The sequence below is a fragment of the Pseudovibrio sp. Ad37 genome (genome assembly GCF_001623075.1).
GTDB lineage: Bacteria > Pseudomonadota > Alphaproteobacteria > Rhizobiales > Stappiaceae > Pseudovibrio.
Genome location: NZ_LMCF01000016.1, coordinates 1 through 113,491, shown reverse-complemented (window position 1 = coordinate 113,491; position 113,491 = coordinate 1). Strand labels below are relative to the sequence as shown.

Here is a 113,491-nt window from a genome sequence, read left to right as displayed (position 1 = left end):
TTTATCGATTTTCAAACGCAAGCAACTCTTCTTTCTGTACTACAAGCACTGCTTTCCATCTTTTTCACGGTGGATGCGGCACGCATTGCGTATTTTGAGGAGGAGGTTGAGGTCAAGTCCTATAACAGATGGTGGGTCTATCTGCTGTACTGGCTGCTAGTTATCGCAATCATAGGTCCACTTTTGTTTGTTTCCGCCCCATACATCAATCCTGATTTCTTCCAAAGCATTGAACTGCCTCGCCTCTCAATAGGCGCTTTGATCAGCAGAGCTTTTTGAGTTCACACTAATTTGCGAACTCATCCTTCTCAAAACACAACAGGTGAGGGGGTAGGAACTCCCCTCACCTGTTGTGTGAAGTGCTTACAGCGGCAGGCCAAGCTGCTTTAGTTCTGAGCGGAGTTTGTCTGCTTCGGAGAAGTGGAGCGCTTTCATACCAACGCCCTGGGCGGCTTCAACGTTCTTCAGCGTGTCATCAATGAAGACGAGGTTGGATGCTTCAAGCTGATTTCTTTCCAACAGCACGTTGTAGATGGCAGCATCCGGCTTCAGGAGCTTCTCATCGCCAGAGATCACGGTATCGATGAAACTGTCCGCAAGGAATGGGAACAGGCGTTTGGCATCCTCGAACTTCTCAGTAGAGAAGTTGGTGATGGCATACAGAGAGATGCCCTTATCCTTGAGTTCTTTCAGGAGCGCGACATTCGCCTCAATCGCGCCGGCCAGCATTTCTTCCCAGCGTTCGTAATAGGCTTTGATCCACTCTTCATACTGAGGAAATTTGGCCAGACGTTCGGCGATGGCATCTCCCCAAGGGCGCCCTCTGTCTTGCTCCAGATTCCAGTCGTAGGGGCAAACTTCATCAAGAAAGAACTGGCGCTCTGATGCGTCCGGGATCAAGTCCTTATACAGGTTCTCCGGATCCCAAGAGATCAAGACATTGCCAATATCAAACACGACAGCAGTGACCGGTGAGGACATGAGCCCCTCCTTCAGATATAAAGATTGAGTTGGCCCAGTAGTATTGTCTCAGCATGCGGGATGCAATGCGTGGGATTACAAAATGCAATCAGCCGGACACGCTGACTTATGCATGGGTGAGCATTGGCAGCGCGGGCGTCATATCACTTTTTGAGATGTAACTGGCAACCTGTTCACCAATACCAAGACCAGAAATGGAGACGTCCACTGGCTCTACTTCTTCAACATTTTCCAGCACCTGCAAACCTGAATGGACATTTGCCATAAGCTCTTGCTGATGGTCCGTTTCCAGGATCGCTTCAACCAGTGGCTGAGCTTCTTCTTTTGACTGTGGGGCCTTGCCACCAAACAGATCAGGAAGGAACACTGCATAGCCTTGTTCTGCGATTTTCGCAGCTTGCAGGATTGCTTCTTCGGTCAATCCTGCCCAGTCATGAAACAACACAAGTGCAGGCAGTTTCTTATCTGTCCGAGGTACAATGATGTAGGCTAAATTTCTTTGATGGTATTCCACCAGACGCAGCTCAGCAGCCTGCAAAGAGGCTGGTAGCGCTAATGTAGTTGCAGCGATGATCATAGGAATGCCAGTGTTTATTGAAGCTATATATAATAGAGATGCACGCCTCAATATATAACTTATTTTGATAATTCAACCTATGCAAATATGTTTGTGCAACTATCCTGTCTGCTCTTGTACGTATAGGCAAACAAAAAAGAAGCCGCACTTCTCCTTTAAGAAAAGTGCGGCTTAAACGCTGTGATCAACACCACTTTTAGGTCGATTACGACTCGCAAATCGCGCGGGTCTGGCGAGCAATCATGGCTTCTTCGTTGGTTGGGATCGCCATGACCTTAACCTTGGAAGATGCTTTGGAAATTGTGATTGCTTCCTTCGCGCGCGCCTTGTTGGCTTCTTCGTCGATTTCTACGCCGAGGAACTCAAGGCCCTTACAAACACCAGCGCGGGTTTGAGAGGAATTCTCGCCGATGCCACCGGTGAAGACGATTGCGTCCAGACCACCCATGACAGCAACCAGAGCACCCAGCTCGCGCTTGATGCGGTTGTCGTAATAGTCGAGTGCGCGTTTTGCATCAGGGCTGTCAGAATTTTCCAGATCACGCATATCCTGCGAGATGCCGGAAAGACCCTTCATGCCGGATTCCTTGTTCAGCAGGTTCGCGACTTCTTTCACGGACATGCCTTTTTCTTCCATCAGGTAGAAGATGACACCCGGATCGATCAAACCGGAACGTGTGCCCATTGCCAAACCATCAACCGGGGTAAAGCCCATGGTGGTGGTGACAGATTTGCCATTTTTGATCGCACACATGGATGCGCCGTTGCCGAGGTGAGCGACGACAACTTTGCCATCTGCCACTTCTGGCGCCACGTTGTGCAGCTCTTCCGCGATGAAGTGGAAGGACTGGCCGTGCATACCATAGCGACGAATGCCTTCGTCGTAGTATTTGGTCGGGATCGCGTAGGCTTCGTTCTTGAATTCCTGCGTGCGGTGGAACGCGGTGTCAAAACACGCAACGTTCGGCTTGCCCGGGAATGCCGCTTTGGACCCAGCAATACCTGCAAGGTTATGCGGGTTATGCAGAGGTGCAAGCGGATTGAATGTTTCAAGTTCCGCGGCAACTTCTTCAGTGACCAGCACAGGTGCAGAATATTTGGAAGAGCCATGAACCACACGGTGACCAATAGCGTCCACTTCGAGGTTCGGATCGAACTCTTTCAGCAGAGCAAGGATAACCTGCAGAGCCGTGTTGTGGTTCTGTGCTTCTTCGTCTGAGAGCGCACGATCCATGATCGTTGCGCCTTCAGCGGATTTGCCTTTAACCCAAGCAGATGCTCCCAAACCGTCGATCTGGCCGGAAAGCACACTTTCTTCGCCTTTGAACAACTGGAATTTGATGGAGGAAGACCCAGCGTTCAGTACAAGGATTGTTTCGATTGTCATTATTGTTTTCTCAGCTATCCCGAAATTACTCTGCAGCTTCTGCCAGATCCTGTTCACCAACATACGCAGCACCGTTGCGTAGGTAGTAGTCGTACATGGATGCCAGAGCACAAGAAACGAGACGCGCACGATCGTTGTCAGCGCGGCTGGTGAGGATGATTGGCACGCGTGCACCGGTTACAAGGCCAGCTGTTTCTGCATGAGCAAGGAAGGTCAGCTCTTTCACAACCATGTTGCCAGCTTCGAGATTTGGCACGATCAGCACTTCTGCGCGACCTGCAACAACGGATTCGATGCCTTTGGTGCGAGCAGCTTCAAGGTCAATCGCGTTATCCATCGCCAGAGGACCGTCAACGATACCGCCTTTGATCTGACCACGCTCAGCCATCTTGGACAGCACAGCTGCATCGATGGTGGATGGGATCGCCGGGTTTACGGTTTCAAGAGCGGACAGGATGCCGACTTTTGGAGGCTCAATGCCGATAGCACGAGCAACGTCGATTGCGTTCTGAGTGATATCAACTTTTGACATCAGGTCTGGTGCAATGTTGATTGCCGCATCAGAGACGATGAGCGGTGTTTCACGACCTGGAACATCCATTACGAACGCATGTGACAGGCGACGTTTGGTGCGCAGACCACCTTCGCGCTTCACAACGTGGCGCAGCAGGTCATCTGTATGAAGGTGCCCCTTCATAACGGACCGTACGCGGCCTTCATGAACCAATGCAACAGCTTTAGCAGCCGCAGAACCTTCATCAGGTGTGTCGATCAACTCGTAACCGGAGATGTCTGCACCGATTTTTTCAGCAGCAGCCTGAATGCGTTTTTCAGGACCACACAGGATCGGAATGATCAGGCCAGCCTGAGCGGCCATGACTGCACCACCGAGGGAGTTTGCATCGTCTGGACACACAACAGAAGTCGGGATTGCTGGCAGCTGGGCAGCAGTTGCAACGAGACGATCAAAGTGCTGGTGGCGCTTCATCAGCAGGCCTGGCAGCTCTTCTGCATCGTAAGAGATTGACTTAGTTGGTGCTTCTACCCGAGCTTCACCTTCAGCAACCAGAGTGCCATCATCAACTTTCACACTTGTTGCAAGGCGGATGATGTTATCTGGCAGTTTTTCCAGAACGGTTACAGTGACGTCGAGAACTTGATCCACTTTCACCTTGTTATGGAAGGAAAGTGTCTGATCGCGGTATACGCAGCCAGGACCTGGGAGGTAGTTGCCGACGACTGCTGAAATCAGAGTAGCGCCCCACATGAACGGTGCGGATGGGCCATCTTTCTTCTCAATGCCTTCCCACTGCGCGTTTGGCAGATGCAGTGGATTGATGTTGCCAGACGCGTGCGCAAAAACGTAAAGATCGTTTGCTGTACAGATGCGGGAGCGAGTGACGGAATCTCCGACCTGGATTTGGTCATAGGTCCGATTGGTAGCCATTGATAGCCTCTTTTCATTTTCCACATACCGCACCAGCCCGAGCTCAAGAGTGTTGCGATAGGGCTCTTAAGGGGAGGTCTCAGCCATACTATCGCAGCTCTGTGACTGTTCAGCGATATGTGCGTTAAATTCTTCGCCAAGCTTGGGGCGCTTATTCAACATTTGAGCTAACAAATCTATCGGTAAAGATCACAAAACAGCAGTTTTTGGCGATCTGCGAAGTTATGACACATCAATATTTAGATTACAGCACTAAATCTTACGTAGTTGTTATTATGATGGATAGTTGGCGCAGCTGTTGTAATATTCCACACATGAGACTTTCCGTGGATGAAGTACAAAGCTGTCACTGAGAGCGATAGATGTAAATTGATCACTCTCTCCAGTTAAAACCTGACTTAGGTTAGAAAGCAATTTCCCTAGAATGAAGTTGTAATCAAGGCTTGATGTTGAAATGAGGTAATACTGCCCATTGCTTTTCATATTGGCGGAGAAGCTTACACCATCAGGTTTACTTCCCTTAGCCCAGGGAACAGGAACCTTGTTTCCCCAACTCCAAACAATTTCAGGAGAGTTGGCCTTGATCAAAACCATCCCAATTCTTACATCAATATCTGCATCATCATACGGTGTCATTTGATGTGCGATTGCTCTTTCGATATCATCCATTTTGCCAGTCACGTCACTAGAACGTGCAACAAGATCTGCAATCGACGAGCCAGTTTTACTAACACGGCGATCATATGAAATTGCCGTTATCAGCTCGACCATACCGACAAACAAAAACAACAAAAATGGGATTGTCATTGCAAATTCGATTGCGGCCACACCCGCTTGGCTTTTGGAAAAGCCACCTACTAAATTGAGTAATCTTGCACGAAATTTCATAAGCAGCTTCACTCGTCAGTTGTTAGAAAGGCTCATTTCTAAAAACTTCTGTTGCAACAAGAATTCGGTTGCCGTTCGTAGCTTGTCCGAATATTTCTGCCATCATGGAGGTAATCATTGGCCAAGCACAAACTACTCTAACCAAGACTACATTGCTGGGGCCCCCTGGCTTCCAATTCTGCTCCATTACGACTTTGCCTTCCTTGATTATCGGCTTTGGTTTTGGGATGTCTTCAAAATTTTTAAAAGATACGACATCAATATAAAGCTTATCTTCCACCGACTTAAGAAGTCCCGTCCCCCCATCAAGAATTACGTTCTTGAACTTAGTTTTGCTGTAGTTTCCATCTTTTTCGGCATAGTAAACTTGCCCAGTCCTAATTTGCCTCGCAGCATCAGCTAAAGCATTGTCCAATAGCACCTCAACAAGAAACGAAATACCAAGTTCGATTATAGCCAATATAATTGCAAACAACATCGGAGCGACTATTGCAAACTCAATTGCCGTGACACCTTTGTTGTCAGAGAGTAATTTTCTCGACTTTGAATATCCCACCCTTCGTTCCCTTCAGCGCAACTTTCTAACTGTAATGAGGGGTATTGGACTGTTCCAATTTACTGACTGCCTTTTGCTACAATCCCATTTTCTGCCAGTTCGTTGCGCATGCTGATGGTCGCGGCGACATCCTCGATCTTTTTCTTATTGTCACCTAGACGTAGGACTTCATGGCAGTCGGGGTTGCAGGAGTAGGTGAAGCGGCTGTTGTTGCGGTGGACGGCAACGTAGCCGGCCATTTCTGCTGTTACGGTGATCAGCTCTTCTACAACGGGCTCAGAGGCATCGTTCAGGACAACCAGATTAGTGGTGCCGTAGGATTTGCCGGTGATCACGATTGTCAGGCGGTCGTGCACTGTCACATCTGCGATACTTGGGTTTCCAAGAATGATGGTTTCGGCAGGCTCTTCGAGACGGAAGACTTTTGCCTGGTCGGCGACCACCTCAACATCCGCAGAGGCGGGTGTGATTGAGGTAGCGGAGATGCCTGCGATCATCGCAGTAGAGATTGCGACAGAGGCAATTTTTGACGAACGATCAGAGACCTGTTTTTGCAGCTTCCAAAACACGGCAAACCCCACCGAATAACTGTTAAATTTTACTAGTTATTTGTGCGATTATTTTAGTGAACGAAAACCTAATTTGCGCGAATTGACGGGTCAGATATGCCGATAATACGCTTTATGGTTAAGCACGGGTAAACATCGTTTCAACTTAGCCTCTTCACAGAGGTGAGCTGGCCAAATTCGTTCTCGCCAATGCGTTTAAGAGCTGCCTGAAGCCCTTCATAAGCGACCGTCATTGTGTAACCGTTGGCATGTAACAAGGTCTCAGAATCAGACATAACGCCCACATGCCCTTTCCAGAACATCAAGTCGCCGCGCCGCAAAGTTGGCAGGCCACTGGAGAGGTCGAGTTGTTCGCCCAGCATGGCTTCCTGCATATCCGCGTCACGTGGGGCATTTATACCGCCGGTCTGGAGTGCAAGTTGGATCAAGCCGGAGCAATCCAGACCTAGAGTAGAGCGTCCACCCCAAAGATATGGCGTTCCGACCATAGCTTCTGCTGCTTTCACCCAGTCGGCAGCTTTATCAGTCTGCTCTACCAAGTGTTTTTTGACCATAAACGAGCCATCAGCAAGCTTTGCAAATTCCAGCCCGCGCGTGGTCTCATTTCCCACAACGCTTACGAGTGCTCCCATTGAGACCTGCCCCAGGGCTGCACGTTTCATTTCAGCTTCCGGATAACGATAGGTGCGAAGGGCAATCACTCTGTGAGTTGCTTGTTCAACAGGCCCCAGCACGTTTGTCGGCAACCAGCCAACATATCCGTCTGTTTGCAGCTGGCCCCAAGTCCATCCTTCTTTCGTTGTCTCGAATACACGAAAGGTTTCGCCGAAATTCAGTTCGGTATCGATCCCGCATGCAAAGTCTGGCCGAGCGCGTAGTTCAACCTTGTCTGCTTTTACAGAATAGTTTGTCCCCTCGACAAAGCGCTCGGATTGCACCTGACCGCGATAGTCAGTCGAAGCCAGATCTGGCCTTACCGGATGTAAACGGCGGTCAAGTTGAACAGTCATATGGGAGCTCTCTCCAATCAGAATGGCATAGCGGATTGATAATGTCTTGGTTCCGCCTTTCGATCAACGCGAAAGGTCTTGAGCTTTTTCTGATACCAGATCACCAAGCTGTTCCAGATACAGCGCCCCTGCAACTGTGCGTGTGACAACGACATTGCGTCGATCATTTTCATCACGCTTTCTGGAAAGCAGCTTGTTTGTTCCAAGGGTATCCAAGGCACGCGTAATTGCAGGCTTGGTAACCCCTAGCTTTTGCGCAAGTCCGCGCACGGTATGTGGTGGAGGCTCAAGATATACAGTTAAAAGAATAGACATTTGGCGAGCAGTCAAATCCTGATCTGCTGCGCGCACCAATTCCAACACTACATCATGCCATAGCTTAAGCGCCTGCGACGGGCGGATCTCTACGGGCATATTTATTCGTCCTAATCCCTATTGCAGGCTAAAACCTAGCCTGCAAATCATTTCGGGACCCTTACCAGATTGAGGTATTAAGTAATTTTGACAGCGCAATCCGTACTTTGCTTAGCCAAATCGGGTCTTCAACATGTCAAAAAGTGCCCGAATTGCCTGGGCTTCTCCGCCATGGGTCCTAAAATCTTTCTCAATTGGGGTCCAACCGTAGATATCAAGATGCACCCAGCTGCCTGCGTTTTCAACGAATCTCTGAAGGAACAAGGCTGCAGTGATTGAGCCTGCAAAACCTGCTCCGCTTGTGTTGATGTTTGCCAGATCAGCTGTTTTGGAGGTGATGTACTTTTTGTATGGCTTCCAGAGCGGCAAGCGCCACAAAGGATCATTCACCGCTTCACTGTGAACAGCGATCGTTTCAGCCAAGTCCTCATCATCTGTATAGTATGGCGGCAAATCAGGCCCCAGTGCGACACGGGCTGCACCCGTCAGCGTTGCCATATCAACAATCAGCTCCGGGCTCTCTTCATCAGCCAGCGCAAGTGCATCTGCCAGGACCAAGCGTCCTTCAGCATCTGTGTTACCGATCTCGACAGAAAGGCCCTTACGACTTGTAAAAATGTCTGACGGGCGGAATGAGCGGCCCGAGATCGCATTTTCAACTGCAGGAATAATCACGCGCAAGCGCATTGGCAGCTCGGCTTTCATGATCATTGCTGCTAGGCCAAGAACATTTGCCGCGCCACCCATATCCTTTTTCATAAGGATCATGCCGGCAGCTGGCTTCACGTCCAAGCCACCACTGTCGAAAATTACGCCTTTGCCGACCAACGTGATTTTCGGATCAGTCTCTTTACCCCAGGTCGCATCAATCAGACGCGGCGCTCTGTCACTGCCATTGCCGACAGCATGCACAAGCGGAAACTCGTTCTCCAGAACATCACCCATGATGATTTTTGAGGATCCGCCGTGATCTTCAAAAAGCTGACAAGCTGCTGCGGCTAGTTCTTCCGGCCCCATATCATTTGCAGGGGTATTGATGAGATCTTTTGCAAGGTGCGCACCAGCGATAATTGGTGCCAGCTCTTCCAAAATGCCCGGCTCGCTGATGACTAGCTGAGACTTCGGCGCAGGAATTTTCTTATAGGCATCAAAACGGTAGGCTGCGAGAGAGAAACCGAGAGCGATACCAGCTGGATCTTCAAAACCTTTCGACAGTTCAAACACGCCAGTTGGGAGCTTTTTGTTAAGAGCAGCGCCTGTTTCTAAAGCGTCTCTCTGGCTTTCGCCGTAGCCGAACAGAATGGTTTCAATCTCACCGGCTTCATTTGGAACTGCCAGAGTTTCTCCAAAAGCAGCTGTAAACTCCTGCGCTTTTGCCCAAGACTTTGCCATGGCACCAGAGGCATCAAGATGCGCGTCCAACTCACTCGCGGAGAGCGCTACAACCGGGATTGGATTTACTGTTTCATCGGCAGAAATTAACGGACCGTGCACCGGGAGCTCCATTTATGAGATGTTTGAAATTTGTGTTCTGTCCTATTCGGGCAGCTTTGTGGCAACCTAACGACGTTACTGGTTCTGCGCAAGACATTCGGCTTGCTGCTCCCCGTCCAACCAAGGGCTTAGCTAAGCCAAATTAACCAGAAATTAGGGATAATATTAGATTTTCAAACAATATTTGAATTGCTTCGTTGCTGAGGGTTCCATGGCCGTATTTGACCGCACACACACAACCAAGATGTTTTGTGGCATTTTAAGAAGTGCAACAGCTGTTTCACTGCTGCTGGTTTGCGGGCTTGCACTTTCCGGCTGCGCAACCAACAAACAACGCGCTCAGGCATCTATCTCTCAGAGTCAGCAACTTGAGCCCGGCTCACAAGAGATGCAACAAGCCCTCGCCTACTGGGGCGGAGCGTATGCCAAGGACCAGAAAAGCCCACGTACAATCCTGAACTTTGCAGCAGCTTTGAGAATTGATGGCCAAGGCCAACAAGCAGAAGCAATTTTACGACGTGGTGTCATCGCCAATGCTGATAACAACACGATTGCGGCAAGCTATGGCAAAGTGCTAGCTGAAAACGGCAAGTTGCAGGAAGCGCTCAATGTCATCGACAATGCGTTCGACCCAGCACAGCCAAACTGGAAGATGCTTTCTGCCAAGGCGGCTATTCTGGATCAGCTTGGTGAGACTAAACAAGCACGCTCAACCTACCAGCAAGCGCTGAAGCTTTCGCCAAATGAGCCAACTGTTTTGAATAACCTGGGAATGTCCTACCTGCTGGGAGGCGATCTGCGCAACGCAGAGACAACTTTACGAACAGCACTGGATACCGGCGAAGCTGGCAGTCAGGTTCGCCAGAACCTTGCTCTGACCCTTGGACTGCAAGGCCGGTTTGACGAAGCCGTCCGCCTCGCCCAATCCGACATAAACCCACGCCAAGCAGCAGAGAATGTAGCGTATTTGAAGACCATGCTAGGCAAGGCGTGACGGGTTAAAATGTTTGCATGACTTGAATTACTGCAGGACCAATAATAACTATAAACAGAACAGGCATGAAAAATAGCATCATAGGAACGGTTAGCTTAGGTGGTAATCCCGCCGCTTTGCGTTCGGCTTCCTGCATACGAGCTTGACGGTTTTCATCTGACAGAACTCTAAGGGCATTCCCAATTGGTGTCCCGTATCTCTCAGCCTGTGTGAGCGCGATAACAACATTCTTCACACCGTCAAGGCCTGTTCGTTCTGCCAGATTTTGGTAAGCTTTCTTTCGCTCATCTAAGTAAGAAAGCTCTGCATTAGCTAGAACAAGTTCTTCAGCGAGTGCTGCAGATTGAGCTCCAATTTCTTCTGCAACTTTCTTAAAAGCAGCCTCAATCGACATGCCAGACTCGACACAGATGAGCATCAAATCCATGGCATCCGGCCACGCTAATCGAATGGTTTCTTGTCGTTTCGAAATTTGATTTTGCACAGAAATACTAGGTGCATAGAATCCGATCGCCGAGAATAGCAAACTAATACAAAGCACACCCAAGACGGGAACATCTAACTTCAAAATGGCAGCGAGATAAACAAATGCAAGAATAAAAAAACCTATAGGCAACATAATCTGCATAAACAAATATGAATAGAGAGGAGATGATCCTCTATATCCTGCCATTTTTAGTTTTCTAACTAACCCATCATTCGATAAAGTATTTTTAAGGTTATATTTATCGACAAATTCTCGCACACTTTCTTTAGGGCTACTTCGAAGGGAAGCACGTTCAACCTCTTTACTGTTGGCTAATCGATTACGTTCACGTGCTCGAATTTTATCCCTCTCAAGAGCAACCGATTTCATACGGCTTTTAAGTTCATCGCGCTCAAATAGAGGCATTAAAAGCGTATAGGCTGTTCCTGATACCGCAAGTAATGTGAGAATGACTACAAATAAGTTGCTGTTTCCAAGATCTGCAATTGACATCTCTGGGCTCCTATATCTTGAAATCAATCATTTTACGCATGACCAAGATTCCAAGTGTCATCCAAGTTAAACCAACAGCGATGAGAATTAAGCCAATATCTGTATCCACGAGTAAGCGAATGTAACTTGGTGCGATTAAGTACAACATGATCGTCACTAAGAAGGGCAGAGAGCCGATGATTGCTGCCGATGATTTTGCTTCCTGGCTGACGGCTCGAATTTTTCCTTTCATCTCTTTACGCTGACGCAACGTCTTTGAAAGGTTATTGAGCGCATCTGAGAGGCTACCACCGGCTTGCGCTTGAATAGCAATTACAATCGCAAGGAAGTTTGTTTCTTGCAGTGGTACTCTTTTCGGCATGTTCTGGATTGCTTCAGCCAGCGGTATCCCCATTTGCATCTTATCCAGTACAAGTGAGAATTCTAACCCAACAGGGTCTTTCGCCTCAGAAGCAGCAATATGCATGCAATCTCCTAAAGGCATGCCTGATTTGATGCCACGAACAATGATATCGACTGCATTGGGAAACTCATCAAGGAATTGGTTGAACCGTTTTTTTCGCCGCCTCGAAACATAGAATCGAGGTAATCCGAACACGCCCACAAAAAGAAGAGCAATTGAAATCCATAAAGGCTGCCCGGAGAAAAAACTTAAAGTAAAGACAATGCAGCCACACACCATTGAGATGAAATAGAATTTGGGCTTAGACCAGGATAGGCCAGCTTGCCCAATCCAGTCGGTAAAAATCGGCTTGTCTGCATTTTTTTTCTTGGCAGCTTGCGCGGCCTCCATAGCATTAAGCTGATCCTGAACGGTTTTTCTACGAGCTGTAACATCAACCTTCTGAGATTGCCCGTTTGGTTGAGTTCTATTTTTCTGAACAAGGCCCTCTTTTCGTTTCCCAAGTTTGTCTTTGGAAAAGAGAGGCATCAAGAGTGTGAATGTGACACCAACGACACTCACCATAATCAAAACTGTAATCAGATAATCAGCGAGCGGAGAGGCCAAGAAGTTATCCAAGTCAGCCATGTAATCCTCCAGAAACGTCTGAAGCATCCAGCGCGCGGGCTAGCCGCTCTTCCTCGTTGAAGTATCTTGCTCTTTCCCAGAAGAGCGGACGTCCTATACCAGTGGAGCGATGCTGGCCTATGATTTTGCCATTCGCGTCTTCTCCCGTGATTTCATAGGTGAAGAGGTCTTGTGTCGTGATGACATCTCCCTCCATTCCTACGACTTCGGTAATGTGAGTAATCCGGCGTGAGCCATCTCTCAGGCGTGCTGCCTGGACAATCACATCAATAGAACCAACAATAATCTCACGTACAGTTTTAGATGGAAGAGAGAACCCCCCAAGAGCGATCATGGATTCAATACGCTTTAGACACTCACGTGGTGAGTTAGAGTGGATCGTGCCCATTGAGCCATCATGGCCTGTGTTCATTGCCTGAAGCAAATCAAATACTTCCGGGCCACGAACCTCACCTACGATGATACGTTCAGGACGCATACGCAGACAGTTTTTTACAAGATCACGCATAGTGATCTCACCCTCACCTTCCAGGTTTGGAGGTCTGGTTTCCAATCTGACGACATGTGGCTGCTGAAGTTGGAGTTCGGCACTATCTTCGCAAGTGATAATGCGCTCCGTGCTATCGATATAGCGCGTCAAGCAGTTGAGAAGTGTGGTTTTGCCTGAGCCCGTACCACCAGAAATAACCGTGTTACATTGTACTCGGCCGATGATTTCCAGGATCTCAGCGCCTTCACGCGAAATCGAACCAAAATTCACCAGCTGATCGAGCGTAAGCTTGTCTTTCTTAAACTTACGAATTGTCAATGCAGGCCCGTCTAATGACAGAGGCGGGGCGATCACGTTCACACGAGAGCCATCAGGAAGGCGCGCATCACATATCGGGCTGGCTTCATCCACACGACGACCAACCTGAGACACAATCCGCTGGCAGATGTTCATCAGCTGACGATTATCGCGAAACTGAATGTTTGTTTGCTCCACCATGCCAGCTGTTTCGATGTAGATGGTGTTCGCCCCGTTCACCATGATATCGGCAATGTCATCACGGGCTAAAAGCGGCTCAAGTGGTCCATAGCCCAACACATCGTTACAAATATCTTCGAGCAGGTCCTCCTGCTCAGCAATCGACATGACGAGATTTTTGAGAGCGATAATGTCATTGACGACATCCCGGATCTCATCGCGGGCATCCTCTTGATCAAGACGGCTTAACTGCGAAAGGTCAATTGCCTCCACCAACGCATTAAAGATCGATGCCTTGGTTGCGTAGTACTCCTGAGTTCGTTGTGTTTCAGGAGCAGTTTCTTTGGGCTTTTCCTGCTGAATTTCGGAGCCAGACGACTTAGGTTTTGCAGTGCTTGGTGTGTCCTGGACAGCAGTCTTTGTTGTCTGTTTCTGTATCGCAGGATTTACTGGAGCAGACTTTGGATTTTTGTTTCCAAATTCACCGTTGCCACGTCTACCAAACATATTCTTCCGCCTTTGAAATCAGCACAAAATCAACCAGAGGACTATTTGCGGACTTTTTTAATGAGAGATGCGATGAGCGACTTGTTTTTTGTATACGTTTCAGCCTTGCCCGTGACCTTGGCTGCAATCTCTTCAAATAAACCTGCAACAGCGTGTTTGCTATCAAACTCTGCAATCATCTGACCATTGTTGGATGCAGTCCCAAACAATGCAGGCTCAAACGGCATTACCGCTAAAGAAACCACATCTAAAGCACTACTAAACTCATCGGGCTTAATTTCTGGTCGCTTCGGAATGCCAACCTTGTTCAAAACCAAATATGGTTTTGTGTCATTTGGTCGAAGTTGACCAATGCTGTCGACCAGGTTTTTTGCATTTCGAAGGTTTGCTAAGTCAGGCTCAGCTACGATCAGAACTTCATCTACTTGAGCAAGGATATGCCGAACCCAGCTGTTCCATGTGTGCGGTAAGTCAAGAACGACAGTTGGCGTTCCTTTTTGCATGACCTCAATAACCTGATCAAACTTCTCAGTGTCAAAGTCGTAGGTTTGATCAAGCGTAGCTGGTGCTGCTAACAATCTGAGACGGTCATTACATTTGGCAAGAAGGCGATCCAGTAACGTGTCATCAAGCCGCTCAGGAGATGCGATTGCTTCCAATATGCCTTGCAGTGGGTCTTGATTAAAATCTAAACCTGCCGTTCCAAATGGCAAATCCAAATCAGCAATTGCAACATCGTTGTCGAGTGTTTTCGCAATTGACCAAGACAAATTGTGTGCAACTGACGATGCACCACACCCACCTTTAGCACCGATCACAGCCACAGTTCGACCGAAGGGTTCCGCGTCAGTATTTGCGTAAAACTGACCAATCGTATTGATAAGCTGCGCGATATCAATGGGCCCAACGATGTATTCTCCTACGCCTCGATAAATAAGCGCACGATAAAGGCTCACATCATTAACACGCCCTACAACCAACACATTGGTACCGGCATCACAGACCTCAGCAAGTCGATCAAGCTCTTCGATCATTTCACTTGAGCTTGCAAGTGACTCTACTATGAGAAAATTGGGGGTAGCCGCATTTTGGAATGTCTCAACAGCTGCTGCGATACCTCCTTGCCGCACCATGGTGTGTGTCTTGGACATCCGACGATCTATACTCGCCTTCTGAACTGTCTCTGCAGTTTGAGAATCCAAGCAAAAGGCCTGTACTGAAATCCGCGGAATACTAACAAGATTAAAGTCTGAAGTAGAAAGCTGACCAGATACATTATGGTTCTGTTCAACATCCAATTTAGAATGTACAAAATCACTCATATTTTGGCCCACTAATTCTGTCCAACGGTTGAAACACTTGCCCCGACGCCAGTTTTGTATTCACCTGCTGTTACAGCACCCGAACGGTTGTTTGTCAGGATAACATTTGTTCTTGCTGGATCACCTGGACCCAATGGACGTGGCCGCAACAGATCACTTGGATTATCCACCATGGCGGCTAGGTTTGACTGTGAAGCACATCCAAAATTGTAGTAATCCGCGTTTTGGCTATCACCGACCATTGCCTCAGGCCAATTGCCGCAATCACGAACAACACCTTTAATTCGCATAAATGAGAGCCGGACAGGTGCCGATGCAACCATATCTGATATCGCATAACTCCTCATAACAATGTGATCTGCAGCTACCCCGCCCTTTTTTAAAGCCGCACGGATCTGAGGAGAAACCGTTTTTGCTGCAATTTCATTCGCTGAACCTGATGGTGTCAAAACTTCAACAAATCCATTTCCATCTATGTCTGCTTGTTTGCCGAACGCAGCAATGGCCGTTTTCATGGACCCGTTCAAATTGCGCGTCTCACCAGCTATGGGAATATCAAAGTTTTCAGGCGCTTCTGTAATGACAATCGGATGCCTTTTCCGATAGTCAAAATCTGCAATCGACTGATGTTCAACATATGATGGTTGTGACTGACATGCTCCAAGCATAGCAACAGTGCCGAGCACTACTGAAGCTTCTCTCAATTTGCGTACGCATTTCAAAGTGGGTGACAGTAGGGTATTCATTTCTCTTGTCCTCACTCGTAAATGTAGCCAATTTTGCCGTGATAATTCCCTTTCACAGGAGCGTCTGTTCCCCTGTAAATCCGGCTTAATTGGTTTAAAAAGATTGTTGACTGATCACTTGGTGCTGCAAAATTATCATCAGGTCGCGCAACTTGAGATCGCGCGATTGGTCTCACAACATAAGGCGTCACAAAAATTACAAGCTCAGTTTGGCGATTGATATAATCGCGGCTCTTAAACATGGTACCGAGAATTGGGATATTCTTTAAGCCAGGTATCCCGTCAATCTCCTGCCCATAATTCTGCTTCAGAAGGCCTGCCATTACCAAGGTGCCTCCGGAAGGGAGTTCTAGTGTAGATTCTGCGCGGCGCACTTTAAGCGCGGAAACAGCGATAGCGCCCGCGATACTTACAGCCCCTTCAGAACTCAACTCACTGACTTCGGTTTTTACTCGCAGTTTGATGCGTCCTCCGGAAAGAACAACAGGAGTGAAATCCAACCCAACACCAAAATGTTTAAACTCAAGGCTTACCTTATTATCTTCGTAAGCAACCGGGATCGGGAACTCACCACCGGCGAGGAAGCTGGCGTTTTCACCTGAGACCGCCACCAGTGTTGGCTCTGCAAGCGTTCTCATAACGCCTTCACGTTCAAGCGCTTTGACTGTCGGATTGAACGTACCGCCATCAAATCCCAGCTTCCCGACAAGAGACCCGGCATTCACAGCAGAAGGATTGACATTATAAGCAGGTGAGGTGTTAAAATTGACATCAAGTGCGCCGATTTTGAGTGAACCCTGAAGGTTAACACCAAGCTGCTTAATCGTCGTCCGGTTGACTTCAGCAACTGTTACTTTGAGCTGGACTTGATCTTTCTCGGCGACTGCAATTGTGTTGACGATCTTTCTTTCATCGTTACCCACAAACTTCAGCGCGATATCGTAGGCCTGTTGTGCTTCGAGGGCGGAGATTGCTGTTCCCGAGAGGACAACGCTTTGATTGACGATGTCTGCATTGATTGCAGAGTTTGGCAGCAATCGTTTGATGAGTTCGACCAGGCCTGACGGATCAGGCTGTACGCTTAGGTTAAACGATGCCAGTTGGCGGCCACCATTGCCGAACAGAACCAATGACGCCTGACCTATCTTGTTTCCGAAGACAAAAACGCGGGTTCTGGTGCGAACAACAGCATCTGCAATTTCTGGATTCGAGACAAGGACATCACGGACTTCCTCGTTTGTATTGAGGACGATAGATCTGCCCTCACCAACATTCAGCTGGCGAACTTTTCCGCGATGCTGAGAGGTGACTTCCACAGTCGCTTCGAAATTGCTTTGAGCGAATGAGATCTGCGGTCCTACAAGCACTAGAGCAAAAATCAGAAGGAACTGCATAAGAGTTCTATTGAGGCGACATTTTTGCGGTAAACTTCTCGCCAGACTAATTTGTCGATGAAAAACCATAGTTTACCTACTAATTTCCGTTAACAGACTGGGAGGCAATCCCGTACTTTACGAACTTCACACCACCTTTGACGCGGGGTGGTTGCTTCAAACCGTCTCTGGAATCTGCTGCGCTGCGCAATGAGAGCGAGAGAGTTCCCATCTGGGTTGCGCGAGCGATAGTCTCAGCCTCGTGAGGCAAGAGTTCCAGTGTAGCGGTCTGGTCTGGCGACATCGCCTTCTCACTATTTTCAGAGGCTGTCGTGGTATCGATGGCGAGCACCTTAATGTTCTCGAGGAGCGTTTCACTGATGAAGCCGTCTTCGCGTTTCTTGGCTTGCATGGTAACCAGCACATCGACTTTGTCTCCGGGAAGGATGAAACCACCTGCGGTAGAGACTGCGTCAACCGGAACAGCAACGGCGCGCTTTCCTTTTGGGAGGATCGCTGCCAGGAAGCCTTTATCCGTATCGATGAGACGCTCTGCGCGAATTGGTTCCCCGCCGAACATCGCTGCTTTGATGATCTGCCCCAGAAACTCGTTGTTTGCATTTGGACTTGAGCGGCGCAAGATTACACCGTCAGATACAGACTCTTCTGGCCACTTAGCCCAGGCTAAGTCACCCTTTGTTAGAGAGGTGCCGACTTTGAGGTCTTGCGCTGCAACAAGAATTTCCAGTGACGGTATCTCTTGTTCCTGCACAACAATGGTTGGTGACTGCTCCCGGGAACCGGAAGACAGGTTCAACCAGGCGGCCAACCCACCGGCGCTTAAAGCAATAATTAAAACTAGTAATCTGGAGGCCTTCATGTGGCACCCACCCTCTAAGAGATTTAGCTTAACAGCATTCGTTAACCTTAATTTGAGCAAAAACTGTCAAGACATAGTTAATATTCCGTAACATTACTACATTTGTATTTTTTACTTATGTGCATAGAGTCAAATTAGGAATATGCATGAACAGCAATAGGTTAGCGCTAGTGAAAGCACACTAGTTTAAAACATTAATACTTTACTAAGATGATTTGCTCGTGAAATGCTCAGAAAGTTGGAATTTGAGCAAACCAGAAGGTATTCGGGTACACCTGAATCCCCGCAATTGCGATTGCAATCCCGTATGGGACACCTGCTTTTCTGTCATGCAATCTTAAGAGCCATTCTTGCCCATGCATGAACTGCGGGAAGTACGGAACCTTGCGCAAGGCCAAGATAACAAGCGTTAATGCACCGCCATAAATGCTGGTCAGCAAAATGAAGTCCAGCATGTTCATCGAAAGGCCGAGCCAAAGAGAGTTTGCGGCGAGAAACTTCACATCTCCGCCGCCCATGACACCGAGCGCGAACAATCCGAAGCCGACAACCATCACGCTGAGCCCGAGTGCGAAGCTCATGCCGACCTGTTCCAAGGGTAATTGCGATATGAAAGCTAAACTGACAAAGGCAACGACAATAATCAGGTTGAGCTTATTTGGAATCGTCATTGTGAAGAGATCAAAGAATGCAGCGATTGCAAGCAGCAATGGAAAAATGATCAGTAGTCCATTTGCAATCATGTCGTGATCTCCCCCAACAAATACCATGTTAAGGTTTTGCAGGGGTAATTCCAAAGAAGGCCTTAACACCTGATATTTTTATCTCGTTAAAACTCATTTATTTACAAATTTAATTGTTTGGTTTCACGAGTTCCCACAATTGAAGATCGGGCTCGGCTGCATTGGGCTGCGAAGTCGCATTCTCAGCAATAAAGGAGGAGTTGGTGAGCGTTGGCGCGGACACCATGGCAAGAATCGCCAGAGCAATGAGGCCGGAGATGAGGCTGAATTCAATAGTCGCGCTGCCCAGATCTCGCTGGAACAAACCTCGGAGTATGGAGAGCATCAGGTCACAATCTAATTGTTATAGTTGTGTTTGATGCTACCCCTAGCAGCTAAACCTTAGATTGATCCGCGCACTCAACTTCTTCAGATATTTGGCACTCTAAACTAAGGTTTCATCAAGAATTTGATAAACCTAGTATCCAACATCAAGGTCGACGAGGTTTTCGAGCGCGTCACCACGTTCAAAGCCCTTGATTTGCTGCGCAACATATTCTGAAAGAGCTTGCAGGTCGCTCTCAGCCGCGACATGTGGCGTGATGATGCAGTTTTTCTGTTGCCAAAGAGGACTTGTGTCCACCAGAGGCTCAATAGCGAACACGTCAAGGCTTGCGCCTTTGAGCTGGCCGGATGTCAGAGCCGCATCGATCGCGGTTTCATCCTGAGTCGCCCCGCGTCCGGCGTTGATGTAAACAGGACCACCTAACGCTCCGGTATGAGACAACATGGCCAACCGGTCTGCATTTACCAGCTTGTGTGTGGCAGGTGTGGAGGGCAACAGATTGACCAGAATGTCTGTGCGATTCAAAAACGGCTCCAGCTGGTCTTCACCGGAAAAGCTCTCAATACCGTCAGCATCTTTTGGCGTGCGAGACCAGCCGGCAACGTTGAAGCCCAGCGCTTTGAGTGCTTTTGCTGAATCTAAACCCAGCTCACCAAGCCCCAGAATACCAACGCGCACATCTTTTGCTGCCCACTGCCTGTGTCCATTCCAAACACCTGCTTCTTGCTGAGCCGCGTAAGTCAGGTGTTGACGATGGTGGAGTAACGTTTGGAAGACCACCCATTCTGTCATGCGACTGGTGAGATCTGGATCAACAATCCGAACCAACGGGAGGCTGGGGAGCTCTGGCAACGAGGTCAAATGGTCGACACCAGCCCCTAGCGAGAAGATTACTTTGAGGTTGGGCAGCGCGGAAAAGGCGGCAGGATCCGGCTTCCAAGCAAGGAGATACTCTGCTTTTTCTGGCTCAGATACACCCCCGTTCCAACCCTCGATCTTTCGATTGGGAAGAAGCGCCAGCAAACGGTCGATCCACTCAGGTTCGTTGAAGCTTTTGAGAGATAAGACCAGGTTCATGCAGCACTCCATTGTTGAGCGTATTCTTATTTGAGACCCAGCAGGCCCATCTGTTAAACACGCTGTAATATATCAATCTGGTTTTTGTTTTATTCAGAATCGACGAATTCAGCAAGCTGTTGGCGCTTACGGTCGACGACAAGACGGGTAACATCCGGTCGGCTGTAATGACCGGTCGGATCAAAGAGTTGGCGGTCTGCTCGCACCAAGGCGTGGTCCAGTTGTGCTGTGATCAAGAGTTCTTTGCCAACTTGTGGCGCCATCACCCAGGATCCATCTGGCGCAGCGATGCAAGATCCACCGTCAGCAAGAAACTCACCGCTGTTTTCAAGGATTTCAGCCAGCTCAGGCGTATCCTTTGGAAAGTCTGCAGCGCGCATCAGCCCTGAGACTGACAGCACGTAGCTTCTGCTTTCTTTGGCAACAAAACGTGTTGGATCCTCTGTGTTTCGCAGGCCACCCGGCCAGACGGCTACGTGCAGGTCTTCTCCTTGCGCATACAGAGCAACGCGTGACAATGGCATCCAGTTTTCAGCACAGTTCAGACCACCAACCGTAAAGCGGCCCAACGGATGGACACGTAAGCCGTTGCCATCTCCTGGAGCCCAAGCCAGACGTTCTGCATAGCTTGGCTGCAATTTGCGATGCGCGGAACCGATCCCACCATTCTGGTCGATATAGACCAGCGTGCAATAAAGGCTGTGTCCGCTTCGGTTTGCGGCCCGCTCCATTACGCCGAGATAGACTGAGATGCTGTGTTTCTTCGCCGCAGCGCAAAGTGCATCCAGATGACCGTCCTCAATCACCACGGCTTGATCAAGGCATTTGGCGTACATGGCCTTTTGCTTTGGGTCATTGAAGCGAGCACCGTCTGTGCGTTCTATCCAGAACGGATAGCCCGGGACCAGTGTCTCTCCAAACGCCACAAGCTGGCAGCCCTGTTTGCCAGCAAGCTCGACTGCATCAATCACTTTGTCCAAGGTCGCTTCACGCTTCAGCCAAACTGGAGCGATCTGTGCGAGCGCGACTTTGATTTTGTCAGATGCGGACGGATTGTGAGATAAATGCGTTGCTTCTAAAATTTCCATGATTCAATACTCAGCTTGCAGATGCGAAGATCACACTCGGGTTTGGCGGGGCTGCAAACAACAGAGTCTATCATTCAGGCAATGAAGCACGTCAGCACTACCTGCTTTGAGATTCTATTGTTTCAGATCTTGATCTTACTATGAGGCAGGGGTGCCTGTAGCTGGTTGGATCACTCAACTTTACTGAATTTTTTGAGAGAAGAAACCTAAGCTAATCAAAACCCTGCCCCAATAAATCCGCCTGAGTACTTAAATTTATTCAGCGTCGATGAAATCCGCGAGTTGTTGACGTTTCCGATCAACGACCAAGCGCGTCACATCTGGTCGGCTGTAATGGCCCGTTGGATCAAAGTTCTGGCGTTCACCGCGTACCACGGCATGATCCAGTTCTGCTGTGATCAGAACTTCCTTACCGACTTGTGGCTCAACAACCCAAGACCCATCTGGCGCAGAGATGCAAGAACCACCGTTTGCGAGAAAGTCATCGCTGTTCTCGAGGATCTTTGCAAGCTCCAGCGTGTCTTCCGGGAAGTCCTTTGGTCGCATGAGGCCAGAGACTGAAATCACATAGCTTCTGCTTTCTTTGGCAACAAAGCGGGTTGTATCTTCGGTGTTGTGCAGTCCACCCGGCCAAACTGCGACGTGCAGATCTTCTCCTTGCGCATAAAGAGCAGCACGGGACAGAGGCATCCAGTTTTCGAAGCAGTTGAGACCACCTACGGTGAAGCGGCCCAGCGGATGGACACGTAAGCCATTGCCGTCGCCCGGCGCCCATGCAAGGCGCTCTTCGTAGGTTGGTTGGAGTTTGCGGTGTGAGGAGCCGATCTCACCATTCTGGTCGATGTAGACCAGCGAACAATAGAGACTATGACCGCTTCTGTTTGCAGCCCGCTCCATGACACCGAGATACACAGCGATGCTATACTTTTTCGCAATCGCGCAAATATCGTCCAGGTGACCGTCTTCGATCACGACGCCTTGCTCAAGATACTCCGCGTAAATTGCTTTTTGCTTCGGGTCGTTGAAACGTGCACCGTCTGTGCGTTCTATCCAGAACGGGTAGCCCGGAACCAACGCTTCGCCAAAGGTGACAAGCTGGCAGCCTTGTTTTCCTGCAAGTTCTACCGCATCAGCCACTTTTTTCAGTGTTTCATCGCGCTTCAACCAGACCGGAGCGATCTGTGCGAGCGCGACTTTGATCTTGTCAGATGCGGCAGGGTTTTGTGTTGTATGTGTTGCTTCTAAAATTTCCATGGGGATCTACTCAGGTTGCGAAAATATCGGAGTCACTGGCGAATGCCTTGAATTCGAGAGCATTGCCCGAGGGGTCTTTAATGAAAAAAGTTCCCTGCTCTCCCGGTTGCCCTTCGAACCTGATCTTAGGCTCCAGCAACCATTCAATAGTTTCATGTGTTTTCAGTCGATCAGCAAGCATCTTCCATTCATCCATTGGCAAAACAACGCCAAAGTGAGGAATGGGCACAGCGTCGCCATCAACGACACCAGTGACTCCAAGGGGAAACTGTGTTTTTTCACGAAGGTGGGCGGACATCTGGTGTCCGAACAGGTCAAAATCGACCCACTTGCCTTCAAGTTCTCGGCCTTGCTTACACCCAAGCACGCCCATGTAGAACGTTTTGGTCTGTTCCAGATCATCAATCGGAAATGCCAGATGGAATGGACGCGCCATGTTCAGCCTCACCTTACTTGCAAACTAAAATCCGTATTCTGGTAGAAACCTTGAAGGCCACTTACCTAGAATAGGCTCTATACCCAAAACTCATGCTGGAGTTGTTTTAAACTACGTAAAATCTCATAGATAGACCAATGACAGTCACATAGACATGAGTTAAACTCATAGCATGAGCCGACATAGTCTTTCGATCACTTCGCAGATCCTCTCTGTTCTTCCTGTTTTTGATGCAGCAGCGCGCCATGGGAGCTTTACCCGGGCGGCACGGGAGCTTGGCATTACGCAAGGGGCTGTGTCCCGCCGCATTCAGAATTTGGAAGAGCAGTTGGGACTGGTGCTGTTTTCGCGTCAGGGGAAAACGCTGGCACTTACTCAAGATGGGCTGCTGCTGAGCCAGAAGGCAAAGAATGCATTGAAGCTGGTTGAAGATCTTGAGCATGAATTGAAGGGGTCTGTTTCAGGTCAGCTGCGTATCGGGACGCTACCCTCACTTGCCAATCTCTGGTTCATGGAGCGGATCAAAGGCTTTAAGCAGGCCTATCCCGCCATCAGCGTTGATCTTGTTACCATCCCAGCCGACTTTTCAGCTGGTCATAAAGATCCGGTCAACTGGGATCCTTCCAGTGTGGATGTGGCACTTACTGTGGGGCGTGGCAGTTGGCCTGCTCTGGAGAGCTTCCGGATTTGTGATGAAGAAATGGTTCTGGTCTGTCATCCAAGCCTGTTGGGGGATACCCAGCCGGAGAGCATAAAAGATCTTCTGGGTCTCCCCCGACTCATTCACTCCACGCGCCTGGGCAGTTGGGAATACTGGGCGGAGGCACATAAGCTTTCAAGCTACTTGCCCGGAGACACCTCCCTTTCCTTCGAGCATTTCTTCATGGTATTGGAGGCTACGCGTCAGGGCCTTGGCCTTGCCTTGCTTCCCTCTTTGCTCATTGAGAAAGATCTGGCGGATGGGACACTGATCGAGCCAGTCTCTGCACGGCATATGACGGGGAACACCTATTACATTGTTGGGAGTTCAGCTGCCTGGAGGCGGCCGGCAGTGGCTGCCTTGCGTGATCATCTTCTACAGATCGAGTAGCTGCTTATCGCCGATCAAACTAAAAGGGGGATGGCAACTCATCTTCTGCAAGGTGTGTTGTTTGTGGGGCTTGTGATGCAGCTGAGGAGACGTGATCTGTTGCTTTGCCGCCCAATTGCATCTCATCAATCTTGCGAGCTCGATTGCCGATTTTGTCGCCTGAGATCATGATCTGATCCAGATCTTTGTTGGTCTGGGCAAAATGGGTTTGCAGTTTGGAGACACGCTCTGTCAGACGGCCAACATCCAGCAGGAGTTTACCAACTTCAGCCTGAATGAAATGAGCCTGTTCGCGCATGCGGGCATCGCGCAGCACAGATTGAATAACCTGCACAGCAAGAACAAGCAGAGACGGTGAGACGATGACCACGCGCAGGCGGTGGGCTTTTTGCGTCAGGTCAGGGAAACCTTCGTGGATCTCAGCGAAAAGGCTCTCAGAGGGCACAAACATAAGCGCCGTGTCCTGCGTCTCACCCGGAAGCAAATACTTACCTGCGATGTCTTCTAGATGCTTGGAGATATCCTTTCGGAAGCGAGCGGCAGCTTCTTTCAAGTCCTGCTTGGTTTCTGCATCCTTGATGGCAGCGAAAGCTTCCAGGGGGAACTTGGCATCCACCACCAACGGCGGGGCACCCGTCGGCATATGGATCAGACAGTCAGGCCGGGAGCGATTGGAGAGTGAGCTTTGAAACGAGAAGCTTGTTGGTGGCAATGCGTCATCAATGATTGCCTCCATACGTCCTTGACCAAATGCACCCCGGGTTTGCTTGTCATTCAAAACCATCTGCAGATCAGTCACCTGCCCTGCCAGCTCACCCATGGTTTTATTCGCTTTGTCGAGCAGTGCCATACGCTCCTGCAGGCCTGTCAGACTGGCATGGGTTTGACGATGGGTTTCCAGAACAGACGCACCCAGCGTTTTACCAAGACCATCAAGGCGATCATTCACCACACGCATCAGATCTGACTGACGGGAGCCAAAAACCTCTGCCATGGTTTGCATACGGCCTGTCATTTCTCCTTGAGAGCGGACCAGATCTGCCAGTGCGGCTTCTGTGTATTCTGCCCGCTTTTGCTCCAGCACCGATGTACCACGCACTTTGTTAAGTTTTGCGCGCAGGCTCATGATCCAGATGAGCAGCAAAAGGAAAAAAAGGCCTCCACTGACTATGGCTGCCTGAATATATGAGAGGGTGAATGCACCGTATGTGAAGACTGTCTGTTCCATGAAACAAACATAGAACACTTTGCAACACCGCGATACCTCTCAGCTTTCTTGGATGCACTGCAACCCACATCCTTCAATTGATGGGGAGTATCGGCGTTGTTGCATAAAGGCGCCTTCGCCCTTTATGCAACAACGCCGGGATTACCCAGCCATTAGGCCGACTCCACAAAATTCCGTTGTGAAGCGGTCATATATCAGAAAGAAATAGGATGATATTTTATTTTGATAATACGTACATTAGGATGAAACTATATTTTGGGAAATGATACTTTATTTCCATCCCACAATATCCATTAATAGCCGCTAACCAAAAGCCTATAGTCAACGACTTGGCAAAGTTCTTATAAGAGGATATGAAGCGTAAATAACACTATCAGCTGGCCTCACGTTGAGCAGACAGCTTTGCAACGAGAACAACTTCAAAAGTAATTATGACGATTCGCGAGATAAAATTTGTCCCGGAAAACTGCCTTCGCGAGAAGTGCGCTCCGATTGAAGACATCAACGACGAAATCAGAAAACTTGCCGACGATATGCTGGCGACCATGTATGACGCGCCGGGCATTGGCCTTGCAGCAAGTCAGATTGGCGTTTTGAAACGTATGTTCGTTCTTGATGTTGCAGAGCGCGAGAGCGAAGAAGACGATTCCGTCGAGAAAGAGCCAATGGTGTTCATCAACCCAGAGATCACGTGGTCATCTGAGGAGAAGAGCACTTATCAGGAAGGTTGCCTGTCCATCCCTGGCGTTTATGAGGATGTTGAGCGGCCAAGCGAAGTGCGCGTTTCCTTCCTCAACATTGAAGGCGAGAAGCAGGAAATTGAAGCTGGCGGTTTGCTTGCCACCTGCATTCAGCATGAGCTGGACCATCTGAACGGTGTGCTGTTCATCGATTACCTGTCCCGACTGAAGCGTGACCGGATCGTGAAGAAGATGATCAAGCAGGCGAAACAAGCCTGATCATCCTGGTATTGCGAGTGGATTAAGCGGCCTTCTTTGGAGAGCCGCTTTTTTTTGTTGTTTTTTCCTTGTCCTTCCCCACCAGCTGACGCATGAAGTCTGGAATACAAGAATTACAGCCAAGCAGGTCAGCTATGTCATTGCGCGTCATCTTTATGGGTACTCCTGATTTCTCCGTTCCGACACTCTTTGAGATCGTCGGGCAAGGTTGGGATGTGGTCGCTTGTTACTCGCAGCCACCACGCAAAGCCGGACGCGGCATGGAGCTGAAAAAGACGCCTGTGCACGAAGCTGCTGAAAGCCTCGGTATTCCTGTTTTCACACCAACATCACTGAAGAGCGAAGAAGAGCAGGAACGGTTCCGCTCCTTTGAAGCGGATGTGGCTGTTGTGGTCGCTTATGGCTTGTTGCTGCCGAAAGCCATTCTGGAGGGCACCGAGCACGGCTGTTTGAATGGCCATGCCTCGCTGCTTCCACGCTGGCGCGGTGCTGCGCCTATCAACCGGGCTATCATGGCTGGAGACAAAGCTTCCGGCATTCAGGTGATGCAGATGGAAGAAGGACTGGACACTGGTCCGGTCTGCATGTCTGAGACCGTCGCAATCACCCCGGACATGACAGCAGGCGAGCTGCATGACCGCCTGTCTGCTTTGGGCGGCGATTTGATGATGCGTGCACTTTCTGCTCTGTCTCGTGGTGGTCTTGGTGCAACGCCTCAACCTGATGAGGGCGTGACCTACGCTAAGAAGATCCAGAAGAGCGAAACACGCATCGACTGGTCTTTGCCAGCTGAACAAGTGCACAACCACATTCGTGGCCTATCTCCGTTCCCTGGCGCCTGGTGCGAGATGGAGTTGGGTGGCAAGAACCCTGAACGTGTGAAGATCCTGCGCAGCAGCTTAGCCGATGGTTCTGGTGCAGCTGGTGAGGTTCTGGTTGTTGACGATACTACGCTGACGATTGCGTGTGGTTCTGACGCGATCAAGCTGGTTCAGGTTCAACGGGCTGGCAAAAAGGCGATGTCTGCTGAGGAATTTTTACGTGGCTCTAAGCTTAGTGCCGGAGACACGGTTTCCTGACCCTGATTAATCATATAGGCTTTTCTTAAGAAACATCAGGAAACACGGAGGCATCATGGTTGAATTCCACCAGATTGGAGAGGATCAAGTTGGTCTCCGTACGCCAGAAAAGAAAGACGAGCCTGCCATTTTGTCTTTGCTCGTCAAAGCCTTTGGTCAGAGCAACGAAGGACGTCTGGTTGAGCGACTGCGTGCTTGTGGTGCGCTGGTTCTTGAGCGGATTGCAACGGATGATGATGGCAAATTACTCGGCCACCTCGCGTTTTCTCGTGTGACGGGTACGGGAGAAGGACACCGCCTGAAAATCAGCTGCCTTGCACCAGTTTGCGTTGATCCCGCCTCTCAAAACAAGGGCGTAGGCACGAAACTCATTCAGGAAGCTCTGGATGACTTACAAGGGCTGGGGGAAGACCTGGTTCTGGTGTTGGGGGCTCCTGATTACTATTCCCGCTTTGGCTTTGACAGCGAACTGGCCAAGAAGGTGCAAGGACCATATGCCGGGCCTATCTTCATGGCATTGCCTTTTACGCAGGCGGGGCGCGAAGACCTGCCGGTTGAGGTTACCTATGCCACACCTTTCCGAGAGTTCGAATAGGTTCCTTTCAGGCTTACCGTCAGGTCTGGTCTTGCCCTTTCAAATCTGATAGTACAGCGCAAAATTTCAGAGATATCCTGCAAGCTCATGCTTGTCTCACGCCCTGCAAACTGGCTTACAGTCTGCTTGCCTAACCTTTGCAAAGAACAAGAATGCCGCGTTACAAAATTACCATTGATTATGACGGACGCCCTTTTGTTGGCTGGCAGCGTCAGGACAACGGGCCGACAGCCCAGGGTGTTATTGAGCGCGCAATCAAGTCCTTCACGGGTGAGACAGTGACCATTGGCGGTGCCGGACGCACGGACTCTGGTGTGCATGCGACCGGACAGGTGGCCCATCTGGATCTTGCAAAGGATTGGCCTGCAGAAACCGTGAAGAATGCGCTGAACTTTCATACGCAACCGGACCCAGTTGCCATTCTGGCTTGTGAGAAGGCAGGTCTGGGCTTTGATGCCCGGTTTTCAGCAATCCGCCGTCATTATCGCTTTAAGATCGCAAACCGTCTTGAGCCGCTGACCCACGACCTTGGGCTGGCATGGCATGTGAAGCCGGAGCTGGATGCGGAGGCCATGAACGACGCTGCGCAAGTGCTGCTGGGTCATCATGATTTCACGACCTTCCGCCATACGCGTTGTCAGGCGAAGAGCCCGTGGAAGACGATGGAGCGCATCTGTGTATATCGTCAAGGCTATCACGTGTTCCTAGAATGCAGCTCCCGCTCATTCCTGCACAATCAGGTTCGTTCCATGGTGGGTAGCCTTCGTCTTGTGGGTGAAGGCCGCTGGACTAAAGACGATCTGAGAGCAGCACTGGAAGCCTGTGACAGACAAGCGTGTGGACCTGTTGCTGTGCCTGAGGGGCTTTATCTCACGCAGGTCGATTATCGCACCCCAAAAGAGGATGAGGCGTCGTTCCTTGCCTATCAGGATAGCTTGAAGAGCGTTGGTGCTGATGAAGCCCCGGCGGATGAAGAAGACTAGGTTCTCTTCAACCTGTTAGCTTAATAGGAAACCGGAGGCCGTCCACCTCCGGTTACATGAGCTTACTTTCCTTCGAATGACACAACCCGTTTGTAAAGGTGCCACGTTGTGTGGCCGAGCACTGGCAATGTAACCAGTAAGCCGACAAACATAGGGATCATTGAAGCCATCAATATCGCCGTGATGAGCAATCCCCAGCCCACCATGATCACCGGACTTCCCGTCACCACCTTGAAGCTTGTGATCATTGCAGTCACGAAATCCACTTCCGTGTCCAGCAGCATCGGGAATGACACCACACTGACTGCGAACAGCAGCATGGCGAAAAACGCTCCGACAAGGTGACCAGCCAACAGAAACAGGAGACCATCAGAGGTCTCAAAGATCGTCTGCGCAAACTGCAGAAATGTGCCGTAGCCCTGCATTCCCAAAAAGAGGGCTAGCAGCAGGTGGACTTTAAACATCCATAGGAACTGGATGAAGATAACGACAAAGGCCATCCAGGCTATCTCGCCGCGGCGTTGCTCCCACATCAGCGTAAACAGGCCGCTCATGCGCGGTGTCTCGCCTGCCTGCAGTCGTCTGGAAACCTCATAGAGCCCCAAAGCTGCGTATGGTCCCAGAAGCAGGAAGCCACAGGCCAGTGGGTAGCTGATGTAGCTCATGTCCACCCAGAACGAGAGCAGCGTGACCAGTACCCCTCCGACGACAAAGAAGGCGCCAAAGGTCAGGCCAATAACCGGCGTCTTCACAAAGTCCAAAATTCCAAGCTTCAGGGAGCTTGTTATATCCTCCAGAGTAACCTGACGCACGATCGGTTTCGCCAGTTTGTGCTGTGAGTTTTGCGCACCCGCAGGCACAGTCAGATGATTGTCTGACATTCCGTCCCTCCCAATTTTCCTCCACGTTAAGTGTGCGCGGAAACTGGGATGAGCGCTACTGAAAATTTAAAGGGGTGCGTGAAAAATAGGTATTATTACGTAAATAGTCGGTCAAGTGACGCACTGATCAGGATGGAAAGCACCAGATCCAGAACCACCAGACCAATCGAGATTGAGAAGCTGCAGTCCCCTGCAACACGGGCAATCTGGAATCTGTACCACAGTACCCACCCGATGATCGGGAAGGTCAACATGATCAGCAGTTCTGAGGGAATGAGCCCCGCCATATAAAGCAGATACAGCAGCGTCTGCGGGAGCAGGATGATGAGCGTGCTCCAGTTGCGGACGATGATGTATGGTCCGTAGTTGCGTTTCAGCCCTAACGATCCAGCGAGAAGCCCAACAACGATCGGGAATGTGATCCAGTCGACAAACAGGGAGAGGAATTTACCGAAATACAGCTGGAAGCCCCCAGCAACCATCTCAGTGCTCTCTTGTCCCTGCGTGGTGAAATGCTCAACCATCAACGCATGCTCTGCGATCAGACTCAGCAGATAGAACGGAAGCAGGAGGAAGATGACCAGAAAGGAGCGCCAGAAGCCATCTGCAGACAGATCAAACTGCTGCAAGGCTTCCGTCTCGCCCCTCATGATCCTCCAGGATGCAATGCAGGACTGGCGAATTTCCTGTGTGCCAAGAACCATCAAAACACCCTGTTCCTTATTAGCTTAAGCCTGAAAGTAATCTTGCAGGAAGCGGAGGTAGATGTCTGCGAGCTGTTCAATGTCAGCCACAGCAACGTGCTCGTCAACTTTGTGCATGGTCTGGCCGACAAGGCCGAACTCAACGACTGCACAATAGTTCTTGATGAAACGTGCATCAGAGGTTCCGCCGCCAGTGGACAGTTCTGGTGTGCGACCAGTGACCGTTTTGATGGAATTGGATAGGGTCTGGATCAACGCTTCGTCGTGTGTCAGGAAGCTGTCGGTGGCTTCTCTGGCAAACTCAATGCTCCAGTCGAGGCCGTCTGGAGCTGCATCATTCAGAAGCTTCTCTATGTGCTGGCTCAGTGAACTGACAGACCATTGATCATTAAAGCGAATATTGAATTTCGCCATAACGTGAGCTGGAATGACGTTGGTTGCAGTGTTGCCGACATCAACCGTGGTGATTTCCAGATTGGATGGCTGGAACCGCTCGTTGCCTTTGTCAAGCTCAACCTCAGCAACGGCACTCAGAAGCTTGAGCATGCCCGGGACCGGATTGTCCGCAAGGTGTTGATAGGCAACATGGCCTTGGGTTCCGTTGACTTTTAACGTGCCTGTCAAAGACCCGCGACGGCCAACTTTGATCGCATCTCCCAGAGCATCCGAATTGGTTGGTTCGCCAACGATGCAGGCATCGAAAACATGTCCCTGCTCTTTGGCCCATTCCAGCAGTTTGACGGTGCCATTGATTGCCGGCCCCTCTTCATCACCTGTGATCAGGAAGGAGATTTGGCCGGGAATTCCATCTGGATGCGCTTTAACGTAGTCGATTGCAGCAGCGGCAAACGCTGCTACGCCGCCTTTCATATCTGCAGTTCCGCGGCCATGGAGCATGCCATCTGCAATGATTCCGTCAAACGGGCCATGGGTCCAGGCTGCTTCATCACCAACTGGCACAACATCGGTATGGCCTGCAAACACGAAGTGCGGTTTGCCGGAGCCGATGGTTGCGAATAAGTTTTCGATGTCGGGTGTGTTCTCGTCGGAGAACATCACACGGGAGACTTCGAAACCTGCGTCAGCGAGCAGCTTTTCGAGCGTGGTGAGAGCACCACCTTCAGCTGGTGTGACACTTGGACAGTGGATTAAGTCGCGGCAGATCTGTACCGCAGGAGAAAGCGTATCAGTCATGCTTCGAGATTTAGCTGTGCTGCGCCTGATGGTCAATCACGAGTTGCCAGCACTTCGTGATTTTCACTGGCACATAGCAACGCAAAATCTCAACATAAACGCTTATTTTTTGCGTTGTAATGGGCGGGTGTTGGATGCCGGACCGTATTTGTTCGGGCCTTTCTCGCTCTTCAGGAAACCAACAATGATTGGAACCAGAAAGTTCAAGAATGGCAAGAAAATTATCAGTGCGACGAAACCGGTGATGCCACGGTCCTGTAGCCGTTTGAACACTAGCATAAGCACCATGAAGTTTGTGAGGAGTATAAATGGGAACAACAGCGGGTTTGCAGCCAGCAAATCGCTGTAAACCTGCGCCAACGTGAGATTTGCTGCATCATTTTCGGTGTAGGTAAGCGAGCTGGCAGAAATATTCGCAACGATGATCATAACACAGGAGATCAACCCAATTGCAAGCCAGTATACGCCTTTAGTGATGCGCCCAAACGGATTGAAAAATAACCACAGAAGGCTCGTTTTTCTTAGATTTTGCTCTGGCATTCTTTGATCACTTAAAGCAGCCGCCTTTCGTCAGACTGGCTGTGCCGCTTTAATCCCTCGTGGTCTCGCGTGTTGTTATCCGTAAACCGTTCCCCACCTTACGGGAATACGCTTTATGAAATTTCAGTTCGCAAGGATGTACGCATATTGTGAGCCGCTTTCAAGAGGGGCATTCCAGCAAGACACAGGTGGCGGGAAAGATCTTTCCCCGTCACTGCATAAAACATCGCATTCAGAGTGGGTTAGCTAACTAGGACCCAACCTTCACAGTATCGAGATATCCGCTCAACGCTTTGGTGCAATTGATGCCCAAGTCCCCTACAGCATATCCACCTTCCATCACAAATAAGGTGGGCTTGCCCAGTTTGGCAATGCGTGCGCCGATTTTTGTGAAATCATCCGTCTTCAGCTTGAACTGAGAAATCGGGTCATTCTCGTAAGGGTCCATGCCCAAAGAGATTATGATGACATCCGGTGCAAACTTCTCGATGGAGCGGCAGGCGTCTTCCATCGCCTCTTCCCACTGAGCCCATGCAGTACCGTGTGGTAGAGGATAATTGTGGTTGTATCCTGCACCCTCTTTCAAGCCCCGTTCATTTGCATGGCCGAGATAATAAGGGAACTCAACCTTCGGGTCTGCATGGATAGAGAGGAACTGCACGTCAGCGCGGTCATAGAAGATTGCCTGAGTGCCGTTGCCGTGGTGGTAGTCCACGTCAAAGATCGTCACCTTGCCAACGCCCTGATCGCGCAGATATTGCGCGGCAATCGCTGCGTTGTTCAGGAAGCAGTAGCCACCATAGAGGCGACGGTGCGCGTGGTGACCCGGAGGACGGCAGAGCGCGAAGGCAGCGTTGTCGCCTGACAGGATCAGTTCTGCCCCTGTCAGAGCGGTTTCCGCACTTTTGCGCGCTGCGACCCATGTGTGCTCGCCCATGGGAGAGCCAGCATCGAACGAGTAAAAACCAAGCTTTCCGTCGATGTGATCGGGCACAATGTCATGTCTGAGGCCATGTACGGGCCAGACGAACGGGAAGACCTCTTCTACTGTGCGCCCCTCTGCCAGCCAAAGCTTCCAGAAATCCTGCAGAAAGGTGACATAATCTGCATCATGTACTTTGAGGATTGGGTCCAGAGAAAACTCATTTGGTGTAAGCACCTCACCGAACTGCGCTTTTTTGAGGTGCGCAAGAACAATTTCGGCACGAGACGGGATCTCATTGGCAGGAATCAACTGCCCATCAGAGATTTCTTTGGTCGGGGCATGCAACAGCTGATCAGGTGAGAAAATGGTCTTCACTGTTATCGTCCTTTACAACAACTGATGTGCTGTCTCTCCTTTGCACATCAGATGAAACGGTACTCGGTTACTTGTAGATAGTGCTCAGTGGGTTGAAGCGTGGAACACGCAAATTCTTCATGGTTTGGACTGTCCGGCCAGCATTGGGGTTCCAGACACAGACCCGCTCTTGGGCCATACATTTTGCCGCCAAAGCCCGGAACCGGGGTATTGAGGGAACTGCCGTCATAGAACTGGATGCCGGGCTCTGTTGACCAGACTTCCATCTTGAGCTCGGTCTCAGGTTCAAACACTACAGCGGATAGCTCAGGCTTTTTCAGACGGAACTGCCTGAGGCAGAAATTGTTATCGAAGCGCGAATCCTGCGCGTCGGCAATCTCGCGCATCTCGCGGAAATCATAGGGTGTTCCTGCAACATCAACGATCTCACCAGTCGGGATCAGCTGATCAGAAACAGGGAGGTAAGAGCGTGCCGGGATCATGATCTGATGCCTGGTAACATCCTCATGATCGCCCAGATTAAAGTAGCTGTGGTGTGCCGGATTCAGCAGGGTTGGCTTGTCCGTGGTGCCGGAAAACTCAATGCGCAGCGTGTTATCTTTGGTCAGGGTATAGCGGCAGGTGATCTGGACAGTGCCCGGATATCCCTCTTCGCCATCCGGAGATTCCAAAGAGAGTAAAACGCTGTCCTCGCTGGCTTCTTCAATGGTCCAGATCCGATGGGCGAAGCCTTTGTGCCCACCGTGCAGGTGATGTCGTCCGCCTTCGTTCACAGAGAGCTGAAATTCTTCAGAGCCAATTGAGAAACAACCGCTTGCGATGCGGTTGGCGCAGCGGCCTGCAGTCGCGCCCATGTGCGGGGAGTGAAGTTCATAGTCGCGCAGATTGTCAAAGCCGAGTGTCAGGTCGCGATCTCCCAGTTGCAGTCTGCGAACTGTGGCGCCATAGGTGAGGATGCTTGCGGTAAGGTTGCCGCCATGCAGTGTCACTTCTTTGACAATTTCCCGGTTTTCCAGTTCACCGAAATCACGAATAGCCACTGCTTTCCCTTTCCATTGCAGACCTGCCTCCCGTCAGGTCATTCATTCCATACCAACCTCCTATGAAACGAGAATTAGTACAAGCAAGACAAAAGGATACCGCCAGTCTAAGAGCAGCAGAAAGCAGGGTTTATTTTTTTGGTTATCTTGGTGCGATCACGAGCTCTTTGTTGCCGAGCGTGATTTTGCCAAGCCTGTTCAACGCAGACATCCCTAAAAGCACCTGTGAGAGCGCTTCATCTTTAAGGATTAGGCTTTTAACGTTGCGTATATGAATTGAACCCAGATAGAGATTTGAAATAGAGGCTGATGCCCCCGATGTGATGCCGTTTGCTGTGCGCACTTCGACAGTGAAATCTTCGTTGCGCACCCTTATGCCAGCCTTACGTGCGATGCTGTAAGGTATGGCGAGCAAACTTGCACCCGTATCAATCAGAGCTGACGTCTTGTGACCATTGATCTTGATGGTCGCCATGAAGTGGCCGTTGGGAGACTTGCGAATTCTGGTGATGCGTTTTGAGGTTTTCTGAGGCTCGTTTACACTCTGAGATTCGTGCACCTCAACGACGCCCAGCAAGCGCTCTTCGAGCACCTTGGGCACGATCAACGCGACACAAATGACGACAACCATGACCCAGATATAACGTTGCACGTGCGCCCCCACATCTTCTGGGCACCACAACATCCCGGTCTTTCGCCGTGTTCAGAGATCACTCAGTGTTTTGCCCATTACTTTTCATAGGTATACAGCCGAGCCGAAGAAAAAGGCAAGAATTCTAATTAAAAACCTAAGATTTCCGGAGATCTACCTAGAACTCAGGTACAGGCGATTGCCGCAGCAAATTCTGACAGTCGAGTTCGGTTGAGGCGACCATTCACGCGTACGCCGCTGCAAACATCTACGCCGTAGGGTTTTACAGTCTCAACTGCTTCGATGATGTTCTGAGGGGTCAGCCCACCGGCAAGGAATACCGGAATATCGAGCTTCTCGACAATATGGCGGCTTAGATCCCAGTTGTGCGTTCGGCCTGTTCCGCCGAGTTCGTTTTCTGAAGGGCGGCCTGAATCGAGCAGAACCGCATCTGCAACGCGGCTATATTCCTGCGCGATTTCAAAGGAGTACTCGTCTTCGACATGAACAACTTGCACGATGCGTGTGCAGGCAGGCAGGTCCAAGCGTAGTTCCTGATATTCGCCTGGGTCAATTGGTTTGACAATTTGAACCGTGTTGGTGCCGCAGGTGAGCACATGTTCGACGATGTCTTTTGCAGTGGTACGTGATGTGAGGAGCCAGGTTGCTACAGCTGGTGGGATTTGCCGGGCAATATTGAGAATGAGGTCATCTTCGATCACACCGGGACCGGACGGCATGTGGGCAACAAGGCCGACAGCATCGGCGCCGCAAGCAACAGCGGTGGCTGCTTCACCCGATGTTGAAATACAGCAAACCTTCAAACGGGTACGAGCTTTATTAGGCATTCCATCATCCCCTTGCGCGCATGACCTTACAACACGGTCTACACCTCATAAAGGACGAATACACAGTTTTGAGATGCGTATCGTCTCCGGTATTTCTGTCTGTATTTCTTGAGGATGCCTTCAAGAAAAAAGCGCCAGACCTGATGCCTGACGCTTCTAAACCAAGAAAGTTTATTTTGTACCGTACATCCGGTCACCAGCATCACCGAGACCCGGGATGATGTAGCCCTTTTCGTTGAGCTTTTCATCGATGGAGGCGGTGTAGATTGGCACGTCAGGATGTGCTTCGTTGAAGCGCGCAACACCTTCAGGAGCAGCCAGCAAGCAAACGAACACCATGTTCTTTGCGCCGCGCTTCTTCAGGCGGTCTACAGCAGAAATCGCAGAGTTTGCAGTTGCCAGCATTGGGTCAACAACGATCACCAGACGCTCTTCCAGCTCCTGAGGCGCTTTGAAGTAGTATTCAACGGCTTCAAGGGTCTTAGGATCGCGGTAGAGACCGATATGCGCAACGCGCGCAGACGGGATCAGCTCAAGCATGCCTTCCAGCAGGCCGTTACCAGCACGCAGGATGGAGGCGAAGCAAAGCTTTTTACCAGCCAGAACCGGTGCATCCATTTCAGCAACTGGTGTCTCGATGGACTGGGTGGTCATCTTCAGGTCGCGTGTTACTTCGTAGCACAGCAACAAAGAGATTTCGCGCAGCAAGCGGCGGAAGTCCTGCGTCGGGGTTGTTTTTCTCCGCATGTGGGTCAGCTTATGCTGGACCAGCGGGTGTGCGATTACGGTTGCGCCGGACATCGTGTTCCTCTTTTTCAACCCAGTCGGGTCTTTTATATGCAGCTGCCTTTTGTCAGCATGTACATGGCAGTGCGTGTCTTAGTTAGGCACCTGATATTCTCAGGTGCAATTGACGAAAGGTTATAGATCAAAAAACGGTTCCATCACTGATAATCATCAGGGGTGGAGATCCATCACCTCGTTTTTCAAGGGCAATTTGTCGTCCTGCAGCCCAAGACCCACCTTCCAGCACACATGCCAGTGGAAGCTGGTCCCGGGAGACAGACAAATCTGCCCGAATCCAATCCGCGAGCTTATCGAGAAGAGCGATCGTGAGCGCTCTCCATTCAACAACCAGCTCGCTGCTTACTTCGTGTTTGTTCAGGAACTGCTTTTGATCTTTCAGGCGCAGCACGCCCGTGTCCAAAAACAATCCGCCATTGCGATGCTCAGCAAGGCCAGTCAAACCATCAATGTTTGTCATCTCAATACCAGCCCACGACAGAGGTTCAACTAAAGAATAAGCAATCCATTGAGAAAGTTTGTGAAGAGGGACAAGATTGGTGGTTTTGTCCTGAGTTGTGACTTTGGAATGACGCCATGTGTCCCCGAGGATCACACCGTCAATCTGCTCACGATTGGGCCAGATCGGCCCTAATCCGTCCAGAACCAGCTCCAGAATACGTTCTGCATCCAGAGGGCCCTTTTGCCCTTCCTCATAGAGGATATCAAAGAGACCGCCCGGACGTGGCTCATCTTCTTTACCAAACAGATCATCACGAAGAGAAACAGCCTCTCCCAGACGGTTCAGCAAAGACAGTCGCCCATCCAGCCCGATGAGCTGGTTCTTCTCTGTGATTTGTAAGCCTTCTGCGAGTTCATCCTTGTCCAGACGGAACAAGGTGATGGCATCTGCCCTGAGTGGGTCCAGCGGCTCGTGAGAAAAGAAGCCAGCCGAGAACATGGCCAGTGAACCGATCGCCAATCCCTCAGAATGATTGAAGGTCTCATTGGTGATTGCTTCGCGATACGTCCAGTGTTCACCAGCAGCGGCATCAAGCAGCGCTGAAACAATTGCCAGATCGCAGGCTGCACGGCCCATGCCCTGCACATCAGAAAAGCGTCGTGCACCAGCCAGCATGCCCCAGCGGTCTATGCCACCGGTCTCAAACTGGCGCCAGCGGGCATGAAACGGAATTTGCCGGTCTGGATAGGTGTTGTCGGTCGCAGCGAGTGTTCTGCGGGCAGCTTCTGCAAGGTGAGACAGATCAACAGCAAAATGCTCAAGTTCGCCCTGCAATCCCAGCTCCAAAAGCATATGTGAGCGTTCACGTACTGCTTTTGCGTTGAGCAAGGACAAAGCCTGCGATGCTTGCATCTCCATCTTCGTCGGTTCCTATCGTTTTGCCTGGTGAGGCCTGTAAAGCACTCGTATTTCTGGTTTGCCGGAATCGGCCTTATGCAACGTCTGCCCCGAAGCCTAAAATGCCCCAGTGATCTACGCTATAAAGCCCGCACCTTTTTATGAAGGTACGGGCTTTTTGCAATCTATGCTCTGAGGTTTTGAGCATAAGAAACCCGGCTATGCCAGTTTTCCTGCTTATGCACACTCAACTCAAGCAAAAACTCATGCTTCTTCAGTTAAAGTGTCCAAACGCTTTAGAAGAACAGCACGGGTTTCCTCATCAACAAACGCTGCTTCCAGCGCATTCTTTGTGATGGATTTCTGGATGTCACGCGTCCAGCCAAACACACGAGATGTTTCAACATACTCATGGCCAAGCGTTGTGTGAAAGAATGGCGGATCATCGGAATTGAGGGTGATACGCACACCTGCCTGACGCAGCATGTTTACCGGGTGGAAGCGCAGGTTTGAGTAGACACCGAGCGCAATGTTGGAATGTGGGCATACCTCGAGGGTAATTTCCTCATCTACCAGACGTTGAACCAGAGCGTCGTCTTCTACGGCACGCACACCGTGACCAATACGAGTGATCTTCAGGTAATCCAGTGCATCACGCACGCTTTCAGCACCACCGAACTCACCAGCATGGGCTGTGAGGCCGAGACCAGCTTCGCGGGCCATAGCGAAGGCTTTTTCGAAGTCCTTTGCCGGGCCGATGCGCTCGTCACCTGCCAGACCGAAACCCGTCACCATTGGGTGTGGATTGTCGATGACGGCCTTGACTGCACCTTCAACGGACTCAGCGCCTTCATGACGCACGCCGAGTGGAACCAGACGGCCTTCGATGCCTGTGTCTGCTTTCGCGCGTTCCAGACCGGCTATGAGGCCTTCCAGATAAGAGTTGTAGCTCAGGCCTGCTTTGATTGCATGATCAGGAGAGATAAACACCTCCGCATAGATCACGCCTTCAGCTGCCAGCATCTTGTAGTAGGTTTCAGCCAGTTCTGCATAGTCGCCCGGGCGGCGGAACAGAGATGCTGCAACATCGTACTGCTGAATAAAGGTGGTAAAGTCATGCCAGCTGTAGGCTCCGTTGGTGTCGAACAGATCACCCAGATCTACATCATAGCGTTGAGCCAGCTTTCTTACGAGCGTTGGAGGTGCTGCACCTTCAATGTGGCAGTGCAGTTCGGCACGTGGCACCACGTTCTGCTTTGGTCTCATTTCTTAAAATCCGTGCATTGGCTTGTCTTTAGCCCGAGTAATCCAGTTGTCATCCGACCATTTTGCGGTTCCATCTACCATATGTACAGCATAGGCATGACGGGACTTATCAGAGCGGTTCGGAGCAGATTTGTGCGGCACAAGTCCGTGAAGGATAACAAGGGTCCCTTTGGGGGCAACAAGTGGCGCCGCATCATCTGCAGATTTTTCGAGTGGGGTTTCGTCTAGGGTCTCCATCACAAGGCCTTCGCCATTGTAATGGAAGCGTTTGCGAAGCGGTCCTTGATGACCACCTGGAACGCCATACAAACCACCGTTGGTTTCATCCGCATCTTCCAAAGCGAACCAGAAGCCTGTGCAGGTCAACGGCGCTGTGTGGAGGAATGTGGAGTCTTGATGGTTGTTTACTTCTCCGCCGATGTGAGGCGGTTTGAAGATGTACATGGATTGAGCGAGCAGTGGCTCTGTCAGTCCGATATCTTTGGCCACGCGTTCCATTTTAGGGGAGCGTGAAAACTGTTCAAACACAGGGTCATAGTCATGCAGGGCATGGCCGACTTTGTTCAGTGCCTGATGTTTGTCTTTGGTCAGAGCACCATTTTCGTCAAATGCTTCTGCCTCGAAGAAGAAACGGATTTTATCACCGCTTTCACGGAAATAAGCGTCCTTCGCATGCGTCTGCGCATTGGTCTCGAACACGGACGCGACTGTTGACGGGTCAAACTCGTCAATCAGGTGAGCCATGCGTGCTTTCAACTGATCGCACTCTTCCGGCGATGCAAATCCTTCAAGAACGAGGAAGCCATCCTCTTCGAACGCCTGCTTCATCTCAGGCGTTAAGCTTCCATCTTGCTGTGCAGTAAACGTGCGAGCCTGCATGCTGCATTCCCCTCTCATGTAACACGACGGATGCCTCTCCCAGCATCCTCAGAGCATGCCGCGTTCCTTTAAAGTCACGCATCATGCTCCAACATTTTTATTGGAGTGAATTCTTGCCGTTTGATTGTGTCCAAACAAACGGAACGCACTCTAACAATTGCAAATCATAGGCAATTCAGAAATATATCGCGGTACACTAAACCGGGCAAACAATGCTTGCCCGGCTTATTTTCAAAATTTCCTACTGGATCTACAGAAAACTATTTCCGTTTTCGCCAGTTGAAATTCCAAGATGTTTGGCAACGGACTCGCCCATATCAGCGAAAGTCGGGCGTTTTCCGATGTTGGAACCCTTCTCGCCTTTCACCAGAGCCAGTACAGGAACATGCTCACGTGTGTGGTCTGTGCCTTTCCAGGTTGGGTCACAACCGTGGTCGGCAGTCAGAATGAGCAGGTCGCCGTCGTTCATCTTTTCGATCATCTCTGGCAGGCGCTTGTCGAAGTGTTCCAGAGCTGCGGCATAACCCGGCACGTCACGGCGGTGACCGTAGAGCATGTCGAAGTCAACGAAGTTGGAGAACACAAGGTCTCCGTCTTTCGCCAGATCCATTGCTTCCAACGTGCGGTCAAAGAGCTGATCGTTGCCAGCACCCTTCAGCAGTTTGGTGATGCCTTGCGCTGCGTAGATGTCGGAGATCTTACCGACTGCAATCACCTGACGGCCAGCATCTTCCAGACGGTCCAGAACAGTTGGAGCCGGTGGCAGAACAGAGTAGTCGCGACGGTTTGAAGTCCGCTCGAAGCCAGCTTCAGCAGACCCCTCAAACGGGCGGGCAATCACACGACCGATGTTGTATTCGTCTACCAGCGTGCGGCATTTCACGCAGAGATCCAGCAGGCGCTCAAGGCCAAAGCTCTCTTCGTGGGCAGCGATCTGAAGAACACTGTCAGCAGAGGTGTAGATGATTGGCTTGCCGGTTTTGACGTGCTCTTCACCGAATTCCTCGATGACAACAGTGCCAGAACCATGCGTCAGACACAGAACGCCCGGCAGTTCACCAACTTCGATGATCTTTTCGATCAGTTCAGCAGGGAATGACGGGTTCTCATCCGGGAAGTAGCCCCAGTCGAATGTGACTGGTACGCCAGCAATTTCCCAGTGACCGGATGGCGTGTCTTTGCCGTTGGAAACTTCAGCAGCAAAACCCCAATGGGATTCTGGCGTGCCGGAGAAATCCAGACCTTTAATGTCTTTACCAGTGGATGCACGAGCGGCAGCACCCAGTCCAAGACGATCCATGTTTGGCAAGGAGAGAGGACCGCTGCGCAGACCTTCTTTATCGCCTTTACCTTCTGCACATGCATCGGCAATGTGACCAAGGGTGTCGGAGCCGACATCGCCAAACTTGTCAGCATCGTCGGCTGCGCCGATACCGAAGCTGTCGAGTACACACATAATTGCGCGTGGCATTCGCGTTTCCTTAGTTTTTGGAGGACAGCTCTCAATCAGATAATTGTCTGCTCAAAAGAGGTGAGAGGCTGTCCTGCCAGTTAATTATTGCTGCGCAGATTAAGGCGCAATACGGTCACGGATCGTGTCGAACTCTTTAACGTCCGCTGCAGAACCGAAGGTGTAAGCATCACGCAGAACTTTCTCTGCACGCTCTACCTGATCTTCGGTGTGTGCGTGGATGACGGCGATTGGAGTTTCGCTGTCTACGGACGTGCCAACACCAGCGATGTCTGTGAGACCAACAGCAGGATCGATTTCGTCCGCTGCGGCACGACGACCACCACCAAGTTCAACAACTGCGAGACCAACTGCACGTGCATCAACACCAGTCACCAAAGATGCTTCTGGCACATGAATTGCGCGCTGGATCGGAGCCTTTGCAAGGTATGCTTCTGGCTTCTCCATGAAGTCGTTTGGACCGCCGAGTTCGCCGACCATCTTGCCGAAGAGTTCAGCTGCCTTACCAGAGGTGAAGGCTTCTTCCATCTTCTTCTTACCGTCATCAACGCTGTCAGCAAGACCTGAGTTGGCAAGACCTTCTGCACCAATTGCAACGGTCACATCCCACAGACGATTGTCAACGTGGGTGCCTTTCAGGAAGTCTACAGCGTTCTGAACTTCGATCGCGTTACCAGCTGCAGATGCCAGAGACTCGTTCATATCTGTGAGCAATGCGGTGGTTTTAAGACCCGCACCGTTTGCAACAAGAACGAGACTTTCAGCCAGAGCTTTCGCGTCTTCGTAGTTCGCCATGAATGCGCCGGTGCCCCACTTAACATCGAGAACCAGAGTTTCAAGGCCAGCCGCCAGCTTCTTGGACAGGATGGACGCGGTGATGAGATCAATGCTCTCAACAGTCGCGGTCACGTCACGAATACCGTAAAAGCGCTTGTCAGCAGGTGCGAGGTCGCCAGTCTGGCCGATGATCGCACAACCAACTTCACGAACAACCTTGCGGAACAGTTCGTTGGATGGTTTTGCGGAGTAGCCCGGAATGGTTTCCAGCTTGTCCAGAGTACCGCCGGTGTGGCCGAGGCCGCGACCGGAGATCATTGGAACAGCAGCACCGTTTGCAGCAAGTGCAGGCGCAAGCATCAGAGAAACGTTGTCGCCAACACCACCCGTAGAGTGCTTGTCAACGACCGGCGCACCGATGTCGGACCAGTCAAGAACGTCACCGCTGTCACGCATGCCGAGTGTCAGTGCAACACGCTCGTCAACACTGAGACCCTGAAAGAACACGGCCATTGCCAGAGCAGCAACCTGTCCTTCGGTTACGCTGTTATCAGTGATGCCCTTTACAAAGAACTGAATTTCTTCAGCTGTCAGGACTTCGCCTTCACGTTTCTTACGAACGATTTCTTGAGGAAGCATATCAGTAGGTCTCTTTAGTGTCGTTATCACGGCCTTCGATGCCAGCGAGCACTGCATCAAGCAGGCCACTTGCGCCGAAACGGAACGTTGCTGAGGATACCCAGTTGCTGCCCATCAAGTCGTCAGCCAGTTTCAGGTATTCAGCTGCTTCTTCTAAAGTGCGCACACCACCAGCTGGCTTGAAGCCAACAACACGGTGATCTTCCTTGGAAGTTTCACGCAGTACGTTGAGCATGATTTCCGCAGCTTCGAGAGTTGCGTTGACTTCTACTTTACCTGTTGAGGTTTTGATGAAGTCTGCGCCTTGTGCAATTGCAATTTCAGAAGCCAGGTGGATCAGACGAGGATCCTTCAGCTCACCGGTTTCAAGGATAACCTTGAGCTGTGCTGGAGCAGGAATTGCACCACGAACCTGTTTGATCTGATCTTCAGCGAAACCACGGCGGCCTTCTGCGAATGCGCGATATGGCATGACGAGATCAACTTCGTCCGCGCCGTCAGCAACAGCCTTTTTGGTTTCTTCGATCACTGCTGCAGTGTCTTCACCGCCAGCAGGGAAGTTCACAACAGTCGCGATGCGAACTGGAGAGTTCTTCAGAAGCTCAGCAGCCTGCTTTACAAAGCGAGGCCAGATGCAGATGGCTGCAGTGTGACCGTAAGGTGTAGTTGAGCGCTCAATAAGTGCTGCTACATCTTCTGCGGTGCAGTCATCATTCAGGTTGGTTAGATCGATAAGTCCTAGAGCACGCTTTGCTATTTCTTTTGTTGATGCTTCGGTCATTTTGCCAGTTTCCTTCAAGCCATGTTTTTGAGGAAGGCACGCAAAATCTTTTTGATCTTGGCCGCTCCGAGCGGGGCCATTTCCTTGGTTTCATCATGAGAGAGGCCGTGGGCTTGTAGGCCAGCTCCCATATTGGTGATGGTGGAGATTGCTGCGACGCGCATGCCGAGGAAGCGAGACATAATCACTTCCGGTACGGTGGACATGCCAACGGCATCAGCACCGAGCACCTGAGACATGCGAATTTCTGCCGGTGTCTCGAAAGACGGGCCGGAGAACCACATGTAGACGCCCTCTTCGAGGTCTTCACCTGTTTCAGCAGCTGCTTTTTTGAGCTGCTCACGAAGCTCTGGATCGTATGCGGCGGAAAGATCGAGGAAACGGCTCTCATCTTCTTCGCCGATGAGCGGGTTCAGACCAGACCAGTTGATGTGGTCATTGATCAGCATTGGAGAACCCGGCTTGATGTTTTCACGCAGGGAGCCTGCAGCGTTGGTTGCAACGATTGTGTCACAGCCAAGCTCTTTGAGGGTCTCAAGCGGAGTGCGCATCACGGATGGGTTGCCGCTCTCATAGTAGTGTGCACGGCCGGACAGAATAACAACCGGGACACCTTCCAGAGTGCCTGCAACCAGCTCACTTGCGTGCGCGGTAACAGAAGAAACAGGGAAACCAGTGAGACGGTTGTAAGACACGCGAACCGCGTCTTCCACTTCCTCAGCCAGAGAGCCAAGACCAGAACCGAGGATCATCCCAACTTTATAATCACCAGGGCGAGCAGCGCGTACAATTTCCGCTGATTCCTTACCAAATCCGCTCATAATCAATCCTCAATCTGTTCATTCAATTCAAAGCCAGCAGGCAGCAGTTCTTCCATGGTGAAGGTTTTACGCAGACCTTCGAGGTTGGCTACATGGATCTTGATCTGCTTGTTGCTTGCAAATTCAGAAAGTTTTTGACGACACCCACCGCATGGTGTGCAAAGCGCGGCGTCTGCCAGCACTACAACTTCGTTGATCTTGGTGGAGCCACCGCGGATCATTGCCGCGATTGCTCCGCCTTCAGCACAGGTGCCTTCCGGGTAGGCGCCGTTTTCGACGTTACACCCTGAGACGACTTTGCCATCAGAGGTGAGCAATGCAGCGCCCACCTTGAAATTGGAGTATGGCGCATAGGCGGTTTCTCGTGCCGCCTTTGCTTCTTCAAAAAGCTTGTCAAATGCGCTCATTATTATTGTCCTTATGTACGCTCTTTAACATATGGGATTCCAGATGCTTTCGGTGGGATTGCGCGGCCGATAAAGCCGGCAAGAAGAACCACAGTCAGCACGTAAGGCAGAGCCTGGAAGACCTGAACAGGCACTTCACCAATTCCAGGAATTTCCTGGCCCTGAAGACGGATTGCCAATGCATCTAGGAAACCAAAGAGAAGGCATGTGAACATGGCGTTCACTGGCTTCCACTTTGCAAAGATAAGAGCTGCCAGAGCAATAAAGCCCTTGCCCGCACTCATATCTTTAATAAATCCGGCGCCCTGAGCAACAGACAGGTAAGCACCAGAGAACCCGCAGAGAATACCACAAATGATTGTCGCACGGTAACGTAGCAGTGTTACTGATAGACCTGCTGTGTCAGCTGCGGAAGGGTTCTCGCCTACTGCACGAAGACGCAGACCAAAGCGAGTTCTGAATATGATCCACCAGGTCAACGGTACGGCAGCGAATGATGCATAAACCAGAATATTGTGACCGGAGATCAGATTGGCATAGATCGGACCGAGCACAGGCACGTTTGCCAGAGTGTCAGCGAATGGCAGCGTGAGGCTTTCGAAGCGGGTTGCCGGAGACAAAGCCGGTGTTCGTCCACCTTGAGAAAACCATGCCTGACCCAGCAATACGGTCAGACCAGCTGCAAGGAAGTTGATCGCCACACCGGAAACCACTTGGTTGCCGCGCTGGCTGATAGATGCATAACCGTGCACCAATGCCAGCATAACGGAAACCATGATACCCGCCAGAAGGCCAATCCACGGGCTCTGGAAGACGTAGGCTGCGGCAGCGGCAGCAAAAGCTGCGCCGAGGATCTTACCTTCCAGACCGATATCAACGATACCGGAACGCTCTGAAAACAGGCCAGCAAGGCACGCAAACAGAAGAGGAGTTGACAGGCGGAATGTGCTGTCGAGAACAAGAATGATTGTGTCTAACATGTCCGTCTCCCTATGCTTCTGCTGTGCTTGATGAGAAGCGATCGAAGAACGCTACGACTGCTGGGCGGAACATATGCTCAAGAGCACCAGCGAAGAGAATAACCAGGGCCTGAATGACCACGATCATGTCGCGTGAGATTGTTGGGATTTCGAACGCCAGCTCTGCGCCGCCCTGATAGAGCAAACCAAAGAGCATGGAGGCGAGAATAATCCCGATCGGATGCCCTCGTCCCATCAGCGCTACCGCGATACCAACGAAGCCTGCACCACCTGCGAAGTCGAGAAGCAAGCGTGTCTGCTCACCCATCACAACGTTGATGCCCATCAAGCCAGCAAGAGCACCGGAAATCAGCATGGTTACAACAGTGATGCGAACCGGGGAGATACCAGCGTAGGCAGCTGCATCCGGGTTTGCACCAAAGCTGCGGATTTCATAGCCAAGTTTGGTGTGCCAGATCAAAAGCCAGACCACCACGCAAACAGCGAGAGCGAGGAAGAACGCCAGATTCACAGGAGACTGACCGAAGTCGAAGCTTGAGAAGACGTTTCTGAGCAATGGAAGCTGACCGCCAGCCTCGAAGTTACGAGAGGATGGGGACATCGTACCCTGAGGGATCAGGATGTTAGACAGCAGGTACACCATCAACGCGGATGCGATGAAGTTGAACATGATCGTCGTAATAACGATGTGAGAGCCGCGCTTTGCCTGCAGGTATCCCGGAATGAATGCCCAGGCTGCACCGAATACAGCACCACCGATAATCGCGAATGGGAACGTCACCCACCATGGAACAAAGCGGTCCATGGCAAGGCAGACCAGAGCGATACCCAGGCCGCCGACATAGGCCTGACCTTCACCACCAATGTTAAACAGACCAGCGTGGAAAGCGACTGCCACAGCCAGGCCCGTAAAGATAAAGTTGGTTGCGTAGTAGAGGGTATAGCCAAAGCCTTCACCGTAACCCAGCGCGCCCCAGACGAGCCATTTAACGGCTTCGAATGGATCTTCGCCAATTACTACAACGACCAAGCCAGAGATGATGAATGCCGCGAGCAGGTTGAGGGCCGGTAAAACACCGTAGTCAACCCAACGAGGAAGTTGCCCCTTACTCATTTCTGTGTTCCCCCAAATGTCAGGTCAAAGCAAATTTTGTTGTTAAACAGGGAGTTCATGATCATTCTGCTGCCTCTTGATTGACACCAGCCATGAGAAGACCAAGATCCTGCTCTGTTGCTTCTGGCCCGCGTTCACCAACCACATTGCCATCAAACATGACAATGATGCGGTCGGAGAGTGAACGAATTTCTTCAAGCTCCACGGATACAAGAAGGACAGCTTTGCCCTGCGCGCGCATGTCCATGATCCGGTTGTGGATGTACTCAATCGCACCGATATCAACACCGCGTGTCGGCTGACCGATCAGAAGAACGTCCGGGTTGCACTCAATTTCACGTGCCAGAACGATTTTCTGCTGGTTACCGCCAGAGAACTTTGCAGCTGTCATTTCGGTGGTTGGAGGGCGAATGTCGTATTTCTCGATGCGTTCCTTAGCTTCCTTACGGATCGCATCTTTATTGAGGAACATACCTTTTGAGTATTTCGGTTCGCGATGGTAGCCGAGAATGGAGTTCTCATACTCTGCGAACTTGTTGACCAGCCCCATCCGGTGGCGATCTTCAGGTACGTGGCTCATTCCCTTGGTGCGCATTTCAGCTGCATTATGTGCCGCTGAGAGGTCCAACGTCTCGCCTGACAGCTCCATCTTGCCGCTTTCGGCGCGGGTGATGCCGGAAAGAGCTGCGAGGAGTTCAGACTGACCGTTGCCGGAAACGCCTGCGATACCAAGAACTTCACCTGCACGCACTTCGAAGGAAACATCCTTCACGCGCATCACGCCGCGATCATCCCGAACGTTGAGGCCTTCCACTTTGAGGAGAGGCTTGCCAACTTCGACTTCAGGCTTGTCCACTTCCAGAAGAACACTGCGGCCAACCATAAGTTCAGCCAGTTCTTCCATGGAGGTTTGAGCAGTTTTGCGAGAGGCCACCATTTCACCACGACGCATCACAGACACCATATCGGTTACATCCATGATCTCACGCAGTTTGTGGGTGATCAGCAGAACTGTTTTACCCTGATCGCGCAGTACGCGAAGAATGCGGAAGAGGTGATCAGCCTCAGACGGTGTCAAAACACCGGTCGGCTCATCAAGAATGAGAATGTCTGCACCGCGGTACAGAGCCTTCAGGATCTCTACTCGCTGCTGCAAACCAACTGGCAACTCACCCACGACTGCGTCGGGGTCAATTGTCATGTCGTATTCGTCTGCCAAACGCTTAAGTTCGCGACGTGCGTTTGCTACACCATCTTTCAACAGTGCGCCGCCCTCAGCGCCAAGAATAACGTTTTCTAGAACTGTGAATGGATCGACGAGCATAAAATGCTGGTGCACCATACCGATGCCCTGCGCAATCGCGCTCTTCGAATCAGGAATAGTGGTTGTCTTGTCATCGATCTTAATTGTTCCGCTATCGGCATGGTAAAAACCGTAGAGGATCGACATCAAGGTGGATTTGCCCGCTCCGTTCTCCCCAATGATGCCGTGAATGGACCCTTTTCCTACAACAAGGTCAATGTCCTTGTTTGCTTGAACAGGCCCAAAACTTTTACTTACGCCAATTAACTCGATGGCAGGTACATTGCTTTCAGCCACTGTTGCCCGGCCTTTCTGGTCTATAAAATCAATAACTTGCGCATCAATCTCGTTCCTACTTTCGAAGTACACCGTTTCAAAAGCGTTGCCCCACCCCCAGGAGAAGCAGAGAACAGATCCCAATGCAGTTATCCTCGTTTCCTCCTCAACCTTCGCTCCCAAAGGCTGAAAACTCTACTCGGGCTACAGGGGTGCAAGTCCCTCATAAATCCCTTCAAGACTGAAAGTCTGGAAGGAGTGGTCGTTCCGAAGAACCACCGTAAGCGAAAATGCCCACACCAGACAGTGCGGGCACTTTCCATTAGATTAGAACGGACAGGTAGAATCCACCATGTAATCGTGAACTTCTACTTTGCCAGAAATAATATCCATCTTTGCCTGTTCAACTGCAGACTGCATTTCTGCTGTGATGAGAGGCTTGTTATACTCGTCGTAAGACCAGGAAACACCATTCTCAGCAAGGCCGAGAACTTCAACACCTGAGCTCCACTTGCCTTCTTTAGCGTCTGTCAGTGCCTTATCAACAGCAACATCTACGCCCTTAATCATAGAAGTGAGAATAGAGCCTGGATGCAAATGGTTCTGGTTAGAGTCAACACCAATACCCAGCTTCCCCTCATCCGCTGCAGCTTGCAGAACGCCTGTGCCAGTGGAACCTGCAGCATGGAAAACAATGTCTGCCCCACGAGCGAACTGGGAACGGGCAAGTTCCCCCCCCTTCAGAGGGTCAGTCCAGGCAGCACCAGTGGTACCAACCATATTTTCAAGAACCTGAATATCTGGCTTGACGTATTTGGCACCTTGCTTGTAACCGCATGCAAACTTGCGGATCAAAGGAATATCCATACCACCGACGAAACCAATCGTATTGGTTTCCGTTGTCATCCCAGCTAACAGACCAACAAGAAATGAGCCTTCCCCTTCCTTGAAAACGATGGAACGAACATTTGGCAGATCGACAACGGCATCAACGATAGCAAAGTGAGTGTCTGGAAATTCTTTCGCGACTTTTTCCAGTGCTGTTGCTTGTGCAAAACCAATTGTAATAATTGGGTCCAGTCCACGTCGCGCGAAGTTACGCAGAGCCTGTTCACGCTGAGATGGATTCTGGATCTCAAAATCGCGGAACTTGATGCCTGTACGTTCTTCGAACTGCAACGCGCCTTTGTAAGCAGCTTCATTGAAAGACCGGTCATTACGACCGCCGAAATCATAAACGACTGCGGGCTTGAAAGTTTCTGCCATAGCTCCAGTCGTCATGACTGCTGCTAAAGCAACTGCACCGAGGATTGTTGTGGTTTTCACGGTTTCTTCCTTATTATATCTTCCCGTAGAGCGGAAAGGATTCTCCCTTAAGAAGAACAGACTCCCAACTTACGTCTTTGCTTCGAGCTCGTTCTCTTTCAGCAGGCCAGCGAGTTCTCTGGCCAAAACCTCATCGATGATCAGATCTTTGATGATGCCGGTCGCCAATGCTGCCAGTGTTGCTTTCGCCTTACGGTAACCGCCAACGATCGCGACAACATGCGCCTTACGGACGTCATCAAAGTGCAATCCAACTGCTTTTTCGTTTAGAGAACAGGCCACTTCGTTGCCGTCAATGTCGACAAAGCGGCCCATCACGTCAGAACAAGCGCCGCTTTCCAGCAGTTCTTCACGTTCTTCAGAGGTAATCAGCTTGCGTTGTACAAGGTGGCCTTCCTTCTCAACGGACCCGATGCCGATGATGAAGAGTTCTGCGGCCTTAGCTCTCGCGAGCAGCTCCTGTACAGCGCCCTGAGACACAAAGGTGTCTCTTTCTGCTTTGGTTTCAGCAATATAAGGAACAGGAAGATAGAAACCTTCACCGCCCGTCTTCGCACATAGCTGCTGCACAACATCATACGGGTTGGCAGAAAGACGACGGGTGAGCGAGCCGGATACGGACAGCAGCTCAAGCTCTGGAAGATGCACACGAGGCATTGCCTCGATGGTGGACTGGAGCGTGCGCCCCATGCCTACGCCAATGCGCTTAGGTGGATTCGTTGTAAAAAGTGAATGAAGGTATTGGCCAGCAAAAGATGAAACTGCCGTGAAAGAGTCTGTTTCGTCACCGCTGCCAAGATCCGGAGCAATAAAGCAATTTTCCAGATTCATTCGCTTGCAGAGAAATTGTTCTAATTCAACGCATTCAGAAGGCCGGGCTTCGATATGAAATTTTATCAAGCCTTCTTTTTGAGCATGTGCTATTAGGCGATGAACTTTTGCAGGAGAAACCCCAAGGCGGCCAGCAATCTCTCCCTGAGTGCTTCGGCCAATGAAAGACATCCAAGCGGCCCTAATGGCCAAAGATGTGGTCCATTCGTCTGCCTTCATGGTCTAGCCTCTTATATTCCTATATGGCTTTCTGGAAATACCTCCAGAATCCATTCCCAATTTTCCTACCGAAATGCTCAGTTTCAGAGCTTCTGAGCACTCCCCCAAATCAGATAAGAATATTTCTTCACCACGTGAGAAATATTTCAGACACACATTTGCATTAGGTGAAACGGAAGGTCAAGGAAATAAACTGCGCGATTTGCAGAATCTTATTGCTAGCTAACTAAACCACTGTTTTTGCCATACTAATAAAATCAAATAGCTTCAGTTCAAGTACTTGCAGAAATTACTTAGGTTACGACTCACGTTTCAGGTCAAATTTGCAAAGAGATCATGAAGAAATTAATCAACTTTATGTAACATTTGATCAACTCTCAATATTTGTAAAATAAACAAAATATTTTCAACGCACTAACTGGCACAACATTTGTCGCCGCAAAATCTTCAGATTGCGTTTACTGGCAAATCAAACAGTTATTTTCCACAGAGCCAGCTTAATACAACCCTATATATATCAATGCTAGTGAATGGTCTTCCACATTCATGGATGACCGTGGGAATACTATGGATGTAACCTGTTTTCGTTAGCTCAGTGCCGATTGCAGCAAAATAAAAAAATCGAGGCGGGGAGGTCCGTGACCGGGACACCCTGAATCTTGCAAAAAAGGAGGCTGAAAATGCGGCCCATGTGCACAAAACCCCTCACTGCGATTGCGGGCGCATTCGCACTTGGTGGTTTCTTGTTTTCTACCCCCATCCTGGCAACTTCCAATACTCATGCATCTTTGAACTTCGATATGTCCAAGGAGGTGGACCTTGAACTGGTTCTGGCCGTGGACATTTCTCAGAGCATGGATCCAGAGGAACAGCGCATTCAAAGAGAAGGGTATGTTGCAGCACTGACATCTGACGAGGTGCTTGATGCGATCAAATACGGCCCCATCGGTCGCATTGCTGTTGCCTATATGGAGTGGGGTGGCAAAGACGAGCACTTTGTTGTTGCGGACTGGACTATTATTTCGGACGAGGCAACTGCGGGTAAGTTTGCGGGCAAGATTGCCGAGGCGCCCTTGCGCCGGGTGCAGCGCACTTCCATCTCCTCCGCGCTGACACAGGCGGTCAATCTGGTCATCGCAAACGAATACAACGGCATGCGTCAGGTCATCGACATCTCCGGCGATGGACCGAACAATCAGGGCAGCGCTGTTACTGAAGCGCGTGATGCTGCAATCGCGCAGGGTATGACAGTCAACGGCCTGCCTTTGATGCTGAAGGAAGAAAGCATTTCGTGGCAGTCCATGCTGCATCTGGACCATTATTACGAAGACTGCGTTATTGGTGGTCCGGGAGCCTTTTCGATTCCAGTCCGCTCAAAGGAAGGCTTCAGTGATGCCATCCGCATGAAGCTTGTGCTGGAGATTGCAGGCCTTGTTGATGACAAACCCAAATTCATCCGCGCCAAGTCACGCAGAGATATGGTCATGTGCTCTTTATTCGACTGATGCTGCGATCTCCGAAAAGTTTCGGAAACCTGTGTATGACCTGCTGCCGTTTGTCGCCGCTCAAATATCAGGCACAAACGGCGCAAGTTGACTCTTTCAAAGCCTGTCAAGACGCGCTAAAGGATAAGTAATCCCAAGAGACTTAGAGCATGCCGTGCACAGTTTCAGGCAAGCTCTAAGTTTTTGTTTCTGCGTGTCCCTCTCCGAAAAACGGAACCACCTTTCAGGGATGCGCTCCAGCGACGTGTTGACGGAGCCTAAATGACCGAGCGTAGAACTCTCGCCCTTATCGCCCACGATGCCAAAAAAGACGAAATGGTTGCGTTTGCCAAACTGCATGAAAGCAAACTCGTCAACTACAAGCTTTTTGCGACGGGGACAACGGGTGGCCGTATTCAGGAGGCATGTCCATCTCTGGATGTACAACGCATGAAAAGCGGCCCGCTTGGTGGTGACCAGCAGATTGGCGCAATGATTGCTGACCGCGCTCTGGATGGTCTTTTCTTCTTCGTCGATCCCCTCTCCCCAATGCCGCATGATGTGGATGTGAAAGCATTGATGCGTCTGGCGTTGGTCTACGATATTCCAATGGCGTTGAACCGCAGTACAGCAGACATCATTTTGCGCTCTGCACGCTTAGCGGGACTTTCCATTTCCTCGCAAACACCAGAAATTTCCAGCCAACAATAAAGTCACACTTATAAATGCTGCACTCTGCTCCGTTTACAAGAAACCTACCCTACCCGGTCCTTGTCGCTGACATCGGCGGCACGAATGCTCGCTTTGCGCTTATCGAAGGCCCCAATGAGCCTACCAAGCTCTGTGGTCAGGAAGGTACGAAGGCGCATGCAACCATTCAGGATGCCATTCGCGCCGGAGTTCTGGAACAAGGCTACGCTGCACCACGATCTGCGGTGCTGGCTGTTGCTGCTCCCGTTTCCAGCGACCGGATTGCCCTGACGAATGCAAGTTGGGTGATTGAGCCGCCGGCTCTCATCAAAGAGCTTGGTCTGGAACAGGTGGTTCTTCTCAATGACTTTGAGGCGCAGGCCCTTGCCTTGCCATCCCTATCCCCAGTCGATCTGGATCAGGTGGGCGGAGGTGTGGCTGATCAGAACGCAACCAAGTTTGTTGTTGGACCGGGCACCGGCCTTGGTGCAGGTGCAATGATCCGCTCCTGCGGAAAGTGGATTCCCGTTCCTGGTGAGGGTGGTCATGTGGAGCTTGGCCCCCTGAGTGAGGAAGAATACCGCATCTGGCCGCATATCGAGCGCATTGGCGGGCGCGTTGGTGCTGAGCAGGTTGTCTGTGGTGCCGGCCTTGTGCGCCTTGCTAAGGCTGTGCTGCAAGCTGATGGGGTGCATCGTACTTATGAGAAACCATCGGATGTGCCTTTAGCGGCAGATGATGGTGATGAGGTTGCGCAGAAAGTGCTGCGATTGTTCTCTGCTGCGCTTGGCCGTGTTGCGGGGGATTTCGCGATCACCAATCTCGCACGTGGCGGTGTGTATCTGGCAGGCGGCATTCCACCGAAGATCTCGCATTGGCTGCATGGTGGTGAGTTCCGCGCCGCTTTTGAGGCCAAAGCGCCGCATGAAAGCATCATGAAGTCTATTCCGACTTACATCATCACACATAAGAGCCCCGCCCTTGAAGGCCTTGCGGCTTATACCCGTGCACCTGATGATTATCTGGTAGACCTGACTGGCCGCAGCTGGCACCGCAAGGACACCACAACCTCGGAATAGCACTGAGCCCAAATTCCAATTTGACTGGAAGCAGCTTTGCATAGATTAAGGTCTGTGGAGCTGCTTCCTCTTTTTTGACGCCTACATTTTGCGGAGCCCATGACGTCTTCCTCTTTGCCAATCGAAGCAATCCTACCGGACTTGCTTTCTGCTCTTGAGCAAAACACCAATGCGGTTCTTGTTGCCGAGCCGGGTGCGGGTAAGACGACCCGTGTGCCGCTCGCCCTGCTGGATGCTCCATGGCGAGACGATGGCAAGATCATTGTGTTGGAGCCTCGGCGCCTTGCAGCGCGTGCTGCTGCGCGACGTATGGCGCATACGCTGGGTGAGAGCGTTGGCGAGACGGTTGGCTACCGCGTGCGCATGGACAGCAAGGTTTCGGGCAAAACCCGCATTGAGGTGGTGACTGAAGGCGTCTTCACCCGCATGATCCTTGATGACCCTGAGCTTTTCGGTGTGGCTGCGGTTCTTTTTGATGAATACCATGAACGCTCCATGGACGGAGATCTTGGTCTGGCGTTTGCTTTGGATGTTCAGGAAGCTTTGCGCGACGACCTGCGCATTGTGCCGATGTCTGCAACACTGGATGCAGCTGAAGTTTCCAAGCTTTTAGATGATGCACCAATCCTGAAGAGTGAAGGCCGCCAGTATCCAGTTGAGACGCGCTACATTGGCCGCGATCCTCGAGGAAGGCTGGAAGACCAGGTGGCGCGGGCTGTTCGTTCAGCATTGGCTGAAGAGACAGGCTCTGTGCTCGTGTTTTTGCCGGGTCAGGGTGAGATCAAGCGCACGCAATCCTTGCTGGAAGGACGCGTTGCCGCTGATGTGAGCATCGCTCCTCTCTATGGTGCTTTGGATAGTAAAGCGCAGGATCTGGCTGTTCGGCCAGCCAAGCCCGGCCAGCGGAAGGTGGTACTCACCACAGCCATTGCGCAGACGTCCCTGACCATCGAAGGCGTGCGTATTGTGATTGATGCGGGTCTTTCTCGTGTGCCTCGCTATGATCCGCAAACAGGCTTAACGCGCCTTGAGACCGTGAAGGTTTCCCGCGCGACGGCAGAGCAGCGCAAGGGGCGTGCTGGCCGTGTGGAATCGGGCATTTGTTATCGGCTTTGGGAGGAGGCACAGACGAAGGCGCTGCCTGCTGCTGAAAAACCGGAGATTCTGGAGAGTGATCTTTCTGGACTGGTGCTTGATGTTGCCAATTGGGGTGTTTCTGATCCCGCTCAACTGAAGTTCATGACACCGCCACCTGCTGCGGCCTGGTCTGAGGCTAAAGAGCTGCTGGAGGAGCTGGATGCTCTGGATGCGGATGGTGGCCTGACCAAAGCTGGGCGTGATCTTGCTGGACTGCCGTTGCACCCGCGTCTTGGGCATATGCTGGTGCAAGCCTCTCAAGAAGGACAGGCGGAGCTGGCATCACTGATTGCCGTGATTATTGGCGAACATGGGTTGGGTGGCAGATCAACTGATCTGCGAGATCGTTTGCGCCGTTTGATGCAGGATCAAAGCCCACGAGGAAAAGAAGCAAGGGCACAGGCAAAGCGCTGGGTGAAGCTTGTTGGCGGGCGATCTTCTGAGCGTGCTAACTTTGAAGACGCTGGTGATATCCTGAGCCTTGCCTATCCTGACCGCATCGCGCAGCAACGGGGTGCAAGAGGAAGTTTTCGCCTTGCCAATGGCCGCGGTGCGCAGCTGGAAGAGAGCGAAGCGCTGTATGCCGAGAAGTTCCTGAGTGTTGCCGAAGTCACAGGAACAGCCGCCCGCGCACGCATTTTGCTGGCTGCGCCACTTTCCTTCAGTGAACTCGAAGCGCGCTTTGCCTCGCACATCCGCGAGAAGGAGCAGGTGCAGCTGATGCCCGACGGTGCCATCAAAGCGGTTCGGCAGCGGGTCCTTGGCAAGTTGGTGCTGAACGAGAAGAAAATCTCTGATCCTGATCCAGAAGCGATCATCGACGCGTTGCTGGAACAGATTGCCCGCAAAAGAGCAGCCCGTCTGCCATGGAGTAAGGATCAGTTGCGCTATCGCGGGCGCGTGACTTATCTGCGCGAGACGGCAGGCAAGGAATGGCCGGATCTGAGTGACAAGGGTCTGGATGCTGACTTTGAATGGCTGCGCCCGTTCCTTGCAGGGAAGACAGCTCTGTCTCAAGTGAGTGCTGGGACATTGGGGGACGCGCTTGCAACGCTGGTTCCCTGGGAGTTGAGTTCGGAACTAGACAATTTGGCGCCATCGCACTTTGTCGTACCCACCGGATCACGCATTCCGATTGATTATGATGGCGAGCAAGGGCCGATGCTTTCCGTTCGTGTACAGGAACTGTTTGGCCTTGCGGATCATCCAAGCATTTGCGGTGGAAGAGTTCAGTTGGTGTTGCAACTGCTCTCCCCTGCCCAGCGGCCTATTCAGATCACCAAGGACCTACCTGGGTTCTGGCAAGGATCCTGGGCGGATGTGAAGGCTGATATGAAGGGGCAGTATCCTAAACACCCGTGGCCAGATAATCCGCTGGATGCAGAAGCCACGCGCCGGGTGAAACCGCGCAAATAAAAAGCCGAAGAGCATAACGCTCTCCGGCCTTTTAAAATTCATAGATGAAAAGCTTATTCGCCTTCGTTTGCAGGAGTTGCCTGCAACAGGCCGTAGCGCTCGACGCCGATCTTTTCCAGAAGTTCCAGCTGGGTTTCGAGGAAGTCGATGTGACCTTCTTCGTCTGCCATCAGGTCTTCAAAAAGCTTCATGGTGACGTAATCACCTTCGTCACGGCAAACTTCGCGTGCTTCTTTGTAAAGAGCGCGAGCGGAGTATTCACCTGCCAGATCGCATTCAAGGCATTCCTTGAGGTCCTGACCGATGCGCAGCGGATCGAGTGTCTGCAGGTTCGGGTGGCCTTCGAGGAAAATGATACGCTCGATAAGCTTATCGGCGTGTTCCATTTCCTCAATGGATTCTTCACGTTCTTTTTTTGCAAGCTTTGTGAAGCCCCAGTCTTCAAGGAGACGGTAGTGCAGCCAGTATTGATTTACTGCGGTCAGCTCGTGGCGTAGAGCCTTGTTGAGATATTCCAGTACTTTAGGTTCACCCTTCATGTCACTCTCTCCTTGACAAATTGAGGTATTGACCTTTTTAGAATAATTCCAAGTTACTGTCCAGAGTCATCTTTAACTTGTTCAGCCTCAGCGTATACAACTTCGATGATGCTTTTAAAGCAACCACCACATTTTGGCCTGTACCCAAGATGACGAAATACCGCGCCCGGAGTGGGGACACCCCCCTCAGGATTCTCGCAAAGCTCACGTGCAGCTTGTTTTATTTCCTTGTCATTAATGACGTTGCAGTGACAAATGATCATTGTTGGTTGCTTTCGGGCTCCCAATTTCGCTTGCAAAGCATTATATAAACAGTAGATCTTTTAAAACTAGAGAATAATACTCCAGTTTCCTGCAGTCCTATCACGAGCAAAGCCCCTATGAACACCAACCAAACGACGAAGGATCTCCGCAAGACAATCGTCTTAACGGGAGCAAGCCGTGGAATCGGCCACGCAACCGTAAAGAAATTTTCTTCAGCGGGTTATCGGGTCATTAGCTGTTCCAGACAACCATTTTCTGACAAATGCCCTTGGCCATCCGGGCCGGAAGACCACATTGAAGTGGACTTGGGTGATGCAGATAATCTGGAAAACGCCGTTCTCCAGATCAAAGAGCGTCTGAAAGACAACGGCTCCATGCTTCATGCCCTCGTCAACAATGCGGGTATCAGCCCGAAAGACGAGGAAGGCCAACGCCTCGATTCCCTGACAACCCCAATGCAAACATGGCGAGATGTGTTTCAGGTAAACTTCTTCGCGCCAATTATGCTGGCTCGCGGTTTGTTTGATGAGCTGAGGGCTGCGAGAGGCTCTGTCGTGAACGTCACGTCCATCGCTGGGAGCCGTGTGCATCCGTTTGCGGGAACAGCTTATGCCACTTCCAAGGCGGCTCTTGCTTCCCTCACGCGCGAGATGGCTGCTGACTTTGGGCCGCATGGCGTTCGTGTGAATGCGATTGCTCCGGGTGAAATCGATACTTCGATTCTCTCACCTGGTACCGAGAAAATCGTCGAGACCATTCCGATGCGCCGTTTGGGCAGCACCACAGAAGTGGCAGACACCATCTACTTCCTGTGCTCTGCTCCATCTTCTTACGTGACAGGTGCGGAAATACATATCAACGGCGGTCAGCACGTATAAACGCGTTCTTATGTGAAACGTGAAAGGGGCGCTTTGGGCGCCCTTTGCTATTTTATAGACATATCAACAAGACAGCCCGACCCAACACCTCGTAATCATTGGACCATCACAAATCTGTTAGAAACATTTTTTATTGAACTTACATCCTTAGATGAATAAGCGACCGTATGCATGCTTAGATACATGAAACTATTTCTCTCCGCCCTCGTAAAATCTTCGAGGTCGATGAGCGGACGCATCAATTTCAGCCTCTATTTTATTGTTTCCATTAGTGCCTGCGCTTCCTGCATCACTGTACTGCAAACCTATCGCATTCAGGAGGCAATTGCCTCTATCAGAGTACAGGAAGAGGGCGTCACTCTGGCTAACCTATTGTTGCAAAAGGTTTCCGAAACCTCTCATCGCATAAAAGCTATGGAAGCGCCCGAGTATGTAAGTGATGATGAAGCCCTCATCCAACCTGTTTCCATTCAGCTCAACGCTACAATCGCACACACTCAAAGTTGGCTCAACAACGTGGGTGAAAGTAATCTGTCCCACACTCTCTCCTCCCCTACTGAGAAATTCGAAGAGAATGTAACCGCCTTGCTCGCAGCACGGCGTTCTCTCCATGGGACACGAAATGCAATCAGCTCGGACAGCGTGGCCCTTGCAAACTCGAGCGGCAACCTGCTTCGGCAGCTTGAAGGATTGAGTCCGAATACCAAAAAGCTAGCAACTCGTATTAGTCCCCTTACGCAAAGCACCCTTTCATCTGCGTTGCAATTCACCTTGCTGCCAAATGAAGCAAACCGCACACAATTTGAGACACATATAGCAGCTCTGGGCAAGGCATTTAGTCAAGCTAAACCGCTTCTTAAGGTTCTGCCACGCCGCGAGCGAGCTATTCTGAAGTTTGCGAGTCGAGACAGGGATTTGCTCCTCCAAAATATGATGGGTTTTTTTGGTGCATACACCGGTCTCCAACGGGAAGAGCAACGAGTGGAGGCCCTGTTAGGCGCTATTGAGCAAAGCTCTGAGAGAATTCTCACTAAGCTGCACGGTGATCAGGCAACACTCAATCAGAACATAGAGCAATCCAGCGCTTTCTTATTCTGGGGAACTATTGTTGCAGGCATAACTGCAGTTCTTGCCGGCTTGCTGGTCGCCCTTATTCTTTCTTGGCGGGTTGTAAAACCATTGCGGAAAGCTGTTTCAGATGTGTACAGCCTCGCTGAGAAAGAAGAGATCCGCTTCCCATCCAAGCCGAGCCGTGTCCCCGAAATTGCCAACTTATACGACGCACTAGCGATTTTTGATCGCAACACAACTGAGAGAAGCAGACTTGAAAGCGAGCAAGCACAACAAGCCAAATCCGCATCAGCCAGAACAACTCAACTGACCGAATGGATCGGGACTTTTCGCATGAACTCCTATGGCCTTACTCAAAGCATTGCGGATAGCGCAGGTACACTGGGCCTCGCTTCTCAAGACCTGACAGTACTTGCAGCATCTACATCAGAAGGCGCTAAAGCTGCCAATAAAACGTTGAAGCAAACCACTCATGAGGTCTCTGCCATTGCGGAATCCTTGGAACAACTGGCCATCAGTACGCAGGATTTTCAAGAACGGATTTCAACAACCGCTACAACTATGAGTCAGACCAGTAGATCAGCAGAGCATTCTACTCGGATGATAAATTCCCTGCTCGAAGCCTCGCATAAAATTAGCGATGTGATGGATCTCATTCAGGAAATTGCCAGCCGCACAAACCTTCTCGCTCTTAATGCCACGATTGAAGCTGCCCGCGCAGGCGACGCGGGTAAGGGTTTTGCTGTAGTTGCCTCTGAAGTGAAAGACCTCGCGAATCAGACCAGCGCGGCTACCGAAGATATTCAAAAGGTAGTTCGGGAAATTCAGAGTAGTTCCGAGACCGCATCCACCGCTATCAATCAGATCAGGGAGAGCATTGCCTCTATGGACTGGCTTACCAATGAACTAGCAAACAGTGTGTCAGCTCAGCTGGAAACAACCAACAAAATCAATCAGAACGTAGCTGCCGCTGCTAAAGGGACTAAGCAGATGTCATTCCGTGTAGATGCTGTCGCAAGTTCTTCTCTAAAAACCTCAGAAAATGCTGATGCAGTGCAAGCCGCAACCCAAAACGTGAGCGACCAAAGCGAACAGCTAAAAGTTGAAATTAATCATTTTCTAGTCAAAGTTGCAACATAAAGAGGATTGAAAGGAGATGATGAATTACCATCTCCTTTCAGGTCTTTAAGATGCCGCGACAGCGCGTTTTGCCATGACCGTCACCAGATTGGCGCGGTAGGCAGCGGTGCCATGAAGGTCTGAGAGCATGTTGTCAGCAGATGGTGCCATGCCTGCGACAGCATCGGCAGACCAGTTGCCATCCAGAGCTTTTTCCATGTCAGGCATACGGAAAACACCATCCTGACCGGCACCTGTCACAGCCACACGTGCACCCGCTCCAGTCTTTGCTACAAAGACGCCAGCCATTGCATAACGCGAGGCAGGATTAGGGAACTTCGCGTATGCAGTGTTCGATGCGACCGGGAAGACAACCGCAGTCACGATCTCATCTTCATCCAGCGCCGTTTCGAACATGCCAGTGAAGAAGTCCTGCGCAGAGAACTCACGCTTGTTGGTCTCGATGGTTGCCCCAAGAGCCAACAGAGCTGCCGGATAATCTGCTGCAGGGTCATTGTTGGCGACAGAGCCACCAATGGTGCCCATGTGACGGACATGCGGATCACCGATCGTGCCTGCCAGATCAGCCAGCCCTGGAAGGGCGGCTTTGATATCCGCGCTGCCTGCCACATCTGCATGACAAGTTGCAGCCCCGATGCGGATTGAGCCATCAGCCTGCTTCACAATACCGGAGATTTCTCCGATGTGGCGCAGGTCAATCAGATCACTTGGTGCTGCCAGACGTTGCTTCATGGTTGGGATCAAGGTCTGACCACCAGAAAGCAGTTTACCGTCATCAGCATTTTTCAGCATTTTCGCTGCATCTGACACTGTTGATGCGCGATGATATTTGGTCTCGTACATTTTTAGCCTCCCATCCCCCTAAAGGGGTCTTTGGCAGAGTTGCTATGAGTTTAGTTCGGATAATTCAGTTTTCAGGTACGGAATAGCTTCCAGATCAGAAAAGAAAATCTTGCGATTTTGCTCACCGTGGATCAGTTGGCCAAGCCGCGCAGCTCTTTCAAACAGAACTGAGGCTTCGCTTTCTTCCCCTGCCAGCAATGTGGCGCGTGCCAGAAGTTCAGAGGCATAGGCGTGGTCAAAGTCTGCCATATCCTCTTGATGAAACTCTGTCAGGTCCATGGTCTGCCGGGCGTAACGCATTGCTGCTTCACGGTTTTCAAGCAGAACATGGATACGACCTACGAGCCACAAGCCACGTTGGTGATGGACTTTCGTTCCGGCCTGAAGCCAGTGCCAAAGGCTGGCGTGGGCGACATGGAGCATCTCGTCATTTTCCTCGGGCGAGCGGCTCTCATTTTCTAAGAGAGCCCATGCGCGCTGATTGAGTTCGATGGCGATGAACTTGTGATCCAATGTCGATTTAGCGCCAGCCTGTGCCATTGATTACTCCGCTGCCTGCTTCATGCCGTTGTCCTGAATGAGCTGCCAGACGCGGTTTGGCGAGGCAGGCATATTCATGTCACGAATGCCAAGGGCGTCCGTCACGGCGTTGATGACAGCAGGTGGTGACCCGATCGCGCCAGCTTCACCGCAGCCCTTCATGCCGAGCGGATTGCCCGGGCATTCCGTGACTGTGGTTTCCAGAGTGAAGGATGGCACATCATCCGCACGCGGCATGGTATAATCCATGTAGGAAGCTGTAAGCAGCTGACCATCTTCGTCATACTGGGTGTGTTCCAGCATGGCTTGGCCAATGCCCTGCACCAAACCACCGTGCACCTGACCTTCCACAATCATCGGGTTGATGATGGTGCCGAAGTCATCAGCGGCAACAAAGTTCTCAATGGAAACAACGCCCGTATCCGGATCAACTTCGACCTCACAGATGTAACACCCTGCAGGGAACGTGAAGTTGGTTGGATCGTAGAACGCGCCTTCTTTCAGGCCCGGCTCCATGCCTTCTGGCAGGTTGTGAGCGGTGTAAGCTGCCAGAGAAACTTCGGTGAAGGTGAGTTTCTTGTCGGTTCCGGTGACTTTCAGTTCACCGTTCTCGATTTCAATATCGCCTTCCGACGCTTCCATCAGGTGTGCAGCGATCTTCTTTGCCTTGGCTTCGACCTTGTCGAGTGCCTTAGCAATTGCGGACATACCAACGGCGCCAGAGCGGGAGCCATATGTACCCATGCCCATCTGCACTTTGTCGGTGTCACCATGCACAATGGAGATGCTCTCCGTTGGCAAGCCAAGACGGTCGGAGACCAATTGAGCAAATGTGGTTTCGTGACCCTGACCATGGCTGTGCGACCCAGTCAGAACCTCAATGGTTCCAACGGCATTCACACGAACCTCGGCAGACTCCCAAAGCCCCACACCAGCGCCAAGTGAGCCGACAGCCTGAGATGGCGCGATACCGCAGGCCTCAATATAACAAGACATGCCTATGCCGCGAAGCTTGCCAGCAGCTTCAGACTGAGTGCGGCGCTGAGCAAAGCCATCATAATCAATGGCCTTCATGGCTGCATCAAGAGAGGCTTCGTAATCACCTGCATCATAAGCCATGATCACTGGTGTTTGATGCGGGAACTCGCGCACAAAGTTGATGCGGCGGAATTCAGCTGGCGCCATGCCAACTTCTTTCGCAGCCGTTTCCATCATGCGCTCAACCACATAGGTTGCTTCTGGACGCCCTGCACCGCGATACGCATCCACCGGAGTGGTGTTGGTGTAGACCGCTTTCACATTCGCGTAGATGTTTGGAATGTTGTACTGACCCGACAATAGCGTCGCGTACAGATAGGTTGGTACAGAAGATGAGAACAGAGACATGTAAGCGCCAAGGTTGGCGACTGTCTTCACGCGGAAACCGGTGATTTTGTTGTTCGCATCAAGAGCCAGTTCTGCGGTGCTGTGGTGATCACGACCATGGGCATCTGTCAGGAAGGCTTCTGTACGGTCGGAAGTCCACTTAACGGGACGGCCAACACGCTTTGTTGCCCAAAGACAAGCAATCTCTTCTGGGTAGATGAAGATCTTGGAGCCGAAGCCACCGCCAACATCCGGCGCAACTACGCGCAGCTTGTTCTCAGGTGCCACGTTGTAGAACGCGGAGAGTACCAAGCGTGCCACATGCGGGTTCTGAGAGGTGGTGTAAAGCGTGTAGTGCTCTTCTGACGGATCAAAATGCGCCAGAGCAGAGCGTGGTTCCATCGGATTTGGAACAAGACGGTTGTTGTCGATGTCCATCCGAGTGATGTGTGCTGCGTTTGCAAACGCTTCATCCGTTGGAGCTTCCTCGCCGATCTCCCAATCGTAGATGAGGTTGCCAGCGGCTTCCGGATGGAGCTGTGGTGCGCCATCTTTCAGAGCATCAAGACTGTCAACGACAGCTGGCAAATCTTCATATTCCACCACCACAGCTTCTGCTGCATCACGTGCCTGCTGCTGGGTGTCAGCAACAACAACTGCGATGGCTTGACCGACATAACGGACTGTTTCCGACTCCAAAGCACGGTACGCGCCCATGTTCATTGGAGAACCATCTTTGGAATGGATCATCCATCCGCAAATGATGTTGCCGATGCCATCTGCAACCAGCTGATGCCCGTTCAAGACTGCATCAACACCCGGCATTTTCATCGCGTCATCTGTGTTGATGGACTTGATGCGTGCATGTGCGTGTGTTGAGCGGACGAAAGCAGCGTGGCCCATGCGTTGCATGGTCATGTCATCCGTGTAGCGGCCATTTCCGGTAATAAATCTTTTGTCTTCTTTGCGCAGCACTCGTGCGCCGATTCCTTCTGCTGTCATTTCCATCCCCTCCCGGAAGGTTGACTTCAGCAACTGTTCATAGGCTCCAGCAGTGCAACGCACCTGAAATAAGGTGCAGCTGGATCAATGATCAGTTGAATTTCCGAATTATTCTGCGGCTTCGAGAACTTCGGCCATTTCGTCAGCTGCGGCTTTGATTGCCTTGACGATGTTGTGGTAGCCGGTGCAGCGACAAATGTTGCCTTCCAGCTCATGGCGGATTGTTTTCTCGTCCAGATCTGTTCCCAGGCGATCAATCATATCGATTGCAGACATGATCATGCCAGGGGTGCAGAAACCGCACTGAAGACCGTGGTTTTCCTTGAAGGCTTTCTGCATGATGTGCAGTTGGCCATTTTGGGAAACACCTTCAATTGTGGTGACAGCAGAACCAGTTGCCTGAACAGCAAGCATACTGCAGGACTTCACTGCTTTACCGTCCATGTGCACGAGACATGCACCACACTGTGAGGTGTCACAGCCGATGTGTGTTCCGGTCAGTCCCTGATTTTCGCGCAGAAATGTAGACAAAAGGGTGCGGTCTTCGACCTCACCAGAAATCTGCTTTCCATTCACCGTCATAGAGACAGTCGTCATGGTTTTCCTCCCTCAAAAAAGCCTGCAATTTCGCGTCCGCAGACTATGAAGCCAACAGCCTTGGTCAGGATCTCCCGTCCTATCAAGGCAGTTGGTTGTAATTTAGACCATTGGCCTTGTTATTCGGCGGGGCCGTTAGCTTACAAAGCGCCCTCTACGCGCCTTGCAATTTCCGACCGCCAAATTTCTAGTTTCAAAGTAACCAATAAAGAGCAATCAAAACAACCAGAGCCATAAGGCCCCAACCCAGCGGACCACCTAGGAATCCCTTGCCCGCCGCAACTTCTACCTTCTCCTCAACGTCTTTGACTGCATCTTCCAACGCATGTTCAGCATCAGCCATGGCTTCAACTGATCCTTCGATGGCGTGCTCGTTTGCGATAGACTTGGCTTCCTCGATCAGCCCTGGATCCAACTCAACAGCTTCTAGCGGCTCGTCCTTGCCTGCTAACGGTGTCCCCCCGAGTTCTTTGTTCAGATTCGAGAAGAATTCCTCAGCCATCTTCTTGGCAGTTGAATCGATCAACCGGTTTCCCAATTGAGCAAGTTTACCACCGACCTTTGCATTAACCTCATAACTCAGAAGAGTGCCATCCCCACTCTCTGACAGGGTTACATCTGCCGAGCCCTTCGCGAACCCTGCAACACCGCCTTTGCCTTCACCGGAGATTTTGTAGGAGTTTGGCGGGTTCAGATCGGAGAGGGTTACTTCTCCTTTGAACTTGGCTTTGACCGGTCCCACTTTTGCTGTGACCGTGGCAGACATCTCAGTGTCGGAGGTTTTTTCCAGACTATCGCAACCGGGAATACACTTTTTCAGCAATTCAGGATCGTTGAGAGCTTCCCAAACCTTTTCCTGACTCGCAGGTATTTGCTGCTCTCCAGACATTTCCATGGATTGGCCCCCTCGTTCTTTTCAGTGCTTCCTTTAGGTAGGCTCCACGCCTTAAGGTCACTTTTGCATTTTACATCATGTAGATTGGACTTAAATCGAGGGAAAAGACAAGTACCTCTCGTGTTAAAATTGTCATGGATGCTCAAAACTTCTTTTCAGAACACAACGACGTTTTATACGTCCTGCATTATGCTGGTGTTCCCACGCTGTGGATACTCACTTAACGGTAAAGTGCTTGTTTTGCGCTAAAGCGTTGACCCGAGGCCCGCATCGCCTTAATGCCTTTTCATTAAATAAACGAATTCAGCGTGAGGCTTTGTCTCGCGTTTGTGCGCAGAAAATCAAAGGCAACATCCTTGAGTAAATCACCCAAAGGCGGTGCTCCACGAGCCCGCAATGCGCAATCCAAAAAAGGCGGAGCACGGAAGGACAACGGTCCGAAGCGTGGTTTTTCTGCCAAACGTGATAATCGGGACCAGAGAGAGGCGCGCAATCCCCGCGACACTCGTGGTGGCAAAAAAGATAGCGCAGCAGCAACGCGCCCAAACCGGCGAGACCAAACGCGCAGCGCTCCAGCCACCACGGTTGTTGAGCCCATCGTACGCGAACACAAGCCAACATCTGCCCGCTTCACCACCCCTGCCAGCGTTTTGCCTGTGATGGTGGAAATGAACGGCTGGGACGACTATGCCCTGCTGGATATGGGACACGGACAAAAGCTTGAGCGCTATGGTCGCTATAAACTGATCCGCCCTGAAGCGCAGGCTATGGGGGCCCCTCGCCTGCCAGAAAGCGAATGGAAAAGCGCAGACGCTATCTTTACCGGTGACGTTGAAGAAGAAGGCCCAGGCCGCTGGAAGTTTGCCAATCAGGTTGATGAGATCTGGCAGATGAAATACGGCCCTGCCACCTTCAATGGCCAGTTCATGTCTTTTCGCCATGTGGGCGTGTTTCCTGAACAGGCTGCACACTGGGACTGGGTTGGCGAGCAAATCAAAAAAGCAGATCGTCCGCTCAAAGTTCTCAACCTGTTCGGATACACAGGAATGGCTTCGCTGCTGCCTGCTGCTCTTGGCGCGCAAGTCACTCATGTTGATGCTTCCAAAAAGGCCATTGTCTGGGCACGTGAGAACCAGGAGTTATCCGGCCTTGAAGACAAGCCAATTCGCTGGATCTGTGATGACGCCATGAAGTTTGTGGAGCGGGAAGTGCGCCGTGGAAACACCTATGACGGCATTATCCTCGACCCGCCGAAATATGGCCGCGGGCCGAATGGAGAGGTCTGGGACTTCTTTGAGAGCGTGCCGCACATGTTGGCGTGCGTGCGAAAGCTGCTCTCGCCCAATGCGCAGTTCCTGCTGATGTCCAGCTACGCCATCCGCGCCAGCTTCCTGTCTTCTCATGAGTTGATGCGTGAATGCCTTGATGGCCTGCCGGGCACGATTGAATCCGGTGAGCTGGCTATTCACGAACTTGATGGACCACGATTGCTCTCAACCTCCCTATTCAGCCGGTGGAGCGCACCTGAAAACAATAAGGCTGAGAGAGCATAACCCGATGGAAACCAGAGATAATCACCGAGCCGGTGCAGTAAAGCAGATCACCTCACATTCCAATCCGATTGTGAAGGAAATCAAAGGCCTTGTTGCTCAGCGCAAGAATCGCAAACAGTCCGGATTGTTCGTTGCTGAAGGCCTGAAGCTGGCAACCGATGCATTGGAAGCTGGCTGGGGTGTGCGTTATCTGGCGCTTGGCCCTGAAGCTCGTGAGAACAAGATTGCGCTAGAAGCGGCTGCGAAAGCAAAAGCCCGTGGCGCCCTCATTCTTGAAGTGAACACGGCTGTGCTTGGTGCGATCACCCGCCGTGACAACCCGCAGATGGTGGTTGGCGTTTACGAACAGCAAACTATGAAGCTGAGTGACATTGACCCGAAAAGTGCCACGACATGGATCGCGCTTGATCGTGTCCGTGATCCCGGCAATCTGGGAACCATCATCCGCACCGGCGATGCGGTTGGTGCGACTGGCGTTATTCTGATTGACGAAACAACTGATCCATTTGCTGTTGAGACTGTACGTGCGACAATGGGCTCTCTGTTCCATATGCCACTTGTGCGCTGTACTGCTGATGAGTTCGTTGAATTCCGCAAGAGCTGGTCCGGACCTGTGGTTGGCACCCATTTGCGGGGCACAAAGGACTATCGTGCTGTAGATTATAAAGAACCTGTCATTTTGTTGATGGGCAATGAGCAGGCTGGCCTGAGTGATAAACTGGCTGACACCTGTTCTGATCTGGTGAAAATTCCGCAGGCGGGGCAGGCTGATTCAATGAACCTTGCTGTTGCAACGGCTGTGATGCTTTATGAAGTGCGCAGGAACTATCTGAAGCTGTAAACGTAAGCCGGGGGGCTTGGAATGCGCTTGTTGATTTTGGGAGCTGGATATTCAGCTCGCCACTTTGTGAAAATGTACGGGACCGAGTTTTCCTGGATTGGCGGAACGACCCGCTCTCCTGAGAAAATGGAGGAACTGCGGTCCAAAGGGGTTCAGCCGATCCTCTTTGACGGACAAACAGCAAGCGATGAGCTGTTGGAGGCGATTGCCACTGCAACTCATATTCTGGTTTCTGCCGCGCCAACGGACGATGGTGACCCTCTGCTGAATGCTGCGCGTGACGCAGTTGCGAAAGCAAAGCCAACGGCGATCTGCTATCTCTCGACCATCGGGGTATATGGCGACCACGGAGGTCGTTGGGTGACAGAAACAGCGGAGTGCAATCCAACCTCCAAACGCTCCGAGCAGCGTCTGGAAGCAGAGCACGAGTGGCTCGCATTCTCAGAAGAAACCAGCATCCCAGTCAGCATTTTGCGCCTTGCCGGCATTTATGGCTGTGGCCAGAATGCGCTTTGCAATCTGGACAAAGGTAAAGCTCGCCGGATTATCAAAGAAGGTCAGGTGTTTAACCGTATTCACGTGAGTGATATTGCTGGTGCTGTCCAGCATGCGTTTGAAGACAACGCCTCCGGTATTTTCAACGTGTGTGATGATGCACCGTGTCCGCCAGAAGATGTGGTGGAATATGCTGCTCGTCTGATGGGTGTAGAGCCACCGCCAGCAGTCGCCTTTGAAGATGCTGATCTTTCGCCTATGGCGATTTCGTTTTACGGCGAAGTGAAACGCGCGAGCAATGCCAAGCTGAAAGGCGCATTGGGGTATAAATTCAAATTTCCGAACTACCGGGAAGCGTTGGATTATATGTGGGAGAACGGCTGGAGCTAAAGCGTGTGAAGAACACGCCTTGATCCAACCGCTCACCTTGCACCGGTTTTGACCGCAGAGCGGATTTTTATACTGTTTCGTGTTGAGGCAGGTCTCCTTCTATCTCGTAGTAATCGCCTTTGCTGGCGCAGAAGATGTGACCTGCCAGTTTCGAGCCTGTCGTTTCTTCCAAAAGCCCAGCGCTGAAGTAAACTTCATGAGCAATCTCGGGGATTTTGTCTCCGTGATAAAACAGGCTGCTGCCGCAGTTGCTGCAAAATGCGCGCTTCGCGTAATCAGAGGAGCGGTAATATGAGATGTTCTCTTCTCCGCTCTCGACCTTCAAAGCATCAAACGGAATCGCGATTGCATGGAACGGTCCGCTGTTCCAACGACGGCACATTGTGCAGTGACATAAACCAATATCTTTTTGGGGCGCTTCAGCCTTGAATGAGACTTCGCCACAAAGACATTTCGCTTTATAAATCCGCAAGTCAGACATATCTCTCTCCCTTAGAGCTTGTTGGGTAACCTTAGCCGAGGGCCACGGTTTGGGATAAGATCAATTTCCTCATCAATCTTCGTAGGCATATTGAGGGCGACTATCTTCGATCTCGTAGTAGTCACCTTTTGTGGCACAGAAGATATGATTGCCTGCTGTGAGGCCTGTTGGCTGCTCTAACGTACCCACGGCAATCGCAATTCGGTCTTTCCATTGAGGATGGCGATCTGCATGCCAAAACAGGTTTGATCCGCATTTTGAACAGAAGCCGCGGCGGGCAAACTCAGAGGATTCATAGTATTTGACGGCATCTTCGCCTGAGGTGAACTTCAGATCTGCCAGCGGCAAGCTGAATGCCTCAAACGGGCCGCTGCCCCACTGACGGCATTGCTTGCAATGGCAGCTGCTGACTGGTTCATGTGGCGCTTCACCCTCAAAAGTGACCGCGCCACACAGGCAGCGTCCTTTAAATTCAATGGTCTTCGTCATCTGACTTTCCATTACCTACTGCAATGAGATGGCCTCTCGAATCGAGGGCTATGCGATTCCTTAAAAGAACATATAGCGAACATTTGTATTCAGCAAGCGTTCAGGTTAAGTCTCGTATCTGGGTTTCATAGATTCAATTTTTGTCCAATCAGATGTGCGGGGCACTACAAGGTGATTGGACTTCAGGGAAGGCATGTTGGGGATGCGGGTACTGTTTACTGTTGTGGGGTTGGGGCTGGCACTTAGCGGTTGCGCCTCCCTTTCTGAGGAAGATTGCAAGGTCGGCGACTGGCAAGGCATTGGCGTTGTTGATGGGCGCGCTGGTTATACCTCTGACAAGCTGAATGAACATACTAAAGCTTGCGGCAAGTACGGTGTCACGCCGGATGTGGGAGCTTATATGGCTGGGCGAACGATTGGCCTGCAAAGCTATTGCACGCCAATTTCTGGCTTTGAGCAGGGCCGCGAGGGCAAGAGCTATCGTGGTGTATGCCCAATCGCCACAGAAGAGAGCTTCAAAGTCGGCTACTCTCTAGGCAACCAGCTTTATTCGGCAAACGAGTCTGCCAGTGAAGCTCAGGAAGCTGTCTGGGAAATTCAACGCCGCATTGACCGGCTTGAAGAAGAGGCACGTGGTGAGGATTGCAAGTCTGGCAAGGAAGGCAAGGCCTGCCGGAAAGCTGCAGATTCCGCCCGTACAGACTCGTATCTGGCTCGTGCAGACCTGCTGCTTGCACAAAATCGGTTATTCTCGCGCGAACGCCAGCGCGATCATGTCCGAAAAGAAGTCACCAATAAGCTGCTTGACCTTGAACCGAGCTACAACCCCTCTTAAAATTTGTAGGCAAATGCAGATTCTTAGGGGAAAGCGAGCCGATGAAAACGTGGCGTGTTTATCTTTCAGGTGAAATCCACAGTGATTGGAGAGAGCGTATTGAACATGGTGCGGCTGATGCAGGCCTACCTGTTCATTTTGACAGTGCTGTTACCAATCACGAAGCCAGTGATGATTGCGGTGTCGAAATTCTAGGTCCGGAAGAAAACAACTTCTGGCGAGATCACAAGAGTGCGAAGGTGAATGCAATGCGCACTCGCACGCTGCTCTCTGAGGCCGATATCGTTGTGGTTCGCTTTGGCGACAAATACCGGCAATGGAATGCAGCATTCGATGCAGGGTTCGCCTCAGCATTGGGCAAGAGCATCATCGTGTTGCACGAACCTGCTCTGACGCACCCACTGAAGGAAGTGGATGCAGCAGCCCTTGCTGTTGCTGAAGACCCTGACCAGGTGGTTGATCTGCTTCGTTACGTGATCCGCGGCGAGCTGTAAGCCCCTCCCAATTCAAGGGAAGACGCTGTTTCACCACGGCCCTACACTCTCACCTCACTATGAGGGATGAGTGTGGGGCTTTTGTTTTTTGGGCTCTAAGAATGGGATTTGTGCGTTGACAAGCGTTCGTGACATTTTTGATTTTGACGAGTTTCCAGAAATCAATTTGCCAGAAGATGGGATCATCGTCATTACCCGCGCGCGTAATGAAATGTTGAGACTACCGTTCTTTCTCGAGCATTATCGGAGCATCGGGGCAAGCCACATTTTCGTCGTCGACAACGCATCCACCGATGATACAGCGACTTATCTGGAAGCACAGCCAGACGTGACCAGATTTCACACGAGCAAGCTTTATAAGCAGTTCAAACGAAACTGGCTACTCGCCATTCTCAATGAATACTGCACAAACAGATGGACCATTTTGGCTGATACCGACGAACAGTTCGTTTATCCAGGCTGGCCAGAAACCAAGTTGACTGATCTGACTGTTTATTGGGATAGTGTTGGTGTGGAAGGTGTCATTGCTCCGCTTATCGACATGTACTCTGACAAACCGCTAGTTGATGTTGATTACAGGCAAGGCGACCCATTTCTTCAAACATGCCCATATTTCGATACGACATCAACCTGGGCCGTTCCTGTTTCATCGGAAGGCAAAGGCCCAAGTTTTGAAATTCGTGGGGGTATCAGAGGCCGCCTTTTCGGGATCCCTCCCAAAAGGAAAGAAGTTGCTCCACTTGGTCAACTACGGAATCTGTATCTTGCACCTGCAAAGATTCACCAGAAGCTCCCTTTTCGAAATTATCTGGAAAGACGACTTAAGCGATTTCTGAAAAAGCAATGCCCACAACTTACCAAAGTCCCGCTCATCAGATGGAACCCTACCTATTCTGAATTATGGGGCACTCACGAGGTTGATATAAGAACCAACCTTGCTGAAGATTGGGGTGCAATGCTGCATTTTAAGTTTTTTCAAGATTTCAAGTTCCGCGTTGAAGAGGAAATAACCCGGCAGGCCTATCACGCCAACGGTGAAGAATACAAAGCTTACTACATAGGAATGGAGAAGATTCTTCACCAATCACCTATGTACGAAGGGTCGATGAAGTTCACAAACGTAAGTGATGTGTATACCTCTCAACAGGCTTACTGTTCTCTTTCATTACGTAGATATCTAAAACAACTTTCCCCTGCGAAAGACGCATCTCTTCTGGAAACCGTAGTTGCTTAGTTTGTTCCAATTACTAGTTAATGGAGTGTCGTAATGCATTTTCTTAAAGGCCTCGAACACCACTTGAAAATGCGTAGGCGCTATAAAACGCTACGTGGCATCAAACTGGATGTTTCCCAACCTGAAATTGACCTGTTCGTTAAAGAGCAAATTGTACGTGGCACCTATGAAAGTGAAGAACACAATCTTCTAACACAGCTGCTGAAACCTGAAGATCGTGTGCTGGAGCTAGGCGCCTGTATTGGTTTTCTGTCAGCAACAGCTTCTATGATTTGCGGTTCCGAGAACGTGATGTGCATAGAAGCCAACCCAAACCTCATTCCAGTTATTGAGAACAACCATTACTTAAACGATATCTCCCCCTCGATTGTAAGCGGGATCGCAGACTTGGAAGATAATGCTCAATCTACGTTTTATGTTGGAGAGCGCATCACTGGTTCATCCGTCCTTGAACGAAAAGAAAGTCGGGAAATTCTTCAGAAGACAGTCGATGTCAATCGATTGATCAGGGAGTTTAATCCCAGTTTTTTGATGATGGATATTGAAGGAGCTGAGATTGGTCTGTTGCCAGCCTTGAATATGGCAAATATCCGCATGTTAGTTATTGAATTTCATCCCAAACTCAACGGATTTGACGCTGTCACTGAGTGTATTAAAGCAATGATCGAAAAAGGGTTCGCCTTGCGGGTCGATCAGTGCCAAAACAAATGCGTCGTCCTTCAAAAAACATCTGACCCTGATCATGTGATGAGCACGCAACTCAGCCATGCTCTTGAAACGCAAGAAGTATTATCCCAGTAACGAATACTACTCAAAATACTGCAGGTCCACAGCCGCAAAACAAGCGGCTATGGAGTATGTTTGCATTTTCATCAAGCATTGAATGCGATGAGGGTGTTGCCCCAGTGGTGGCCTTTGACCCAGATTGGGGCCGAGACCAGTTTGATCATCATTACTTTGCCGCCCCCCATATCTCGGCGATACGTTTGCAGGCTGTATTCCTTGGTGTTCTTGCTTGCGTTCAGGCCAGCATGATCATCGAACATTCTGCGGTTACGGCAGTTTGCTGCATTCCAGACCGGGTCATTGCCTTGCGGTTTGGAATAATCTTTGCTGTGTGTTGGCAGATAAGCGTTCTTATCTAGTGCTGCGCAGAAGACGATGTGGTCATCGAGATCTTTGACAGGTTCCTGAATAGCTGGAAGCACTCGGTCAGTCATCTGAGTGAAAAGCGCCATGAACTGGGCTGGATTGGAGCCTTCAACTGGTGTGTAGTTGAAATCGAAGAGGTCATTCACTGAGATCCGGCCTACGTCCACTTCAGCTTCAAATGCTTCCATGGTCTTGCCAGCAGTCTCTTTTGCAACCTCTATCATCTGCTGATTGAGGTTATCGCCATGTTCGACAGCCACTTCGGCGAGAAGCGCGTCGGCTGTCTGAGAGGTTCCCAGCATCTGGCCCGAGACCTGTTCGATGCTTTCCGCATTTGTTGAAACAACACCTATCATTTCATCACGGTTGCGCAAAAGCTCTTCGGTGTCGGCATCGTTGTTTGCACAAGCCGTTCGTATGGAGTCCGTATTTGCGGATATGTTGTCTACCATCGCTTCCAACTCATGGAAGAGGTCGTTGATGGATTGAGTGCTGTTTTCAGCGGTTGCAACGGTGCCAAGCGCGCTCTTACCCAAGTCGACCAAGGTGTCAGCTTCTTTGCCGAGTTGGAGAATGGTCTGGTCGATCTGCTCCGTTGCAACAGTCGTTTGTGTTGCGAGAGCTTTCACTTCACTGGCCACAACCGCAAAGCCCTTCCCTGCTTCACCTGCACGGGCTGCTTCAATGGTTGCGTTGAGCGCCAGCAGGTTGGTTTGACGGGCAATGGCATCGATAGAGCTGGAGAATTGGCGGACGTTGGCAAATGAAGCCTGAAGACCTTCCAGTTGCCGATTGATACTGCTGATGGCTGTTGACAGGCTGTTGATGTTGGCAAGCGCGTCAGTCACCACCTCCTGAGACTTAGACATAGTATCGCGGGCGTTAGACGTCTGCTCAGCAGTTTGTTCAACCGCCGCACTCACTTCCCGGTTACTTTCGACAACGCGCCCAGACGCGTCCTGGAGGCTTTCCATGGCCACTTTCAAAGCGCCTGCGGTGTTATTCACGGCGTCCAGCTCTCCCGCAGCTGATGCCATGTCCAACGCGAGCGCATCCAATTCGCCAAACAAGCGTGCACTATCAATGGAATTCTTAGGTTCTGTAAATTCCACCACTGCAGACTGACCGATTACTTCTCCTTGGTCGTTTGCAGCGGCTTCAGCAAGCATTTGTGTATTACGCTTAAAAAAAGCCATGTCGAAAACCTCTCAATCGCGCAAAGATTTTCATATTTTTACTTATAGATTATTAACCTTGTTATTATCCCTCTTCTCAATTGCAAGTTACTGTATTAAAAAGGATAATCACAAAACATCCTGTGATTACTTTTCTATTTTCAAACTACTCTGTGCGATGCATATGATTTATCGTGAAATGTGCTTATCAGATCAGGATGCAGTTATTGCTCTTTGGAAAGCTGCTGGGGTCTTCCGTGAATGGAATGATCCGGTTCGGGATATCGAGAAAGCACTCGAGGGCGAACACTCTACGATTTTGATTGGTCAGCTGGATGGGATTGTTGTTGCCAGCATTATGTGCGGTGAAGACGGGCATCGCGGTTGGTTTTATTATGTCAGCACACACCCGAACCATCAGGGAAAAGGGCTTGGTAAGGCAATTACAGCAGCAGCAGAGGATTGGTTGCGGGCTCGAGGTATTTGGAAGGTTCAGTTGCTTGTACGCGGAGATAACACGCAGGCTATCAGCTTCTATGAGGGACAAGGGTACTCGGATACCCACTCCGTCTGTTTGCAAAAGGTGATTGAACCAGTGTGAGGTGACGTTTTTGCGCAGATTTCACAGGGGCCTTGGAAACAGTTGAAAGCTTACAAGTACAATCCGAGGTATTCTGGAATTTTGCTAGCAGTACCATCTTGTTAGGCGTCAACTCTTATATTATCATAGCATTTATTGAATAAATTTAAGTAATCTATAAAATAAAATCAGGCGAAATAAACAATAACAATGAACTACAACAGTTTAATGTGACGCCCAGCAGATATTATTATTCTCGTATGCGGCATATTATAACTTGAATACATTACTCATATTACATTTGCAGATTTTTTATACCCCAATTGCTTCGTGAAGATGTCATGTTAGCACCGTAGTATGCATTCACCTTCTTCTACGGGATATTTCCAATGACGAACGAATTTATGAATGAACTCACAGCAGATGAGTGGGATGAGCAGAATTTCCCTCGTGCTGAAGAAAATGAATTTGACCGCGTTGTCGAGCGTGCGATTTCACGCCGCGGATTTCTGGGTGGCGTGTTGGCATTTGGCTCCGGCGCTGCTGTGATGGGCACTGGTGTACTTGGCCTCTCCATGTCTGAAGCCAAAGCGTCTACTTCGCGCTTTGCATTCAAACCTATTCCAACTTACACAGATGCGACCGTGCATGTGCCTGAAGGCTACAGCTGGAAAATTCTGGCACGCTGGGGCGATGCTCTGGTGGATGGTGCTGAAGCTTTCAACCATGAGACGGGTGGTTCAGCTGCTGGTGCTGATAAGGTGTTTGGCGAGAACACTGACGGTATGGAAAGCTTTCAGTTTCAGGGTAAGCAACTGCTCGCGATCAACCATGAATACGCCAACCGCAAGATCAACCTGCCTCAGAACGAAGATGGCGCACCGAAGAGCGCTGACGATGTTCTGAAACTGCAACATCTGCAAGATGTGGTTGTTATTGAAGTGGAAGACGGGGACGATGGCTGGGCTATCGTGAAGAATAGTCCATTCAACCGCCGCCTCACACACAACACACCGATGATGCTGGCAGGCCCTGCTGCTGGTCATCCCTTGCTGCAGACGGCTGCTGATCCTTCTGGCACGCAGTCGCTTGGTACTTTCAACAACTGCGGATCTGGCAAAACACCCTGGGGCACGTATCTGACTTGCGAAGAGAACTTCAACGGGTACTTTGGCGCGAATGAAGCTGATCCTGCGGCACGTCTGGACGGTGTTGATGCTGGCTATCAGCGTTATGGCATCAACGAGACAGGCTTCAACTATGACTACCACAAGTTCGATGAGCGATTTGATATTGCGAAGAATCCAAACGAACCACATCGTGCCGGTTGGATTGTAGAGATCGACCCAACAGATCCGACTTCTACTCCCGTGAAACACACCGCCCTAGGCCGCTTCAAGCATGAGAATGCGGAAGCTGTTCTGGCACCAGATGGCCGCGTGGTCGTTTACATGGGGGATGATGAGCGCGGCGAGTTCATGTACCGCTTTGTCTCTAACGGCATTTACGCTCCAGGGCAGCCGACTGATGGCTTACTGGATGATGGTACGCTCTATGTTGCTAAGTTCAACGATAACCAGACAGGTGAGTGGCTGGCACTGACCCCAGAGACCACTGGTATGGACGCGGCGAGCATCCTGATCTTCAGCCGTATTGCCGGCTCTGCTGTTGGTGCGACCACTATGGACCGCCCGGAATGGATTTCTGCCAATCCTAATGCAGTAGAAGCTTATTGTTGTCTGACCAACAACAAGAACCGCGGCGTGAAGCCAAACGCCGGGGGTGACGACACTTCCGTCAACGGCCCTAACCCGCGCGAGACCAACAAATACGGCCAGATCGTGCGCTGGCGTCCACACAATGAGGATCATGCCGCTGATACGTTTGACTGGGATCTTTATGTGATGGCTGGCAATCCGGCCGTTCACGAAGGCCCGAAGGCCGGGTCTGCAAACGTCAATGCTGGCAATATGTTCAACTCACCAGATGGTATGGCATTTGATGAGACGGGCATGGTCTGGATACAGACAGATGGCAACGACAGCAATGAAGGCGATTTTGCCGGAATGGGCAACAATCAGATGCTGGTTGGTGATCCTGTGACAGGAGAAATCCAACGCTTCATGACCGGGCCAACCGGCAGTGAAGTCACTGGTCTGACCTGGTCTGCTGATCGCCGCAGCATGTTTGTGGGCATTCAGCACCCGGGCGGTAACTGGCCAGACGGCGGCAAGCTGCCACGCTCTTCCGTCATCGTCATTAAGCGTGATGATAATGGTGTGATTGGGTAGGCAGACGTCACAGCTCATACGATACCCCTCTGGGACAGAGCGTCCCGGAGGGGATTTTGCTAACATAGCCTGGCAAAGCCTCTTACCTGTGGTTTCACTTAGCATATACCAATCGAGCGATAACTGAGTGTGTTTAGTGACTAAAGACGGCTGTGATCTTGGCGGATTGCAGCCTGTTCACACCAATCATGTAGCCGACCAATGCGTTGCTAGGATTTTCAGGGAGATCCAGAACAGGAACGCCGAGTGCATGGATAGTGAAGATGTAACGGTGTACTTCTCCCTGAGGGGGACAGGCACCGCCAAACCCTTTTGAGCCATAGTCATTGGTGATTTCCATTGAACCGGAAGGCAGGGTTTTGTCATTGCTCACGCCTTCTTCAAGAGAGTTTGCAGAGGCAGGAATATTCACCACATTCCAATGCCACCAGCCGGAACCGGTCGGAGCATCCGGATCATAAGCAGTAAGAGCGAAGCTTTTGGTGCCTTCTGGTGCGTTGGACCAACTGAGCTGAGGCGAAAGGTTGCCTCCGGTACATCCGAATCCGTTGTAAACGAACTCGGATGTAAGCTGTGCTCCCTCAGCAATGGAGGTACTGGTGAGCTTAAAGTCTTGCGCGTGGGCGGCAGATGCAAGAGAAGCGGCGATGGCCAGACCAAGTGCATGTGGTTTCGGGAACATGTTATCTCCAGTGGCTTAGTGCGTTGAACATATTCCAGCTATAGGCAGTACTTGCAGCTTGCGCTTTCGCGTTTCACTCACAAACTATCAAATTTCGATCAATGATCTCGTAATCGGATCTCTTTCGGACGAATGCCGAAGCGTTTTTTGAAAGCCTCGGAGAAATGTGAAGGTGTGTTGAAGCCGCAATCCAATGCAATGTTCGAGATTGGATCATGAGTGGATTGCAATAAGGCTAGCCCCTTCTCCAAGCGGGCGTGGAGCAGAGCTTTTGCAAAGCCATGCCCAGACTTGGCAAGCCAACGGCGGAAGGTTGCCTCACTCATGGCAAAATGGCTGGCAACATCAGTCGCGCGCCATGCGTAGCTCAAATCAGTTTCAATGAGGCTGCGTACCTTGCTCAGCGAATTGACTGTATCAGGCTTTGGCAGATGAACTCCGATATGGCGCAGCCAAATTAACGGCTCCAACAGGCGGTGTTGCTTTAACGCTTCCGGAAGAGAAGCATTTGTTAGTGTCTCTTTGACTAGAGCGAGTACTTCTTCCGGCTGCTGCTCTTCACCACGCACAATCTGAATACCTGTAGCCACTGGATTAGCCGATTGATCTGCAAAGACTGCATCAACCAGCGCGTTATCGATACTAACGCCATCAGCTTGATAATTATCATTCACCAGAGGTCTATTCTCGAGGCTAATTATGGAACCGGGAGGGAAGATAAAGAGATCTCCCGCTGAGCCAATCAGTTCGCCGTTGAGTGGACAAATGACCTTTTTCGTCCCTTTATGAATGAACGAGAGGAACGTTTGCCGAAAATACAGATCCGTAAATGTTGCTCTTGTGGCCTGTGTGATCGGATGAATGGACAATTTCGGGGCAATTGATGCCACCTTTTCAGGCACATTACTCGTGAGTTGGGCCACTTTCGCTAGCACCTTTCCGACAGTAGTTTTTGCGATCTTATTGATCAGGTGCAAGATGGCAAGTATAGGTCATTGGGCTTGCTTCCTGCGAGTCATATTGCCGGCAGATCAGAACCGCTGGATTTGAGGGGCGCCATCGGTGATTTCGTAGTAGTCCCCTTTGTCTTTTACAAAGATGTGCTTGCCTATGTGTAGGTTGGTTGGCTCATTCAGACAGCCAGCAGCTATAGCGATACCTTCTTCATTGTTCATTAGGTAGAACAAGCTCGAGCCGCAGAACTTAAAGAAGCCGCGTTTTGCAAAGTCAGAGGACGAATACCAGGTAAGCCCTTCATCTGCAGTAAAACTGACTTTTTCATAGGGGGCATGCGTTGAGGCCCAGACATGGCCACTTGTGCGCCTGCATTGGCTGCAATGGCAGACTGTAACTGTGTCTCTCACCTCTTCCACCTGAAAGCTCACTTTACCGCAGTCGCATTTCCCATTGACCATGCTCACCCCCAATACACCAAAGCGCTGAATGCGCATTTTTTTGTCGTTTTGCTATTTCTTCACATACTGCGGCAGAAGAACAGGCCTCTTTCGTCGAGTATGGGAGCGAACACAAAAAAAGCAGGCACCTTGCGGAACCTGCCTTTTTCAAAAAAGCTTCTGCTTTCTACTATAGCAATTAAGCTACAGCAGCCTGCGCCTTTTCAACCAGTGCTTTGAATGCGTCTGGCTGATTGATCGCGAGGTCAGAAAGAACCTTACGGTCAACTTCGATGCCAGCTTTGTTCAAGCCATCGATGAAGCGGCCGTAGGTCATGCCGTGTTCACGGGTCGCTGCGTTGATACGCTGGATCCAGAGTGCACGGAAGTTCCGCTTGCGAGCTTTACGGTCGCGGTAAGCGTACTGTGCCGCTTTCTCGACTGCCTGCTTAGCAACGCGGATGGTGTTCTTACGACGGCCGTAGTAACCTTTGGCTGCCTTAATAACTTTTTTGTGACGAGCGTGGGCGGTAACGCCTCTTTTTACACGTGACATGGTAGTCTCCTAGTGTCAGGTTTTAAGGCTTAGCCGTAAGGCAGATATTTTTTCACGATACGTGCATCTGCATCGCACAGAGTGGTTGTACCACGTGCGTTACGGATGAACTTAGTCGTGCGTTTAATCATGCCGTGGCGTTTGCCAGCCTGGCCACACTTAACTTTGCCAGTCGCGGTCAGCTTGAAGCGTTTTTTAGCTCCAGACTTCGTCTTCAACTTGGGCATTTTGCGTCCTTTCTTGTGATGATCAGTAAACTGATCAAAAATTTGCAATGGATGCATCAGAAGCCGCCACGGCATGCCCTGTAATTTCTGCCTGATTTCCTATAAATACCTAGGAGGCAAACTACAGCCGGGCGACTTTGAACGAGGCCTTATAAAACTGCCAGCATGGGAATGCAAGCAGATTTCAAGAGAACTTGCTGACTGGAACCCGGTCTCTGCTGATAGCTAGGAATATCAACATCTGACCACAATAATATAATGTCCAAAGTGCTACTGAAACCGGTAGCTGGAGAGGGCTGATATCGTCCAGACGGAAGAGTTGGATAGCTAACAGAGTGTCAGACATCATGAAGGCGAGAGCGCCTATCAAAACCCAGCCACCAACCTGTGCTGCCATCCCTCCCATAGTTGCTATCAAAATAATATAGATGGCAACTGGAATCATGAGATCACCGGTAAAGGGGAGCAACCACCAGCCGGTCGACAGCACCAGAACTGAGAGAGCAGCTCCTGACACTATGAATATCCTGGAATCGAAATGCCTGATTTTTCGAGAGAATAAGACGATATAAAAAACATGTGCGATCGCAAAACTGCAAAGCCCAACAAGGAACCGAACCTCACCCGGCACTGCCAGAGCTGCATCTCCCACTGAGGATGTCGTCAGGGCCAATGCAAGCAGGAGCGGAGCTTGCGTTACAAAAGCCCAAAGAGCGACAACTCCGAGAGCAGTTGTTTTCACAACGGTTTTCAGTAATGACGGGTCTTGCCAGCAAAAATACACTCCATAGGCAAGCGCAAAACTAAAGCTAATTAAGAAAATAACCTGTCGCATTATCATCGCCCAATTTCAAAACATATCGAAATCAGGCTAAGGCGCCTTTTGATCGAATGAAATAGCCTATACGGCAAATAATTTTCTACAAAGAACTTTGCCGGACCATGAAAGGCTTTAAATCTCAATCCCAAGCCTTTGCATCGCGCTTGCGCACTGCGTGAAAAGCTGCTTACAGGCTTCACGCTCAACCCCATCAATCACTGTGATCTGAGGGCGCTGCACCATATGATTTGTCAGATCCTTCGTTCTCAAATCCATTTCCTGAGGCCAGAAGTGGGTCGCATCCTCATTGGTGAAAGCGCCGAAAACAACCTGATCAATGCCAGCCCATATGGTTGCAGCGGTACACATGGCACAAGGCTCACAGGTGCTGTACATGGTACAATCGGCAAGCCAGCGAGAGCCCAGTACTTTACTAGCCTGCCGAATTGCATTGACCTCTCCATGGCAGGTCGGGTCACACTCCCGGATCACACTGTCGTAGGCCTGAGCCAACAATCTTCCGTCAGCGGTATAGATCGCCCCACCGAATGGAGAAGGATGCGAGGTTTGAAAGGAGGAAGCAGTGAAGGCAACAAGTTTTTGCATGCGCTCGTGATGCAGTTTCATCTCATCATTCATCATTAGACCTCCACTCTCAGATACAAACGAAAATACCCGACACAATGTGCCGGGTAATCTCAAAATTCTCTGGGGTTACGGTTGAGTAGCTACACGGAAACAAAGCCGGAGCGCTTCAACCAACCCGTATTAACGAGCGATAGGTGAGAGCACCATCATCATCTGGCGGCCTTCAAGCTTTGGATGGGACTCGACTTTAGCGATGTCCGCAGTCTCTGCTTTAACCTTCAGGAGCAACTTCATGCCGAGATCCTGGTGAGCCATTTCACGACCACGGAAGCGAAGTGTCACCTTCACTTTATCACCATCTTCAAAGAAGCGCTTCATGTTCCGCATCTTCACTTCATAATCATGAGTGTCGATGTTCGGACGCATTTTGATTTCTTTGATCTCAACGATCTTCTGTTTTTTGCGTGCTTCTGCAGCTTTCTTCTGAGCTTGGTACTTATAGCGACCATAGTCCAGAATCTTACAAACAGGTGGCTGACTGTTCGGAGCAATTTCGACCAGGTCCAAACCTTGTTCCACCGCCATTGCGAGGGCTTCTTCGGTTGGAGTTGGGCCGAGGTTGTCACCCTCGGTGTTGATCAGCTGCACTTCGCGAACGCGAATCTCTTTATTGGTGCGCGGCCCTTCCTTAGTGGGTGGCGGTGCGCGAAACGGACGGCGAATGTGAGTATCTCCTCTTTAGACTGCCGAACTTGCGAATATTTGATAACAGTTCAATGACTGGTTCCGACTGTTTCGTCAAGTCGAGAAACGCGTGGGAAGGGCATCAATTGCGCTGCATTGCTAGAATCAGGAAAAATGCCACGTAAGTCAACACTAGTTTTGTAGGTTCTGACGCGACATTTACAACCAGTTAGCTTCCTGTTGGTAACAGCTCGCGGTAAACGTTTAGTGTGGCATCACACATAGCCTGCTTGGTGAATGACCGTTCTACATGGTCATGAGCCCGTTTGGTGAGTTTGGCACGGTCTCCAGCGCTCATATCCAAGGCCTGAGCCATCAACTCGCAGAGTTCCTCAGCATCACCATTTTCAAAATGCCAACCAGTACGCTCTTCAGCCTTTACAACAGGCGGTACAAGAACCGTTTCCGGTACTGCGCCAATGTTGGAGACGATGATCGGCACGCCAGCTGCCTGCGCTTCTACAGCTGCACGACCGAAAGCCTCGGCTTCAATGGAAGCAACAACAGAAACATCTGCTATTGCAAGGGCTGCCGGAACATCTGAACAGTGCCCAACGATGCGCACGCGTTCTGTCAGATCAGATTCTGCAATCTGAAGTTCCAAAGACTGGCGATAGGATTCGCGCCCCTGATCATCGCCCGCCAAAACCACAAGCACGTCATCATAGCCGCCACGTTCGATGAGTTGGCGCGTTGCTTCAATCAGCACGCGCTGGCCTTTCCATTCGGTCAGGCGGGCAAGGTTTATCACCACACGGCGGTTGTCAGAGACACCCCAGCGCGCGCGCAGGTCTGTGATACGCTCATCGCTGATATTGTCGGGGTTGAAGGATTCCACATCCGGGCCGCGATAGATAACCGAGGTTTTGCCTTTTGTGCGCGGGTCGCGTTTTTCCACCAAATCCGCTGTGAATCTGGAGTTCGCGATCACCTTGTCCGCACGGGTCATGGAGGAATTGTAGAACGCCTTGAACTTGTTCGTTTCCTTATAGATGCCGTGATAGGTGGTGACATAAGGAATATTGAGACGGTGAGCCGCCCACAAGGCCGACCATGCAGGGGCACGGGATCGGGCATGCACCAGATCAACTCTGTTCTGCTGGCAGATACGCTCAATCAAATAGGAATTACGCCACATGGTCCAAGGGTTCTTGGACTTCACTGGCAGTTCAAAGTGCACTGCCCCTGTTGCTTCCAACTCGGGGACCATGCGTCCGCCCTGCGAAATCACAAGGCTATTCCAGCCTTCGTTGACGATCGCCTCTGCGACATCCACTGTGGTGCGCTCGGCTCCGCCGGTTTGAAGGTCGGGGACAATTTGCAAAATGGTCGGCACTTTGGACATTTCTCTATGTTTTTTGAGAGTGATCCAACTATGCTCGCCAAAATGTCCGGCGGGCAACTGTGGAGGCACTGTAATCAGGTTTCCGAACAATTGCCGGCCAGTATAAGCCGATAAGTGTTTGGAGGTTATGAATGAGTGCTGACTTACCGCAATTCATCAGCGTTGGCAAAGGAGACAGTGCACGGAAGATCGCAGTGCGACATGATGAACGCGGTGCGCCGGGTGTTCTGTGGCTTTCCGGTTTCAAATCCGACATGCTTGGCACCAAAGCCGAAGTGCTTTGTGAGTGGACTGAGAAGCAAGGCCTGACCTGCACGCGCATGGATTATTCCGGTCACGGTGAATCCGGCGGTGAGTTTGTTGACGGCACCATCTCTCTTTGGTTGGAAGAAGCCGTTGCTGTGTTCAGGCAGTTCTGTAAAGGACCGACCATTGTTGTTGGCTCTTCCATGGGCGGCTGGATGGCACTGTTGCTGGCAAAGGCGCTGCATGAAGCCTCTGATACCATTGAGGGCACCCTCTCCGGCATGGTCCTGATTGCCCCTGCCCCGGATTTCACCGAGGAGCTGATGTGGAAGCATGAGTTTACCGATGAAATCAAGCAGGAGATTATGGAGAAAGGTCGCTTTGAGCGCCCTTCTGAGTATGAAGACAGCCCATACATCATCACCCGCGATCTGATCGAGGATGGCAGGACAAACCTTTTGCTTGGCGCGCCGATCATCACCAATTGCAAGACCATCATTTTACAAGGTCAGAAGGATGATGCAGTGCCATGGCAGCATGCGCTGCGTATTGTTGAGGGCATGGCCCATGACGATGTGGTGCTGACACTGGTAAAAGACGGCGACCACCGCCTATCTCGCCCGGAAGATCTGGACCGCATGATTGCTGCTGTGGCGGAACTGGCCCAGCGCTAATCTGATTTTGTGGTTAGGCTTCTGTGATGGTAGCCTAACTGCTGCTCATTTGACCGCATAGTTCTGAGATTTTCTTGCTGAACCAGTCATAACGCGCTGCCAAAGTGCGATGTTTTTTCGCCGTCAGATAGAGCGGGTCACTGACGGGTTCTTTCAGCTCCACAATTCTGATGTTCGCTTGTGCCTCAAAACTGCGAACGGCGGTTTCCGGCAAAACCGTGTATCCCAGTCCTTGTGCGACAGGTACAAGGATCTGACTGAGCTGGTTGATGTAACCGGTTGTTCTAAGGTCAGCAGAAACAGCACTTATCTCCGGGAAATTTGGCGTGAGCAGGCGCTCTGCATAGTGTAGTCCATCCGGATGATCGATGAAGCCCAGCGACTCCAGGTCCGCGAAGACCGATGGGTTCCCCTCGAAATCGGCTGGCACCACAAGGCAAAGCGGTTCATCGCCGATGTGGTGTTGCACAAGCGAGGTCTGAACAGTCTGCTGAGTAACGATGCAGAGATCGACCTCATTGTTTTGCAACAGTTGGAGGCTGCGATGGTTGGGAGCCACTTCGACTTTCAGCAGTAAACCGGGATGAAGGCTCTGGTGCTTGAGAAGGTTGGGATAGAGGTAGAGCGCCATGGACCCGGAACACGCAATACGGACTTCACCAGTATTGGGATCGTCTTGCTGTATTGCGGCGCGAAGGTCTGCTTCCTGCCTCTCTGCTTTCAATGCAAAGCCCAGCAGAAGCTCCCCTTCTCGCGTCAACTCAAAGCCCTTGCCGATTTTTGTGATGAGCGGCGCACCGATTTGCTGCTCCAGCTTTTTCAGGTGCTGGCTTACACCCGGCTGTGTCATACCAAGTTGATTGGCTGTCTGGGTGAAATGACCAGTTTCAGTTAGTTTAACGAAGGTCTTAAGCCACTGAGAATTCAACATGGCCCAAGCATACATAACATTAAATTATCATAAAACTAATAAATGACAATTTTTGGTTTTCTCACAGAGTTGCTACATCCAACGTATCCAAGGCATTCCGCCTGTAATGTTTAGCGTAGCGAGGTCTGTTATGTCCGCACCTTATCCAAGACGTTTCTCTCACATCGGTCTTTCCGTTCCGGATGTTGAAGCCGCAGTGAAGTTCTATCGTGATGTGATGGGCTGGTACATCATCATGAAACCAAGCGAGATTGTTGAAGATGATAGTCCGATTGGTGAAATGTGTACTGACGTGTTTGGTAAAGGCTGGAAGAGCTTCAAGATTGCTCATCTTTCCACCAGTGATGGCATTGGTGTGGAGCTTTTTGAGTTTGCGCAGAACGAGACCCCGGAAAATAACTTCGAATATTGGAAGACCGGTATCTTCCATTACTGTGTTCAGGACCCGGATGTGGAAGGTCTGGCCGCCAAGATTGAGGCTGCTGGCGGTAAACGCCGCATGAAGGAGCCGCGCTATTATTATCCTGGCGAAAAGCCGTACCGCATGATCTACATGGAAGATCCATTCGGCAACATTCTGGAAATCTACAGCCACTCCTATGAGCTGCATTATTCCAGCGGAGCCTATAAGGAATCCTAGGTAAACAGGTATGTGCGTGAAGAATTTTAATCGAGCACATCTAAATCTACCCGAGCTATCTTAGAGTAGCTGAAAGGCGTTTGCTCCCAAATAGACCGGAATTCTGACAGGCTTGAAGAGTAACGGTCCATGTCAAAAGACATTCTGGTAGCAATCGCCTTTTTTTCTGCCAACGGACATACCGAGGCACTGGCACATGCAGTCGCCCGCGGTGCCAGTGAAAACGGTGCCACGGTCACTTATGTGCCTGTCAGCGATTATGAGGATACGGACTGGGACGCTCTGGAAGCTGCTGATGCCATCGTTTTTGGAAGCCCGACCTACATGGGCGGTGTTGCTGCCCCCTTCAAATTCTTCATGGATGCCTCTGCAACCGTTTGGTACAAACAAGGCTGGATCAACAAGATCGCCGGTGGTTTCAGCGTATCAGGTTCCATGAGCGGCGACCGGCACAACGTCTTCCTTCAAATGGCAGCCTTTGCAGCCCAGCATGGCATGGCATGGCATGATCTGGGTAAGCCTTGGCATGCCGCCGGGCAATAATTACAGCTTTGGCAGCGACGAAGATCTCAATCGCCTTGGCGTCTATTATGGCGCAGCAGCACAGGCCAACATGGATGAAGGGCCAGAAGTGGCTCCTCCTCAATCAGACAGAGACACGGCCTTTGCCTATGGCGCTCGCATTGCAAAGGCGACGCACCGCTGGGTGGAAGGTGGAGAAAATCATCCATCCCAAAGAAAGAGCCCTTTACACTGAGGGCTTAAACCGCGTTTCTTGTAGGTGACCTAATTTGGAGTGGAACGCTCAAACGGCATCAAGCTTTTGTTTCATCGCGTGTTCTCATTGGTGCACCGTTGGTGGTGACCAGAGGTTACACTGTAGACGTTGCGTTGGAGGCAACTGAATGGCATGGATCTAGCTCATCATCGCTGGCCTGTTTGAAATGACCTTTGCCGTCTGCCTCAAGCTGTCTGACGGCTTTACCAGGCCTTTCTATACAATCGCCTTCATCATCACGGCCTTGCTGTCACTTTACTTCCTGACCAAAGCCATGGTGTCCATACCGCTTGGCACAGCCTATGCCGTGTGGACGGGGATCGGCGCCTCCGGCATTGCCATCCTTGGCATCTTCCTCTTTGGAGAACCAGTCACCTTCCTCCGCCTCTTCTTCATAGCCATGCTCATTGCCGCAATCGTAGGGTTGAAGTTTGTCTCGAATGGGTAGGTGGGCAGAGAGACCGATTTTCTAGTTATGCTCAAAGTGGGCTTCAAACATATCGGCTAACTCCTGCGATGCTCTGATCGAACCGGGCGGCTGCTCACCGAAGCTGCCACCAACACAACAGAGATTATTTTCTAGTATCGCTGTACGCAGCATTTCCGTTTCCAGAAGTGTGAGTTTCGGCTTGTAGCACACCACTCCGTGTATTTTATGCGTCTCTTTCATGTGTCTGATATGTTGCGAATATTCCTGTAAGTCATGCAAATGCAAGACCCTCACTTCAGGCATATCTTTAGCGCTTGAATCTGCTTTCCTTCGATACCGCAACAGTTCTGTGCTGGTATAAATGCGTTCGCGGTATCCAACATACCTGCAATTTCTCAGGCTGCATGTTTCCCTGAACTGCTGCGAACTCGCCTCTTCGTTACTAACCGCAATCAGATTGAAGCTGGCAAGTCTCGATAGCTCACCCGACTGTATCTCGTTCAAACTACTAAAATAGACGCCCTGATCAGCAAACTGATGATGCTCGGTGATATTTAGGTTTGCAAAGAACAATTCGAACTGCACGGCAAATTCATTGCCCGGTTCTGTCGAATGGAGGATGTTTTTGAGCTTATCCGTTGAGTGCTGCTTTCTGAAATGGAACTTATAGTTCCTTCCGAAGCCAACAGCAGAATGCCCGCGGTAAAGTATTGCTGCGATTGAGCCACTGATCATGTACGCTAAATGCTGGCGATTCTTACAGATAAAGTTGCCTTCAAATTCCTCAGAGCTCAGCTGCTTATATTTAATTGCAACAATCTCGTATCCGCCCTCCAAAAGATCAGCACTGATGGCCTCTACAAACCTCTCTTGATTAGACGAGTCTGGCTTAACGAGGATTATGTTGTGTTCCATCAAGGCTCCTCCCACTAGCAAGTTGCCTAACCGCCTAGATTGTCGCCAGATTGTTATCCAGAGTTTCAACGATCTCCACACGCGCCGGATCTCGCAGTATCTTTGCGAACTTATATTTGAAGCTGCCACTGGAGAGTTCGACAATCTGTTGTGATACCCAAGAAGGACACAGCATCGTGTCTGTATCTTCATCGGTATTGTCCCAGAATGCAGTTTGGATACCTGAAGGAGCTACGACCAGAACCTTACCAAGATCTTTGTCGCGCACGAGCGATGCGCCCAACATTCCCAGTGCAGATTTGGTCGCACAGTATGCAGGCTCCAACTCACGAGGCGTATATTGCGAACTTGAGGTAATCAGCATAATCTTGAGAGGATGATCTGATCTCCTTTTCAGGCGTTGTATCAGCATCATAGGTGCCAGCAGGCCGACATTGACCATAGTCCCGAGTTCAGCATCAGCAAGCTCATCAATATGCCCGCGCTGAAGAAAACCTGCGGCATAGATAAGCGTGTGAACATTCTTGAAGCCATCCAATACCCGATCAATATTTTGCGCTAACTGAACGGGATCATCCGTTATCGAGAGGCTATGAAAGGTGGTCCCTTCAAGTTCAGGATTTTGACGTCCGGTCAGCCCAACATTATGGCCTTCTTCTAAGTAGTGCCTTGCAAGCTCAAGGCCCACGCCAGACGTACCACCAACAATCAGAATATTCTTCTTCACGAAATGATGCTTTCTCAGATTTGCTAGGTCGCTGACAGCTTATCTATCGAGGCAGGCAGCCTATTGGAATTTTCGTAACGATAGAGTGGCCTGTTGTTCCGTGTCAATATGAGCGCCTGTCCACTTTTCGTATGTTTCATCAGGCCGCTAAAGTTGCAGCAAGGCACCTTACCTCACTCACCTGACCTATATTGCTTTGTGGTCTCTTTCATCAGATTGCGGGTCCATTTGATCATGGGGTCGTGGTGGTAGCGTTCGTGCCAGTAGAGGAAGAATTCCTGGTGGTGTTCCTTGAGGAAGTCGGGCACTGGAGAGGGAACGGTGTTGTGGCCGTTGTAGATTTGGGTGTCAAAAATGGAGGGCACCAAAAAGAGCATGTCGGATTGGCCACAGAAATGCATGGCGGCGAAGAAACTGCCGATTTTTACAGCGACGTTTCTTTTGTGGCCCAGCACTGCCAGTTTCTCATCAATTATGCTGTGCCCCGCCCCGGTGATCATGACCGAGATATGGTCCTGACTGAGGTAATCCTCCAATGAGACGGGCTTGCGTGCAAGTGGATGGTTCCTGCTCATCAAACACACGTAGCTGAAGCGGCCCAGCGAAAAGCAGTGAAGCTGGCTTGTTGCTGTGGTTGGGGTTTGGCCTGACAAGACGAAGTGGGCTTTTCCATTTTCCAGCGGTTCGAACTGATTGCGGATGTCGCTCTTCATCTCCAATTTCATGCCAGGTGCTTCACGCTTCATCCGTCGTAGAAGTGGAGGGCCATACAGATTCAACTCCAACTCCGGCCCAGAGAAACGAATGGTTTCTTCTGCAGTTGTGGGGTCAAACTCCGGTTTAGCGATCACATCCTTGATAGTTGCCAGAGCGGACGGGAGCAGCCTTTGGATCTCTATAGCTCTTTCCGTCAACTCATAATCTCCGGCAATGCGCACCAACAAGGGATCTTGCAGGGCATCGCGGAGACGCTGCAAGGCACGGCTCACTGCAGGCTGGCTCATGTGCAATTGTGTGGCAGCAACAGATACATGCCGCGTTTCCAGCAGCTTCTCCAAAACGACGAGGAGGTTCAGGTCTACACTGCGTAAATTCACCTGACGCATAATGATTATACCTTACATGCATTAGACGAATGATACTTAGCCGAATAGACAGGGGCTGTCGATCTCACAGTGCAGGAAAAGGAAGTTGCAATGAGCGTGCAGAGCAAGGTCATCGTCGTTTATCATAGTGGGTATGGCCACACTCAGGTGCTGGCGGAAGCCGTGCTTCAGGGTGCCTTGGATGTGGGTGCGGATGCTGAACTGATGTCTGTTGCCACATTGGATGATGTGAACTGGGACAAGCTGGCCGCGGCTGATGCCCTTATCTTTGGTTCGCCGACATATATGGGCAGTGCGAGTGCACCGTTCAAAACCTTTATGGATGCCAGTTCCAAAGTTTGGATGGAGCGCGGTTGGGTGAACAAAGTCGCTGGAGCGTTTACGGTTTCCGCTTCTCGCAGCGGCGATAAACTTGGCACACTGACACAGCTGAGTGTGTTTGCTGCGCAGCATGGCATGATTTGGGTTGGGCTGGATCTTATGCCCGGCAACAACAGCAGCAAAGGCTCTGAGGAAGACCTCAACCGTTTGGGCAGCACGCTGGGTGTTATGGCACAGGCCAATGCAGATGAAGGGCCGGAGGTTGTTCCGCCAACAGCCGATAAGGACACAGCTAAAGCACTTGGTGGCAGAATTGCGAAGGTTGCAGCCTCCCTCACCCTTGTGAGCGAAGCGGCTTAACCCTTAATTCACTGCAATTGCAAGTGCTTGTATTTCTGCGGGTACAGGTGCCATCTCTTCACCTCATTTTTGGACAAACTCGATACGTATAAGAGCAAATTAAAACACAAGATCACTGTATCGGGTTTGTCTATGAAAAAAAGAAAACGCATTATTCTTTCCATTGACGGTGGCGGTGCGCGCGGCCTTATTCCAATTCGTCTGCTGCGCGGCCTTGAGACCAAATTGTATGAGCGCGGAAAATCCGCTCCCCTTTGCCGATACTTTGATTTGATTTGCGGAACATCCAGTGGCGGCCTGATTGCTGCTGGGCTAACGGCACCGAACCCAGACCGTGACAAATCCGGCCAGCCAGCGATGACGCTCCGCGAACTGCAAGAGTTTTTTGAGATCGAAGCCCGCGAGCTTTACATGAACAACCGCAGGCACTGGCTGCCTCGGCGCATCTACCATACCTTCGGGCAGTTCAATAAAGGCATTCAGGAGCGTCCGGTTGAGCAAGCCATCAAGCAGCATATTGGATGGAGTGCACTTTCTTGCAGTATGACGGCTATTTTGCTGACTGCGTATGACCTGAAAAATCGCCGCGTCGTTTCCATGAGCAACAACACAACTGGACGGGATGACTATTACTTCTGGCAGGCGGTAAGGGCTACGACCTCTTCCCCATCATGGTTTGAACCAGCTCGTGTTGAGAACCTGACAACTGGCGATGAAGAGATCATGATTGATGCTGCCGGTTTCCTGAGTGACCCGGTGCTTGCCGCGTATGCGGAAGCGCGCCGTCATGGCTGGGCACCCAAAGACATTATTATTCTCTCGCTTGGCACGGGCAATCCGGTTGAAGAGAAGCATAGCTTTAACCAGGCAGTGAACTGGGGTACGAGTGGCTGGCTTTCTCCTGAAGAAGGCACGCCTCTGCTTTCCAGTTACATGCATGGGCAAACGGCCTCCACTGGTCAGTATGCTGATGTGCTGTTTAAAGACATGCCAGGGATTGAGTACATTCGCCTCAACGCTGACCTTCCACACTTTGGCAGCGACATTTACAGCGTGCGTCCGGGTGAGGTGCTTCAGCTCAACCGCATTGCGGATGGCCTGCTTTCCGGCAACGGAGATGTACTCGACAAACTGGCAGATATCATGGAAGAAAGACAGGATGGCCCTGGCTTTTAGGCTTCACAATCCTTCCACCCCTGCTACAACCATTAGGATGAATAGTGAAAGTGATTCACGTTAGAGCCGTGGAACCGTCGGAGGGATCATGTTAGGGTTGAGAGGTCATCAGCGCACGATTACCTTAATGGCTGGTGGAATTGTTGTGAGCCTGCTTTCTGCTGGTGCTCATGCTGCACCTCTTCCTGACACGAAGCCTCCGCTCTCTGCTGAGGATTATCGCGAAGCCCTGAAAAAGCAGCCCGAATTTCCGGGAGCTGCCAAGTATCACTTCGGGCACAAGAAAACACCTGCCAAAACAAAGCCTCTCTCCTTTGGCAGTTATGCAAGAGGTTGTGTCGCAGGGGCTGTCTCCATTCCTAAAGACGGTGAGAACTGGCAGGTCATGCGCCTGTCTCGTAACCGCAATTGGGGGCATCCTGTTCTCATTGATTTCCTGAAGCGTCTGGCTGCTGATGCGCCCGATCTGGGCTGGAATGGTTTGCTGGTTGGCGATCTTTCGCAGCCGCGTGGTGGCCCGATGTTGACGGGTCATGCTTCTCATCAGATCGGTTTGGATGCTGATATCTGGCTGAGACAAATGCCAGACACACGCTTCAGCGCCAAGCAGCGCGAGTCAGAGAGTGCGATTTCCATGCTGAATGGCAACCTGAGCAAACCGGGGGCGGACCGCCGCGTCAACCCGAAACGCTGGACGGATGCCCATGCAAAACTGATCCGCCGCGCTGCCCAGGACGATGGTGTTGCGCGCATCTTCGTAAATCCGACAATCAAGAAAGCACTGTGTGAATTTGAGACAGGTGATCGCGACTGGTTGCGTAAAGTACGGCCTTGGTGGGGACACCACTATCACTTCCACGTACGGATGGCCTGCCCAGACGGCAGCACACAGTGTAAAAATCAGGCCGTGCCAGCTGCTGGTGATGGCTGCGGCAAGGAGCTGACTTATTGGCTTTCTGATGCTCCCTGGGTTCCTAAAAAGCCGAAACCGGGTGAAAAACCAAAACCACGCAAGCCTAAGCCTCCGCTTGCTGTTGCTGACTTGCCTAACAGCTGTACGACGGTTTTGAGAACGGAGTAAGTTTGGCGCCCTGCTGATGTAACCGAACTAACAATCTCTGGTTTGTTCGGCGGTGACTGCTTTCATGTGCTGGTTTTTAATCCATGCCTTTTGAAAGAGGCTGAGGTACAGAAAACTATATTCATGGGGCAAAACTGTCGTGCCAGTCTTATATCCACTTGTGGTGCCCTTCATAGCATCGGTGGAACGCAATCTTGGCTATAGGGATTTTGCTTGCAATGCTTGAGCACACAGCAACAACAGTCTGGCTCAAATAGACTTGCGCTGAAGATACGAAGCCTTCAAGGCGTTGCAGAAGCAGATAGTTGGGAGCAGAGACGATCCCTTTTTATTCGTCATGCGCGTGAGCCGCTGGGGCTTTGTCGTTGTTCAGGATGAGCGTCATCAGGGTCAGGTTCAGCCAGCGGCCGAATTTGAAGCCGACTTGTGGGAGCTCTCCGCTGACTTTGAAGCCGTAGCGTTCGTGTAGGCGGATTGAGCCTTTGTTATCGCTGTCGATGGCACCGATTAAGACGTGACGCTGGTCTTGTTTTGCAAGTTCAACCAGTTTCTCGAGCAGCACAGATCCGGTCCCTTTTCCACGAGATTGCGGCGTTACATAAACTGAGTGTTCCATGGTTTTGTTATATCCAGACTTCTCACGGAACGGGCCATAGCTGCCGTAACCCAGCACATCACCGTTGTCGTCTTCAGCTACGATGATCGGATATCCGCCAGCAATCCGGCTTTCAAACCAGGTCTTGCGATCTTCCAAAGTCTCTAATGAATCGGTCCAGATGGCAGCTAGAGTTTTGACTGCATCATTGTGAATTCCCAGGATGACGGGAAGATCAGATTTGGTTGCATGACGCAGTTTCATGGAAGCCCCTTTAAAACACCCAGGGCAAATAACGCCAGAGTGAAGGTATGCGTGTTGCCCCGGAAATCTACTTTTTGCGTAGTTTTGATAGATACGCCTTAACTTTCAGCAGGATTGTCATATTTTGCGATAGGCCTCAAGAACACACCGCACGCAAACACTTGAGTTTATTGCAGGATAGTCTGGAGTCTTGAGTTAAAACCGACCGGACATCAGATAAGTGAAATTTACTAATTATCAGATTATTTTACGTAAATTTAACCATAGTTTTTGATCATTACGTCAAATTTCAATGGTTGATTTTAAGGTTATCAATTAATTACTGCACCTACGAGTAGTCGTTACTTAACAGAGAGTAAACACGTTACTAAGCAGCAATTGTCTTACTCCTTGAATATCACCCTGCTTACACTTTCATATCTGGAGTATTTGAAGTGAAACAGGTTTTGTGTGTTTCCACCCTTATTACAGGCGTTGGATTAATAATTGCCGGAGCATCCGCTGCGCAGGCTCAAGACGGTAGCATGTACATCACGCTCAAAGGCGCAACTGCATTCACCATGCGGAGCTCGTATGACCCTGTCGACAATAATCCGTTGGACAAATATTCGACAGACTTCTCTGACGAGTGGGCGGTTAGCGGCGCTGTTGGTACGAGACTTAATGAGTTTATTCGCCTCGAAGCTGAGCTTGGATATCTAAAAAATACTATTGAAGATATTGACAGTAACGCGTTTATCTTGACACGAGGAGGAGGCACATCTTTCTCAACTTCCTACCTGATGGGCTCAGTGTTTTTTGACTTGCCCCTAAATGATCAACTCGCAGTTTTTGCTGGTGGTGGTATTGGTGTTACCAAACCAAACATGCAGAAAACTGAAGTTAATGTATCAGGCTCGCCTTATACTGAAACACGCACGATGGAAACGGAGGATGTTTACGCCTTTGCATTCAAGCTTTCCGGTGGTGTCGCTTATGAAATGATTGAGAATGTGCACCTTATTGCAGATTATAGCTATCTCAGAACAAGTGATTTCGATGTGAAGCACATCACACGTTACAACTCGACTCCACCTACTGCTTCAAAAAACACTCTGCAAACAAACATTGAAACTCATATGATCGGCGTTGGTCTTCGTTATGATTTTTAGTGGGTAACATATGTAAGTACTTCGATAATTTTCACGATTGACCGAGGCGGCAGGTTGCCACCTTGTTTTATGATGGGAGACTACTGGTAATATCATCAGGTATTATAGATGCCATACAAGTTACATCATTGTAATTGATACCTGTATTTTATATGTTCTGTGAATTACATCATTAATTATTTGGTAAGACTTGTCTATTTGCGCGAATCTCCCTTTCAGGACTTCAGGAGATAGTGCGCAATGGGAAAGTTTTCCTCTACTGTGATCATGTTAGTTTCTGCGTTATTGGCGACAGGAGCACTCTCTTCCCGTTCCTATGCTGCGGATTTGGCGGCGGCTGCGCAAGAAGCAGCTGCGGCGGCAGCTGAAAAAGCTGCAATGGGCATGTTTCCACTCAAACCTTATGCAGGTGCAAAGGCCTTTGTTTCATACGCACCTGATGGTGACTTTTATACACCTGGGACTGGACGAACCAAATTCTTTGAATACAACATTGGCTGGAACGCAGCTGCGTTTGCAGGGGTTACAGCAGGTGATTTTGTAAAGTTGCAGCTGGACACTGGCTATATCAGCAACAGTATTTCCAATCTTACCGGAGTGAATGGAGGTAGTGGATCAATAGCTGCTGCTTACGTGATGGGCGGCGTGGTGCTTTCTGCCCCACTTTCTCCCCTCACCAAGAAAGTTATTCCTTTCGCCGGTCTCAGCCTTGGGGCAGCATTTCCGATTATTGGTACAATTGACGGTACTACCGATGCTGGAGCGTTTACAATCAAGGGCGGGCAATCCACGGTTGGCGCACTTCTGGCACGAGCCGGCGTGACAGTTGCCATCAACCCAAAGCTTGGCGCGACTCTTGAGTATGGCTTCTTTCAGACAGCTGACATTAGCCTTAACGCAAGTGGTCCAAGTGGAGAGCCACTTTCAAGCTCAGGCAACGGCTCGACTGATATTTCGGCGCACCTGTTCGGTCTTGGCTTTGAGTATCACTTTTAGCCAGATAGCAGCGAAAATCTGAGAGAAAGCCAATTGCTATTCACTTTATTGGCTGGAAAACGGCAAAAAAGCGCATGGGCGCTTATTATGTGCTTTGCCATAGAGCAAAGCAGTGGTAATTGAGCGCCCATGACGACCAAAACTTTGTCCAATATTCGCAATTTCTCGATTGTCGCGCACATCGACCACGGTAAGTCCACCCTGGCCGATCGCCTCATCCAGTCTACCGGCACTCTCACTGATCGTGAGATGACGGAGCAGGTTCTCGATTCCATGGATATCGAGAAGGAGCGCGGCATTACCATTAAGGCTCAAACCGTTCGCCTGATCTACAAGGCTGATGACGGTGAAGAGTACACGCTGAACCTGATCGATACCCCAGGTCACGTGGACTTTGCCTATGAAGTTTCTCGCTCCCTTGCTGCGGTGGAAGGCTCCCTGCTGGTGGTTGATGCCTCCCAAGGCGTGGAAGCGCAGACGCTTGCGAACGTCTATCAGGCAATCGACAACGACCACGATATCGTGACCGTTCTCAACAAGGTTGATCTGCCTGCTGCTGAGCCGGATCGCATCAAAGAGCAGATCGAAGATGTGATCGGCCTTGATACTTCGGACTCAGTGATGATTTCAGCGAAGACCGGACTTGGTATTCCTGATGTTTTGGAAGCAATCGTCAAACAGCTCCCTGCTCCAAAAGGCAATCCGGATGGCCCGCTCAAAGCCATGCTGGTGGACAGCTGGTACGACACCTATCTTGGTGTGATGGTTCTTATCCGCGTGATCGACGGTGAACTGAAAAAAGGCGACACCATCAAGATGATGGGTACTGGCGCTGTGTATCCAGTTGACCGCGTTGGTGTGATGACACCAGCCTTTGTCACAACCGATCGTATTGGCCCGGGTGAGATTGGCGTTCTGACGGCTTCTATCAAAGAAGTTGCGGATACGCGCGTGGGTGACACGATCACCCATGACAAGAAGGGCTGCACCGAAGCGCTGCCGGGCTTTAAGCCTGCACAGCCTGTTGTGTTCTGTGGTCTGTTCCCGGTTGATGCCAACGACTTTGAAGATCTTCGCGGTGCAATGGGCAAGCTGCGCCTCAATGATGCGTCTTTCTCTTATGAGATGGAAACATCGGCTGCGCTTGGTTTTGGCTTCCGCTGTGGATTCCTTGGTCTGCTGCACCTTGAGATTATTCAGGAACGCCTGTCCCGCGAGTTCAACCTTGATCTGATCGCAACAGCTCCATCTGTTGTTTATGAGATGGAGATGACAGACGGTTCTCAGTTTGAGATGCACAACCCGGCTGATATGCCGGATGTTGTGAAGATCAAAGAGATCCGTGAGCCTTGGATCCGTGCGAACATCATGACACCGGATGAATATCTCGGTGCTATCTTGAAGTTGTGTCAGGATCGCCGTGGTGTGCAGGTTGACCTTTCCTACGTTGGGTCTCGTGCGATGGTCACTTATGACTTGCCGCTCAACGAAGTGGTTTTCGATTTCTACGACCGCCTGAAGTCCATCTCTAAAGGCTACGCTTCGTTTGATTATACAATCAGCGAATACCGTGCTGGTGATTTGGCCAAGATGTCTATTCTGGTGAACGATGAGCCGGTTGATGCGCTCTCCGTGCTGGTTCACCGATCACAGGCAGATAAACGCGGCCGTGCGATGTGTGAGGTTCTTAAAGAGCTGATCCCTCGGCACATGTTCAAGATTCCTATTCAGGCAGCGCTTGGTGGCCGCGTGATTGCGCGTGAGACCCTCTCTGCTCTGCGTAAGGATGTGACCGCGAAATGTTATGGCGGTGATGCTTCCCGTAAACGCAAGCTGCTGGACAAGCAGAAGGCGGGTAAGAAGAAGATGCGTCAGTTCGGTAAGGTTGAAATCCCTCAGGAAGCGTTTATTCAAGCGCTGAAGATGGATGACTGAGCACCGATTAGAGCTGCAGTAATACTAAGATTCAAGACCGGCCCATATGAGGCCGGTCTTTGTTTTTGGCAAATGCGACTATGAAAAGGTACGTAGATATGTCCCTTGAGAATGACCTGCGCAGCCGTGCAGACGATAAATGTGAGCTTTGCGGCGCGACAGAGGACCTTGCTGCAGTCGCAGTTGGTCCGGATAGCGATGGCAGTGCTGAGAAATCCATTCTGGCCTGCGGCATGTGCTCCGCACAGTTGGAGAACGAAGCAGAGCTGGATGTGAACCATTGGCGCTGCCTGAATGAAAGCGCATGGAGCACTGAGCCAGCGGTTCAGGTGAGTGCATGGCGTCTACTGGGCCGTCTTTCTGGCGAAGCCTGGGCACGTGACTTGCTGGATACGCTGTATCTGGACGAGGAAACGCTTGAGTGGGCTCAGTCCGGTATGCCAGCGGCAGAGGACGAAGATGCTATCGTGCACAAAGACACGCACGGCGCTGTACTTTCTGCTGGTGACACCGTGACTCTGGTTAAAGACCTCAAAGTCAAAGGTGCTTGCTTCACTGCCAAGCGCGGCACAGCGGTGCGGAACATTACTCTGGTGCAGGATAATGCAGAACACATCGAAGGCCGCGTTAACGATCAGCGTATTGTTATTCTGACGGAATTCGTGAAGAAGTCCTGAGGTTTGGCACTGAAAACTTGAGACGTAGAAAGCGGCCTTAAGGGTCGCTTTTTTTATGGCTACTTCAACTCAGAGCTACGTCCTGCTTAGCTTTCCTCTATCCTTCATAGATTCCGATACATGAGAGAGGAGACAGTTTGGTTGCTGACCGGGCTAATCACCTCCCCCGCTACTGCCAGCATCACCATCTCCGCTAAGACCGCCGATCATATTGCTAGAAGCTCCACTGTCGTCACAAACAGGCTCTGAGTCAGCAGGTGCGTCGTTTTTTGTATGACTCGCTTGCGAGAGTCGCCACGCGTTGACTTTCCCAGCACTGCGATACCCATTAATGCAGGCACGAATATGAGAATGAACAAAATCTTAGATAAGGGCATAGAGAACGTCTCATTACTCACGAGTTCTTGGCTCCAAGCACTCCAAATCAAAACTTTATCGTAAGATGTTACACGTGATAAATCAGAATATTAGCTTAGTTCTCTTCACCATTACGCTTTAGGCGAACCTGCGTGTGCAGGTGGATTTGTTCTGGTGTTAACCGCATAAGGATTTGGCTGTCTTTCCATTGGTGCAGGGCGGCGCCGGTGTTGGAGGTTTCTATGCGGTAGTGGCGGCCGCCTTGGCGGGCGTACCAATCGATGCGGTCTTTGTTGAACCATTTGTTGGTCTTGAGCGGGTGCAGCATGGTGAGGTTGCCGGGGTAGTCGGCGAGGAGCAGATCTATCGCGTTGGCGGCGTTGGTTTCTTCAGCGACGCGGTGGACTTCGCAGATCTGCGGTTTTTTGATGGTGGCGAAGCGCTTACCGACATGGGCGTACTCGTTGAAGTGTGCCATGCTTTCATTATGCCGCAGATAATCAAACACCACGATGGCGCCATCACAAATGGAGGAGAAATAGAAGGATTTGTTGGTGTACTGGAGTGTCACCCGCTGCGGTTGGTTGGCGATATAGCGTTGGACGGTATTGCCACTTCCTGTCAGATACTCGCCCCGCCTTTTCTTCTGCAGGGCCAGGCCAAGGCCAATCAAGTAGTCATCATCAAGAAAGCGCGCAGGTATGGATTTATGCGACTTCCTGTTTGAAGCGGCTGGCTGACCTGAAAACACATTCCTCCCAAACCTGATATCCATCTCTGTTCCCCGTCACCACAAGTGGTCGATGTTTCAAACGTGGAACAATTCCTAGGCAAAAGCAGTCCTTCAAATGCCTCAGATGGATAGTCTTAGGTCACATCTAATTGGGTGGATCTCAGGGTTTTCCTTTCGTCTCAGCCGTGGTCTTCCTCTTTCTGGCTCACGAAGATCAGCGCCAAAAACGCGATGATGCTGATGTTGTAGGAAGTGTCTATGGCCCCTCTCCCGAGTGGAGATTGCCATGCAAGGAACCACTCTCCTGCTCCTGTAACAAAGATGCCAAACCAAAGCAGAATGGCGATGCAAAAGCCGAAGGAGACGGTGGATTTGGAGCGATTGAATGAGGCCGCTGACCGATGAATGCTGGCCAGCATGCGCAAGCTTCCCAGAACCAGCAGGAGAGCAATGAAGCCTTCTATGGCCAGGATAATGGTGAGGAAGGTGGGCGCGGTTTCCAGAGGGAACGCAGCCCGGAACTTGGGGCTGGTTGGGAACGTGTCCACCATGGAAATGACGCTTTCAATATACGCCAGATTTGCCGGTGTATCCTGATAGTTGTTGAAGCAGACCAGAGCAGCAAAACCGCCGAACGCCAAGGAGACCAGAACTTTGATCAGTCGAAGAAGCATGGGACTACCCACTTTTCCGCCAGTAAAGCAGATTGGCGCTAAAGCGCAGTTAGGTGCTCTCGTCAGCTCTGGTCTTTTTCATTTGCCCTTTGTTAATGGAGCGGCCTGCCTCAAGCAATATCCAGAATCTCAGGCCACAAGACCGCGTTTTGCTTGGCGAAGGCCTTCAGATGCCCAACTTCCTTGAGCTCGAAGTCTGCCGGATTAAGGATTTGTCGCGTGACCTGCGCATCTTTGTAGAGAGGTGGAAGGCGTTCAACTGAGGCATTGGGGGCAAGATCATCATCGGTGAACGACATGATTTTGATCGGGCCAGTGAACGGCTTCGGGTTCATGGACGGTAAAACACTACCGATGTCATCCTTGAAGAAGGTTGGAGAAGTGCACCATTTACGCCATTGCCAGTAAACACCAGCAGGGATATCTGCGCCGATCCCAAGTGCCTTACCGGGCAAATAACCTTTCATACGTGTGACAGCTGGCCCTAGCAAATACCAGAAGGCAACAACAGTCAGGAAATATGGCATATGGTGGTCACGCCAATAAACCTGACCGCAGGCAACTGTGGTGACCTTATCGACCATGTCCAGGTTTCGATGGAATGGCAACATGAAGCCGCCAAGAGAGTGACCAATCACGTGAGTGCTGGGCGTATCAGCCAGTTTCAGCAGCGCATCAAAGGCAGCTTGCTGATCATACAGGCCCCAATCAGACATCGTGGCGGAAGAGTTGCGTGGATGTATCTGTTTAGAGGCACCAAAGTCGCGATAGTCATAGGTGAGGCAGAGATGGCCCTGCTCTGCAACCCAGCGGGCAAACTTGGCATAAAACAACTGCGGCACACCGGTTGCGCCGTGAATAATGACTGAGGATTTTGGGTCACCCACAGGCCAGTAGGCTTTGCCAATCAGTGTGGCACCCTCGCTGGGAATTGTGATTGTTTCCACGCGCTGCTCACTTTCAGCCATCATTTCTTCCAGTTGCTTCATAGCGGTATCTTTTCAACTTACGATAGCCGCATAGGATCATATATTAACGTATAGGTAAAGTCAGAAGGTAAAATATACCGCTCGCTTTTAAGAGAAGGTTTCATGAGTTCATTCTCGGAAACACTCTGATTTCAGAGCATGTTGTGTGTTTTGTCTGAGATGGAGATCAGGTGAGACCTGCCTTATTGCAGCGCTTTCGCCAAGGCCTGCTGAATTGCCGTGATTGTCTCCTGCACCGATTTGGGTGGCAAAGTATCATAGCTGTGCACGGCATAAATTGGTGTTGGTTCTGGCTCTGACAGAGTAAGGAGAGGCTGGAGGGTTCCAGTCTTCAGGTCCTGTACAATCGCGATATCCGGCAGGAGCGCAACGCCCAGGCCATTTCGAGCAAAAGCTGCGATGGCTTCAATGGTGTTGGCTTTGACGGCAGATCTGAAGCTCACCTCAAAGCTCTCTGAACTTTCCTGAACTGGGAGGCGATGCCGCACCACAGCTGGCTCTCGTGTATGAGCGATGTATGGCAGGGACTGCACCCATTGCCAGTAGAGCGGATCATCAGCGGCAGGCGCCTTTTCCATTACAACTGGCGCGGCACATAGAATATCGCGCAGTGTCCCTATGCGGCGAGCCTGAAGCGTGCTGTCTGGCAGTTGGCCGACACTGATCGCAACATCAATCCCCTCCGTGATCAGATTGAGGCGCTTGTCCTCCGCTATTACTGAAGGCTGAAGGTTCGGGAACTTATCTTTCACAACTGCTAGGGCCGGTGCGATGACAGGCGTGATGAAAGCGTGGGGGGCTGTGATGGTGATCGGGCCAGACGGGACCGCTCCGAAACTCTCCATCTCGGTTTCCGCCTGCCGTGAGAGCGCGAGGATTTCCTTGCAGCGCTGGTAGTAGCGCTCCCCTGCCGGGGTCAGAGAGAGGTGGCGCGTGGTGCGGATGGCGAGTTTTACATCCAGCTGTTGTTCCAGCCGCTTCAGGTTTTGACTGACAGCGGACTTCGCTATGTTCAACTCATCCGCTGCACGGGTGATTGAGCCGGTTTCGACAACTGTGACGAAGGAGAGCGGGAGCGTTGAGAGCATTTTGTTCTCACAATGTGAATAGTAAATTCAGAAATAGAGTGTTTTTTAAACAATGCAAGTGCGGCAAAAGACAGTCATCAACATCGCATCTGAACGGAGATCACGTGATGACTTTCATTAAATCTATCGCTCTCGCTGCTACTGTCGCAGTTGGATTGAGCGGACAAGCCATCGCTGACGAAGCTGGAAAGCTGGCAGAAGGTGAATACAAGCTCAACACCGCAGTTGCCACCGCAAGCCGTGCCTGGCGTGATGCCTTCAACGCCGGCGATGCAGCCGGTGCCGCAGCGCTTTATGAAGACGATGCTGTGATGGTTGTGAAGCCATTTGGTACGTTTAAAGGACGTGAAGCGATTGAGGGCTTCTGGACAGACATCATCTCCAAGGGATTTGATGATGTGGTTTACAGCAATACTGTCACCACTGTTCTGGACCAGACCTCTGCCCACGTTGCAGCCAACTGGAAGATGAACAACGCCCATGGCGTCATCACCAATGAGCTTTGGGTTCTGCAGCCGGATGGCCGTGCTTTGCTGCGCGAAGACCACTTCGAGATCGCTCAATAAACACACGTGTTTGCCTTATGCCCTGATGAAGGACAGCCTGTTATGACAAAGCTTGATACTCTTCGTTTGCGTGTCCGTGATGTGGCCGCTCTGAAACAGTTTTATTGCGATGTTTTAGGTATGTCCGATCAGGGTGACGGGCGGATCGGGTATTCGGCGACAGAGGTCGCACTGCAATTTATCGCGGCTGAGACGCCCTACACGCCACAAGCCTCTGATCTTTACTGGAAGATCGCGATCTCGGTTCCCAACATCGAGCTTGCCTGCGCGCAGCTTCGGGCACGCGGTGTCTATGTTACAGAACCGCAGCAGTTTCGGGATGTTGGGTACCTTGCCAAGTTCACAGATCCGAAAGGTTTTGTGGTTGAGCTGATCGACCATTGGTTTGAAGGCGACCGACCTGATCTGGAGCTCGACGAGAGCCGATTAGGCGGTGGTCCGCATCTCAGCCTTGTGACCTTGCGCACTGGCGACATTACAGCAATTGAGCCCGACATTCTCAGTTGGGGTATGACGCCGCTCTCTGTTCAGCCTGTCGAGCCTTTTGGTTTCACGCTCTACTTTTACGCCTTCACGACTGAGCAGCCTCCAAACCCTGATCTCACCGGAGTTGAGAACCGGACCTGGACCTATCAGCGGCCTTATACGGTGCTGGAAATTCAGCATGTTTCTGCAGTGGAGACGGAGAGTTTGCAAGAGGTTGGTGCTTCAGGATATGGCGGCCTGATAGTTGGCTCAGCCGGTGCACCTGTTCATTCCAAGCGGCTGATGATTAAGGCAGATTGAGACTGCGGCAACTCCCGCTCAAATCTGCGGGTTGCCTGAAAACAAAGAAGGCGGCAGAGCTAGCGTCCCCCTATACCCTAGCTCTAGCCGCCTTATCGTTATGAGGTGATGCCGACTTCAAACCGTCCTTTAAAATCAGCGCCTCACACTTCGACTGAATCTCTGTCCGAGTTATTCTTTGCTGAGATCAGCGTCTAAACCCGCGATCATACGATCTGCAGGTTTATTTCGTGAAGAAAACTCAGAAATCACAACCATTCCAAGGATCGCCAAGAATACGCAAATGAATAATATCAAGCCGAAAGTCATAGTGCCTCCACTTCAATGACGTTTAAAGCGTAGATAGCATTTTGACCTATGTCAATATGAATTTAGAATTTGACTAATGTGAAATTTAATCATGGTCAGAAGCGATATTTCTTCATCATTTCATTTCGCAGCGCACAACTTAGTATAATTATTTCTTTTATTATTCTTGACCACAAACTTTCAAGCACTGACCTCACCTTTACTCGCAGCTATAGTACATATACGTAGATTACCTAAATTAAATCGATTTAAGAGTCAGCTGAAAACCAGTCACTTTTGCAGCGCGAAAACCTGAGTTAAGGTCGTACATCGAGCGATCACCCGTATTTTCGGAGTTACCTTCATGCCTATGCCTCAGGAGTATCAGCTGGCCTCTCAGCAGTACGAATCTTTCCTTGCTGATGCTCAGGACGCGCTTGGCCTGACCACTCGTAATCAGACCTACACATGCGTCCAGGCTGTTTTGCTGGTGTTCCGCCGGAGACTGGACGCTGAGCAGGCTCTGTCCTTTGCTGATACGCTGCCAGCGGTTCTTCGGGCGATTTTCACGTCTGGCTGGAGCAGCAGTGACTACACTGCGGACTTTGGCGATGAAGACGATTGGGCTGCTGAGGTAAAAGCTCTCAGGGCACATCACAACTTTGCGGATGATGAGACGCCCGCACGTGTGGTTAAGGTTTTGCGCAGCCGCGTTGACCTTCCCCGCTTTGAGCAGGTGTTAGGCCAGATCGGCCCTGACGCTTTACGGTTTTGGGGATTTGAAGTTTCGGCTGAAGCAGAGGCGAAGAGAGATTTATCAGAAGGCACTCCCTCACAGACTGAGACTTTGTAAAACCTGTAGTTTCTTCAGTGGGTCCGTTGACTGTAAGGGATGGCTCGGGCAGGGAGAGAACGATCTTGCCGCCTCCCCTTTGACTTTCCAGAGGCCAGGCGCTCATCTCTCATTACCCGCTCATATTCAGAGTGTTGCAGGGCGGAAAGTTGCGAAGGAAATTTCAGCCATGTTCATGAAGCGTTTCGGACTGTGTTTTGCTGCTTGTGTGTTGGCCACTACCAGCAATGCAGAAGACGCTGCAAGCCCTGTTTATGACGCTGCCTCAACCACCTCAGCTCAGAATGTGGTTGTCTCTACACAGCCGCACCATGTTGCCATCGGTGATATGAGCGTTTCCTAGCAAGAGAGGCCTTCATTTCAGGAGCAAACTGGCAGCACGCTAAGCCTGGTCGCTGTGACGTTTACTGAACTTGATCCTGAGACCCGTGCGCCCATCGCCTCGCCAAGCTTGTCTGTGAATGAGAGATTGAAATTAGCAAAGACAGCGATCGAGCTCTCGCCCGGCTGCGCTTATTACGGCTACGACCCTGAAATCAACGTCATTGACGGCTTCAGGTGGAAGGATCATGACAACATCATCGTAGTGCTGGCTGGCTGCTAAGCGCCAGCCTGATGCACTTGCTGCCTATTTAAAAACGCAGCGGTTGATGGCCGGATCCTTACCGTCCAACTTTTTCGAGAGCAATTTAGCTACTCCCAGAGGCGCACCTACCATAAGCTCAGTGCCAGTGGAATTGACTGATTTGACTGAACAAAGCTTGTCGTGGAACGACTTATCGCAGCACGTGCCATCGGTGTTACGATCACCGGGCGCACATGACCAGGGGCCAGCCATCTGAAATCCTGCGGACGGACTGGGCACTGCGGGACAGGAACAGATGATCTCGTCTTCCTTGACTGCTCCGATGCCGGGGAAGTCTTTCCCCTGCGTGCTGTTAAAACAGAAGCCGCCATCACATTGAGCAGAGTAGCCAGCGGGCGCATCGTCTGTGTTGGGGCAGCTGTACGTCGCCATGGGTGGCCCCAGCTTTTCCGTATCGGGATCGTAGTCAGTTTCCATCTGGCGCGGCGTGGCATAGGTACTTACCGTGAAACCGTTATCAATGCCGGCCTTCAACAGATCACAGACATCTTTTTTCTCATCACCTTCTTTATAGTGAAACGGGAGAGAAATACTCTGTTCGTTCATCACATCGCATTTGCAGTAGGCAACGGTGTCGACGGTCCAGCATTTGGCTGTGGCGCACAGGGCGAACGTATTGGGATCATCCTGAGATACCGGGCATTCCTTGAAAAGACTTAGGTCTGTGCTCGCGTCTGTGCCGGTTTCAGCGTTGGCTGTACCTAAACTGAGTAGAGGGAACGCGAGTACAAGCCATAGCGTTGCTAATCGTGAAGCTGATTTCAGCGGCATTTGTTATCTCCTTTTTGCGCTGAACGGTTGCCGTCTTTTGGGCTAACAGTCAGGGATGCTTATCTGCTTGCTTATGGTGTCGCGATGTCGCGGTCAGAGTGTCCATCAGCGCCGCAAAGGTCCGGGGCTGGAACTGTCTTCATTGTTCAATGTATGGGGAAGCAGACGTTTCTTCAGGCGCTGTTCAACCGGCACCTGTTCCAGTGCGTGACGGATGTCATTACCAATACCCAGCGTCTGGCTGACACCGTGTAATGAGGGGTACTGGCCAGTGTAAATGCTGGTTCGGCTGGGAGCGCAGGCTGTGGTTGCAGTGTGGTGGTTGAGAAACTCCAATCCGTGTTGGCGCATCTTTCCGAGCGCAACACTGTTCTGCAACCGAAATTGCCTGGCACTGTCATTTTCATAGACCGGTGGAAAGCGCTCTTCATCCGTCGTAATAATCAAAAAATTGAGAGGCTTACCGTTAATTTTCATGCTGTGTCCTTATCGTTTTTGTTCGTTTTGGACATCGTTCGCTGGAATGTATGTACTCAAGTAAATCTGAGTGACCGACGCAGATATAGAGCTGAAGCACTCTGAGAAGCGGGTGGGAAAGTTGTATGACAGAAACATGAATCACAACATAAAGTTGTTACGTGTTTTCATCTTGAAATATTGGGGGAGGTATTTTGATGGGGGGGCTGGTGAACATAGGTGACGTTTAGCTCGTTCGACTCATGCAGCAGAATATATAAAATTATCAACTTATGATTGCAAAATACATTTATTGATTTAATGTCTTCTCGTTTGATGTTTCTCGAGGATTTTCACTTGCCTAAGCACACTTACTCACTCATTGCTCTTTCTGGATTATTGATTGCATTGGCAGGGTGCCAAACATCATCGAATAACTCTGTGAAAGAGGAGCCGAAGCTCGAACTGTGCTCGACCGATAGCACTGCTTCAAAACTGAATTATACACCCGAACTCGGTTTCTACGTCTCAACCAAATCAATCAGCGCCGTCGCCTCAGCGGTAAAGTTTATTGCTAATGAAGCCTCTGCCCCAACCACAAAAGACCTCTTGGGTGATTGGACACTTGTCGATTTGAATACAAAGAAATCGTGTCCACTGGAAATGGCTTCCAATCCGCAGAATAAAGCGAAGCATGCGATCAATACCAAGTCGGGCTGTGGATTGAGCAAGAGTAAAGCCGCCACATGGAATCTGGAAGGCAAAGAACTTGTGCTCAAATCGCAATCAGGAGGAGAAACAGCAAGACTTGTTAAAGTCAACAAGACCTGCTGGGCAAGTTCAGGAACGGCTTCTCAAAACAAACAGTTCGTTTTGAGACGTTAAAGAGCACTTATCTCCATTCGTTCGGAGTTGAGGAAGGCAAGCCCGCACATGTGGGCTTGGACTGTTGCCAAACTCCACAACACGGACAGCTTCGTTTGTTTGCTTAACCTTGATTAGTTTTAGTCGCAAATTACTTGAACACCCCGAAGCCTGCCTCCCAGCGGGTTCGGGGTGTTAGAACAGACAAAACTTGCCGCAGCGGGAAGGGCTGCGGCAAGTCTTTTGCTGACATTTGAGGGTCAGTTGGTTTGATTGCGGGGCTTGTGGCTTGCCTCGCAATCAGGTTTTGCCCCGACTGAATAGTCGTCTTTATTGCTTTCTCTTCAAACGGATTAGCCGAAGATTGGCAGGTTACCGGTCAGTTCGAATGCGGTGATGATGAACACCAGGATACCGAAACCGAACACCATTGCCTGACGGGCATTACCGCCTGGGACCTGGTACATGTCCGGGTTCCGCTCACGACAGATGCGAACCATTACGATTGGCGCCAGCAAGGAGAAGATCACCAGAACCACACCAGCATAACCGATTGCTGCGATGAACCCGTGTGGGTACAGGATAGCAAGGATAATGGTTGGTACGAATGCGATGCCTACAGTCTTTGCTTTGCCAGCAACGGTAGCTGTATCGAACTTGAACAAGTCGGAAATGTAATCATACAAGCTGAGAGACACACCCAGGAAGGATGTTGCAACAGCCATGTTGCCAAAGATCTGCAGGATTACAGAGATGTTTTCACTGATACCAGACTTACTCAGAGCACCGATAATGTTACCGATGTTGCCACCTTCAGCGATGATCGCAGGGAAGTCATCACGGGAGATGTTTCCGAATACTGCAAACATCCAGAGGAAGTAGAAGAAGCCTGCAAGGAAAATCGCGATCAGCAGCGCTTTGCTTGTCCGCTTCGCATCCAGACCCAGATAGTTGGTTACAGTTGGAACTGTAATTTGAAGACCAAAACTCGCCACCAGGAAGGAGATGGTGTAGAACGCATATGGCATGCGATCGCCGAGTGAGATCTCTGGGAACAGGTTCGTTGTAGATGAGTTGCCGATCAATGAACTCAAGCTGATCATGAATGTGATGATCATGCCGCCGATGAGAACTGTGTTCACACGGTCGACTGCTCGGGTTCCCATCATCACTATCGATAATAGCACGACTGCGAAGATCAAACTCGCAACCCCTGATGACATGTTTACGTCACCAAAAATCGACAGCGAGTACGTGATGATTGAACTACCACCTGAGATGTAGGCGTAGGTGAGAACGTAGCACAGGAAGGCAACGGAGAGACCGTTGACCACACGGCCCACGTTACCAATGGTGCCCTTGGCAAGGCTGTCGTAGTTGGACCCTTCAGGGAAATGAAGCGTGATTTCCATGATGTACAACGATGCAGTGTGCATGATGTAACCAACAACGATCATCAGAACCAGACAAACAGAGAACCATACGCCACTGTTTGCAACAGGGAGCGAGAACATGCCCGCGCCGACGGCGGTGCCAGCAGCGATCACACTGGCGCCTAAGATTGTGCCCTGGCTTTTCTTGGTAGATTTTGGTTCAACTGTCTCTGCAGTAGGAACCTGCTCAGAAGCAATGGTCATGTTGAGCCTCCCAACTCCGGCATTTGCCGTGACCAATTGAGAAAACGCCTGCCGATTTTGTAAGTGCCCCGTGGCAGAGCTTTCCCGAAAAGCGCACATAGACTTACGGTGGGTAAGATTTGTGCTTTGATAACAACAGAGGAGAGCACACGGGCTCTCCTCCAATGCAGTTTAGTCTTTGACTATTGCTAGTCACTTCAATGGCTTAGTTCTTAGATTTCTTCGAAACGGCCAGTGAAGAAGCGAAGTACCTTAGGTTCGAATACGAACTCGAGACCCTTGATGCTTTCGCGGTTTTTGTAGAGCTCGATGATCGCATCTGCGACGTAATCCATGTGTGCGTATGTGTATACGCGACGTGGGATAGTCAGACGAACTGTTTCGAGCTTAGGAACGTGGTTCTCACCGGTCTTAACGTCGCGGCCTGCGGACACGATACCGCGTTCCATGGTGCGTACACCGGAAGTGCGGTAGATCGCTGCGGCAAGTGCCTGTGCAGGGAGCTGCTGCTGGTCAAGATGTGACAGGAATGCGCGTGCATCGAGGAAGATTGCGTGACCGCCGTAAGGCTTAACCATTGGCACGCCAGCAGCTTCCAGACGCTCACCCAGGTAGCGGATCTGGTTTACGCGGTGTGAGATGTAGTCAAACTCTACGGATTCCCTGATGCCGATTGCCATTGCTTCCATGTCGCGGCCTGCGAGACCACCGTAGGAAGGCATACCTTCGAACTGAACAACCATGCCTTTTGCTTCAGCAAACAGGTCGTCGTCGTTCATGCAGAGGAAACCGCCGTTGTTTGTCAGGCAGTCTTTTTTGCCGGACATGGTGCAGCCGTCGCCGTAGGAGAACATTTCAAGGAGGATTGCCTTGATTGTTTTGTCTTCGAAGCCAGCTTCACGTTCTTTGATGAAGTATGCGTTTTCTACACAACGGGTTGCATCGTACATCACTTTGATGCCGTGCTTGTGGCAGAGTTCGCTTACTGCTTTGATGTTGCCCATGGAAACAGGCTGACCACCAGCCAGGTTCACGGTTACAGCAAGACAGATGTAAGGGATCTTTTCGCCACCAACTTCGTCGATGAGCTTCTGCAGTTTTGCAAGGTCCACGTTGCCTTTGAATGGCACGTCAGCCAGGTCAGGGTTGTGGGCTTCGTCGCAGATTACGTCAACAAATGTTGCACCGTTACGTTCCTGGTGGAAACGTGTTGTGGTGAAGTACATGTTGCCTGGAACGTAGTCGCCTGGCTTGATTGTGAGCGTGGACAGGATGTTTTCTGCGCCGCGGCCCTGGTGAGTAGGGATGAGGTGTTTGAAGCCGAAGTGCTCTTTAACAACTTCTTCAAGGTGGTAGAAGTTTTCGGAGCCAGCGTAAGCTTCGTCACCAACCATCAGGCCAGCCCACTGCTTGTCGGACATCGCGGATGTACCGGAGTCGGTCAGCAGATCGATGTAGCAGTCTTTGGACTTCAGCAGGAATGTGTTGAAGCCAGCTTCCTGGATTGCCGCTTCGCGACGCTCGTCAGAAATGAAGTACATTGGTTCAACAGATTTAATCTTGAACGGCTCTGGCATAAACTTAGTCATAAGAACGTCCTCTTACTTGCTTCTTTACCAATAGGGCGGAGGGACCATGTCTCTCCGAATTCTCAAGGAGTGAAGAAATTATCGATCCCGAAGTTTATTTAATTACGAATCGAAAACAATTTCGCTTCACCAATCTTCGTATTCATTAATTATCCAAATATTCGATCATCACAATAAGTAACAATATGGATATGTGAATAAATAATCGTTTATATATACAGATCACATACACATGTATCTTTATGCAATACACAAGGCGCTGATTTTTACATGTGCATTACTTGACCGTGCAGAGTTATTGCCTGCATGATCTTGGCTGTGCTGTGATCTGTATATTTCCCCGCTGCAAGTCTCAGGCATGGCGGTGCCGTTCTTCTGCCCCAAGCGCGCTCAACACTTGGAAGACAGGAGCAAAGACAAACGTCATTATCTGAAGCAATCACGACACACCTGCAGCGCAAACCGGAGGTGCCGATGGTATTGCCAATATCAAAGCACAGTTCTTCTTCTGCGTAGGGGATGCAGTGTTGGAATGAGTGCCTAATATTACTTGTTTTGGGGGTGTTGCATGTTTTGGCTGGCCTCTACACTCTGCATCTTTGGTGGACTATAGGAGGCAGGAGGCTAGCTTACATGCGGCCGTGCAGCAGGAGCGACTCCACTGCAGGCGGAGGTCGTCAGACGAGATGCAGATTATTGGCCATGGAAACATCTTCGATGTGCCAAGGCAGCTTATCTCTCTTTAAGATATTCAAATACAGCTGATACCAGCGCATTTTCCTAGTCCCAATGTAACTTCAAGACCTAATTGATTACACACAACGGAGTTTGGGCGAATTGGCCTGAAAGTCAAAAGGAAAAACTACTTAGAGACAGTGGCTTGACGGGGGTGCCTTGCCGCGGCGCGACACACCTGCCGTTACAAGCTCCCTGAAATACCAAGGGTTTTTAGGTTTTACGGGGTGTATATCCCCCGGTTTGGCCGGCTTCACGATTCGTCAAAACATCCTATTTATTCCACAATAAACTTATATATTAGCAACTCCTGCCATTATTTTTAGATTGATTAGCATGAATCACTTTCACGTTCAGAGAGCCTGATCGCCCTGTGTTTGATCAGATTGGAGTGCATCCCCTGCCCTTTGGGATGCTGGCCTGCGGGCGCTTGTTGCCCGGCCGCAGACCAGCAGGGTGCTCATTTGCGGGGTTGTGCCTCTTACCCGAGGTTGGAGGCCTTGGTGTGGAGGCTTCCCTGTGGCAGTGAACACGGGGTGCGTGTGACACCGCCCGAGCACCTGTCACAGTGCGTTAATCCAGAGACACAACATTGGTGTTGACCGGCTGCGGAAGGGCGACCCGCTCCAATAATCCGCAGGACTTTTTCAGTGCCTCCAGGCGGTCACATAAAGGTAAGCGTCCGGCGAACCCGACCTGACGATTCTAGCTTTGCTGCTCTATCGTACGTGTAGTTTTATCTGCATGGACTTTGATGATGATAGAAAGCCAAGGACGGCGCTGGAGTGACGATGAGAAGCG

Annotated in this window: 116 protein-coding genes and 1 pseudogene (1 of these 117 cut by a window edge); 39 read left to right on the top strand and 78 right to left on the bottom strand. The window is 50.7% G+C overall.

The genetic code is table 11. The annotated features are described in order from the left end of the window. On the top strand, positions 1-279 hold the 3' portion of the coding sequence (locus tag PsAD37_RS04900; RefSeq protein ID WP_063295179.1) for a hypothetical protein. 150 nt of this gene lie to the left of the window's left edge; the window shows 279 of its 429 coding nt (coding positions 151-429); the start codon falls outside the window, past its left edge; the stop codon is at positions 277-279. An 84-nt stretch (positions 280-363) separates the two neighbouring features. On the opposite strand, the gene PsAD37_RS04895 is transcribed toward PsAD37_RS04900, so the two are convergent. The 10 genes from PsAD37_RS04895 to PsAD37_RS04850 all read right to left on the bottom strand — a co-directional run bounded on the left by PsAD37_RS04895 (position 364) and on the right by PsAD37_RS04850 (position 9,323). Continuing rightward, positions 364-981: an HAD family phosphatase gene (locus PsAD37_RS04895; protein ID WP_063295178.1), complete on the bottom strand. Its 618-nt coding sequence runs from the start codon at positions 979-981 to the stop codon at positions 364-366. 106 nt (positions 982-1,087) lie between these two features. Further along, positions 1,088-1,558 (bottom strand): dienelactone hydrolase family protein, encoded by a 471-nt coding sequence (locus tag PsAD37_RS04890; protein ID WP_063295177.1) that lies wholly within the window; start codon positions 1,556-1,558, stop codon positions 1,088-1,090. 205 nt (positions 1,559-1,763) lie between these two features. Beyond that, on the bottom strand, positions 1,764-2,945 hold the full coding sequence (locus PsAD37_RS04885; RefSeq protein WP_063295176.1) for an acetate/propionate family kinase: 1,182 nt from the start codon (positions 2,943-2,945) through the stop codon (positions 1,764-1,766). A gap of 25 nt (positions 2,946-2,970) precedes the next feature. Further along, positions 2,971-4,392: a bifunctional enoyl-CoA hydratase/phosphate acetyltransferase gene (locus PsAD37_RS04880; RefSeq protein ID WP_057464246.1), complete on the bottom strand. Its 1,422-nt coding sequence runs from the start codon at positions 4,390-4,392 to the stop codon at positions 2,971-2,973. A 273-nt stretch (positions 4,393-4,665) separates the two neighbouring features. Beyond that, a complete protein-coding gene (locus PsAD37_RS04875) occupies positions 4,666-5,280 on the bottom strand; it encodes a TadE/TadG family type IV pilus assembly protein (RefSeq protein ID WP_063295175.1) in 615 nt (204 codons plus the stop codon). Positions 5,281-5,302: 22 nt separating this feature from the next. After that, positions 5,303-5,836: a TadE/TadG family type IV pilus assembly protein gene (locus PsAD37_RS04870; protein WP_063295174.1), complete on the bottom strand. Its 534-nt coding sequence runs from the start codon at positions 5,834-5,836 to the stop codon at positions 5,303-5,305. Between the two features lie 59 nt (positions 5,837-5,895). Continuing rightward, positions 5,896-6,405 (bottom strand): pilus assembly protein N-terminal domain-containing protein, encoded by a 510-nt coding sequence (locus tag PsAD37_RS04865; RefSeq protein ID WP_208991693.1) that lies wholly within the window; start codon positions 6,403-6,405, stop codon positions 5,896-5,898. A 140-nt stretch (positions 6,406-6,545) separates the two neighbouring features. After that, positions 6,546-7,415 (bottom strand): NlpC/P60 family protein, encoded by an 870-nt coding sequence (locus PsAD37_RS04860; protein WP_063295172.1) that lies wholly within the window; start codon positions 7,413-7,415, stop codon positions 6,546-6,548. 63 nt (positions 7,416-7,478) lie between these two features. Further along, positions 7,479-7,829 (bottom strand): MarR family transcriptional regulator, encoded by a 351-nt coding sequence (locus PsAD37_RS04855; protein ID WP_063286786.1) that lies wholly within the window; start codon positions 7,827-7,829, stop codon positions 7,479-7,481. Positions 7,830-7,940: 111 nt separating this feature from the next. Beyond that, positions 7,941-9,323, bottom strand: coding sequence for a M17 family metallopeptidase (locus tag PsAD37_RS04850; RefSeq protein WP_063295221.1), 1,383 nt, complete (start codon positions 9,321-9,323; stop codon positions 7,941-7,943). A gap of 211 nt (positions 9,324-9,534) precedes the next feature. Here PsAD37_RS04850 and PsAD37_RS04845 point away from each other — a divergent pair, with 211 nt between their 5' ends. After that, complete coding sequence (locus PsAD37_RS04845) at positions 9,535-10,317, top strand: tetratricopeptide repeat protein (protein WP_063295171.1); 783 nt, start codon at positions 9,535-9,537, stop codon at positions 10,315-10,317. 4 nt (positions 10,318-10,321) lie between these two features. On the opposite strand, the gene PsAD37_RS04840 is transcribed toward PsAD37_RS04845, so the two are convergent. The 13 genes from PsAD37_RS04840 to PsAD37_RS04780 all read right to left on the bottom strand — a co-directional run bounded on the left by PsAD37_RS04840 (position 10,322) and on the right by PsAD37_RS04780 (position 23,044). Further along, positions 10,322-11,296: a type II secretion system F family protein gene (locus tag PsAD37_RS04840; protein WP_063295170.1), complete on the bottom strand. Its 975-nt coding sequence runs from the start codon at positions 11,294-11,296 to the stop codon at positions 10,322-10,324. A 10-nt stretch (positions 11,297-11,306) separates the two neighbouring features. Further along, positions 11,307-12,326: a type II secretion system F family protein gene (locus PsAD37_RS04835; RefSeq protein WP_063295169.1), complete on the bottom strand. Its 1,020-nt coding sequence runs from the start codon at positions 12,324-12,326 to the stop codon at positions 11,307-11,309. Next, entirely contained in the window at positions 12,319-13,800 is a 1,482-nt protein-coding gene (locus PsAD37_RS04830; RefSeq protein WP_063295168.1) for a CpaF family protein, read from the bottom strand. The genes PsAD37_RS04835 and PsAD37_RS04830 overlap by 8 nt, the downstream gene beginning before the upstream one ends. A 41-nt stretch (positions 13,801-13,841) precedes the next feature. Beyond that, positions 13,842-15,122: an AAA family ATPase gene (locus PsAD37_RS04825; RefSeq protein WP_063295220.1), complete on the bottom strand. Its 1,281-nt coding sequence runs from the start codon at positions 15,120-15,122 to the stop codon at positions 13,842-13,844. Positions 15,123-15,133: 11 nt separating this feature from the next. Continuing rightward, the gene (locus PsAD37_RS04820; protein WP_084407658.1) at positions 15,134-15,868 is read right to left on the bottom strand and encodes a CpaD family pilus assembly protein; all 735 of its coding nucleotides are present in this window, start codon (positions 15,866-15,868) and stop codon (positions 15,134-15,136) included. A gap of 11 nt (positions 15,869-15,879) precedes the next feature. Beyond that, complete coding sequence (locus tag PsAD37_RS04815; RefSeq protein WP_063295167.1) at positions 15,880-17,262, bottom strand: type II and III secretion system protein family protein; 1,383 nt, start codon at positions 17,260-17,262, stop codon at positions 15,880-15,882. Positions 17,263-17,341: 79 nt separating this feature from the next. Further along, complete coding sequence (gene cpaB, locus PsAD37_RS04810; protein WP_063295166.1) at positions 17,342-18,121, bottom strand: Flp pilus assembly protein CpaB; 780 nt, start codon at positions 18,119-18,121, stop codon at positions 17,342-17,344. A gap of 230 nt (positions 18,122-18,351) precedes the next feature. Continuing rightward, positions 18,352-18,864 carry a prepilin peptidase gene (locus tag PsAD37_RS04805; protein WP_063295218.1) on the bottom strand — a complete coding sequence of 171 codons (513 nt, stop codon included), beginning with the start codon at positions 18,862-18,864 and terminating at the stop codon, positions 18,352-18,354. A gap of 109 nt (positions 18,865-18,973) precedes the next feature. Further along, positions 18,974-19,189: a hypothetical protein gene (locus tag PsAD37_RS04800; RefSeq protein WP_063295165.1), complete on the bottom strand. Its 216-nt coding sequence runs from the start codon at positions 19,187-19,189 to the stop codon at positions 18,974-18,976. A 132-nt stretch (positions 19,190-19,321) separates the two neighbouring features. Next, positions 19,322-20,266 (bottom strand): glyoxylate/hydroxypyruvate reductase A, encoded by a 945-nt coding sequence (locus PsAD37_RS04795; RefSeq protein ID WP_208991692.1) that lies wholly within the window; start codon positions 20,264-20,266, stop codon positions 19,322-19,324. An 89-nt stretch (positions 20,267-20,355) separates the two neighbouring features. Beyond that, positions 20,356-21,354, bottom strand: a complete 999-nt coding sequence (locus tag PsAD37_RS04790; protein WP_063295163.1) for a carbon-nitrogen hydrolase family protein — start codon at positions 21,352-21,354, stop codon at positions 20,356-20,358. Positions 21,355-21,609: 255 nt separating this feature from the next. After that, on the bottom strand, positions 21,610-22,608 hold the full coding sequence (locus PsAD37_RS04785; RefSeq protein ID WP_063295162.1) for a carbon-nitrogen hydrolase family protein: 999 nt from the start codon (positions 22,606-22,608) through the stop codon (positions 21,610-21,612). A gap of 10 nt (positions 22,609-22,618) precedes the next feature. Next, complete coding sequence (locus PsAD37_RS04780; RefSeq protein ID WP_063295161.1) at positions 22,619-23,044, bottom strand: VOC family protein; 426 nt, start codon at positions 23,042-23,044, stop codon at positions 22,619-22,621. A 172-nt stretch (positions 23,045-23,216) separates the two neighbouring features. On the opposite strand from PsAD37_RS04780, the gene PsAD37_RS04775 reads away from it, so the two are divergent. After that, positions 23,217-24,134 (top strand): LysR substrate-binding domain-containing protein, encoded by a 918-nt coding sequence (locus PsAD37_RS04775; RefSeq protein WP_063295160.1) that lies wholly within the window; start codon positions 23,217-23,219, stop codon positions 24,132-24,134. Positions 24,135-24,153: 19 nt separating this feature from the next. On the opposite strand, the gene PsAD37_RS04770 is transcribed toward PsAD37_RS04775, so the two are convergent. Next, on the bottom strand, positions 24,154-25,362 hold the full coding sequence (locus PsAD37_RS04770; RefSeq protein ID WP_208991691.1) for a DNA recombination protein RmuC: 1,209 nt from the start codon (positions 25,360-25,362) through the stop codon (positions 24,154-24,156). 431 nt (positions 25,363-25,793) lie between these two features. On the opposite strand from PsAD37_RS04770, the gene def reads away from it, so the two are divergent. From def to truA, 4 genes are all read left to right on the top strand, one after another. Then, positions 25,794-26,321, top strand: a complete 528-nt coding sequence (def, locus tag PsAD37_RS04765) for a peptide deformylase (protein ID WP_063291349.1) — start codon at positions 25,794-25,796, stop codon at positions 26,319-26,321. Positions 26,322-26,455: 134 nt separating this feature from the next. Beyond that, positions 26,456-27,400, top strand: coding sequence for a methionyl-tRNA formyltransferase (gene fmt, locus PsAD37_RS04760; RefSeq protein WP_063295158.1), 945 nt, complete (start codon positions 26,456-26,458; stop codon positions 27,398-27,400). Positions 27,401-27,455: 55 nt separating this feature from the next. Further along, the gene (locus PsAD37_RS04755) at positions 27,456-27,995 is read left to right on the top strand and encodes a GNAT family N-acetyltransferase (RefSeq protein WP_063295157.1); all 540 of its coding nucleotides are present in this window, start codon (positions 27,456-27,458) and stop codon (positions 27,993-27,995) included. A gap of 152 nt (positions 27,996-28,147) precedes the next feature. After that, entirely contained in the window at positions 28,148-28,978 is an 831-nt protein-coding gene (gene truA, locus PsAD37_RS04750) for a tRNA pseudouridine(38-40) synthase TruA (protein WP_063295156.1), read from the top strand. Positions 28,979-29,040: 62 nt separating this feature from the next. On the opposite strand, the gene PsAD37_RS04745 is transcribed toward truA, so the two are convergent. The 22 genes from PsAD37_RS04745 to PsAD37_RS04640 form a co-directional block, all read right to left on the bottom strand. Continuing rightward, complete coding sequence (locus tag PsAD37_RS04745; RefSeq protein WP_063295155.1) at positions 29,041-29,859, bottom strand: DUF2189 domain-containing protein; 819 nt, start codon at positions 29,857-29,859, stop codon at positions 29,041-29,043. Positions 29,860-29,954: 95 nt separating this feature from the next. Further along, positions 29,955-30,563: a hypothetical protein gene (locus tag PsAD37_RS04740; RefSeq protein ID WP_063295154.1), complete on the bottom strand. Its 609-nt coding sequence runs from the start codon at positions 30,561-30,563 to the stop codon at positions 29,955-29,957. 24 nt (positions 30,564-30,587) lie between these two features. Beyond that, positions 30,588-31,757: a succinyl-diaminopimelate desuccinylase gene (dapE, locus tag PsAD37_RS04735; RefSeq protein WP_063295153.1), complete on the bottom strand. Its 1,170-nt coding sequence runs from the start codon at positions 31,755-31,757 to the stop codon at positions 30,588-30,590. A 102-nt stretch (positions 31,758-31,859) separates the two neighbouring features. After that, positions 31,860-32,297 (bottom strand): DUF805 domain-containing protein, encoded by a 438-nt coding sequence (locus tag PsAD37_RS04730; protein ID WP_063295152.1) that lies wholly within the window; start codon positions 32,295-32,297, stop codon positions 31,860-31,862. A 250-nt stretch (positions 32,298-32,547) separates the two neighbouring features. Further along, positions 32,548-33,597, bottom strand: a complete 1,050-nt coding sequence (locus PsAD37_RS04725) for a histone deacetylase family protein (protein ID WP_063295151.1) — start codon at positions 33,595-33,597, stop codon at positions 32,548-32,550. A gap of 47 nt (positions 33,598-33,644) precedes the next feature. Next, positions 33,645-34,637, bottom strand: coding sequence for an aldose epimerase family protein (locus PsAD37_RS04720; RefSeq protein WP_057464178.1), 993 nt, complete (start codon positions 34,635-34,637; stop codon positions 33,645-33,647). Between the two features lie 142 nt (positions 34,638-34,779). Next, complete coding sequence (locus PsAD37_RS04715) at positions 34,780-35,289, bottom strand: TIGR02281 family clan AA aspartic protease (protein ID WP_208981677.1); 510 nt, start codon at positions 35,287-35,289, stop codon at positions 34,780-34,782. 164 nt (positions 35,290-35,453) lie between these two features. Beyond that, positions 35,454-36,116: a phosphoribosylanthranilate isomerase gene (locus PsAD37_RS04710; protein ID WP_063295150.1), complete on the bottom strand. Its 663-nt coding sequence runs from the start codon at positions 36,114-36,116 to the stop codon at positions 35,454-35,456. A gap of 171 nt (positions 36,117-36,287) precedes the next feature. Beyond that, positions 36,288-36,917: a uracil phosphoribosyltransferase gene (gene upp / locus PsAD37_RS04705; protein WP_057464180.1), complete on the bottom strand. Its 630-nt coding sequence runs from the start codon at positions 36,915-36,917 to the stop codon at positions 36,288-36,290. A gap of 127 nt (positions 36,918-37,044) precedes the next feature. Further along, a complete protein-coding gene (locus tag PsAD37_RS04700) occupies positions 37,045-38,280 on the bottom strand; it encodes a DUF1688 family protein (protein WP_063295149.1) in 1,236 nt (411 codons plus the stop codon). Positions 38,281-38,523: 243 nt separating this feature from the next. Further along, on the bottom strand, positions 38,524-39,525 hold the full coding sequence (locus PsAD37_RS04695) for an adenosine deaminase (RefSeq protein WP_063286758.1): 1,002 nt from the start codon (positions 39,523-39,525) through the stop codon (positions 38,524-38,526). A 3-nt stretch (positions 39,526-39,528) separates the two neighbouring features. Next, complete coding sequence (locus PsAD37_RS04690) at positions 39,529-40,404, bottom strand: phytanoyl-CoA dioxygenase family protein (RefSeq protein WP_063295148.1); 876 nt, start codon at positions 40,402-40,404, stop codon at positions 39,529-39,531. 250 nt (positions 40,405-40,654) lie between these two features. Continuing rightward, a complete protein-coding gene (locus PsAD37_RS04685; protein ID WP_063286756.1) occupies positions 40,655-41,875 on the bottom strand; it encodes a phosphopentomutase in 1,221 nt (406 codons plus the stop codon). 99 nt (positions 41,876-41,974) lie between these two features. After that, positions 41,975-43,291 (bottom strand): thymidine phosphorylase, encoded by a 1,317-nt coding sequence (gene deoA / locus PsAD37_RS04680; RefSeq protein ID WP_057464185.1) that lies wholly within the window; start codon positions 43,289-43,291, stop codon positions 41,975-41,977. Between the two features lies 1 nt (position 43,292). Next, the gene (gene deoC, locus PsAD37_RS04675) at positions 43,293-44,072 is read right to left on the bottom strand and encodes a deoxyribose-phosphate aldolase (protein ID WP_063295217.1); all 780 of its coding nucleotides are present in this window, start codon (positions 44,070-44,072) and stop codon (positions 43,293-43,295) included. Positions 44,073-44,086: 14 nt separating this feature from the next. Beyond that, positions 44,087-44,893: a purine-nucleoside phosphorylase gene (locus PsAD37_RS04670; RefSeq protein WP_063295147.1), complete on the bottom strand. Its 807-nt coding sequence runs from the start codon at positions 44,891-44,893 to the stop codon at positions 44,087-44,089. Positions 44,894-44,895: 2 nt separating this feature from the next. Then, positions 44,896-45,300, bottom strand: a complete 405-nt coding sequence (gene cdd, locus PsAD37_RS04665; RefSeq protein WP_063291339.1) for a cytidine deaminase — start codon at positions 45,298-45,300, stop codon at positions 44,896-44,898. Positions 45,301-45,311: 11 nt separating this feature from the next. Further along, a complete protein-coding gene (locus tag PsAD37_RS04660) occupies positions 45,312-46,280 on the bottom strand; it encodes an ABC transporter permease (protein ID WP_057464188.1) in 969 nt (322 codons plus the stop codon). Between the two features lie 10 nt (positions 46,281-46,290). After that, positions 46,291-47,394, bottom strand: coding sequence for an ABC transporter permease (locus PsAD37_RS04655; RefSeq protein ID WP_063286754.1), 1,104 nt, complete (start codon positions 47,392-47,394; stop codon positions 46,291-46,293). A 61-nt stretch (positions 47,395-47,455) separates the two neighbouring features. Further along, complete coding sequence (locus PsAD37_RS04650; RefSeq protein WP_063295216.1) at positions 47,456-48,994, bottom strand: ABC transporter ATP-binding protein; 1,539 nt, start codon at positions 48,992-48,994, stop codon at positions 47,456-47,458. A gap of 306 nt (positions 48,995-49,300) precedes the next feature. Next, positions 49,301-50,299 carry a BMP family protein gene (locus tag PsAD37_RS04645; RefSeq protein ID WP_063295146.1) on the bottom strand — a complete coding sequence of 333 codons (999 nt, stop codon included), beginning with the start codon at positions 50,297-50,299 and terminating at the stop codon, positions 49,301-49,303. A gap of 69 nt (positions 50,300-50,368) precedes the next feature. Further along, positions 50,369-51,301 (bottom strand): sugar-binding transcriptional regulator, encoded by a 933-nt coding sequence (locus PsAD37_RS04640; RefSeq protein WP_244272480.1) that lies wholly within the window; start codon positions 51,299-51,301, stop codon positions 50,369-50,371. A gap of 728 nt (positions 51,302-52,029) precedes the next feature. Here PsAD37_RS04640 and PsAD37_RS04635 point away from each other — a divergent pair. The 4 genes from PsAD37_RS04635 to hrpB all read left to right on the top strand — a co-directional run bounded on the left by PsAD37_RS04635 (position 52,030) and on the right by hrpB (position 57,155). Next, positions 52,030-52,854 (top strand): DUF1194 domain-containing protein, encoded by an 825-nt coding sequence (locus PsAD37_RS04635; protein WP_208860247.1) that lies wholly within the window; start codon positions 52,030-52,032, stop codon positions 52,852-52,854. Positions 52,855-53,115: 261 nt separating this feature from the next. Then, positions 53,116-53,544, top strand: a complete 429-nt coding sequence (locus tag PsAD37_RS04630) for a methylglyoxal synthase (protein WP_063295145.1) — start codon at positions 53,116-53,118, stop codon at positions 53,542-53,544. 14 nt (positions 53,545-53,558) lie between these two features. After that, positions 53,559-54,602, top strand: coding sequence for a glucokinase (gene glk, locus PsAD37_RS04625; protein WP_063295144.1), 1,044 nt, complete (start codon positions 53,559-53,561; stop codon positions 54,600-54,602). A gap of 99 nt (positions 54,603-54,701) precedes the next feature. Continuing rightward, entirely contained in the window at positions 54,702-57,155 is a 2,454-nt protein-coding gene (gene hrpB, locus PsAD37_RS04620) for an ATP-dependent helicase HrpB (RefSeq protein WP_063295143.1), read from the top strand. 53 nt (positions 57,156-57,208) lie between these two features. On the opposite strand, the gene bfr is transcribed toward hrpB, so the two are convergent. After that, complete coding sequence (gene bfr / locus PsAD37_RS04615) at positions 57,209-57,694, bottom strand: bacterioferritin (protein WP_054784322.1); 486 nt, start codon at positions 57,692-57,694, stop codon at positions 57,209-57,211. A gap of 53 nt (positions 57,695-57,747) precedes the next feature. Continuing rightward, entirely contained in the window at positions 57,748-57,957 is a 210-nt protein-coding gene (locus PsAD37_RS04610; RefSeq protein WP_057464194.1) for a bacterioferritin-associated ferredoxin, read from the bottom strand. 117 nt (positions 57,958-58,074) lie between these two features. Here PsAD37_RS04610 and PsAD37_RS04605 point away from each other — a divergent pair, with 117 nt between their 5' ends. Next, positions 58,075-58,836, top strand: coding sequence for an SDR family NAD(P)-dependent oxidoreductase (locus tag PsAD37_RS04605; protein ID WP_063291335.1), 762 nt, complete (start codon positions 58,075-58,077; stop codon positions 58,834-58,836). A 516-nt stretch (positions 58,837-59,352) separates the two neighbouring features. Then, on the top strand, positions 59,353-61,047 hold the full coding sequence (locus PsAD37_RS04600; protein ID WP_193778216.1) for a methyl-accepting chemotaxis protein: 1,695 nt from the start codon (positions 59,353-59,355) through the stop codon (positions 61,045-61,047). A 45-nt stretch (positions 61,048-61,092) separates the two neighbouring features. On the opposite strand, the gene PsAD37_RS04595 is transcribed toward PsAD37_RS04600, so the two are convergent. The 5 genes from PsAD37_RS04595 to PsAD37_RS04575 form a co-directional block, all read right to left on the bottom strand. Continuing rightward, positions 61,093-61,890, bottom strand: coding sequence for a xanthine dehydrogenase family protein subunit M (locus tag PsAD37_RS04595; protein ID WP_063295141.1), 798 nt, complete (start codon positions 61,888-61,890; stop codon positions 61,093-61,095). A gap of 42 nt (positions 61,891-61,932) precedes the next feature. Next, positions 61,933-62,430, bottom strand: a complete 498-nt coding sequence (locus PsAD37_RS04590) for a hypothetical protein (RefSeq protein WP_063295140.1) — start codon at positions 62,428-62,430, stop codon at positions 61,933-61,935. Positions 62,431-62,433: 3 nt separating this feature from the next. After that, positions 62,434-64,797, bottom strand: a complete 2,364-nt coding sequence (locus PsAD37_RS04585) for a xanthine dehydrogenase family protein molybdopterin-binding subunit (RefSeq protein WP_063286746.1) — start codon at positions 64,795-64,797, stop codon at positions 62,434-62,436. 108 nt (positions 64,798-64,905) lie between these two features. Continuing rightward, the gene (locus PsAD37_RS04580; protein WP_057464199.1) at positions 64,906-65,394 is read right to left on the bottom strand and encodes a (2Fe-2S)-binding protein; all 489 of its coding nucleotides are present in this window, start codon (positions 65,392-65,394) and stop codon (positions 64,906-64,908) included. 193 nt (positions 65,395-65,587) lie between these two features. Then, on the bottom strand, positions 65,588-66,289 hold the full coding sequence (locus tag PsAD37_RS04575; protein WP_063295139.1) for a carbon monoxide dehydrogenase subunit G: 702 nt from the start codon (positions 66,287-66,289) through the stop codon (positions 65,588-65,590). 356 nt (positions 66,290-66,645) lie between these two features. Here PsAD37_RS04575 and PsAD37_RS04570 point away from each other — a divergent pair, with 356 nt between their 5' ends. The 3 genes from PsAD37_RS04570 to PsAD37_RS04560 are packed head-to-tail and all read left to right on the top strand — an operon-like array spanning position 66,646 to position 69,568. Next, positions 66,646-67,842 carry a class I SAM-dependent methyltransferase gene (locus tag PsAD37_RS04570; RefSeq protein WP_370446574.1) on the top strand — a complete coding sequence of 399 codons (1,197 nt, stop codon included), beginning with the start codon at positions 66,646-66,648 and terminating at the stop codon, positions 67,840-67,842. Positions 67,843-67,846: 4 nt separating this feature from the next. Next, positions 67,847-68,683, top strand: coding sequence for an RNA methyltransferase (locus PsAD37_RS04565; RefSeq protein ID WP_063291332.1), 837 nt, complete (start codon positions 67,847-67,849; stop codon positions 68,681-68,683). Positions 68,684-68,704: 21 nt separating this feature from the next. Then, positions 68,705-69,568, top strand: a complete 864-nt coding sequence (locus tag PsAD37_RS04560) for an SDR family oxidoreductase (protein WP_063295138.1) — start codon at positions 68,705-68,707, stop codon at positions 69,566-69,568. 67 nt (positions 69,569-69,635) lie between these two features. Here PsAD37_RS04560 and PsAD37_RS04555 read toward each other — a convergent pair whose 3' ends face one another. Both PsAD37_RS04555 and PsAD37_RS04550 read right to left on the bottom strand, forming a co-directional pair. Further along, positions 69,636-70,049 carry a GFA family protein gene (locus PsAD37_RS04555; protein ID WP_063295137.1) on the bottom strand — a complete coding sequence of 138 codons (414 nt, stop codon included), beginning with the start codon at positions 70,047-70,049 and terminating at the stop codon, positions 69,636-69,638. Between the two features lie 72 nt (positions 70,050-70,121). Next, positions 70,122-70,538: a GFA family protein gene (locus tag PsAD37_RS04550; RefSeq protein WP_063295213.1), complete on the bottom strand. Its 417-nt coding sequence runs from the start codon at positions 70,536-70,538 to the stop codon at positions 70,122-70,124. Positions 70,539-70,740: 202 nt separating this feature from the next. Here PsAD37_RS04550 and PsAD37_RS04545 point away from each other — a divergent pair, with 202 nt between their 5' ends. The 4 genes from PsAD37_RS04545 to PsAD37_RS04530 all read left to right on the top strand — a co-directional run bounded on the left by PsAD37_RS04545 (position 70,741) and on the right by PsAD37_RS04530 (position 73,902). Next, the gene (locus tag PsAD37_RS04545; RefSeq protein WP_063295212.1) at positions 70,741-71,373 is read left to right on the top strand and encodes a DUF2799 domain-containing protein; all 633 of its coding nucleotides are present in this window, start codon (positions 70,741-70,743) and stop codon (positions 71,371-71,373) included. A gap of 41 nt (positions 71,374-71,414) precedes the next feature. Continuing rightward, positions 71,415-71,867 (top strand): YtoQ family protein, encoded by a 453-nt coding sequence (locus PsAD37_RS04540; protein ID WP_063295136.1) that lies wholly within the window; start codon positions 71,415-71,417, stop codon positions 71,865-71,867. A 115-nt stretch (positions 71,868-71,982) separates the two neighbouring features. Next, the gene (locus tag PsAD37_RS04535) at positions 71,983-73,101 is read left to right on the top strand and encodes a glycosyltransferase family 2 protein (RefSeq protein WP_208991690.1); all 1,119 of its coding nucleotides are present in this window, start codon (positions 71,983-71,985) and stop codon (positions 73,099-73,101) included. Between the two features lie 33 nt (positions 73,102-73,134). Then, a complete protein-coding gene (locus tag PsAD37_RS04530; RefSeq protein ID WP_063295134.1) occupies positions 73,135-73,902 on the top strand; it encodes an FkbM family methyltransferase in 768 nt (255 codons plus the stop codon). A 71-nt stretch (positions 73,903-73,973) separates the two neighbouring features. Here the strand turns inward: PsAD37_RS04530 and PsAD37_RS04525 are convergent, their stop codons facing one another. Beyond that, positions 73,974-75,449 (bottom strand): methyl-accepting chemotaxis protein, encoded by a 1,476-nt coding sequence (locus PsAD37_RS04525; protein ID WP_063295133.1) that lies wholly within the window; start codon positions 75,447-75,449, stop codon positions 73,974-73,976. A gap of 157 nt (positions 75,450-75,606) precedes the next feature. Between PsAD37_RS04525 and PsAD37_RS04520 the strand changes: the two genes are divergently transcribed. Further along, a complete protein-coding gene (locus PsAD37_RS04520) occupies positions 75,607-76,029 on the top strand; it encodes a GNAT family acetyltransferase (protein ID WP_063295132.1) in 423 nt (140 codons plus the stop codon). Between the two features lie 368 nt (positions 76,030-76,397). Further along, positions 76,398-78,299 carry a PhoX family phosphatase gene (locus PsAD37_RS04515; protein WP_063295131.1) on the top strand — a complete coding sequence of 634 codons (1,902 nt, stop codon included), beginning with the start codon at positions 76,398-76,400 and terminating at the stop codon, positions 78,297-78,299. A 133-nt stretch (positions 78,300-78,432) separates the two neighbouring features. Here PsAD37_RS04515 and PsAD37_RS04510 read toward each other — a convergent pair whose 3' ends face one another. The 9 genes from PsAD37_RS04510 to PsAD37_RS04470 form a co-directional block, all read right to left on the bottom strand. After that, a complete protein-coding gene (locus PsAD37_RS04510; protein ID WP_063295130.1) occupies positions 78,433-78,981 on the bottom strand; it encodes a YbhB/YbcL family Raf kinase inhibitor-like protein in 549 nt (182 codons plus the stop codon). Positions 78,982-79,079: 98 nt separating this feature from the next. Further along, positions 79,080-79,904, bottom strand: coding sequence for an AraC family transcriptional regulator (locus PsAD37_RS04505; RefSeq protein WP_244272477.1), 825 nt, complete (start codon positions 79,902-79,904; stop codon positions 79,080-79,082). Between the two features lie 108 nt (positions 79,905-80,012). Beyond that, positions 80,013-80,396 carry a GFA family protein gene (locus tag PsAD37_RS04500; protein WP_063295210.1) on the bottom strand — a complete coding sequence of 128 codons (384 nt, stop codon included), beginning with the start codon at positions 80,394-80,396 and terminating at the stop codon, positions 80,013-80,015. Positions 80,397-80,574: 178 nt separating this feature from the next. Continuing rightward, a complete protein-coding gene (rplT, locus tag PsAD37_RS04495; protein ID WP_008553032.1) occupies positions 80,575-80,931 on the bottom strand; it encodes a 50S ribosomal protein L20 in 357 nt (118 codons plus the stop codon). Positions 80,932-80,960: 29 nt separating this feature from the next. Next, a complete protein-coding gene (gene rpmI / locus PsAD37_RS04490) occupies positions 80,961-81,158 on the bottom strand; it encodes a 50S ribosomal protein L35 (RefSeq protein WP_057464257.1) in 198 nt (65 codons plus the stop codon). A 184-nt stretch (positions 81,159-81,342) separates the two neighbouring features. Continuing rightward, positions 81,343-81,993, bottom strand: a complete 651-nt coding sequence (locus PsAD37_RS04485; RefSeq protein WP_193778215.1) for a lysoplasmalogenase — start codon at positions 81,991-81,993, stop codon at positions 81,343-81,345. 117 nt (positions 81,994-82,110) lie between these two features. Then, positions 82,111-82,620, bottom strand: coding sequence for a nucleoside deaminase (locus PsAD37_RS04480; protein WP_063295128.1), 510 nt, complete (start codon positions 82,618-82,620; stop codon positions 82,111-82,113). A 126-nt stretch (positions 82,621-82,746) separates the two neighbouring features. After that, on the bottom strand, positions 82,747-83,289 hold the full coding sequence (infC, locus tag PsAD37_RS04475) for a translation initiation factor IF-3 (protein WP_082596985.1): 543 nt from the start codon (positions 83,287-83,289) through the stop codon (positions 82,747-82,749). A 190-nt stretch (positions 83,290-83,479) separates the two neighbouring features. Then, positions 83,480-84,655 (bottom strand): glycosyltransferase family 4 protein, encoded by a 1,176-nt coding sequence (locus tag PsAD37_RS04470; protein ID WP_057464213.1) that lies wholly within the window; start codon positions 84,653-84,655, stop codon positions 83,480-83,482. 131 nt (positions 84,656-84,786) lie between these two features. Between PsAD37_RS04470 and PsAD37_RS04465 the strand changes: the two genes are divergently transcribed. Then, a complete protein-coding gene (locus PsAD37_RS04465) occupies positions 84,787-85,575 on the top strand; it encodes a carboxylesterase (RefSeq protein ID WP_063295127.1) in 789 nt (262 codons plus the stop codon). Positions 85,576-85,609: 34 nt separating this feature from the next. Here PsAD37_RS04465 and PsAD37_RS04460 read toward each other — a convergent pair whose 3' ends face one another. Further along, complete coding sequence (locus PsAD37_RS04460; protein ID WP_208991688.1) at positions 85,610-86,506, bottom strand: LysR family transcriptional regulator; 897 nt, start codon at positions 86,504-86,506, stop codon at positions 85,610-85,612. 130 nt (positions 86,507-86,636) lie between these two features. Between PsAD37_RS04460 and PsAD37_RS04455 the strand changes: the two genes are divergently transcribed. The 3 genes and pseudogenes from PsAD37_RS04455 to PsAD37_RS04445 all read left to right on the top strand — a co-directional run bounded on the left by PsAD37_RS04455 (position 86,637) and on the right by PsAD37_RS04445 (position 88,372). Then, positions 86,637-87,146, top strand: a complete 510-nt coding sequence (locus PsAD37_RS04455; RefSeq protein ID WP_063295125.1) for a lactoylglutathione lyase family protein — start codon at positions 86,637-86,639, stop codon at positions 87,144-87,146. Positions 87,147-87,275: 129 nt separating this feature from the next. Next, positions 87,276-87,903: pseudogene (locus PsAD37_RS04450) on the top strand (flavodoxin family protein). A 166-nt stretch (positions 87,904-88,069) separates the two neighbouring features. Continuing rightward, entirely contained in the window at positions 88,070-88,372 is a 303-nt protein-coding gene (locus tag PsAD37_RS04445) for a multidrug efflux SMR transporter (protein ID WP_275078305.1), read from the top strand. Positions 88,373-88,393: 21 nt separating this feature from the next. Here PsAD37_RS04445 and PsAD37_RS04440 read toward each other — a convergent pair whose 3' ends face one another. The 3 genes from PsAD37_RS04440 to PsAD37_RS04430 form a co-directional block, all read right to left on the bottom strand. Next, a complete protein-coding gene (locus PsAD37_RS04440) occupies positions 88,394-89,269 on the bottom strand; it encodes a nucleoside-diphosphate kinase (protein WP_063295124.1) in 876 nt (291 codons plus the stop codon). Between the two features lie 34 nt (positions 89,270-89,303). Then, positions 89,304-89,996 carry an SDR family oxidoreductase gene (locus tag PsAD37_RS04435; RefSeq protein WP_063295123.1) on the bottom strand — a complete coding sequence of 231 codons (693 nt, stop codon included), beginning with the start codon at positions 89,994-89,996 and terminating at the stop codon, positions 89,304-89,306. A gap of 173 nt (positions 89,997-90,169) precedes the next feature. Then, positions 90,170-91,102, bottom strand: a complete 933-nt coding sequence (locus tag PsAD37_RS04430; protein WP_063295122.1) for a LysR family transcriptional regulator — start codon at positions 91,100-91,102, stop codon at positions 90,170-90,172. A 90-nt stretch (positions 91,103-91,192) separates the two neighbouring features. On the opposite strand from PsAD37_RS04430, the gene PsAD37_RS04425 reads away from it, so the two are divergent. The 3 genes from PsAD37_RS04425 to mepA all read left to right on the top strand — a co-directional run bounded on the left by PsAD37_RS04425 (position 91,193) and on the right by mepA (position 94,040). Further along, positions 91,193-91,783 (top strand): flavodoxin family protein, encoded by a 591-nt coding sequence (locus tag PsAD37_RS04425; RefSeq protein WP_063295209.1) that lies wholly within the window; start codon positions 91,193-91,195, stop codon positions 91,781-91,783. Between the two features lie 132 nt (positions 91,784-91,915). Further along, positions 91,916-92,959, top strand: a complete 1,044-nt coding sequence (locus PsAD37_RS04420) for a patatin-like phospholipase family protein (protein ID WP_063295121.1) — start codon at positions 91,916-91,918, stop codon at positions 92,957-92,959. An 88-nt stretch (positions 92,960-93,047) separates the two neighbouring features. Continuing rightward, positions 93,048-94,040 carry a penicillin-insensitive murein endopeptidase gene (gene mepA, locus PsAD37_RS04415; RefSeq protein WP_063295120.1) on the top strand — a complete coding sequence of 331 codons (993 nt, stop codon included), beginning with the start codon at positions 93,048-93,050 and terminating at the stop codon, positions 94,038-94,040. Positions 94,041-94,368: 328 nt separating this feature from the next. Here mepA and PsAD37_RS04410 read toward each other — a convergent pair whose 3' ends face one another. Beyond that, entirely contained in the window at positions 94,369-94,899 is a 531-nt protein-coding gene (locus PsAD37_RS04410) for a GNAT family N-acetyltransferase (RefSeq protein WP_063295119.1), read from the bottom strand. Between the two features lie 434 nt (positions 94,900-95,333). Between PsAD37_RS04410 and PsAD37_RS04405 the strand changes: the two genes are divergently transcribed. From PsAD37_RS04405 to PsAD37_RS29030, 4 genes are all read left to right on the top strand, one after another. Beyond that, entirely contained in the window at positions 95,334-96,050 is a 717-nt protein-coding gene (locus tag PsAD37_RS04405) for an outer membrane protein (protein ID WP_193778214.1), read from the top strand. Positions 96,051-96,290: 240 nt separating this feature from the next. Continuing rightward, entirely contained in the window at positions 96,291-97,046 is a 756-nt protein-coding gene (locus tag PsAD37_RS04400) for an outer membrane protein (protein WP_063295117.1), read from the top strand. Positions 97,047-97,175: 129 nt separating this feature from the next. After that, positions 97,176-98,981 carry a translation elongation factor 4 gene (gene lepA / locus PsAD37_RS04395; protein ID WP_063295116.1) on the top strand — a complete coding sequence of 602 codons (1,806 nt, stop codon included), beginning with the start codon at positions 97,176-97,178 and terminating at the stop codon, positions 98,979-98,981. A gap of 98 nt (positions 98,982-99,079) precedes the next feature. Then, entirely contained in the window at positions 99,080-99,658 is a 579-nt protein-coding gene (locus PsAD37_RS29030) for an alkylphosphonate utilization protein (protein WP_063295115.1), read from the top strand. A gap of 472 nt (positions 99,659-100,130) precedes the next feature. On the opposite strand, the gene PsAD37_RS04385 is transcribed toward PsAD37_RS29030, so the two are convergent. From PsAD37_RS04385 to PsAD37_RS04370, 4 genes are all read right to left on the bottom strand, one after another. Continuing rightward, entirely contained in the window at positions 100,131-100,790 is a 660-nt protein-coding gene (locus PsAD37_RS04385) for a hypothetical protein (RefSeq protein ID WP_063295114.1), read from the bottom strand. A gap of 137 nt (positions 100,791-100,927) precedes the next feature. Further along, positions 100,928-101,422: a DUF2165 domain-containing protein gene (locus tag PsAD37_RS04380; RefSeq protein ID WP_063295113.1), complete on the bottom strand. Its 495-nt coding sequence runs from the start codon at positions 101,420-101,422 to the stop codon at positions 100,928-100,930. A gap of 110 nt (positions 101,423-101,532) precedes the next feature. After that, the gene (locus PsAD37_RS04375; protein WP_057464235.1) at positions 101,533-102,411 is read right to left on the bottom strand and encodes an alpha/beta fold hydrolase; all 879 of its coding nucleotides are present in this window, start codon (positions 102,409-102,411) and stop codon (positions 101,533-101,535) included. A gap of 182 nt (positions 102,412-102,593) precedes the next feature. Next, a complete protein-coding gene (locus PsAD37_RS04370; protein WP_063295112.1) occupies positions 102,594-103,499 on the bottom strand; it encodes a LysR family transcriptional regulator in 906 nt (301 codons plus the stop codon). A gap of 107 nt (positions 103,500-103,606) precedes the next feature. Here PsAD37_RS04370 and PsAD37_RS04365 point away from each other — a divergent pair, with 107 nt between their 5' ends. From PsAD37_RS04365 to PsAD37_RS04350, 5 genes are all read left to right on the top strand, one after another. Continuing rightward, positions 103,607-104,065, top strand: a complete 459-nt coding sequence (locus PsAD37_RS04365; protein ID WP_193778213.1) for an SgcJ/EcaC family oxidoreductase — start codon at positions 103,607-103,609, stop codon at positions 104,063-104,065. Between the two features lie 42 nt (positions 104,066-104,107). Next, a complete protein-coding gene (locus tag PsAD37_RS04360; protein WP_063295111.1) occupies positions 104,108-104,851 on the top strand; it encodes a VOC family protein in 744 nt (247 codons plus the stop codon). A gap of 652 nt (positions 104,852-105,503) precedes the next feature. Then, the gene (locus PsAD37_RS04355; protein WP_063295110.1) at positions 105,504-105,992 is read left to right on the top strand and encodes a DUF2267 domain-containing protein; all 489 of its coding nucleotides are present in this window, start codon (positions 105,504-105,506) and stop codon (positions 105,990-105,992) included. A 169-nt stretch (positions 105,993-106,161) separates the two neighbouring features. Next, a complete protein-coding gene (locus tag PsAD37_RS28290; protein ID WP_193778212.1) occupies positions 106,162-106,335 on the top strand; it encodes a hypothetical protein in 174 nt (57 codons plus the stop codon). 54 nt (positions 106,336-106,389) lie between these two features. Then, the gene (locus tag PsAD37_RS04350; RefSeq protein ID WP_063295109.1) at positions 106,390-106,596 is read left to right on the top strand and encodes a hypothetical protein; all 207 of its coding nucleotides are present in this window, start codon (positions 106,390-106,392) and stop codon (positions 106,594-106,596) included. A 24-nt stretch (positions 106,597-106,620) separates the two neighbouring features. On the opposite strand, the gene PsAD37_RS04345 is transcribed toward PsAD37_RS04350, so the two are convergent. Together PsAD37_RS04345 and PsAD37_RS04340 are read right to left on the bottom strand one after the other, a co-directional pair. Continuing rightward, on the bottom strand, positions 106,621-107,409 hold the full coding sequence (locus PsAD37_RS04345) for a hypothetical protein (RefSeq protein WP_063295108.1): 789 nt from the start codon (positions 107,407-107,409) through the stop codon (positions 106,621-106,623). Between the two features lie 105 nt (positions 107,410-107,514). After that, positions 107,515-107,886 carry a sulfatase-like hydrolase/transferase gene (locus PsAD37_RS04340; protein ID WP_063295107.1) on the bottom strand — a complete coding sequence of 124 codons (372 nt, stop codon included), beginning with the start codon at positions 107,884-107,886 and terminating at the stop codon, positions 107,515-107,517. A 276-nt stretch (positions 107,887-108,162) separates the two neighbouring features. Between PsAD37_RS04340 and PsAD37_RS04335 the strand changes: the two genes are divergently transcribed. Then, the gene (locus tag PsAD37_RS04335) at positions 108,163-108,750 is read left to right on the top strand and encodes an AprI/Inh family metalloprotease inhibitor (RefSeq protein WP_153039673.1); all 588 of its coding nucleotides are present in this window, start codon (positions 108,163-108,165) and stop codon (positions 108,748-108,750) included. 332 nt (positions 108,751-109,082) lie between these two features. On the opposite strand, the gene PsAD37_RS04330 is transcribed toward PsAD37_RS04335, so the two are convergent. After that, the gene (locus PsAD37_RS04330; protein WP_057464244.1) at positions 109,083-110,366 is read right to left on the bottom strand and encodes an amino acid permease; all 1,284 of its coding nucleotides are present in this window, start codon (positions 110,364-110,366) and stop codon (positions 109,083-109,085) included. A 212-nt stretch (positions 110,367-110,578) separates the two neighbouring features. Beyond that, positions 110,579-111,955, bottom strand: a complete 1,377-nt coding sequence (locus PsAD37_RS04325; RefSeq protein WP_063295105.1) for a tyrosine phenol-lyase — start codon at positions 111,953-111,955, stop codon at positions 110,579-110,581. Positions 111,956-113,491: the final 1,536 nt, after the last annotated feature.

What these genes read in the sequence shown, in the direction of transcription:
- PsAD37_RS04550 (WP_063295213.1), bottom strand. Translation starts at nt 70,538, where the DNA reads ATGACGAAGACCATTGAATTTAAAGGACGCTGCCTGTGTGGCGCGGTC.
- PsAD37_RS04880 (WP_057464246.1), bottom strand. Translation starts at nt 4,392, where the DNA reads ATGGCTACCAATCGGACCTATGACCAAATCCAGGTCGGAGATTCCGTC.
- PsAD37_RS04575 (WP_063295139.1), bottom strand. Translation starts at nt 66,289, where the DNA reads ATGGAAATGTCTGGAGAGCAGCAAATACCTGCGAGTCAGGAAAAGGTT.
- PsAD37_RS04485 (WP_193778215.1), bottom strand. Translation starts at nt 81,993, where the DNA reads ATGCGACAGGTTATTTTCTTAATTAGCTTTAGTTTTGCGCTTGCCTAT.
- PsAD37_RS04790 (WP_063295163.1), bottom strand. Translation starts at nt 21,354, where the DNA reads ATGGAAATTTTAGAAGCAACGCATTTATCTCACAATCCGTCCGCATCT.
- PsAD37_RS04710 (WP_063295150.1), bottom strand. Translation starts at nt 36,116, where the DNA reads ATGCCTAATAAAGCTCGTACCCGTTTGAAGGTTTGCTGTATTTCAACA.
- deoA (WP_057464185.1), bottom strand. Translation starts at nt 43,291, where the DNA reads ATGCTTCCTCAAGAAATCGTTCGTAAGAAACGTGAAGGCGAAGTCCTG.
- PsAD37_RS04775 (WP_063295160.1), top strand. Translation starts at nt 23,217, where the DNA reads ATGAGCCGACATAGTCTTTCGATCACTTCGCAGATCCTCTCTGTTCTT.
- PsAD37_RS04885 (WP_063295176.1), bottom strand. Translation starts at nt 2,945, where the DNA reads ATGACAATCGAAACAATCCTTGTACTGAACGCTGGGTCTTCCTCCATC.
- PsAD37_RS04365 (WP_193778213.1), top strand. Translation starts at nt 103,607, where the DNA reads ATGACTTTCATTAAATCTATCGCTCTCGCTGCTACTGTCGCAGTTGGA.
- PsAD37_RS04470 (WP_057464213.1), bottom strand. Translation starts at nt 84,655, where the DNA reads ATGTCCAAAGTGCCGACCATTTTGCAAATTGTCCCCGACCTTCAAACC.
- PsAD37_RS04740 (WP_063295154.1), bottom strand. Translation starts at nt 30,563, where the DNA reads ATGGTTCTTGGCACACAGGAAATTCGCCAGTCCTGCATTGCATCCTGG.
- PsAD37_RS04730 (WP_063295152.1), bottom strand. Translation starts at nt 32,297, where the DNA reads ATGCCAGAGCAAAATCTAAGAAAAACGAGCCTTCTGTGGTTATTTTTC.
- upp (WP_057464180.1), bottom strand. Translation starts at nt 36,917, where the DNA reads ATGTCCGGCGCAACCGTAATCGCACACCCGCTGGTCCAGCATAAGCTG.
- cpaB (WP_063295166.1), bottom strand. Translation starts at nt 18,121, where the DNA reads ATGAAGGCCTCCAGATTACTAGTTTTAATTATTGCTTTAAGCGCCGGT.
- PsAD37_RS04370 (WP_063295112.1), bottom strand. Translation starts at nt 103,499, where the DNA reads ATGCTCTCAACGCTCCCGCTCTCCTTCGTCACAGTTGTCGAAACCGGC.
- PsAD37_RS04690 (WP_063295148.1), bottom strand. Translation starts at nt 40,404, where the DNA reads ATGCAGGCTCGCACGTTTACTGCACAGCAAGATGGAAGCTTAACGCCT.
- dapE (WP_063295153.1), bottom strand. Translation starts at nt 31,757, where the DNA reads ATGACTGATACGCTTTCTCCTGCGGTACAGATCTGCCGCGACTTAATC.
- PsAD37_RS04530 (WP_063295134.1), top strand. Translation starts at nt 73,135, where the DNA reads ATGCATTTTCTTAAAGGCCTCGAACACCACTTGAAAATGCGTAGGCGC.
- PsAD37_RS28290 (WP_193778212.1), top strand. Translation starts at nt 106,162, where the DNA reads ATGTTCATGAAGCGTTTCGGACTGTGTTTTGCTGCTTGTGTGTTGGCC.
- PsAD37_RS04455 (WP_063295125.1), top strand. Translation starts at nt 86,637, where the DNA reads ATGTCCGCACCTTATCCAAGACGTTTCTCTCACATCGGTCTTTCCGTT.
- PsAD37_RS04480 (WP_063295128.1), bottom strand. Translation starts at nt 82,620, where the DNA reads ATGATGAATGATGAGATGAAACTGCATCACGAGCGCATGCAAAAACTT.
- PsAD37_RS04525 (WP_063295133.1), bottom strand. Translation starts at nt 75,449, where the DNA reads ATGGCTTTTTTTAAGCGTAATACACAAATGCTTGCTGAAGCCGCTGCA.
- PsAD37_RS04755 (WP_063295157.1), top strand. Translation starts at nt 27,456, where the DNA reads ATGGTTGAATTCCACCAGATTGGAGAGGATCAAGTTGGTCTCCGTACG.
- PsAD37_RS04580 (WP_057464199.1), bottom strand. Translation starts at nt 65,394, where the DNA reads ATGACGACTGTCTCTATGACGGTGAATGGAAAGCAGATTTCTGGTGAG.
- PsAD37_RS04585 (WP_063286746.1), bottom strand. Translation starts at nt 64,797, where the DNA reads ATGACAGCAGAAGGAATCGGCGCACGAGTGCTGCGCAAAGAAGACAAA.
- PsAD37_RS04380 (WP_063295113.1), bottom strand. Translation starts at nt 101,422, where the DNA reads ATGCTTCTTCGACTGATCAAAGTTCTGGTCTCCTTGGCGTTCGGCGGT.
- PsAD37_RS04545 (WP_063295212.1), top strand. Translation starts at nt 70,741, where the DNA reads ATGCGGGTACTGTTTACTGTTGTGGGGTTGGGGCTGGCACTTAGCGGT.
- PsAD37_RS04660 (WP_057464188.1), bottom strand. Translation starts at nt 46,280, where the DNA reads ATGTTAGACACAATCATTCTTGTTCTCGACAGCACATTCCGCCTGTCA.
- PsAD37_RS04745 (WP_063295155.1), bottom strand. Translation starts at nt 29,859, where the DNA reads ATGTCAGACAATCATCTGACTGTGCCTGCGGGTGCGCAAAACTCACAG.
- PsAD37_RS04440 (WP_063295124.1), bottom strand. Translation starts at nt 89,269, where the DNA reads ATGGAACACAACATAATCCTCGTTAAGCCAGACTCGTCTAATCAAGAG.
- PsAD37_RS04805 (WP_063295218.1), bottom strand. Translation starts at nt 18,864, where the DNA reads ATGATTGCAAATGGACTACTGATCATTTTTCCATTGCTGCTTGCAATC.
- PsAD37_RS04355 (WP_063295110.1), top strand. Translation starts at nt 105,504, where the DNA reads ATGCCTATGCCTCAGGAGTATCAGCTGGCCTCTCAGCAGTACGAATCT.
- PsAD37_RS04430 (WP_063295122.1), bottom strand. Translation starts at nt 91,102, where the DNA reads ATGCGTCAGGTGAATTTACGCAGTGTAGACCTGAACCTCCTCGTCGTT.
- PsAD37_RS04695 (WP_063286758.1), bottom strand. Translation starts at nt 39,525, where the DNA reads ATGAGACCAAAGCAGAACGTGGTGCCACGTGCCGAACTGCACTGCCAC.
- PsAD37_RS04555 (WP_063295137.1), bottom strand. Translation starts at nt 70,049, where the DNA reads ATGTCTGACTTGCGGATTTATAAAGCGAAATGTCTTTGTGGCGAAGTC.
- PsAD37_RS04840 (WP_063295170.1), bottom strand. Translation starts at nt 11,296, where the DNA reads ATGTCAATTGCAGATCTTGGAAACAGCAACTTATTTGTAGTCATTCTC.
- PsAD37_RS04500 (WP_063295210.1), bottom strand. Translation starts at nt 80,396, where the DNA reads ATGGTCAATGGGAAATGCGACTGCGGTAAAGTGAGCTTTCAGGTGGAA.
- glk (WP_063295144.1), top strand. Translation starts at nt 53,559, where the DNA reads ATGCTGCACTCTGCTCCGTTTACAAGAAACCTACCCTACCCGGTCCTT.
- bfr (WP_054784322.1), bottom strand. Translation starts at nt 57,694, where the DNA reads ATGAAGGGTGAACCTAAAGTACTGGAATATCTCAACAAGGCTCTACGC.
- PsAD37_RS04770 (WP_208991691.1), bottom strand. Translation starts at nt 25,362, where the DNA reads ATGGAACAGACAGTCTTCACATACGGTGCATTCACCCTCTCATATATT.
- PsAD37_RS04845 (WP_063295171.1), top strand. Translation starts at nt 9,535, where the DNA reads ATGGCCGTATTTGACCGCACACACACAACCAAGATGTTTTGTGGCATT.
- PsAD37_RS04510 (WP_063295130.1), bottom strand. Translation starts at nt 78,981, where the DNA reads ATGTTCCCGAAACCACATGCACTTGGTCTGGCCATCGCCGCTTCTCTT.
- PsAD37_RS04830 (WP_063295168.1), bottom strand. Translation starts at nt 13,800, where the DNA reads ATGTTTGGTAGACGTGGCAACGGTGAATTTGGAAACAAAAATCCAAAG.
- cdd (WP_063291339.1), bottom strand. Translation starts at nt 45,300, where the DNA reads ATGAGCGCATTTGACAAGCTTTTTGAAGAAGCAAAGGCGGCACGAGAA.
- PsAD37_RS04345 (WP_063295108.1), bottom strand. Translation starts at nt 107,409, where the DNA reads ATGCCGCTGAAATCAGCTTCACGATTAGCAACGCTATGGCTTGTACTC.
- PsAD37_RS04560 (WP_063295138.1), top strand. Translation starts at nt 68,705, where the DNA reads ATGCGCTTGTTGATTTTGGGAGCTGGATATTCAGCTCGCCACTTTGTG.
- PsAD37_RS04835 (WP_063295169.1), bottom strand. Translation starts at nt 12,326, where the DNA reads ATGGCTGACTTGGATAACTTCTTGGCCTCTCCGCTCGCTGATTATCTG.
- PsAD37_RS04425 (WP_063295209.1), top strand. Translation starts at nt 91,193, where the DNA reads ATGAGCGTGCAGAGCAAGGTCATCGTCGTTTATCATAGTGGGTATGGC.
- PsAD37_RS04340 (WP_063295107.1), bottom strand. Translation starts at nt 107,886, where the DNA reads ATGAAAATTAACGGTAAGCCTCTCAATTTTTTGATTATTACGACGGAT.
- PsAD37_RS04825 (WP_063295220.1), bottom strand. Translation starts at nt 15,122, where the DNA reads ATGAGTGATTTTGTACATTCTAAATTGGATGTTGAACAGAACCATAAT.
- PsAD37_RS04785 (WP_063295162.1), bottom strand. Translation starts at nt 22,608, where the DNA reads ATGGAAATTTTAGAAGCAACACATACAACACAAAACCCTGCCGCATCT.
- PsAD37_RS04890 (WP_063295177.1), bottom strand. Translation starts at nt 1,558, where the DNA reads ATGATCATCGCTGCAACTACATTAGCGCTACCAGCCTCTTTGCAGGCT.
- fmt (WP_063295158.1), top strand. Translation starts at nt 26,456, where the DNA reads ATGTCATTGCGCGTCATCTTTATGGGTACTCCTGATTTCTCCGTTCCG.
- PsAD37_RS04635 (WP_208860247.1), top strand. Translation starts at nt 52,030, where the DNA reads ATGCGGCCCATGTGCACAAAACCCCTCACTGCGATTGCGGGCGCATTC.
- PsAD37_RS04815 (WP_063295167.1), bottom strand. Translation starts at nt 17,262, where the DNA reads ATGCAGTTCCTTCTGATTTTTGCTCTAGTGCTTGTAGGACCGCAGATC.
- PsAD37_RS04875 (WP_063295175.1), bottom strand. Translation starts at nt 5,280, where the DNA reads ATGAAATTTCGTGCAAGATTACTCAATTTAGTAGGTGGCTTTTCCAAA.
- truA (WP_063295156.1), top strand. Translation starts at nt 28,148, where the DNA reads ATGCCGCGTTACAAAATTACCATTGATTATGACGGACGCCCTTTTGTT.
- PsAD37_RS04325 (WP_063295105.1), bottom strand. Translation starts at nt 111,955, where the DNA reads ATGACTAAGTTTATGCCAGAGCCGTTCAAGATTAAATCTGTTGAACCA.
- PsAD37_RS04670 (WP_063295147.1), bottom strand. Translation starts at nt 44,893, where the DNA reads ATGAGCGGATTTGGTAAGGAATCAGCGGAAATTGTACGCGCTGCTCGC.
- PsAD37_RS04465 (WP_063295127.1), top strand. Translation starts at nt 84,787, where the DNA reads ATGAGTGCTGACTTACCGCAATTCATCAGCGTTGGCAAAGGAGACAGT.
- rplT (WP_008553032.1), bottom strand. Translation starts at nt 80,931, where the DNA reads ATGTCACGTGTAAAAAGAGGCGTTACCGCCCACGCTCGTCACAAAAAA.
- PsAD37_RS04385 (WP_063295114.1), bottom strand. Translation starts at nt 100,790, where the DNA reads ATGGATATCAGGTTTGGGAGGAATGTGTTTTCAGGTCAGCCAGCCGCT.
- deoC (WP_063295217.1), bottom strand. Translation starts at nt 44,072, where the DNA reads ATGACCGAAGCATCAACAAAAGAAATAGCAAAGCGTGCTCTAGGACTT.
- PsAD37_RS04860 (WP_063295172.1), bottom strand. Translation starts at nt 7,415, where the DNA reads ATGACTGTTCAACTTGACCGCCGTTTACATCCGGTAAGGCCAGATCTG.
- rpmI (WP_057464257.1), bottom strand. Translation starts at nt 81,158, where the DNA reads ATGCCCAAGTTGAAGACGAAGTCTGGAGCTAAAAAACGCTTCAAGCTG.
- PsAD37_RS04590 (WP_063295140.1), bottom strand. Translation starts at nt 62,430, where the DNA reads ATGGCACAGGCTGGCGCTAAATCGACATTGGATCACAAGTTCATCGCC.
- PsAD37_RS04795 (WP_208991692.1), bottom strand. Translation starts at nt 20,266, where the DNA reads ATGAACCTGGTCTTATCTCTCAAAAGCTTCAACGAACCTGAGTGGATC.
- hrpB (WP_063295143.1), top strand. Translation starts at nt 54,702, where the DNA reads ATGACGTCTTCCTCTTTGCCAATCGAAGCAATCCTACCGGACTTGCTT.
- PsAD37_RS04610 (WP_057464194.1), bottom strand. Translation starts at nt 57,957, where the DNA reads ATGATCATTTGTCACTGCAACGTCATTAATGACAAGGAAATAAAACAA.
- PsAD37_RS04780 (WP_063295161.1), bottom strand. Translation starts at nt 23,044, where the DNA reads ATGGCGCGTCCATTCCATCTGGCATTTCCGATTGATGATCTGGAACAG.
- PsAD37_RS04630 (WP_063295145.1), top strand. Translation starts at nt 53,116, where the DNA reads ATGACCGAGCGTAGAACTCTCGCCCTTATCGCCCACGATGCCAAAAAA.
- PsAD37_RS04655 (WP_063286754.1), bottom strand. Translation starts at nt 47,394, where the DNA reads ATGAGTAAGGGGCAACTTCCTCGTTGGGTTGACTACGGTGTTTTACCG.
- PsAD37_RS04540 (WP_063295136.1), top strand. Translation starts at nt 71,415, where the DNA reads ATGAAAACGTGGCGTGTTTATCTTTCAGGTGAAATCCACAGTGATTGG.
- def (WP_063291349.1), top strand. Translation starts at nt 25,794, where the DNA reads ATGACGATTCGCGAGATAAAATTTGTCCCGGAAAACTGCCTTCGCGAG.
- PsAD37_RS04685 (WP_063286756.1), bottom strand. Translation starts at nt 41,875, where the DNA reads ATGCCACGCGCAATTATGTGTGTACTCGACAGCTTCGGTATCGGCGCA.
- PsAD37_RS29030 (WP_063295115.1), top strand. Translation starts at nt 99,080, where the DNA reads ATGTCCCTTGAGAATGACCTGCGCAGCCGTGCAGACGATAAATGTGAG.
- PsAD37_RS04565 (WP_063291332.1), top strand. Translation starts at nt 67,847, where the DNA reads ATGGAAACCAGAGATAATCACCGAGCCGGTGCAGTAAAGCAGATCACC.
- PsAD37_RS04360 (WP_063295111.1), top strand. Translation starts at nt 104,108, where the DNA reads ATGACAAAGCTTGATACTCTTCGTTTGCGTGTCCGTGATGTGGCCGCT.
- PsAD37_RS04855 (WP_063286786.1), bottom strand. Translation starts at nt 7,829, where the DNA reads ATGCCCGTAGAGATCCGCCCGTCGCAGGCGCTTAAGCTATGGCATGAT.
- PsAD37_RS04595 (WP_063295141.1), bottom strand. Translation starts at nt 61,890, where the DNA reads ATGTACGAGACCAAATATCATCGCGCATCAACAGTGTCAGATGCAGCG.
- PsAD37_RS04420 (WP_063295121.1), top strand. Translation starts at nt 91,916, where the DNA reads ATGAAAAAAAGAAAACGCATTATTCTTTCCATTGACGGTGGCGGTGCG.
- PsAD37_RS04640 (WP_244272480.1), bottom strand. Translation starts at nt 51,301, where the DNA reads ATGTCTTTCATTGGCCGAAGCACTCAGGGAGAGATTGCTGGCCGCCTT.
- PsAD37_RS04460 (WP_208991688.1), bottom strand. Translation starts at nt 86,506, where the DNA reads ATGTTGAATTCTCAGTGGCTTAAGACCTTCGTTAAACTAACTGAAACT.
- PsAD37_RS04520 (WP_063295132.1), top strand. Translation starts at nt 75,607, where the DNA reads ATGCATATGATTTATCGTGAAATGTGCTTATCAGATCAGGATGCAGTT.
- PsAD37_RS04800 (WP_063295165.1), bottom strand. Translation starts at nt 19,189, where the DNA reads ATGCTCTCCATACTCCGAGGTTTGTTCCAGCGAGATCTGGGCAGCGCG.
- mepA (WP_063295120.1), top strand. Translation starts at nt 93,048, where the DNA reads ATGTTAGGGTTGAGAGGTCATCAGCGCACGATTACCTTAATGGCTGGT.
- PsAD37_RS04700 (WP_063295149.1), bottom strand. Translation starts at nt 38,280, where the DNA reads ATGGAGATGCAAGCATCGCAGGCTTTGTCCTTGCTCAACGCAAAAGCA.
- PsAD37_RS04895 (WP_063295178.1), bottom strand. Translation starts at nt 981, where the DNA reads ATGTCCTCACCGGTCACTGCTGTCGTGTTTGATATTGGCAATGTCTTG.
- PsAD37_RS04330 (WP_057464244.1), bottom strand. Translation starts at nt 110,366, where the DNA reads ATGACCATTGCTTCTGAGCAGGTTCCTACTGCAGAGACAGTTGAACCA.
- PsAD37_RS04820 (WP_084407658.1), bottom strand. Translation starts at nt 15,868, where the DNA reads ATGAATACCCTACTGTCACCCACTTTGAAATGCGTACGCAAATTGAGA.
- PsAD37_RS04375 (WP_057464235.1), bottom strand. Translation starts at nt 102,411, where the DNA reads ATGAAGCAACTGGAAGAAATGATGGCTGAAAGTGAGCAGCGCGTGGAA.
- PsAD37_RS04410 (WP_063295119.1), bottom strand. Translation starts at nt 94,899, where the DNA reads ATGAAACTGCGTCATGCAACCAAATCTGATCTTCCCGTCATCCTGGGA.
- PsAD37_RS04400 (WP_063295117.1), top strand. Translation starts at nt 96,291, where the DNA reads ATGGGAAAGTTTTCCTCTACTGTGATCATGTTAGTTTCTGCGTTATTG.
- lepA (WP_063295116.1), top strand. Translation starts at nt 97,176, where the DNA reads ATGACGACCAAAACTTTGTCCAATATTCGCAATTTCTCGATTGTCGCG.
- PsAD37_RS04515 (WP_063295131.1), top strand. Translation starts at nt 76,398, where the DNA reads ATGACGAACGAATTTATGAATGAACTCACAGCAGATGAGTGGGATGAG.
- PsAD37_RS04605 (WP_063291335.1), top strand. Translation starts at nt 58,075, where the DNA reads ATGAACACCAACCAAACGACGAAGGATCTCCGCAAGACAATCGTCTTA.